The organism is Paenibacillus sp. MZ03-122A (assembly GCF_024213325.1).
Lineage (GTDB): Bacteria > Bacillota > Bacilli > Paenibacillales > Paenibacillaceae > Paenibacillus > Paenibacillus polymyxa_B.
The window spans coordinates 57,672-173,014 of sequence record NZ_JANAVI010000005.1; the positions used below are offsets into that span (position 1 = coordinate 57,672).

103 protein-coding genes, 2 tRNA genes, 4 pseudogenes and 1 riboswitch (2 of these 110 cut by a window edge) are annotated in these 115,343 nt (G+C 45.9%); of the genes and pseudogenes, 61 read left to right on the forward strand and 48 right to left on the reverse strand.

Annotation, left to right across the window (positions count from 1 at the left end):
- The 4 genes from NLX74_RS12435 to NLX74_RS12450 form a co-directional block, all read right to left on the reverse strand.
- Positions 1 to 761 carry the 5' portion of an ABC transporter ATP-binding protein gene (locus NLX74_RS12435; RefSeq protein WP_235307039.1) on the reverse strand. Its footprint begins 190 nt before the window's first position, so the window shows 761 of its 951 coding nt (coding positions 1-761); its start codon is at positions 759 to 761; its stop codon lies beyond the left edge, outside the window.
- 44 nt (positions 762 to 805) lie between these two features.
- A complete protein-coding gene (locus NLX74_RS12440; protein WP_069290919.1) occupies positions 806 to 1,582 on the reverse strand; it encodes an ABC transporter permease in 777 nt (258 codons plus the stop codon).
- A complete protein-coding gene (locus tag NLX74_RS12445; RefSeq protein ID WP_235307040.1) occupies positions 1,579 to 1,872 on the reverse strand; it encodes an MTH1187 family thiamine-binding protein in 294 nt (97 codons plus the stop codon). Before NLX74_RS12445 ends, NLX74_RS12440 begins: the two co-directional genes overlap by 4 nt.
- 448 nt (positions 1,873 to 2,320) lie before the next feature.
- Positions 2,321 to 3,364 carry an ABC transporter substrate-binding protein gene (locus NLX74_RS12450; protein ID WP_254328905.1) on the reverse strand — a complete coding sequence of 348 codons (1,044 nt, stop codon included), beginning with the start codon at positions 3,362 to 3,364 and terminating at the stop codon, positions 2,321 to 2,323.
- A gap of 191 nt (positions 3,365 to 3,555) precedes the next feature.
- Positions 3,556 to 3,665, reverse strand: a riboswitch (TPP riboswitch).
- 270 nt (positions 3,666 to 3,935) lie between these two features.
- On the opposite strand from NLX74_RS12450, the gene NLX74_RS12455 reads away from it, so the two are divergent.
- From NLX74_RS12455 to NLX74_RS12480, 6 genes are all read left to right on the forward strand, one after another.
- The gene (locus NLX74_RS12455; protein WP_061831133.1) at positions 3,936 to 4,370 is read left to right on the forward strand and encodes a pyridoxamine 5'-phosphate oxidase family protein; all 435 of its coding nucleotides are present in this window, start codon (positions 3,936 to 3,938) and stop codon (positions 4,368 to 4,370) included.
- 220 nt (positions 4,371 to 4,590) lie between these two features.
- Positions 4,591 to 6,693, forward strand: a complete 2,103-nt coding sequence (locus tag NLX74_RS12460; protein WP_254328906.1) for a bifunctional 2',3'-cyclic-nucleotide 2'-phosphodiesterase/3'-nucleotidase — start codon at positions 4,591 to 4,593, stop codon at positions 6,691 to 6,693.
- Between the two features lie 275 nt (positions 6,694 to 6,968).
- A complete protein-coding gene (locus tag NLX74_RS12465; protein WP_254328907.1) occupies positions 6,969 to 8,030 on the forward strand; it encodes an EAL domain-containing protein in 1,062 nt (353 codons plus the stop codon).
- A gap of 400 nt (positions 8,031 to 8,430) precedes the next feature.
- Complete coding sequence (locus tag NLX74_RS12470) at positions 8,431 to 9,444, forward strand: zinc-dependent alcohol dehydrogenase family protein (protein ID WP_254328908.1); 1,014 nt, start codon at positions 8,431 to 8,433, stop codon at positions 9,442 to 9,444.
- A 152-nt stretch (positions 9,445 to 9,596) separates the two neighbouring features.
- A complete protein-coding gene (locus NLX74_RS12475) occupies positions 9,597 to 10,754 on the forward strand; it encodes an SMP-30/gluconolactonase/LRE family protein (protein ID WP_254328909.1) in 1,158 nt (385 codons plus the stop codon).
- Between the two features lie 18 nt (positions 10,755 to 10,772).
- Positions 10,773 to 11,561: an SDR family oxidoreductase gene (locus NLX74_RS12480; protein ID WP_254328910.1), complete on the forward strand. Its 789-nt coding sequence runs from the start codon at positions 10,773 to 10,775 to the stop codon at positions 11,559 to 11,561.
- 307 nt (positions 11,562 to 11,868) lie between these two features.
- On the opposite strand, the gene NLX74_RS12485 is transcribed toward NLX74_RS12480, so the two are convergent.
- Positions 11,869 to 12,960 carry a hypothetical protein gene (locus NLX74_RS12485; RefSeq protein ID WP_254328911.1) on the reverse strand — a complete coding sequence of 364 codons (1,092 nt, stop codon included), beginning with the start codon at positions 12,958 to 12,960 and terminating at the stop codon, positions 11,869 to 11,871.
- A gap of 272 nt (positions 12,961 to 13,232) precedes the next feature.
- Between NLX74_RS12485 and NLX74_RS12490 the strand changes: the two genes are divergently transcribed.
- The gene (locus tag NLX74_RS12490) at positions 13,233 to 14,930 is read left to right on the forward strand and encodes a glycoside hydrolase family 13 protein (RefSeq protein ID WP_254328912.1); all 1,698 of its coding nucleotides are present in this window, start codon (positions 13,233 to 13,235) and stop codon (positions 14,928 to 14,930) included.
- Positions 14,931 to 15,229: 299 nt separating this feature from the next.
- Here NLX74_RS12490 and pdaA read toward each other — a convergent pair whose 3' ends face one another.
- The gene (gene pdaA / locus NLX74_RS12495) at positions 15,230 to 16,027 is read right to left on the reverse strand and encodes a delta-lactam-biosynthetic de-N-acetylase (RefSeq protein ID WP_254328913.1); all 798 of its coding nucleotides are present in this window, start codon (positions 16,025 to 16,027) and stop codon (positions 15,230 to 15,232) included.
- 262 nt (positions 16,028 to 16,289) lie between these two features.
- Between pdaA and NLX74_RS12500 the strand changes: the two genes are divergently transcribed.
- Together NLX74_RS12500 and NLX74_RS12505 are read left to right on the forward strand one after the other, a co-directional pair.
- A complete protein-coding gene (locus NLX74_RS12500) occupies positions 16,290 to 17,312 on the forward strand; it encodes a methionine ABC transporter ATP-binding protein (RefSeq protein WP_254328914.1) in 1,023 nt (340 codons plus the stop codon).
- Entirely contained in the window at positions 17,309 to 17,974 is a 666-nt protein-coding gene (locus NLX74_RS12505) for a methionine ABC transporter permease (RefSeq protein ID WP_254328915.1), read from the forward strand. The genes NLX74_RS12500 and NLX74_RS12505 overlap by 4 nt, the downstream gene beginning before the upstream one ends.
- Here the strand turns inward: NLX74_RS12505 and NLX74_RS12510 are convergent.
- On the reverse strand, positions 17,971 to 18,345 hold the full coding sequence (locus NLX74_RS12510) for a MerR family transcriptional regulator (protein WP_025722906.1): 375 nt from the start codon (positions 18,343 to 18,345) through the stop codon (positions 17,971 to 17,973). The genes NLX74_RS12505 and NLX74_RS12510 overlap by 4 nt on opposite strands.
- Before the next feature lie 99 nt (positions 18,346 to 18,444).
- On the reverse strand, positions 18,445 to 19,425 hold the full coding sequence (locus NLX74_RS12515) for an aldo/keto reductase (RefSeq protein ID WP_254328916.1): 981 nt from the start codon (positions 19,423 to 19,425) through the stop codon (positions 18,445 to 18,447).
- 274 nt (positions 19,426 to 19,699) lie between these two features.
- Here NLX74_RS12515 and NLX74_RS12520 point away from each other — a divergent pair, with 274 nt between their 5' ends.
- From NLX74_RS12520 to NLX74_RS12530, 3 genes are all read left to right on the forward strand, one after another.
- Complete coding sequence (locus NLX74_RS12520; RefSeq protein ID WP_254328917.1) at positions 19,700 to 23,224, forward strand: S-layer homology domain-containing protein; 3,525 nt, start codon at positions 19,700 to 19,702, stop codon at positions 23,222 to 23,224.
- A 162-nt stretch (positions 23,225 to 23,386) separates the two neighbouring features.
- Positions 23,387 to 26,533: an ATP-binding protein gene (locus tag NLX74_RS12525; protein ID WP_254328918.1), complete on the forward strand. Its 3,147-nt coding sequence runs from the start codon at positions 23,387 to 23,389 to the stop codon at positions 26,531 to 26,533.
- 155 nt (positions 26,534 to 26,688) lie between these two features.
- A complete protein-coding gene (locus NLX74_RS12530) occupies positions 26,689 to 27,840 on the forward strand; it encodes a response regulator (protein ID WP_254328919.1) in 1,152 nt (383 codons plus the stop codon).
- Positions 27,841 to 28,109: 269 nt separating this feature from the next.
- On the opposite strand, the gene NLX74_RS12535 is transcribed toward NLX74_RS12530, so the two are convergent.
- Positions 28,110 to 29,879, reverse strand: a complete 1,770-nt coding sequence (locus tag NLX74_RS12535; RefSeq protein ID WP_254328920.1) for an alpha-glycosidase — start codon at positions 29,877 to 29,879, stop codon at positions 28,110 to 28,112.
- Positions 29,880 to 30,030: 151 nt separating this feature from the next.
- Here NLX74_RS12535 and NLX74_RS12540 point away from each other — a divergent pair, with 151 nt between their 5' ends.
- From NLX74_RS12540 to NLX74_RS12560, 5 genes are read left to right on the forward strand one after another with little or no spacing between them, the layout of a single operon-like run.
- Entirely contained in the window at positions 30,031 to 30,705 is a 675-nt protein-coding gene (locus tag NLX74_RS12540; protein WP_254328921.1) for a response regulator transcription factor, read from the forward strand.
- Positions 30,705 to 32,135 (forward strand): sensor histidine kinase, encoded by a 1,431-nt coding sequence (locus tag NLX74_RS12545; protein ID WP_254328922.1) that lies wholly within the window; start codon positions 30,705 to 30,707, stop codon positions 32,133 to 32,135. The genes NLX74_RS12540 and NLX74_RS12545 overlap by 1 nt, the downstream gene beginning before the upstream one ends.
- Positions 32,136 to 32,194: 59 nt before the next feature.
- Positions 32,195 to 33,112, forward strand: a complete 918-nt coding sequence (locus NLX74_RS12550; protein ID WP_254328923.1) for an ABC transporter ATP-binding protein — start codon at positions 32,195 to 32,197, stop codon at positions 33,110 to 33,112.
- Positions 33,109 to 33,825 (forward strand): ABC transporter permease, encoded by a 717-nt coding sequence (locus tag NLX74_RS12555; RefSeq protein WP_254328924.1) that lies wholly within the window; start codon positions 33,109 to 33,111, stop codon positions 33,823 to 33,825. Before NLX74_RS12550 ends, NLX74_RS12555 begins: the two co-directional genes overlap by 4 nt.
- Positions 33,825 to 34,553: an ABC transporter permease gene (locus NLX74_RS12560; RefSeq protein ID WP_061831153.1), complete on the forward strand. Its 729-nt coding sequence runs from the start codon at positions 33,825 to 33,827 to the stop codon at positions 34,551 to 34,553. The genes NLX74_RS12555 and NLX74_RS12560 overlap by 1 nt, the downstream gene beginning before the upstream one ends.
- Before the next feature lie 71 nt (positions 34,554 to 34,624).
- Here the strand turns inward: NLX74_RS12560 and NLX74_RS12565 are convergent, their stop codons facing one another.
- Positions 34,625 to 35,581, reverse strand: coding sequence for an L-lactate dehydrogenase (locus NLX74_RS12565; RefSeq protein ID WP_254328925.1), 957 nt, complete (start codon positions 35,579 to 35,581; stop codon positions 34,625 to 34,627).
- Between the two features lie 535 nt (positions 35,582 to 36,116).
- Between NLX74_RS12565 and NLX74_RS12570 the strand changes: the two genes are divergently transcribed.
- The 3 genes from NLX74_RS12570 (at position 36,117) to NLX74_RS12580 (ending at position 38,136) form a co-directional block, all read left to right on the forward strand.
- Complete coding sequence (locus tag NLX74_RS12570) at positions 36,117 to 36,938, forward strand: MerR family transcriptional regulator (protein ID WP_254328926.1); 822 nt, start codon at positions 36,117 to 36,119, stop codon at positions 36,936 to 36,938.
- Between the two features lie 144 nt (positions 36,939 to 37,082).
- Positions 37,083 to 37,904, forward strand: coding sequence for a serine/threonine protein kinase (locus tag NLX74_RS12575; RefSeq protein WP_254328927.1), 822 nt, complete (start codon positions 37,083 to 37,085; stop codon positions 37,902 to 37,904).
- 112 nt (positions 37,905 to 38,016) lie between these two features.
- The gene (locus NLX74_RS12580) at positions 38,017 to 38,136 is read left to right on the forward strand and encodes a hypothetical protein (RefSeq protein ID WP_013369112.1); all 120 of its coding nucleotides are present in this window, start codon (positions 38,017 to 38,019) and stop codon (positions 38,134 to 38,136) included.
- A 178-nt stretch (positions 38,137 to 38,314) separates the two neighbouring features.
- Here the strand turns inward: NLX74_RS12580 and NLX74_RS12585 are convergent, their stop codons facing one another.
- The 4 genes from NLX74_RS12585 to NLX74_RS12600 all read right to left on the reverse strand — a co-directional run bounded on the left by NLX74_RS12585 (position 38,315) and on the right by NLX74_RS12600 (position 42,372).
- On the reverse strand, positions 38,315 to 38,500 hold the full coding sequence (locus NLX74_RS12585) for a hypothetical protein (RefSeq protein ID WP_061831157.1): 186 nt from the start codon (positions 38,498 to 38,500) through the stop codon (positions 38,315 to 38,317).
- 87 nt (positions 38,501 to 38,587) lie between these two features.
- Positions 38,588 to 40,141: a gluconokinase gene (gntK, locus tag NLX74_RS12590; RefSeq protein ID WP_254328928.1), complete on the reverse strand. Its 1,554-nt coding sequence runs from the start codon at positions 40,139 to 40,141 to the stop codon at positions 38,588 to 38,590.
- 41 nt (positions 40,142 to 40,182) lie between these two features.
- Entirely contained in the window at positions 40,183 to 41,544 is a 1,362-nt protein-coding gene (locus NLX74_RS12595; RefSeq protein WP_254328929.1) for a GntP family permease, read from the reverse strand.
- A gap of 132 nt (positions 41,545 to 41,676) precedes the next feature.
- Positions 41,677 to 42,372, reverse strand: a complete 696-nt coding sequence (locus NLX74_RS12600; RefSeq protein WP_254328930.1) for a GntR family transcriptional regulator — start codon at positions 42,370 to 42,372, stop codon at positions 41,677 to 41,679.
- Between the two features lie 193 nt (positions 42,373 to 42,565).
- Here NLX74_RS12600 and map point away from each other — a divergent pair, with 193 nt between their 5' ends.
- Together map and NLX74_RS12610 are read left to right on the forward strand one after the other, a co-directional pair.
- Positions 42,566 to 43,312, forward strand: coding sequence for a type I methionyl aminopeptidase (gene map / locus NLX74_RS12605; protein ID WP_023986734.1), 747 nt, complete (start codon positions 42,566 to 42,568; stop codon positions 43,310 to 43,312).
- A 40-nt stretch (positions 43,313 to 43,352) separates the two neighbouring features.
- Positions 43,353 to 43,496 carry a diguanylate cyclase domain-containing protein gene (locus NLX74_RS12610; protein ID WP_235307062.1) on the forward strand — a complete coding sequence of 48 codons (144 nt, stop codon included), beginning with the start codon at positions 43,353 to 43,355 and terminating at the stop codon, positions 43,494 to 43,496.
- 117 nt (positions 43,497 to 43,613) lie between these two features.
- On the opposite strand, the gene NLX74_RS12615 is transcribed toward NLX74_RS12610, so the two are convergent.
- Both NLX74_RS12615 and NLX74_RS12620 read right to left on the reverse strand, forming a co-directional pair.
- On the reverse strand, positions 43,614 to 44,111 hold the full coding sequence (locus NLX74_RS12615) for a CcdC family protein (RefSeq protein WP_103046767.1): 498 nt from the start codon (positions 44,109 to 44,111) through the stop codon (positions 43,614 to 43,616).
- 165 nt (positions 44,112 to 44,276) lie between these two features.
- On the reverse strand, positions 44,277 to 44,753 hold the full coding sequence (locus tag NLX74_RS12620; RefSeq protein ID WP_254328931.1) for a disulfide oxidoreductase: 477 nt from the start codon (positions 44,751 to 44,753) through the stop codon (positions 44,277 to 44,279).
- A 235-nt stretch (positions 44,754 to 44,988) separates the two neighbouring features.
- On the opposite strand from NLX74_RS12620, the gene NLX74_RS12625 reads away from it, so the two are divergent.
- Complete coding sequence (locus tag NLX74_RS12625; protein WP_061831162.1) at positions 44,989 to 45,615, forward strand: nitroreductase family protein; 627 nt, start codon at positions 44,989 to 44,991, stop codon at positions 45,613 to 45,615.
- A 105-nt stretch (positions 45,616 to 45,720) separates the two neighbouring features.
- Here NLX74_RS12625 and mprF read toward each other — a convergent pair whose 3' ends face one another.
- Positions 45,721 to 48,363: a bifunctional lysylphosphatidylglycerol flippase/synthetase MprF gene (mprF, locus tag NLX74_RS12630; protein ID WP_069290937.1), complete on the reverse strand. Its 2,643-nt coding sequence runs from the start codon at positions 48,361 to 48,363 to the stop codon at positions 45,721 to 45,723.
- A gap of 211 nt (positions 48,364 to 48,574) precedes the next feature.
- Here mprF and NLX74_RS12635 point away from each other — a divergent pair, with 211 nt between their 5' ends.
- From NLX74_RS12635 to NLX74_RS12650, 4 genes are all read left to right on the forward strand, one after another.
- Positions 48,575 to 49,345: an AAA family ATPase gene (locus NLX74_RS12635; RefSeq protein WP_254328932.1), complete on the forward strand. Its 771-nt coding sequence runs from the start codon at positions 48,575 to 48,577 to the stop codon at positions 49,343 to 49,345.
- Positions 49,346 to 49,383: 38 nt separating this feature from the next.
- Positions 49,384 to 49,902, forward strand: coding sequence for a GyrI-like domain-containing protein (locus tag NLX74_RS12640; RefSeq protein WP_254328933.1), 519 nt, complete (start codon positions 49,384 to 49,386; stop codon positions 49,900 to 49,902).
- Between the two features lie 213 nt (positions 49,903 to 50,115).
- Complete coding sequence (locus tag NLX74_RS12645) at positions 50,116 to 51,318, forward strand: MFS transporter (RefSeq protein WP_103046771.1); 1,203 nt, start codon at positions 50,116 to 50,118, stop codon at positions 51,316 to 51,318.
- Positions 51,319 to 51,540: 222 nt separating this feature from the next.
- Complete coding sequence (locus tag NLX74_RS12650; RefSeq protein ID WP_254328934.1) at positions 51,541 to 52,593, forward strand: lactonase family protein; 1,053 nt, start codon at positions 51,541 to 51,543, stop codon at positions 52,591 to 52,593.
- Positions 52,594 to 52,712: 119 nt separating this feature from the next.
- Here the strand turns inward: NLX74_RS12650 and NLX74_RS12655 are convergent, their stop codons facing one another.
- Complete coding sequence (locus NLX74_RS12655; RefSeq protein ID WP_061831167.1) at positions 52,713 to 53,669, reverse strand: ArsR/SmtB family transcription factor; 957 nt, start codon at positions 53,667 to 53,669, stop codon at positions 52,713 to 52,715.
- 273 nt (positions 53,670 to 53,942) lie between these two features.
- Positions 53,943 to 54,908 carry a hypothetical protein gene (locus NLX74_RS12660; RefSeq protein ID WP_254328935.1) on the reverse strand — a complete coding sequence of 322 codons (966 nt, stop codon included), beginning with the start codon at positions 54,906 to 54,908 and terminating at the stop codon, positions 53,943 to 53,945.
- 199 nt (positions 54,909 to 55,107) lie between these two features.
- Between NLX74_RS12660 and NLX74_RS12665 the strand changes: the two are divergent.
- The 3 genes and pseudogenes from NLX74_RS12665 to NLX74_RS12675 form a co-directional block, all read left to right on the forward strand.
- Positions 55,108 to 55,227: pseudogene (locus NLX74_RS12665) on the forward strand (GNAT family N-acetyltransferase); the annotation flags it as partial.
- A gap of 85 nt (positions 55,228 to 55,312) precedes the next feature.
- Complete coding sequence (locus NLX74_RS12670; RefSeq protein ID WP_061831169.1) at positions 55,313 to 55,945, forward strand: NAD(P)-dependent oxidoreductase; 633 nt, start codon at positions 55,313 to 55,315, stop codon at positions 55,943 to 55,945.
- 33 nt (positions 55,946 to 55,978) lie between these two features.
- On the forward strand, positions 55,979 to 57,697 hold the full coding sequence (locus NLX74_RS12675; protein WP_254328936.1) for an NAD(P)H-hydrate dehydratase: 1,719 nt from the start codon (positions 55,979 to 55,981) through the stop codon (positions 57,695 to 57,697).
- Here the strand turns inward: NLX74_RS12675 and NLX74_RS12680 are convergent.
- Positions 57,681 to 58,175, reverse strand: a complete 495-nt coding sequence (locus NLX74_RS12680) for a hypothetical protein (protein WP_254328937.1) — start codon at positions 58,173 to 58,175, stop codon at positions 57,681 to 57,683. The two genes, NLX74_RS12675 and NLX74_RS12680, sit on opposite strands and share 17 nt — an antisense overlap.
- Positions 58,176 to 58,345: 170 nt before the next feature.
- Here NLX74_RS12680 and NLX74_RS12685 point away from each other — a divergent pair, with 170 nt between their 5' ends.
- Entirely contained in the window at positions 58,346 to 59,182 is an 837-nt protein-coding gene (locus tag NLX74_RS12685; protein ID WP_254328938.1) for an HAD hydrolase-like protein, read from the forward strand.
- A 190-nt stretch (positions 59,183 to 59,372) separates the two neighbouring features.
- On the opposite strand, the gene NLX74_RS12690 is transcribed toward NLX74_RS12685, so the two are convergent.
- From NLX74_RS12690 to NLX74_RS12700, 3 genes are all read right to left on the reverse strand, one after another.
- A complete protein-coding gene (locus tag NLX74_RS12690; protein ID WP_254328939.1) occupies positions 59,373 to 61,124 on the reverse strand; it encodes a methyl-accepting chemotaxis protein in 1,752 nt (583 codons plus the stop codon).
- 165 nt (positions 61,125 to 61,289) lie between these two features.
- The gene (locus NLX74_RS12695) at positions 61,290 to 62,321 is read right to left on the reverse strand and encodes a ribonucleotide-diphosphate reductase subunit beta (protein ID WP_023986750.1); all 1,032 of its coding nucleotides are present in this window, start codon (positions 62,319 to 62,321) and stop codon (positions 61,290 to 61,292) included.
- Positions 62,322 to 62,341: 20 nt separating this feature from the next.
- Positions 62,342 to 64,675: a ribonucleoside-diphosphate reductase subunit alpha gene (locus NLX74_RS12700; protein ID WP_025723696.1), complete on the reverse strand. Its 2,334-nt coding sequence runs from the start codon at positions 64,673 to 64,675 to the stop codon at positions 62,342 to 62,344.
- 525 nt (positions 64,676 to 65,200) lie between these two features.
- Here NLX74_RS12700 and NLX74_RS12705 point away from each other — a divergent pair.
- The 4 genes from NLX74_RS12705 to NLX74_RS12720 all read left to right on the forward strand — a co-directional run bounded on the left by NLX74_RS12705 (position 65,201) and on the right by NLX74_RS12720 (position 68,036).
- Positions 65,201 to 65,548: an MTH1187 family thiamine-binding protein gene (locus NLX74_RS12705; RefSeq protein ID WP_013308518.1), complete on the forward strand. Its 348-nt coding sequence runs from the start codon at positions 65,201 to 65,203 to the stop codon at positions 65,546 to 65,548.
- A gap of 72 nt (positions 65,549 to 65,620) precedes the next feature.
- Positions 65,621 to 65,692: transfer RNA gene (locus NLX74_RS12710), tRNA-Thr, on the forward strand.
- Positions 65,693 to 66,207: 515 nt separating this feature from the next.
- Positions 66,208 to 67,623, forward strand: a complete 1,416-nt coding sequence (locus tag NLX74_RS12715; RefSeq protein ID WP_254328940.1) for a transcriptional regulator — start codon at positions 66,208 to 66,210, stop codon at positions 67,621 to 67,623.
- Positions 67,624 to 67,811: 188 nt separating this feature from the next.
- The gene (locus NLX74_RS12720; protein ID WP_254328941.1) at positions 67,812 to 68,036 is read left to right on the forward strand and encodes a hypothetical protein; all 225 of its coding nucleotides are present in this window, start codon (positions 67,812 to 67,814) and stop codon (positions 68,034 to 68,036) included.
- 507 nt (positions 68,037 to 68,543) lie between these two features.
- On the opposite strand, the gene NLX74_RS12725 is transcribed toward NLX74_RS12720, so the two are convergent.
- From NLX74_RS12725 to NLX74_RS12750, 6 genes are all read right to left on the reverse strand, one after another.
- Positions 68,544 to 69,425: an ergot alkaloid biosynthesis protein gene (locus tag NLX74_RS12725; protein ID WP_336077889.1), complete on the reverse strand. Its 882-nt coding sequence runs from the start codon at positions 69,423 to 69,425 to the stop codon at positions 68,544 to 68,546.
- Between the two features lie 36 nt (positions 69,426 to 69,461).
- Positions 69,462 to 69,875 (reverse strand): nuclear transport factor 2 family protein, encoded by a 414-nt coding sequence (locus NLX74_RS12730; RefSeq protein ID WP_235307076.1) that lies wholly within the window; start codon positions 69,873 to 69,875, stop codon positions 69,462 to 69,464.
- Positions 69,876 to 69,989: 114 nt separating this feature from the next.
- The gene (locus tag NLX74_RS12735) at positions 69,990 to 70,571 is read right to left on the reverse strand and encodes a TetR/AcrR family transcriptional regulator (RefSeq protein WP_235307077.1); all 582 of its coding nucleotides are present in this window, start codon (positions 70,569 to 70,571) and stop codon (positions 69,990 to 69,992) included.
- 164 nt (positions 70,572 to 70,735) lie between these two features.
- Positions 70,736 to 71,083: a winged helix-turn-helix transcriptional regulator gene (locus NLX74_RS12740; RefSeq protein WP_019685981.1), complete on the reverse strand. Its 348-nt coding sequence runs from the start codon at positions 71,081 to 71,083 to the stop codon at positions 70,736 to 70,738.
- A gap of 160 nt (positions 71,084 to 71,243) precedes the next feature.
- The gene (locus NLX74_RS12745) at positions 71,244 to 71,990 is read right to left on the reverse strand and encodes an SDR family NAD(P)-dependent oxidoreductase (RefSeq protein ID WP_013369142.1); all 747 of its coding nucleotides are present in this window, start codon (positions 71,988 to 71,990) and stop codon (positions 71,244 to 71,246) included.
- A 175-nt stretch (positions 71,991 to 72,165) separates the two neighbouring features.
- Positions 72,166 to 72,630, reverse strand: coding sequence for an HAD-IA family hydrolase (locus NLX74_RS12750; RefSeq protein ID WP_254328942.1), 465 nt, complete (start codon positions 72,628 to 72,630; stop codon positions 72,166 to 72,168).
- Positions 72,631 to 72,900: 270 nt separating this feature from the next.
- Between NLX74_RS12750 and NLX74_RS12755 the strand changes: the two genes are divergently transcribed.
- Together NLX74_RS12755 and NLX74_RS12760 are read left to right on the forward strand one after the other, a co-directional pair.
- Positions 72,901 to 72,987 (forward strand) — tRNA-Thr (locus tag NLX74_RS12755).
- Between the two features lie 123 nt (positions 72,988 to 73,110).
- A pseudogene (locus NLX74_RS12760) lies at positions 73,111 to 73,505 on the forward strand (transcriptional regulator); the annotation flags it as partial.
- 509 nt (positions 73,506 to 74,014) lie between these two features.
- Here NLX74_RS12760 and NLX74_RS12765 read toward each other — a convergent pair.
- The 4 genes from NLX74_RS12765 to NLX74_RS12780 all read right to left on the reverse strand — a co-directional run bounded on the left by NLX74_RS12765 (position 74,015) and on the right by NLX74_RS12780 (position 78,861).
- Entirely contained in the window at positions 74,015 to 75,112 is a 1,098-nt protein-coding gene (locus NLX74_RS12765) for a GerAB/ArcD/ProY family transporter (RefSeq protein ID WP_254328943.1), read from the reverse strand.
- Positions 75,113 to 75,140: 28 nt separating this feature from the next.
- Positions 75,141 to 76,367 carry a Ger(x)C family spore germination protein gene (locus NLX74_RS12770; protein WP_254328944.1) on the reverse strand — a complete coding sequence of 409 codons (1,227 nt, stop codon included), beginning with the start codon at positions 76,365 to 76,367 and terminating at the stop codon, positions 75,141 to 75,143.
- Positions 76,368 to 76,379: 12 nt separating this feature from the next.
- Positions 76,380 to 77,996 carry a spore germination protein gene (locus NLX74_RS12775; protein ID WP_254328945.1) on the reverse strand — a complete coding sequence of 539 codons (1,617 nt, stop codon included), beginning with the start codon at positions 77,994 to 77,996 and terminating at the stop codon, positions 76,380 to 76,382.
- 370 nt (positions 77,997 to 78,366) lie between these two features.
- Positions 78,367 to 78,861: a MerR family transcriptional regulator gene (locus NLX74_RS12780; RefSeq protein WP_254328946.1), complete on the reverse strand. Its 495-nt coding sequence runs from the start codon at positions 78,859 to 78,861 to the stop codon at positions 78,367 to 78,369.
- A 173-nt stretch (positions 78,862 to 79,034) separates the two neighbouring features.
- On the opposite strand from NLX74_RS12780, the gene NLX74_RS12785 reads away from it, so the two are divergent.
- Together NLX74_RS12785 and NLX74_RS12790 are read left to right on the forward strand one after the other, a co-directional pair.
- On the forward strand, positions 79,035 to 79,886 hold the full coding sequence (locus tag NLX74_RS12785; protein ID WP_254328947.1) for an aldo/keto reductase: 852 nt from the start codon (positions 79,035 to 79,037) through the stop codon (positions 79,884 to 79,886).
- 256 nt (positions 79,887 to 80,142) lie between these two features.
- The gene (locus NLX74_RS12790; RefSeq protein WP_254328948.1) at positions 80,143 to 80,403 is read left to right on the forward strand and encodes a hypothetical protein; all 261 of its coding nucleotides are present in this window, start codon (positions 80,143 to 80,145) and stop codon (positions 80,401 to 80,403) included.
- On the opposite strand, the gene NLX74_RS12795 is transcribed toward NLX74_RS12790, so the two are convergent.
- Entirely contained in the window at positions 80,354 to 81,346 is a 993-nt protein-coding gene (locus tag NLX74_RS12795) for a YiiG family protein (protein WP_069290955.1), read from the reverse strand. The two genes, NLX74_RS12790 and NLX74_RS12795, sit on opposite strands and share 50 nt — an antisense overlap.
- A 503-nt stretch (positions 81,347 to 81,849) precedes the next feature.
- A complete protein-coding gene (locus NLX74_RS12800; protein ID WP_254329110.1) occupies positions 81,850 to 82,368 on the reverse strand; it encodes a DUF3231 family protein in 519 nt (172 codons plus the stop codon).
- A 155-nt stretch (positions 82,369 to 82,523) separates the two neighbouring features.
- Between NLX74_RS12800 and NLX74_RS12805 the strand changes: the two genes are divergently transcribed.
- Complete coding sequence (locus NLX74_RS12805) at positions 82,524 to 82,766, forward strand: WGxxGxxG family protein (protein ID WP_069290957.1); 243 nt, start codon at positions 82,524 to 82,526, stop codon at positions 82,764 to 82,766.
- Between the two features lie 244 nt (positions 82,767 to 83,010).
- Here NLX74_RS12805 and NLX74_RS12810 read toward each other — a convergent pair whose 3' ends face one another.
- Positions 83,011 to 83,655 (reverse strand): hypothetical protein, encoded by a 645-nt coding sequence (locus NLX74_RS12810; RefSeq protein ID WP_235307083.1) that lies wholly within the window; start codon positions 83,653 to 83,655, stop codon positions 83,011 to 83,013.
- A gap of 366 nt (positions 83,656 to 84,021) precedes the next feature.
- On the opposite strand from NLX74_RS12810, the gene NLX74_RS12815 reads away from it, so the two are divergent.
- Positions 84,022 to 85,077, forward strand: a complete 1,056-nt coding sequence (locus NLX74_RS12815; protein WP_254328949.1) for an acyltransferase family protein — start codon at positions 84,022 to 84,024, stop codon at positions 85,075 to 85,077.
- A 257-nt stretch (positions 85,078 to 85,334) separates the two neighbouring features.
- Here NLX74_RS12815 and NLX74_RS12820 read toward each other — a convergent pair whose 3' ends face one another.
- Together NLX74_RS12820 and NLX74_RS12825 are read right to left on the reverse strand one after the other, a co-directional pair.
- A complete protein-coding gene (locus tag NLX74_RS12820) occupies positions 85,335 to 86,207 on the reverse strand; it encodes a discoidin domain-containing protein (RefSeq protein ID WP_254328950.1) in 873 nt (290 codons plus the stop codon).
- 565 nt (positions 86,208 to 86,772) lie between these two features.
- Complete coding sequence (locus NLX74_RS12825) at positions 86,773 to 87,018, reverse strand: helix-turn-helix domain-containing protein (protein WP_061830021.1); 246 nt, start codon at positions 87,016 to 87,018, stop codon at positions 86,773 to 86,775.
- Between the two features lie 519 nt (positions 87,019 to 87,537).
- Here NLX74_RS12825 and NLX74_RS12830 point away from each other — a divergent pair.
- The 3 genes and pseudogenes from NLX74_RS12830 to NLX74_RS12840 all read left to right on the forward strand — a co-directional run bounded on the left by NLX74_RS12830 (position 87,538) and on the right by NLX74_RS12840 (position 89,233).
- A pseudogene (locus tag NLX74_RS12830) lies at positions 87,538 to 87,912 on the forward strand (hypothetical protein).
- A gap of 76 nt (positions 87,913 to 87,988) precedes the next feature.
- On the forward strand, positions 87,989 to 88,222 hold the full coding sequence (locus NLX74_RS12835; RefSeq protein ID WP_254328951.1) for a hypothetical protein: 234 nt from the start codon (positions 87,989 to 87,991) through the stop codon (positions 88,220 to 88,222).
- A gap of 195 nt (positions 88,223 to 88,417) precedes the next feature.
- Positions 88,418 to 89,233: a DUF2935 domain-containing protein gene (locus NLX74_RS12840; RefSeq protein WP_061830019.1), complete on the forward strand. Its 816-nt coding sequence runs from the start codon at positions 88,418 to 88,420 to the stop codon at positions 89,231 to 89,233.
- A 134-nt stretch (positions 89,234 to 89,367) separates the two neighbouring features.
- Here the strand turns inward: NLX74_RS12840 and NLX74_RS12845 are convergent.
- The 3 genes and pseudogenes from NLX74_RS12845 to NLX74_RS12855 all read right to left on the reverse strand — a co-directional run.
- A pseudogene (locus NLX74_RS12845) lies at positions 89,368 to 89,525 on the reverse strand (alpha/beta hydrolase family protein); the annotation flags it as partial.
- 11 nt (positions 89,526 to 89,536) lie between these two features.
- Positions 89,537 to 89,902 (reverse strand): cupin domain-containing protein, encoded by a 366-nt coding sequence (locus NLX74_RS12850; RefSeq protein ID WP_254328952.1) that lies wholly within the window; start codon positions 89,900 to 89,902, stop codon positions 89,537 to 89,539.
- A 17-nt stretch (positions 89,903 to 89,919) separates the two neighbouring features.
- On the reverse strand, positions 89,920 to 90,462 hold the full coding sequence (locus tag NLX74_RS12855; protein WP_254328953.1) for a GNAT family N-acetyltransferase: 543 nt from the start codon (positions 90,460 to 90,462) through the stop codon (positions 89,920 to 89,922).
- A 177-nt stretch (positions 90,463 to 90,639) separates the two neighbouring features.
- On the opposite strand from NLX74_RS12855, the gene NLX74_RS12860 reads away from it, so the two are divergent.
- The 3 genes from NLX74_RS12860 (at position 90,640) to NLX74_RS12870 (ending at position 93,293) form a co-directional block, all read left to right on the forward strand.
- Entirely contained in the window at positions 90,640 to 91,494 is an 855-nt protein-coding gene (locus NLX74_RS12860) for an aminoglycoside 6-adenylyltransferase (RefSeq protein WP_254328954.1), read from the forward strand.
- Complete coding sequence (locus NLX74_RS12865; protein ID WP_254328955.1) at positions 91,478 to 92,071, forward strand: dienelactone hydrolase family protein; 594 nt, start codon at positions 91,478 to 91,480, stop codon at positions 92,069 to 92,071. Before NLX74_RS12860 ends, NLX74_RS12865 begins: the two co-directional genes overlap by 17 nt.
- Positions 92,072 to 92,195: 124 nt before the next feature.
- Positions 92,196 to 93,293, forward strand: coding sequence for a hypothetical protein (locus tag NLX74_RS12870; protein ID WP_254328956.1), 1,098 nt, complete (start codon positions 92,196 to 92,198; stop codon positions 93,291 to 93,293).
- A gap of 24 nt (positions 93,294 to 93,317) precedes the next feature.
- On the opposite strand, the gene NLX74_RS12875 is transcribed toward NLX74_RS12870, so the two are convergent.
- Positions 93,318 to 94,007 (reverse strand): ArsR/SmtB family transcription factor, encoded by a 690-nt coding sequence (locus NLX74_RS12875; RefSeq protein WP_254328957.1) that lies wholly within the window; start codon positions 94,005 to 94,007, stop codon positions 93,318 to 93,320.
- 98 nt (positions 94,008 to 94,105) lie between these two features.
- Between NLX74_RS12875 and NLX74_RS12880 the strand changes: the two genes are divergently transcribed.
- The 3 genes from NLX74_RS12880 (at position 94,106) to NLX74_RS12890 (ending at position 98,044) form a co-directional block, all read left to right on the forward strand.
- The gene (locus NLX74_RS12880) at positions 94,106 to 94,744 is read left to right on the forward strand and encodes a flavin reductase family protein (RefSeq protein WP_254328958.1); all 639 of its coding nucleotides are present in this window, start codon (positions 94,106 to 94,108) and stop codon (positions 94,742 to 94,744) included.
- Between the two features lie 152 nt (positions 94,745 to 94,896).
- Positions 94,897 to 96,189 (forward strand): homocysteine synthase, encoded by a 1,293-nt coding sequence (locus NLX74_RS12885; RefSeq protein WP_254328959.1) that lies wholly within the window; start codon positions 94,897 to 94,899, stop codon positions 96,187 to 96,189.
- A gap of 190 nt (positions 96,190 to 96,379) precedes the next feature.
- Positions 96,380 to 98,044, forward strand: a complete 1,665-nt coding sequence (locus NLX74_RS12890; RefSeq protein ID WP_254328960.1) for a CoA-disulfide reductase — start codon at positions 96,380 to 96,382, stop codon at positions 98,042 to 98,044.
- Here NLX74_RS12890 and NLX74_RS12895 read toward each other — a convergent pair.
- On the reverse strand, positions 98,029 to 98,397 hold the full coding sequence (locus NLX74_RS12895) for a VOC family protein (protein WP_029516003.1): 369 nt from the start codon (positions 98,395 to 98,397) through the stop codon (positions 98,029 to 98,031). The genes NLX74_RS12890 and NLX74_RS12895 overlap by 16 nt on opposite strands.
- 141 nt (positions 98,398 to 98,538) lie before the next feature.
- Between NLX74_RS12895 and NLX74_RS12900 the strand changes: the two genes are divergently transcribed.
- From NLX74_RS12900 to NLX74_RS12920, 6 genes are all read left to right on the forward strand, one after another.
- Positions 98,539 to 98,868, forward strand: coding sequence for a hypothetical protein (locus NLX74_RS12900; RefSeq protein WP_254328961.1), 330 nt, complete (start codon positions 98,539 to 98,541; stop codon positions 98,866 to 98,868).
- A 332-nt stretch (positions 98,869 to 99,200) separates the two neighbouring features.
- Entirely contained in the window at positions 99,201 to 99,323 is a 123-nt protein-coding gene (locus tag NLX74_RS25660) for a hypothetical protein (protein WP_257785344.1), read from the forward strand.
- 99 nt (positions 99,324 to 99,422) lie between these two features.
- Positions 99,423 to 99,731: a LexA family transcriptional regulator gene (locus tag NLX74_RS12905; RefSeq protein WP_069290967.1), complete on the forward strand. Its 309-nt coding sequence runs from the start codon at positions 99,423 to 99,425 to the stop codon at positions 99,729 to 99,731.
- A gap of 783 nt (positions 99,732 to 100,514) precedes the next feature.
- Positions 100,515 to 102,050 carry an HD-GYP domain-containing protein gene (locus tag NLX74_RS12910; RefSeq protein WP_235307096.1) on the forward strand — a complete coding sequence of 512 codons (1,536 nt, stop codon included), beginning with the start codon at positions 100,515 to 100,517 and terminating at the stop codon, positions 102,048 to 102,050.
- 139 nt (positions 102,051 to 102,189) lie between these two features.
- Positions 102,190 to 103,635, forward strand: coding sequence for an ATP-binding protein (locus NLX74_RS12915; protein ID WP_254328962.1), 1,446 nt, complete (start codon positions 102,190 to 102,192; stop codon positions 103,633 to 103,635).
- A 46-nt stretch (positions 103,636 to 103,681) separates the two neighbouring features.
- Positions 103,682 to 104,401, forward strand: a complete 720-nt coding sequence (locus NLX74_RS12920; RefSeq protein ID WP_254328963.1) for an NAD(P)H-binding protein — start codon at positions 103,682 to 103,684, stop codon at positions 104,399 to 104,401.
- Positions 104,402 to 104,478: 77 nt separating this feature from the next.
- On the opposite strand, the gene NLX74_RS12925 is transcribed toward NLX74_RS12920, so the two are convergent.
- On the reverse strand, positions 104,479 to 105,747 hold the full coding sequence (locus tag NLX74_RS12925) for a DUF4179 domain-containing protein (RefSeq protein ID WP_254328964.1): 1,269 nt from the start codon (positions 105,745 to 105,747) through the stop codon (positions 104,479 to 104,481).
- Entirely contained in the window at positions 105,744 to 106,271 is a 528-nt protein-coding gene (locus tag NLX74_RS12930) for an RNA polymerase sigma factor (RefSeq protein ID WP_254328965.1), read from the reverse strand. The genes NLX74_RS12925 and NLX74_RS12930 overlap by 4 nt, the downstream gene beginning before the upstream one ends.
- A gap of 263 nt (positions 106,272 to 106,534) precedes the next feature.
- On the opposite strand from NLX74_RS12930, the gene NLX74_RS12935 reads away from it, so the two are divergent.
- Positions 106,535 to 106,915 carry a RidA family protein gene (locus NLX74_RS12935; RefSeq protein ID WP_061830007.1) on the forward strand — a complete coding sequence of 127 codons (381 nt, stop codon included), beginning with the start codon at positions 106,535 to 106,537 and terminating at the stop codon, positions 106,913 to 106,915.
- Positions 106,916 to 107,243: 328 nt separating this feature from the next.
- Here NLX74_RS12935 and NLX74_RS12940 read toward each other — a convergent pair whose 3' ends face one another.
- The gene (locus NLX74_RS12940) at positions 107,244 to 107,999 is read right to left on the reverse strand and encodes a tryptophan-rich sensory protein (RefSeq protein WP_254328966.1); all 756 of its coding nucleotides are present in this window, start codon (positions 107,997 to 107,999) and stop codon (positions 107,244 to 107,246) included.
- A 242-nt stretch (positions 108,000 to 108,241) separates the two neighbouring features.
- Between NLX74_RS12940 and NLX74_RS12945 the strand changes: the two genes are divergently transcribed.
- The 3 genes from NLX74_RS12945 (at position 108,242) to NLX74_RS12955 (ending at position 111,267) form a co-directional block, all read left to right on the forward strand.
- Positions 108,242 to 109,192: a bile acid:sodium symporter family protein gene (locus NLX74_RS12945; protein ID WP_254328967.1), complete on the forward strand. Its 951-nt coding sequence runs from the start codon at positions 108,242 to 108,244 to the stop codon at positions 109,190 to 109,192.
- 250 nt (positions 109,193 to 109,442) lie between these two features.
- Complete coding sequence (locus NLX74_RS12950) at positions 109,443 to 110,567, forward strand: NADH-dependent flavin oxidoreductase (RefSeq protein ID WP_254328968.1); 1,125 nt, start codon at positions 109,443 to 109,445, stop codon at positions 110,565 to 110,567.
- Between the two features lie 112 nt (positions 110,568 to 110,679).
- Positions 110,680 to 111,267 carry a GNAT family N-acetyltransferase gene (locus tag NLX74_RS12955; RefSeq protein WP_254328969.1) on the forward strand — a complete coding sequence of 196 codons (588 nt, stop codon included), beginning with the start codon at positions 110,680 to 110,682 and terminating at the stop codon, positions 111,265 to 111,267.
- On the opposite strand, the gene NLX74_RS12960 is transcribed toward NLX74_RS12955, so the two are convergent.
- Both NLX74_RS12960 and NLX74_RS12965 read right to left on the reverse strand, forming a co-directional pair.
- On the reverse strand, positions 111,233 to 112,867 hold the full coding sequence (locus NLX74_RS12960; RefSeq protein WP_254328970.1) for a response regulator transcription factor: 1,635 nt from the start codon (positions 112,865 to 112,867) through the stop codon (positions 111,233 to 111,235). The genes NLX74_RS12955 and NLX74_RS12960 overlap by 35 nt on opposite strands.
- A 7-nt stretch (positions 112,868 to 112,874) precedes the next feature.
- Positions 112,875 to 114,689 (reverse strand): sensor histidine kinase, encoded by a 1,815-nt coding sequence (locus tag NLX74_RS12965; RefSeq protein ID WP_254328971.1) that lies wholly within the window; start codon positions 114,687 to 114,689, stop codon positions 112,875 to 112,877.
- Between the two features lie 208 nt (positions 114,690 to 114,897).
- Here NLX74_RS12965 and NLX74_RS12970 point away from each other — a divergent pair, with 208 nt between their 5' ends.
- A protein-coding gene (locus NLX74_RS12970) for a carbohydrate ABC transporter permease (RefSeq protein ID WP_025721893.1) crosses the window boundary here: on the forward strand, positions 114,898 to 115,343 show its 5' portion. The gene runs 436 nt beyond the window's last position; the window shows 446 of its 882 coding nt (coding positions 1-446); its start codon is at positions 114,898 to 114,900; the stop codon falls past the right edge of the window.

The following is a 115,343-nucleotide window of genomic DNA, read 5'->3' on the forward strand; positions in this document are numbered from 1 at the left end:
ACCACCGAAGCAGGTCGCGCCGACAGCACATAGATGCGGTCGGAGAGCAGCAGTGCTTCTTCAATGCTGTGGGTAATAAACAGCACAGAACGGCGGTTCTTTTCCCACATACGTAATAACCATTGCTGCATGTCTGCACGTGTCAGCGCATCGAGTGCGCTGAACGGCTCATCCAGCAGCATTAATTCCTGCGGGCTGAGTAGTGCTCGTAGAAAGGCTGCGCGCTGTTGCATTCCACCAGACAGCGTATGTGGGTACGCCTTGGCGAATTTGCCTAGTCCAACTTGCTCGAGCCATTGCAAGGCTTCTTTGCGACGCTCGCGTTCACTGGCGTACTCAGGGGGGACTGCTGTACTTTTACGTGGAGCATTTTCCTGCCCAAGCAGTACGTTGTCCAGCGTGGTACGCCACGGAAAAAGGGCGGGCTGCTGCGGCATATAGCTGATATGACCACGTTCACCAGTCATGTCCCGTCCGTGCATACGGATACGTCCCTGCTGGGGTTTGAGTAGCCCACCGATGATGTGAAATAGCGTGCTTTTGCCGCTGCCTGACGGACCGATGAGGGAAACGAATTCTCCCGGCTTGACTGTGAGGGATACATCCTGCAGTACGGGCAGTAAGCTTCGCTTTTCACGGAAGGCAAGGCTGATCCCGTCCAATTCCAAAGCAGGAGGAGCAGTTGAAGGACTCTGTTGTTCCCCGGCTCGTTGTTCATTAGCCACGTTGTGTGATGATAAGTCAATCGGATGCAGACTCATACGCGCTACGTCCTTTCTTTGCTGTATTTAATTCAAGGAGGAAGCTACTCTCGATCGGGTTTCCAGCGAACCAACCATTTCTCCAGTAGTAAAATAACCACAAACATGAGTAAGCTGAGTGCGACAATAATGCCGATGGCTGCAAAAATGAGGTCCGTGCGATAGGCCGATTTTTGCAGCAGCATATAATATCCAATTCCTTCACTAGCTCCGATCCATTCGGCAATGATCGCGCCCATCACACTATAGGTAGCAGCAATTTTAACGCCAGAAAAGACTTGCGGCAGGGAATGTGGCAGCTCCAGCTTCATAAAAATAGACATGCGGCTTGCACCCGACATCCGCATATAGTTCATCATCGTACGGTCTGTTCGAGTCAGCCCGTCCATGGCCGCTACAGCCACGGGAAAAAAGCATACTAAAGTAATGACCATAAGCTTGGGCAGCACGCCAAAACCAAACCATACCATGAGCAACGGACCGAGGGCGATAATCGGAATGTTTTGGCTAAGGATCAAGAGCGGGTATAGAGCAGATTTGAGAAAAGGAATCGTATGAAGAACGATGGCGATCAGCAGTCCCGTAGCTGTCCCTATAGCGAATCCCGCAAGTGTCAGACGAATTGTAGCCCATGTATGGGTGCCAAGCAACGCCGATTGCGCCATGCCCTCTTGTACGATTAGGGATGGAGCTGGCAGCAGCCAGGATTCAATATGTAAATAGGAAACCGCTCCTTGCCAAGCCGCTAAAAAGAAGAGGACCGCCACAAGGGGCGGCCATACGCTTTTCCACCAGGACGCGTTCTTGCCTTTCGGATTCATGGGCGATATTTCTCGGTCAGCTTGTTCATGCTGATGCCTTGTGGGTTATGTGCGATTTTGATCTGTGAAATGACGCTGGGACTACCCGCTTCCGTCAAAGCCTCGTGCATTTCTTTAACCACTTTCAGCAACTCGTCGAGCTCGCCCTCCATGGTCGTATCCAATGGGTTCACCTGATACTTGACGCCGGAGCGCTGAATGACCTCAATCGCCTTATCTACATACGGGTAAGAGTCCTCGTTATTAGGAGTTTTAGGGATTACTTGAATACTGAGCAGTGTGTTAGCCATGAAAATTCACCTGTCCTTTATTGTGGAGTTGTTTTGAGAAAATAGGGTGGTTTAAGGCGGGGAGACCGCTTCGCGTTTCATTTGATCTTACGATCGCTGTTGCCGTGGGATTCTTTGAATAAATTTTAAAAGGTAAGAATCCAACGGCAAGGGCGAACGCTGCGCTTCTCCAGATTCAAATGAACCGCTACGCTGCCAACCGCCTTAAAAAGCACCTTATTTTTAAAGCTAGGTTGTAGCATTTTTATAAAAGCAAAACAAGCAAAAGAACGAAGTGGGCGGAATGGTGCTGTACAAGCGTTAGCGTTCGCCATTGTACCCAGATTTCAACCTCTGGATATTCATAAAAGAAATCTAGGTACAACAGCGATGGGAAGCACCATCCGGCTGCGTAGTGGCACTTCGTTCACTTCTCTAGTTCAGTCTTATTTAGCGTTTTAACAAATGATCAGCGCTTGGGCAAGAAGTCGTTTGTGAAGGCTTTATCCACTTCCAAAGGCTTGCTGAGCAGCTTGCGTTCGTACATCCAGTCCGAATAGTTTTGCCATACCTCCGCTTTTTGCACACCCCATTGCGCGGCATCGTCCTGATAACGCGGGCTCAGCCATTTTTGGCTGGCAAGTACCAGTTTTTTATCCAGCTCCGGTACAGCTTTGCTTAAGATGTCCGCGGCTTCTTCTGGATGGGCGATAGTGTATTCATAGCCTTGTGCGGTAGCGTCCATGAACGCTTTGACCAGTTCTGGATCATTTTTTATTGTCTGTTCGTTGCTCACAATTACAGGTGTATAGTAATCGAGGCTTTTGGAATAATCTTTTACATACAGCATATCCAATGGCTCACCTCGAAGCTGGGCTTCGATTCCGGTCCATGCGTAGAAAATCCAGGCAAAGTCGATATCCCGCTTCACGGCTGTAAAATAGTCTGCATTGCCCATGTTGACGATCTTCACTTTGCTCACATCGCCTTTGTCTGAATCCATGATGGATTTCATGACCGCTTCTTCTACGGGAGAGCCCCAACCGCCGTATTTTTTACCTTCAAAATCTTTCGGGCTCTTAATTCCGCGATCTACCGGGGCTGCGAAGCCTGAGGTATTATGCTGAATCACCGCAGCGATGGATACAAGCGGCACGCCTTGCGTACGAGCCTGTGTGACGCCTTCTTGGTAGCTGATACCAAAAGGTGCAGCATTAGAGGCAACCATTTGATCGGCTCCGCCTGAACCAGGTTGAATAATTTGGACATTCAGACCTGCTTTTTCGTAAAATCCTTTGTCCTTGGCAACATAGAGTCCCGTATGATTCGTATTGGGTGTCCAGTCGAGCACGACTTTAACATCTTTGAGCTCCTTTGCCGGAGTAGACGTTTGAGTGTTGGTAGCGGGAGCCGCTTCTTGGGATGTGGAGGGACTTCCACCGCAAGCGGTCAGGGTCAGGGCCATGAGCCACAGACTGATCAGTCCCAGGCTTAATATTTTCATGCGCTTCATCGTTGTGTTCTCTCCTTTAATTACCCGTTATCCATCCAATCAGACAGCTTATGTTCCCCATTTTCATAAAAATAACATCTGCCGGACGCGATCTTTCCAACAACTTAATCTTCAACAAAAAAAGCGCCCCGAGTTTCCGGGACGCTTGCGCTTGTATATACCAAAGTAAGGGATGGTCCTATGTAAAAAGGCACATCTTGCTTAAGCATTCCTACGCTGGCATTACCCAGATCAGGTTGTAAGGGTCAGTGTCTTGGGACACACTCTCAGCCGGCCGATTCCAGCACCCCTGGCATTGTATGGTTTAATGGGTTCATTTATTCGGGTTTACTACGACGATTATATGCCTTGAATGCGGGTCTGTCCAGCATGGAGGAAGAGATGACGGTTCATTTGCCGAACGACAGGGTACACTTTTACTGTGAGCTTTGATCTGAAAATGAGCATGCATCAATCCGATCTGATCGGGTCATGTTATTTTCAGAACAGCTGCGCAGGTAGGTTCAGATGGGCTGGTGCCCAATGGCATGGCCGTAAAGAATTCTAATTCGTGAAAAGGAGTTGTTGTACTGTGGGTAAAACGGAAACATTGGATCGTAGCCAACTAGAACAAGCCATTGTGAAGGCTTTGGATAACAACAAATTTTGCTCGTTAGGTACGGTAGAGGGTGGCAAACCGAAAGTACGCTATATGGCCCTTTTTAACGATGGAATGAACATTCATCTGGCGACAGATCGCAAAACGCATAAAGTGGATGAGCTAAAGGATAATCCGAATGCTTATCTGCTGCTGGGTTATGAAGTTGGCGGTACAAAGGAAGTCGTAGAAGTGGAGGCTACTGTCCAGATTACAGCTGATGAGGGGCTACGCAAACAAGTGTGGAACGATTCCTTGAAGGAATGGTTTTCCGGACCGGATGATCCCGATTATGTCATTCTGGACGTGAATCCGACTCGCATTGAGTATGTGGGTCAGCAAACGGAGCGCCAAGTGTGGAATAAATAATGAGAATATAAATGGATAAACCAGTGAATCTCCGAGTTTTTTAGGAGGTTTGCTGGTTTTTTATTTTTGAGAGAATTAATTATTTTTTCATAAATAATTTAAGTGAATGACTACTCTTTTGTCTGGCGTTGGATTAAAATAGAAATGGTGGGTTCAAGGCTTACATATATGTGCAAAAGTATGTATATGAGGCATACACCTTAATGAGGAGGGGTATATTTTGTTATTTCGTAAAAATTGGTTTAAAGGGTTTACAGCAACCGTTGTAGCTTGTAGCATGCTGGTGTGTTCAGCCGCTCCAACCTGGGCAGCTAGCAATTCTCGCGATAGCGCTACAGTGAATTTGCGGATCATGGAAACAACGGATATTCATGCGTCGCTGATGAACTATGATTACTATTCGGACAAAGAAACCAACGAATATGGCTTGGTTAGTACAGCTAGTTTGATCCAGAAGGCACGTAGTGAAACAAGAAACAGTATGCTGTTCGATAACGGTGATTTGCTGCAGGGCAACCCATTAGGCGATTATATGGCCCGCAACAAAACCTTTGAGAAAGAAGGCGGTGTCCATCCGGTCTACAAGATGATGAATTTGATGGGCTATGATGCGGCGACAGTGGGCAACCACGAATTCAACTATGGTCTCGATTTTCTGGAAAAATCGCTCAAGGGAGCCGATTTCCCTTACGTAAATGCGAATGTTTATGTTGATAAGGGGGGGCAAGCTACTAAAAATTATTTTACCCCTTATCAAATTCTTGATAAAACGGTAACGGATGAGAAAGGTGAAGAGCATGCGCTCAGAGTGGGTGTCATCGGCCTGGTCACACCTCAAATTATGCAGTGGGATGCAGCCAATTTAAAGGATAAGGTCGTTACGAAGGATATTGTAGAAACGGCGAAAAAGTTTATTCCTCAAATGAAAACAGAAGGTGCTGACATTATTGTCGTGCTTGCGCATACGGGTTATGAGGATGTGCCACAAACGCCAATGATGGAGAATGCCGTTAAATATTTAAGCCAGGTGGACGGAATTAACGCTATTCTGTTTGGGCATGCTCATAAATCTTTCCCTGGCCCTGATTTTAAAGAAATGAGCGGCGTAGATCTGGATAAGGGAACCATTAATGGCGTGCCGGCCGTGGAAGCTTCTTCATGGGGCAAGGATCTGGGAATTATTGACCTGAGCCTGGAAAAGAAAAAAGATGAGTGGCACGTAACGAATTCTCAGTCTGAAGTGCGTCCGGTTGTGAGTACCACAAACCAGGCTGTGCAGTTTACTCCTGACTACAAACTGACAGATTCGATCAAGGAAGAGCATAAAGGAACGCTGGATTATATTCGTCAACCTGTTGGAACAACGACTGCATCGATTACCAGCTATTTTGCATTAGTGCAGGACGACCCTTCCATTCAAAGCGTGACGAATGCACAGAAATGGTATGTTCAAAACCATCTTAAAGGAACTGAATACGAAAAACTTCCGATATTGTCGGCAGGCGCTCCATTCAAGGCCGGCGGTCGAAACGGAGCCGAGTATTACACCAATATTCCTGAAGGTACGGTAGCGATTAAAAACGTATCCGACCTGTATGTGTATCCGAACACGGTTCATGCTGTAGAAGTGACCGGTGCTGAAATTCAGGAATGGCTGGAGTGGTCTGCAGGTCAGTTCAACCGCATTGATCCAAAGCAAACTGAGGAGCAATCGCTGATCAACAAAGATTTCCCAACCTACAATTTTGATGTCATTGACGGTGTGAATTACCAGATTGATGTAACTCAGCCTGCACGATATGATGCCAAGGGAACTATTATTGATTCTTCAGCTCATCGTATCAAGGATCTGCAATACAATGGAAAAGCTATTGATCCTGCGCAGAAATTTATCGTAGCCACCAATAACTATCGTGCTTCCTCATCCAAACTGGCCAACCCAGATGGCAAACGAATTGTGATGGCAGCACCGGATGAAAGTCGCCAGGTCATTGTTGACTATATCCGTACGAACGGAACGATTAATCCATCGGCGGATGGCAACTGGTCTATTGCTCCTTTTGGTCAGGCAAAGGTTACTTTCGAGTCCTCTCCTGATGCCAAAGACGTGTTGGCAGGAAATCAACAAATTTCATTCTTGAGCAGCGCGGCAGACGGCTTTGCCAAATACAGCTTAAAAGCTGGCGCTAAGCCTAGTGCAGCAACGACTCCTGTAAAGGAAGCTGTGGCTCCCGCGAAAGCAACAGCAAAGCCAGCTGTTAAAACGACCAAACCCGCGACTGTTAAACCAGCTAAAACAACGAAGCCAAAGGCGTCCAAATAACTTCGAGCTTTAGTTTTCAATCAATATCAGAATGAAGCAGCAAGTCTCTTTAACCAAGAGATTTGCTGCTTTTTTTGATGCCAAAAACAACAGCACCCGAATTTATCATGAGTACAAAAAGTTTTCTGTTTTTGTCGAATATATACTTAAGTCCTAAGTTGTCGTTAAGAATAAGCTAGTTTTTTGTAAAAACACGTAGTTATATAGTACTTTTGTTCTAGTTATTTGTGATATAATGGTGAAAAAACCGGAAAATTGTTCCGAGGAGGACCATTATGACATGCAGTAATTGCAGCATCATATTACCTATTAAGGATCAAGGATTGCTCAGAATTAGGCATTCCAGGGTGTCGCTTACTCCAGCATTAGATGGTTTGGGTAAGCTATCGGAACAAATGAAGCAGGAACATGAGCGTGAGGGTGGCATAGAGTTTCGTTATGATAGCCGCTCGGAGCTGGAACAGCTGGTTAACAAACTGGCTCGTCTGCCGCAGGAATACTTGAACCATATGCAAGTTGTGGTGACCGGCCTGCACCATGTCGAAGGATATGAGGAGTGGCTTTTATTTAGTCAATTGCAAGCCAGACTGCAACATCCGGATATCGTGAATATCATTAAGGATCAAAGTTTTTCCAGCCATATGCAACCTATTGTTGACCATAAGCTGGATATTATCGGGTTTGAGTTTTTACTGCGTCCGTCACATGCGCAGAGACCTTTTCAGCCTTTCCAACTGTTTGAGATCGCCCGTGAAGCTGGTTTGCATGCTCATCTGGATCGCTCGGCTCGTATTTCCGCTATTGAAAAAAGTGAAACATGCCTTCCGGCGGGAATTAAACGTTTTATTAACTTTCTCCCTTCGAGCATTTATAATCCGGCTTATTGCTTGAATCACACCTTTGAGACGATTGATCGGTTATCCATGAATACGAAGGATTTTGTATTTGAGGTCGTAGAAACGGAAGAGATAGACGACCTTAATTTTTTGCATCATATCTTTGATCAATATCGCAATCGAGGAGTTTCGGTAGCCCTGGACGATGTGGGGGCAGGTTATTCTACAACAGAGCTTATGAATTGCCTTCAGCCGGATTATGTTAAAATTGACCGCAGTATAATTGACGGCTGTCATAGTAACATTGATCAGAAGCGGCAAATTACAGGGATTGTAGAATCGGCTTTTCTTTTTGGAGGCCAAGTGTTGGCTGAAGGCGTAGAGCAGATGGAGGATTTTGAATTTTGTTGTGAAGCAGGTGTATCACTGGCTCAGGGTTATTTGTTTGGCAAGCCGGAGCTTGGTCCGCCCTCCAATTTCATGCTTAGTAGCGTAATATAAGTCAGGAACAAATTTAAGTAGACGTAGTTTATAAAAGTTGGAGCTTAAATAAGGCTGTGGCATAAGCAAATTCCAATTCTATTGGACAGTGCTTATATCACCATTAACGTAAAAAAACGCGAGTTGCAAAGGTTATCTCACCCTTTGCAACTCGCGTTTTTTGGTCATGCTTGCCCATCTGAGCAAGTTCTGTACAAGCGAAGCCACCCAGTCTCGAATTTTACTTGGTAAGGAACGTTAAAAGCCTGGAACAGTTTACGACCATTTTTATTTTTAAAGTAAAGATTGACGTTTTGAAGACAATTGGATACAGTGTATTACATAGGAAACAGTGTTTCTTTCGTGATACGATGTATCCATACTAGGTAAAAAGTTTAACATTACAGGGAGGATAACCAAAATGAAAGCAGTGCAACTGAAAAATGGTTTTGGCTTTGAAGAGTTAACCTTGACGGAACTTGACATACCGGTGCCAGGACGGTTGGAAGTTCTGATCCGCATAAGGGCAGCGTCTCTGAATTACCGGGATTTGGTAATCATTAACGGAGTAATGCCAATCGGCATTCAATTTCCCTTCATTCCGTTATCTGATGGAGCGGGTGAAATTGTAGCTGTGGGCGAAGGGGTGACAAAATTTCAGATTGGACAAAGGGTAGCGGCAAATTTACAACAGAAATTCATTGGCGGGAGCACGAGAGCAGAGGTCTTAAAGGACAGTCTGGGAGGCCCGCTCAGTGGAGTGGCGTCTGAATATATCGTTCTGCATGAAGAAGGGGTCGTCGCCATTCCGGATCACCTTTCTTGGGAGGAGGCTTCCACCTTGCCGATTGCAGCATTAACCGCATGGAGCATGCTGATGGAATCCGGCGGGCTGCGAGCGGGGGATACGGTGCTCTTGCAAGGAACAGGCGGTGTTTCCATCTTTGGGCTTCAATTCTCTCTGATGGCGGGAGCAAGGGTAATTATCACATCGAGTAGCAATGACAAGCTGGAACGGGCAAAGGATCTCGGCGCATGGAAGACAATCAACTATTCGGAAGTGCCTGAGTGGGATAAAGTGGCTCTGGAGCTGACAGACGGCGGAGTCGACCATGTCCTGGATGTAGGGGGGGCGGCAACAATGGCGCAATCCATCAATGCACTTCGTACCGGAGGGACTGTGAACATGGTCGGCTTCTTATCGGGCTTGACTATTCCTGAGTTCGATGTCACCAGCATTTTGCAGAAGGCTGCGACGATTCGCGGCAGCCAAGTCGGTAACCGGGAACATTTCGAAAATATGAATCGTGCCATTTCCCGCCATCGTTTACATCCTGTCATTGACCGGGTATTCCCGCTCAGCCGAATCGACGAAGCCTTTGCACTTTTGGCTGAAGGAAAACAGTATTTCGGTAAAATCGTCGTTCAAATATAAATGAGCATTTTGCATAAATCCCAAGAGCGATTTCAAATCAGCAATATATAGATCGAAACGGTTTAGTTCGTCTATATATTGTACTTTCGAGCGTGGGGAATCGAATTATGCAAATGCTGAAATATTATTCACATCACATAGGAGGCAATCTAATGCCCAGTAAAGCTGATTTATCTGTCAAAGATTCTCAAGGAAGAAAGAATAAGAAACCGCGTAAATGGGTACGCAGAACCGGAGTATCGCTGCTGACGGTAGTCCTTCTGGGAGTGGTTATTTTTATGCTCATCCCTTCCCCTGTCCAGTCTGCAAAATGGTTTGCACCTTCGGCCCCCTCTTTTGAACAAGCGGGTCCATGGCAACAAAACAACAAACTCAGCTCCGCAGAGCTTGTTACAGATGCCCCTAAGTTTCCGGAATTTATCACCTTTGACAAGGAAGGAAATTTATATACGGGAGACTCCGACGGGAAAATTTATAAGGTTGCCTTTGATACTAAGGGTAATCCGCAAAAGGCTCAGCTATATGCAGATACCCAAGGAACGCCCAATGGACTTATGTTTGACGCAAGTGGAAATCTGATCGTTACGGATGTTAAGAAGGGGTTGCTGTCGGTAAATCCTTCCGGAAACGTGACGGTGTTGGCCAATCAAGTCGACGGCACACCGATCTATTTGGCCAACGAGCTGGATATTGCTAAAGATGGTACCATTTATTTTTCTGACACCTCCAATTATGGCAGTGTAGTCTTCAAAGAAATCGCCGAGAACAAGCCACATGGACGTTTGCTGAAATATGATCCGGTGACCAAGCAGACGACAGTTCTGTTGGAAGGCCTTTATTTTGCGAACGGGGTTGCCTTGTCTGCGGACGAAGATTTTGTGCTTGTGGCAGAGTCGTATCACTACCAATTGACCCGATACTGGCTCAAAGGGCCGAAGAAGGGGACTTCGGATATTTTTGTGGATAATCTTGCCGGTTTTCCGGATAACATTACGCGTGATGATCAAGGCCATTTCTGGGTCGGTCTCTTCACAACACGTATTCCCTTTGTAGATCAGATGCATGGAAGCCCGTGGCTGGCTGGAATGATGGCCAAATTGCCTCAATCGCTGCTCAGCGGTGCAAGCGCACCTGTGAAGCATGGGCTTGCTGTGGAGCTTAATCCGCAGGGTAAACTGATCGGAAGCTGGCATGATCCTGAAGGCTCGCTTTATGGGGTAACCACGGCTGTAAACCATGACGGATATTTATATATAGGTACAGCTCCTGGAGGCAGCCAGGGTGTTCATCGCGTGCTTTTAAACAAATAAGCTTGGGGAGGGTATAACATGATATTGGATGAGTTGAGATTATCCTGGAAAGCGAAGGAAAGCCTGGCCGGGAAAGTAGCTTTGGTAACAGGCGCAAGCAGCGGCATTGGGGCATCGATTGCAAAAAAACTGGCAAAGCGAGGCGCGTATGTAGCTGTATTGGCACGCCGTCAGGAACGATTGGATGAATTGGTTCGTGACTTGCACCAAGAGGAATTGTACGAGGTCATGGCAATACCTGCCGATATTCAAAAAGCTGAAGACGTACAGCAGGCGGTCCACGCCATTCTTGAACGCTGGGGACGGCTTGACATTATCGTTGCCAATGCTGGCTTCGGGTATCGAAGCCCACTGGCAGAAGTGGAACTGGAAAGGTGGGAGGAGCTTTACAAGACGAATGTGCACGGTCTTGTTCTGACACTGAAGTACGGACTTCAGCCAATGAGGGAACAGGCCAAGGGGGATGTTGTCATTGTCTCCTCTATTGCAGCGAAGGAAGTGGTTGCCGGAGGAGGACTATACAGCGCTACCAAGTACGGCGTTAGCGCTATAGCCTCTGCATTGCGTTTGGAGACTAGTACGCAAGGAATTCGTGTAACTGCGATTCACCCCGGGGCGGTGGCGACGGAATTTTCGCAGGTGGCCGGATATCCCGAGCAGGAAATTCGAGCGTTTGCTTCGAGCGTTTTGCCGCTGCATCCCGATGATGTTGCAGAAGCTGCCCTTTATGCATTAGAGCAGCCGGAGCATGTCAATATTCCAGAGTTGACCATTATGCCTTCGAGGCAGATCCAGCGGTTCAAATAGAGCGGTATTTATTCTGACCCAAACCGGGTAACCGGGTATGGTCATCGCCATGCCGGGTATGGCGGCGGAGAGGACTACGTGCCTTCGCTTGGCCATAACCTGCTCAAATGGGTGAGCATGAACCAAAAAGCGCGAGCTATAGGGGGAATAACCCCTGCACTCGCGTTTTTTTTTATACTAATGACGAAGCGTGACTGTCCAATAAAATTTAAAACCAGCTTTGGGACAGCTCCATTTACTATTGAGCAGACCATATCCTGTGAAAATTTTGGCTCCACGTTCGCTCATCCAGTCATCGTGAGCACAGCTATAGTGTAATGACATACAGACCTAGCGGCGTAGTTGCACTGCCGGCGACCATGAAGCTCAGATTATAGCTGGATCTGCCGGGAGGGACGCTGATATCAGCCAATCGGCATACCTTGGTATTATCTCGTAGCAGAGGAATACCATATACACAATCATCCACACGTACAGATCCGGCGAACGCGCCCCCACGTGGATTGGCGTAGATTCGTACGATACGTACCTCGTCACTGTCATTAACGATGGGAATGGTCGCGTTGTATATTGTTCCGAATTGTCCGCGATTATCTAGCGCAGGCACCAGCTCGCTGCGTGCCCCGGTAAATAGCAGATCGGCAGGAGTCTCGCCGTTCAGCTTTTTGGTGGCACACGCCCGATAGTTGGCGCTCTGCCCCACCACGTACTCTGGCATCCGCGCATTCGTTTCGGAAAAGGACCACACCCCTCGTGGATGCGCCTGGGGTGGAGGTACGGGAGGAAGCGCATCCATATGAATCTGACGCAGATCGGTCTGCGTATCCTTGCTGATCACGGTGCGAATCACATAATCCAGCGTACCATGGCCTTCAGCAAATTCTACTGTGAGGTCATAGATGAATCCGGCCAGCGATCCTTCAGGTAACTCAAATTCCTCCAGCAGGGCAGTGCCTTTTCCGAATTTATGATGGTCTGCTGGCTTCAGACGTTCCATCGTACCCGCCAAACAGCTTTTGGCAATAGACTGCCCGACATCTATAATCCAGTTGCCGTCCTCAGGCACAATCTTAAGGGCACGTTCAATATGACGTACTTCTAGTTTAGAAGCGCTTCTGTTCTCTACGGTGATGCCCAGTTTAACAGCGCTGCCGATTTTGTTATAATGCCACCCGAAAATGCGATGTTTGACCGTTCGGGTTGTCGTGCGTACCACGTCATGCCACAGGGTGGCTTGCTCGGTAGGTACCGTCACATGGGTAAGCGTCTCCGGATTATCGCTAAGCATCAGGCGGCGGGTTCCCCCCTCAGTGGCTGACTCCACGTCCACATGGATGTTGGGCGGGATCACAGCAGTTTCCACAATCAGATCCTTTGGCTCCTTGGGTCGATGGTTCATGTCAATTCCTCCTTTTATTCAAAAGTGGCACCGCTTTGAGTACATGTATATGGTCAGTTCATAAATATAGGTAACGCCAGGTCCACTTTTACAACCTGTTTTGCAAAATATTTTTTTAAAATAAATCTCCGTAGGTTATAGCGGCTCTGCTAATGCGCGGAAGCAAGCTTACAAGACTCTTGTTCCCCTTCACCAACGATTCGCAGACAGGTATTGCGTGTATGTTAAGAGCATAAGCTATTGGATGTACAGAGAAGCTACAGGAGGGAAACATGCCTAGAAAAATATGGTGGAAGGAAGCCGTTGTATATCAGATTTACCCGATCAGTTTTCAGGATTCTGACGGAGACGGTAAAGGGGACTTACGAGGTATTTTGTCCAGGCTGGATTATTTGTGTGAGCTGGGTATTGATGTAATCTGGATTTGTCCGGTATATAAATCGCCCAATCACGATAACGGATATGATATTAGTGATTATTATGCCATTATGGATGAGTTTGGAACAATGGAGGATTTTGACGAACTGCTTCACCAGGCGCATGAACGAGGCATCAAAATCATGATGGATTTGGTATTAAACCATACATCGGATGAGCATCCGTGGTTTACGGAGTCACGTTCGTCCAAGGATAATCCGAAGCGGGACTACTACATATGGCGAACAGGCAAAAATGGCGGATATCCGAACAACTGGGAATCGTATTTTTCCGGTTCAGTGTGGAAATATGACAAGCTTACAGACGAATATTACATGCATCTGTATTCCGAGCATCAGCCGGATCTGAACTGGGAAAATGAAGAGATGGTGGGCGAGCTCTACCGCATGGTGGAATGGTGGCTGAAAAAGGGAGTTGATGGCTTCCGTTTTGACGCCATTGCCCATATTGTCAAAGCCGAAAGGCTGCCGGATGCTGATAATCCTGACAAACGAACCTTGGTACGTGCCTATCAGCTCTTTTCCAATCTAGAACAGGTACATGTGCTTCTACGGATGCTGAATGAAAAATTACTGGAACGTTATCCCTTAATGACAGTTGGCGAAACGTCTGGTTTAGGACCGGAACAGGCGCTTGATTATGTAGGGGACCAGCGGCATGAGCTGAATATGGTTTTCCAGTTTGAACACATGTTTATTGATGCCCAAGGGCTGGGGACAGAAAAATGGAAATCCAAGCCGTGGACACTGGTGGAGCTGAAAAAAATAATGAGCAGCTGGCAGACAGTGCTTCATGAGGAAGGATGGAATGCCAATTATCTGAACAATCATGATCAGCCGCGGGCCCTCTCGCGATTTGCGAATGATGGACAATATCGTGTGGAGTCGGCCAAAATGCTGGCAACCTTCACACACATGCTAGAGGGTACGCCTTATATTTATCAGGGTGAGGAAATTGGGATGACGAATATTGCATTCCCGTCCATTGATGATTACCGGGATGTGGAAACGTTGAATTATTATGAGCAACAACGGAAGATCGGTGAGTCTGAGGAACAGATTATGGCAGAGATCTGGCGGAAAAGTCGGGATAATGCGCGTACTCCCATGCAATGGAATGCTGGACCCTCAGCCGGATTTACCGATGGAGAGCCGTGGATGAAGATTAACGATAACTACACACACATTAATGCAGAGGCAGAAAGAAGTAATCCAGACTCGATTTTCCACTATTATCGCAAGTTGATTGCTCTGCGTAAACAACATGAGGTCATAGTCTATGGCGAATACAAGCTGCTGTTGCCGCTGGATACGGAGCTGTATGTATTCACTCGTATGCTGGGAGAAGAGCGTTTGCTGGTCATTTTGAATTTCTTTGACCGTGATCCGGTGTACCACTGGCCCGAGGAGGACTTTCCTGTCGCTAAGGCGGAGCTGCTGCTGTCCAACTACAAGCCGGTTCAAGGGGAACAACTGCATGCCTTGAAGCTGCGCCCTTATGAAGCCAGGGTGTATAAGCTAACCATGCAATAGGCGTTACTATCTTTAGAATGGTAAAAGGAAGGGAAGGCTCATAGAGAGACCTTCCCTTCCTTGGCGTTTGGCTAAATGGTAACTGTTTCAGCCAACTCACGTATTTTGGCGATAATCCGGTCTTCTTGATTTTCCCCCTCATTAGGGATCGATTCAGTCGCGAAGGCAGCCAGCCCATCCATATCGTTATATCCATTACCTTCCTTGGTCGTAAACTAAAAAACCCGACTCACACTGGCTGCCATGGGCAGTTGTGGATCGGGCTGATAACGTATCGACTCATTGAATTCAGTTACTATTTAGTGATAATGCTTCACCTTAAGGTCGTCTAGACTTTTAAATTCATACCCTTGCTTGCGAGCCTCGTCGATGATGGAACCAAGCGCCTCGGCATTGTCCTTGGATACGGAGTGGAGCAGAATGACCGCACCAGGGTGGAGCTGACCAATGACTTGACGATAGGCATAGTCCGTTCCTTGCTGTATATTTGTGTCCCAATCCTTGTAAGCCACAGACCAGAACACGCTCGTATATCCGGCTTCTCGACAGGAAGCCAATGCTTTTTCACTAAAAATGCCGCGAGGCGGCCGGACGTATTTCATTTCTTTTTGCCCGGTTAGCTCTGCCGATGCATTTCGTACCCGATCTAGTTCAGACCGGATCTCTGTCGAAGAAATGGTGCTCATATCAGGATGGCTCCATGAATGGTTTCCGATAATATGACCCTCACTGGCCATGCGTCGCATCAAATCAGGCTGGTCTTTTACAAAATGCCCTGTCACAAAAAAGGCGGCGGGAACCTTTTTGGCCTTCAATACATCCAGCACTTTGGGAGTATACCCATTCTCATAGCCGTTGTCGAAAGTGAGAAATAGTTCTTTTTTAGTCGTATCCCCCAGAAAGATGCCACCTTGTCTTTCGATTAGTTGCATAAAGCCTTCTTGTGCGATGGAAGGCAGCTCCCCTCCCTTACTTTTTTTGAACCCAAAATGATAAGGCTGTCCGTCAACAGTCTGAGTAGCCCATGCGGGTTCTGCCGTAACTGTCAACATCCCTATAACTGCAATGCATAGCCACAAGGTAAATATTCGCTTCATCTATCTTCCTCCGCTTCCGTCCCGTTCGGGCAAGGTGTGTATGCTTCGGCATATTTCATACCATTTGCAATATCATGCTGATTTATGCAAGGACGTGAACTAACCAGACTCAAAACACATATTGACATGGATATTAAATCGAAGTAGTATACTTTATAAAACTCACTAGAATACTCGGATTTAATTCGATCATTCATGCCAAAGAAAAGCAATCAGCTTAGAACATCTTACATACTTGTGAGAACGGAAGGAGTTAGGACTCATGATTGAACTTAGGAATGTATCCAAAACCTATGTGAGAAAAGGTCTAAGTATTGAAGCGTTAAAAAATATAAATATCAAAGTGGATAAAGGAGATATTTTCGGATTTATCGGATTCAGTGGCGCAGGGAAAAGTACGCTGATCCGTTTGGTCAATCGCCTGGAGAAAGTAACCAGCGGAGAGGTTCTTGTTGAGGGGGAACAGTTAAATACCTATTCGACCTCTGGGCTGCGGAAGGTAAGGAAGAAGATCGGAATGATTTTTCAGCATTTTAATCTGCTGGAATCGAAAACAGTGTTCGACAACATTGCAATTCCGTTGGTGCTGCTTAAGCGCAACAAACGGGAAATAGAGAGGCGTGTAAAAGAGCTTTTGGCGTTCATAGGATTGTCGGACAAGGCGAATAGCTATCCCAACGAGCTTTCCGGCGGACAAAAGCAGCGTGTAGGGATTGCACGGGCGCTTGCGAGCAACCCGTCCATTTTGCTCTGTGATGAGGCAACCTCGGCACTTGATCCGCAGACCACACAGTCAATTCTCGACTTGCTTCGTAAAATCAATAAGGAATACAAGATCACCATTTTGATCATCACCCATGAAATGTCGGTGATTCAGCGGATTTGCAACAAGGTAGCCGTAATGGAAAAGGGGGAAATCATCGAGCAGGGCAATGTCCTGGAGGTATTCGGGCAGCCGCAGCACCCGACGACGCAGAGCTTTGTACGCACGGTCATTCACGATACGGTACCCGAGAGTGTGCTGCAAACGTTCGAACAGCAAGAATCACAGCGAATATACAAGCTGGAATTTATAGGGCAGGTTGCTTCTGATCCGGTGGTTCATGAATTGATTCGGGAGCATGATATCCACGTGAATATTTTGTTTGCCAACATGACGGAGATTCAAGAAACGACGATTGGCTATATGACGATTCAACTGCGCGGTGGACAGCATGCCGTTCAGAAGGCTGTTGATTTTCTCAAGAGCAAAGGAGTCCATATTCAGGAGGTAGAGAGTCTATGATGATTACAGGAACTACGATCACCTGGGATCAACTGTGGGAAGCTTTGTATGAATCCGTGCTCATGGTCAGCATATCATTATTCATTGGCGCCCTGATCGGTATCCCTATCGGTATTTTACTCGTCATCACCCGTTCAGGCGGAATTCTGGAGAACAAATGGCTGCACAATATTTTGAATCCAATCATTAACATTGTTCGTTCCTTACCGTTTATTATCTTGCTGATTGCGATCATTCCGTTAACCCGTCTGATTGTGAATACATCCATTGGGACCAGTGCGGCAATTGTCCCCTTGATTATATATATTGCGCCATATATCGGAAGGCTGGTCGAAAACTCGTTGTTGGAGGTAAATCCGGGGATATTGGAGGCAGCAGATGCGATGGGGGCGACCCCGTTCCAGGTCATTCGATACTTTTTGCTTCCTGAGGCATTCAGTTCTCTGATTTTGTCGTTAACGACAGCAGCCATTGGTCTGATTGGTGCTACTGCTATGGCTGGTGCGGTCGGCGGAGGCGGAATTGGCGATCTGGCGATCGCATATGGCTATCAACGTTTTGATACGCTGGTTATGCTGATTACCGTCATCATTCTAGTCTTGTTTGTACAAGGTGTTCAGTCCTTGGGGAACCTATTGTCCCGCAAAGCACGCAGGGGCTAAATTAGATGTTTTTCTTTTTCACCTATTGTCTGTTCATAGCTTGTAATTTTATAATCCATGCGTTCCAACACATTTTCCATATCTTTCATTTTTGCAATAAGCTGCTTGCGCTGCTCTATTAGGAGTTCTTTTCTAGCATTCATCGTTTCATCACCCTGTTGGAATAACCTAACATACTCAATCAAAATTTCAATGGGAAGTCCTACGCCTCGCATACATTTAATATATTCAACCCATCTGCAATCTTCTTCCGTGTAATCCCTGATGCCACTTTTATTACGGTTCACACGCGGAATAAGTCCGATGCGTTCATAATAGCGGAGTGTATCCTGAGATAGTTCAAATTTTTTGCTTACTTCTGCGATCAACATGCAGACTCCACCTCCTGATTTCTGATCAAGAAACGCCCTATGTAAATGGATAGGGCGTTCTTGTCGTTTCTTATTTCGAAACTGTCATTTCATCCATATTTACTGAGCGCCAACAACCGGATGAGGAACATACGGCTCTTCCAGCAATGCGATTTCTTCAGGTGTTAACGTAATCGAAAGAGCAGCTACTGCATCTTCAAGATGAGACGTTTTCGTAGCACCGATAATCGGAGCTGTTACCGGTTCTTTCTGTAGCAACCAGGCAAGTGCGATTTGAACGCGAGGAACTCCACGTTTTTCTGCGATGGCCGCAACCTGCTCCACGATCAATCGATCGGTATCGGCAGTCGCATCGTATTTAGATTTCGCAACCTGATCGGTTTCGGAACGATGTGTTGTTTCCTGCACATCACGCGTCAATCTTCCACCTGCAAGCGGGCTGTATGGAATCACACCGATTTTTTCTTCCTTACAAAGCGGCAGCATCTCTCTCTCCTCTTCACGATATAAGAGATTTAAATGATTCTGCATTGAAACAAATCGGGTCCATCCATTCTTTTCAGCGACATGTAACGCCTTTAGAAACTGCCATGCGTACATAGCAGAAGCACCAATATATCTTGCCTTCCCGGCCTTCACAACATCATGTAATGCTTCCATCGTCTCTTCAATAGGGGTATTGTAATCCCAGCGATGGATTTGGTACAGATCCACATAATCTGTCCCCAGTCGCTTAAGGCTCTTATCTATTTCACTCATGATAGCCTTTCGGGAAAGTCCCGCACCATTCGGGCCTTGATGCATACGGAAATGAACCTTTGTCGCGAGGACAATTTCATCTCGATTCGCATAATCCTTTAAAACCCGTCCAACAATTTCTTCGCTAGTTCCATCTGAATATACATTCGCGGTATCAAAAAAATTAATACCTAGCTCCAGGGCATTTTTTATAATGGGACGACTGCGATCTTCATCTAGTATCCATGGGTGAATCCACCGTTCTGCAACCCCAAAGCCCATACACCCAAGACAAAGCCGGGATACATCCAAGCCGGTATTTCCAAGTTTCACATAGTCCATTTGATTATACCTCGCTTTCCTAGATATTGTTTTCTTCAAATGTAGTCTACTCCAGCTACTTACACCGGATATTATTACATTTGGAGTTCACTCCAAGTCAAGCAATTTTGCTCTGGAATGATTCGTATAGGTCTAATTGTTCAGAATCGGTTCAGTGGGGTTTCGTATACTTCTCTTAGCATAGTTCCTTGGTTGCATAAATCGTAGAACTAAACATGACTAAAGACTTTGATATAACAGGATATATGCCAATAAATAGTGTCTAGGAGTGGGAATGTTGAAACTTGTAAATCGAAATAAATGGATTGCATCTGCGATGGTATTGGGTATTGCTTCAGGTTCAATCGTATCTCTGCCTTGGGTGGGCGGCGTCCAGACTGCTTATGCAGCGACAGCAGATACGCAAAGCGAAACTGGATTTGTAACACAAGCTCGCACCTTGGGTTTGATGACAGGCGGTAATCAGGGCGATTTTATGGCACAAAAAAATTTGACCCGTGCAGAAGCGGCTAAAATTTTGTGCAGTCTGTTCCAGTTGGAAGTTAACAACCAGTCGCAGACTTCTTTTATGGATGTATCGTCCGATGCATGGGGCGCTCCCTATATTGAGGCTGTACGTGCAGCCGGGTATATGACAGGTAACGGGGAACTGTTCCGTCCGGGGGATGCCATTACCAAGGAAGAACTGATCGTATCGCTCGTACGTGCAATGGACTTACAGGATACCGGCACAGCGAATGCACAGCAAAATGCAGTTCAAGTTGCCCGCTCTTATGGTCTGTTATCAGAGGATGCTTCTACAACGGATTTGAAAAATCCATTGAACCGGGAGAGTGGTGCGGAAGTATTCGTCAGCCTGCTGGATCATCCGGTAGGAGAAGTGAAATCAGAGGGCAATACTGTTCGAATCGGAAATATCCCGTACCAGTTGGAAGGATCTTTGCAAGGTTTGTTTGGTGAAAATAACAAAGCTGTATTAAAAGGGGCAAAATTCGACCTTAACCGTAATTTACGTACACTGACAGGTGTGAATAAGCTGGAAATTAACGCAGACGGTGGCGTTTTTGACGGCAAGGGCGTGTCTTTTGAGGGGCGCCTGATCGTTAATGGCTCGGTAACCTTGAAGAACATGTCCTCTACAGGGGTATTGGAAATCAATGGCTCAGGGACCCAGCCTGTATCGGCCATTTTGGAAAATACGGCATGGTCTGGTGTGGAGCTTGGCTCTAAGGATGCCAAGCTGACTGCAACCGGGACGACGAAGATCGACAACCTGACGCTGAAAAATGATGCATCGATCGTGACCGAGGGAAATGCCGCGATTAGCCGCGTTTCGTTGCAACAGGGACTGGGCAAGCTGTTGGTTAGCGGTAGTATTGGTTTGCTGGATGCATCACAATATGTGGGCGTTCCTTTTATTACGCTGGCTAAGGGAGCTACAATCAACCAGCTTAACCTGCCGGAACAAAAACAGCCGCAGGATGTTATCATTAACTATGATGCGATGAAAGAAGCTGTTAGTCTCGTGAATGGCTCGACGAACTCGTCCTCTACTGGATCGGTTGTCACGGAAACAGAGAGCAAAGATAAGAAAAAACACAACAGTGACATTGTCAACGTAGACCGCAGTCAGCTGGAGGCAGAAGTCCATGCAGCCAAAGATCTGCTGGATCGTGCAGGTGAGGGTGGACCGGATCAGGCACTCTACCCGGCTACGGCAAAGGAAAGCCTGTCGGCAGCAATCCATCAGGCTACGCTGGTACTGAACAATACTACAGCTACACAGGCAGAGGTAGATCAAGCGCTCAGCACATTGAAACAGGATGTTTCTGCGTACACAGATTCAGCCACAGAACCGGTGATTGGAACACAGGAATTAGTTAGACTGATTCAGGTAGCTTCGACTACCCTTGAGCAAAATCGAATGGTTAGCGACGAATTCCCACCTCTTTGGGATGATTCATTAAGTCAAGCAATTCAATTTGGCAATAATGTGTTAGAAGGGAATGCGCCTCAAAATATAGTGGATCGGGAAGTAGTAAGCCTGCGTCGAGTAATTAAAGTATATGAAGCATCGGTAAGACTCAGAGATGCCTATCTGCATTTTCTCGATGTAACGGACCGTGTGGAGAATTTGAAAACAGACAAAGCGCGTTACAAGTCCTTAGTGAGAGAAGGATTAAATGTATATGTGAACCCATTAACTACAACGGAGCAGTTGGACGAATGGACACAAAAAATAGAAGGTACCACAGAATCATTCTTGGCACTGCAAGCAGCGGACTTCTCAGTGCTTAAAAATACTTTACAAGAAGCGCAGGTTATCTACGATCAGAGTAGCGCTCAAAATACTGAACTGTACAGCCTCATTCAGGAATATACAGAGAAGATGCACACCGCTATGACGCAGCTGGATGTATTGAACTTGAACATGGAGCTGAGTCAAAGGCTTGCGGAATTCACTGCGCCAGTGCCTGCTACAACTCGGGAAAAACTGCAGCAGCTGGTTCATGACGTTCATCTAAAACTGCTGTCTGACCCTATCGCTCGTAATTATTTGAATACGGAAATGCTCCCTTTAGAGCAACTAACAGAACAAGCCAACTTTGCACTCATGATGCCGTTTACTCCTGAGGAGCAATTGGTGATCTCTTATAATCAATTAAGTCAGGCTAGAGGGGCCTATATTGAAAAATATAACGAGAAAAGGCTACAATTGAGACACGAAATCATTGAAATGCAGACATCGATCAATGGAATTTTGGTGCAAAATTCAGGCGCATTAAGCGCTGAAGCCCAGCAAGCTTTGTCTTCTGCTTCAGAGCATGCCTCTATCTTCTTAGGTTTGCCCAGCTTTGAATTACAAGACGTTGTTCCCGTATACGAGGAGTTGAAACAGGTACAGAGCAAGTATGCTGCACCAATAGCAGTGGATACCATGTTGTTAAATTTAAACATAAGTATAGCTAATAATGAAGTTCAGACGTTCGGCCGTCATTATACCCAACAAGATAACGAAGAACTTCAAGGGCAAATTAATCAGGCAAACCTTGTGCTTAATACTCCGGATATTACACAGCTTCAGGTAGACCAGGCTAACACAGATTTGATTACAGCACTTTCGAACTACCAATCCAAATGGATCGTAACTGATCTTGATATCAATGAGCTCAAGAACATTGCGAACAATCTGCTTACAGTAAATGGTACAGATCCTACGACGGTCTACTTTCACAGAGTAGTGGATGCATTCAATCGTCTGGACCAGTATTATCCTATGCCGGAAATCAAGAAAAATTATATGAATCTGGAAGATGCGATTCAGGAGTATAAAGATTTTGTAGCCAGCCAGCAACAAAGCAGCGGAACAGGAAGCAGTGACAGCAACGGTCGAGAAACACTACCAAGCGACAACAGCGGAACAGGAAGCGGCGATAGCAGTGGAGGAGCAACACCACCAAGCGATAGCAGCGGAACAGGAAGCGGCGACAGCAGCGGTGGAGCAACACCACCAAGCGATAGCAGCGGAACAGGAAGTGGCGACAGCAGTGGAGGAGCAACGCCGCCAAGCGATAGCAGCGGAACAGGAAGCGGTGACAGCAGTGGAGGAGTAACATCACCGAGCGATAGCAGCGGAACAGGAAGCAGCGATAGCAGCGGTGGAGCAACGCCGCCAAGCGACAACAGCGGAACAGGAAGCGGCGACAGCAGTGGAGGAGTAATACCACCAAGCGATAGCAGCGGAGACGATTCAGGCTCGATTCCTGGCGGTGGTAATGATGAAGGCATGATTCCTTAATAAGGGAAATAAAGAAAGTACAAGGGTGTATAAAAGGGGACGATTCCGCACAGATTTTTGTCTGCGGCGGGCGTCCCTTTTTGCATGGGCAGCGCTTCTAATACAGCTGGTTAGAATAACCGATACTAAAAGATAGACGATATTGAAAAGAGCGGGGGATTTATGAAAAAACAGGGGGTTTTATTTTTTATTATACTTCTGCTTGCGGTTGCGTTGCCGGTGTATCCGTTAGTGTCGGGTGTTTTATCCGGAAACAGTCATTGGAAAGCACACAACGGTGTTATTGATTTGCGTAATTGGGACCCTGAAAAGGAAGGCCCTGTACAGCTGGGAGGGGAGTGGGAATTTTACCCCAATCAGCTTGTGCAACCTTCATCCTTTCATGAAATGCAACAAGATAAGGATTGGGAAAATCATCAGAGTTCTTCAGAGTTGAGGCTGGAAACGAGTTCTTCTGCCAAGATTGTGGATGTGCCTGGTAAATGGAATCAGTGGATGCCTAAGGGACAGGCGACCGGATATGGAACCTATCATATCCGTGTGCTGTTGCCTGAAAAAGCGGAAAATCTGTACGGCATCTATATGCAAAACATTCGCAGCGCCAGTCAAGTATGGATTGACGGAGAAAACGTGGGAGCAAGTGGTATTCCCTCTGTTTCTGCCGACAAGGGCAAGCAGGGCAATGTTCCCTATGTTGGATTTGCAGCGATAGATGGACATTCGGCTGATATTACCGTGCATGTGGCTAATTATAGCTACTCCTCCGGTGGAATCATTTATCCACTGTTATTTGGGGATTACGAGAGTATTACGCATAGCCGGGAAGTTGCAATGGCAGAGGACACCATACTGATAGCAGGATTTTTTATTCCTACCGTATTTTTTATCATGCTATACCTTTTACGTAAAAAGGAGAAGGCATTGCTTTACTTAGGATGCTTTTGTATCGCGGCTTTATTTTATATTCTGACACATGGAGAAAAGCTGCTGGCTTGGGGAATACCGGACTTACCTTATGAATGGATACTGAAAATACAGTCGTTCTCGTCAACCCTGTTCTACTATTTTCTGATCCACTATGTTCATCTTTCGACGCAGATTGTTATGAATCGGCTCGTGCTGCGCCTCTATAATATTACAACCGCACTGATGCTGGGTATGGGGCTATTTCTGCCTACATTGGTACTCTCATCCTTTGAAGCGTTTATTCTTCTTTTTGGTGTAGTCAGTGTGGGATATGTATTACTGATCTTGATTCGTGGGCTTCTTCAACGGACGGATGACGCTGCACTGCTAGTCATTAGTATTATGAGCATTCTTATGATTGTAGTGACTAGTTTTGTGTATATTCTGGGCTGGGGAGATGTGCGTGGAGTGACAGCCTATGAAATGCTCATATTCGTATTGGCTCAAACGCTCCTGCTGGCCAAACGTTTTGTACATTCGTTTAGGGAGGTTGAGAACCTGTCACGACGGTTGCTAACACTGGATGGGTTAAAAGATGAATTTCTGGCAAATACGTCACATGAACTGCGCACTCCTCTGCATGGAGTAATTAATATCGCTCAATCCATGCTAGACCGCTACGGGACACAATTCAATGAGCCGCAAAAGCACAACTTGGTCTTGATTGCGAATATAGGACGCAGACTTTCGTATTTAATTAACGATATTCTGGATTTTTCTAATTTGAAAAATGGCAGATTAGCCTTAAATCGTCGGCCTGTCAATGTACAGGCAGCTGTGAAGTCCGTGCTGGAGGTATTGGGTCATACAGTGGGTAAGAAAAAGATTCAATTTGTCAAAGAAATGCCCAATTCGTTGCCCAAGGTGGATGCGGATGAGGATCGGCTGATTCAGATTCTGTACAATTTGTTGGGTAATGCGGTGAAATTTACGGAGGAAGGCGAAATCGTAATCTCTGCCAAAGCGGGGAACCGTGAAATGGAAATCAGTGTGAAGGATACCGGGTCCGGTATTGCCCAGGAGCATCTTTCGCATATATTTGAACCTTTTAACCGAGGGGCGAATGCTGAGGATGAAGGATACAGTGGAACAGGGCTTGGATTAGGCATAGTCCGTCGTCTGGTGGAGCTGCATGGTGGTCATATCCGGGTAGAATCTAGATTGGGCAAGGGTTCGACCTTTTATTTTACACTGCCCTTAGCGCAGACCGGAACGTTGGCACATGAAGCTCAAAAAGATGTTTCGTCTGCGGTTATATTGCAGCCTGGTGTGACGTCGGGTCGGAATGTGATTCCGCATGAAGAGGATGCACTGGGGCAAGTTCAGACTGTTCCTTACAAAGTGCTGGCTGTAGATGATGATGCGGTTAATCTTCGGGTGCTGGAGGAGTTATTATATACCACAGGTTGTAGCGTGGTGGCGGTGGATCATGCCGAGGAGGCACTTCACATGCTGAATGGCCGTTCCCGATTTGACCTAGTCATTACGGATTGGATGATGCCGGAAATGTCCGGTATTGAGCTGTGCCGACGGATACGGGAACGGTATTCTCTGTCCGAGCTACCGGTGTTGCTGCTGACGGCACGCGACCTGCCCGGGGATATCCGCGCAGGTTTTATGGCGGGAGCTAATGATTTTCTACGTAAGCCTGTTGATGCTGAGGAATTAAAGGCGCGTGTGCGCACGCTGTTGAACATGCGTCATTCGGCGGAGGAAGCGGTGCGTTCGGAAATGGCCTTTTTACAGGCACAAATCAAGCCGCATTTTCTGTACAATGCCTTGAATGTCATTGTTTCGACCGTAGCCGTAGACCCGGACAAAGCAACGGAGCTACTCATGGAACTGAGTCAGTATTTGCGGGGCAGTTTTGATTTTCAGAACAGGGAGAATACAGTGCCATTATCCAAGGAGTTGGAATTGGTAGAATCGTATGTGGCACTGGAAAAAGCACGATTTGAAGAACGTTTGCAGGTGACCGTAGAGGTAGGAAGGAACATCCGGTCGCTCATCCCGCCATTAAGCATTCAGCCCATCGTGGAAAATGCGATACGGCATGGTGTGATGCAACGGGCAACAGGTGGAACCGTGCGAGTGGTTGTGCAGGAGGATGGAACCGATTTTGTGGTCAGCGTGACCGATGACGGCGTAGGGATTCCGTCCGAGCGAATGGAACAGCTGCTGTCGGAGGATCATGTATCTTCCAGCGTGGGACTGCGTAATATCCATCGCCGTCTTATCCATATGTATGGAGAAGGGTTGCGAATTGAAAGTATTCCTATGCAAGGGACGACGGTAAGCTTCCGTGTGCCGGAAACGATCTCGCCCCGGCATACCGATGAATAAAAAAAGTACAGTACATTGGTCGGAAAAGCTAAAGTCACGTCCGTAATGATACGATATATAAAATATAAGGAATTAAAATCGTATGGATAAAGGCGCATAGCGTGTAAATAGAGCATCATGATGGATGTTGCAGCAGGAAGGGAGTACGGACACAAATGAAGGCGATTTTGATTGATGATGAGAGGTCGGCATTAACCTACTTGGAACGGTTGCTGGAGGCGGACGGACGGTTAACGGTAATGGGCAAATATACGTCTGCACAAGCGGGGCTGGATCATCTGGCGGCAGAACGTGCGGATATTGTTTTTATAGATATCGGAATGCCAGAGATGAATGGTCTGGAGGCCGCCGAGTGGATTCAACAGCTAGATTCCCATATTCATATCGTCTTTGTGACCGCGTACTCGGAATATGCTATTGAAGCGTTCGAGCTGCAAGCACTGGATTACTTGTTAAAGCCCGTTCATGCCCGGCGGCTATCCAAAACGTTAGATCGGATTGCAGCCACGCTGGCTGATCCCCGTTCTTCTAGTTTGGGAGCTTCAGCAGAGCAATCCCCCAAGGTACGTTGTTTTCAAAAACTTGAAATTTTGGAGGATGGACAGGAAGCTGTAGGTGCGAAACCATTCAAATGGCGCACATTAAAGTCGCAGGAGCTATTTTCCTTCTTATTACACCATGAAGGGGAATGGGTGAGCAAAGAACAATTGCTGGATGCGCTGTGGCCTGAATATCATTTGGACAAGGCTGTTGTTCACCTGCACACGTCCATTTACCAAATCCGCAAGGCGTTGAAAGAACGGATGCAAGATACGAAGCTGGAATATAATCTGGATCGCTACCGCTTGAACCGCAATGGCTGGATTACAGATGTGGAGCTATTCGAGCGGGGAATATCCGAATGGGCTGCATCCGGTAGCGGCGGTAAGCCGCGTATTGAGAGCCTGTTGGCACTATACCGTGGCAACTATCTGGAGGAGCACGATTACCCGTGGGCGTATGCAAAAAGGGAGAAGCTGCGCAATATGTATCTGGCATGTGCTTCTGAGCTGGCGAGAGAAGAGCTTCGCTCAGGTCGTACCCGGCAGTCTGTTCAGCGCTTACTCAGCCTACAGCAACGGGAGCCGTACTCAGACGATATCTGCAGTCTGCTGCTGACCGCCTACGCCCAACTGGGCGATTATACCGCTGCGCAAAAGCATTATGAAAGCTTCGTCAGACTACTAGAAGATGAGTTGGGTATTGAGCCGCAGCAGGTGACGCACCAGTTGTACGTACAATTGAAAACACAGACGCTACCTGCGTAAACTGCTGTACTGGCTGTCTTCTTCAGCTCAGACAGGACAAGGCGGTAACCCCATTTCGATCAATGCTTCGAATGTTGGGGTAGTAAGAACAGATGTTAAAAACAAATAATCGACAATGGAAGCTCATATTCAACGTAAAAAGACCACCGGGAACAAGTTAACTATCTTGTTCCTGGTGGTTTCGCTTTTTTGCCGTTATTCGGCAGGTACCTTCATCAGCATCCGCCTTTATAGGCGGATGCCTTGCTTCCCGTCTTGACATCGTCCTCTTAAGCAGGTTTTACTGACCGAGCGGGCGCTGCCTTCAGTACAGCGTATCCGTAGGGTGGAAGCTTGGCAAGCAGCCCCCTCTCTCTAACGGACCACTGGCTTTCACCAAAGGCTAATTGCCATTCCTGCTCAGGAATGTCCAGTTCAAAAACGTGATCCTCATCGGAACGGTTGAGCAGCACGAGCAGCACCTCTTCCTCGCTGCGGCGCTCGTAGGCAAGTGAAGTGCCCTCTGGCTGTGCCTCCAAAAAGGTGATGCTTCCCTGATCACGGAGGACCGGGTGCCCCTTACGAAGCGCAATCAGCTCGCGATAAAAGTCGAACAACTCGCGGTCCTGTTTGTCGGTGTCCCACTCCATACACTTGCGGCAGCCTGGATCGGCATCTCCATCCAGGCCGATCTCATCGCCGTAATAGATGCAGGGTGCGCCCATGTACGTAAACTGGAACAGGGCGGCCAGTCGCATCAGCCGTTTGTCATCCCCACACAGTGTCAGCAGGCGCGGTGTGTCGTGGCTATCCAGCAAATTGAAGGCAACCTCAGATGCTTGCTGTGGATAGCGGGCCAGCTGTCGTCCGATGGCGAAGGCAAAGCTTTGAGCATCAGTCACTTTTTTGACGAAAAAATCATTCACCGCGTAGGTGAACGGATAATTCATCGTTGCATCGAATTGGTCCCCCTGAAGCCATTCAGATGATTCATTCCACATTTCACCCAAAATGTACGCATCTGGATTGGCCTGCTTGACCGTAGTGCGGAATTCCCGCCAAAAGGCGTGATCTACCTCGTCTGCCACATCCAACCGCCAACCATCGATGCCGATTTCTTCGATCCAGTGCTTTGCCACATCCAGCAGGTACCTTTTCACCTCAGGATGTTCAGTGTTCAGCTTGGGCATCATCGGTTCCAGCCCGAATGTATCGTACGTCGGTATGCCATCCACCACTTTCAGGGGAAAGCTATGTACATGGAACCAGTCCTTGTAAGGCGAGGCTTCGCCTTTTTCCTGGACGTCGACGAACGGTTTAAACGTACGCCCTGAATGGTTGAACACCGCATCAAGCAGCACCCGAATGCCTCGGTCGTGGCAGGCATCGACCAGTTTTTTTAATGTTTTTTTGTCCCCAAAATGCGGGTCCACCTCCATATAATCCTCTGTATCGTATTTATGATTGGTCGTCGCCTTGAACACAGGAGTCATATATATGGCGTTAATCCCTAGCTCGTTCAGGTGATCCAGGTGATCCAGAATCCCCTGAAGATCACCACCGAAAAAATTGTCTCTTTGTGGTGTTCCGCCCCATGTCTCTGCACCTTCTGGGCTGATGGAGGGGTCACCGTTCGCAAAACGTTCCGGGAAAATTTGATAAAATACAGCATCCTTCGCCCATGCAGGTGGCTTCAGAATATCAATCGGATTCAAAAACGGATATTGGAACAGTTTATCTGCATTTTGGGGTTCCTGGGTGGTGAAGTCGTCCTCGTTCATCCAAATACGTTCCTCACCGTCTTCTAGCAAAAATCCATATTTCAGCCGACGGTGAGTAGGTTTTATGCTGCATTCATAATAATCAAACCTGCCATCGGTAGCGAATTTGGACATCGGGACAAGCTGTCGGGTACGGTCCCAATCGTATTTATCTCCGGTGAGAGCATGAACGGTACTCAGGTCATTCTTCTTCGCACGTAGCCGTAGAAATATCGTTTCATCATTATAACCAAAAGCCCAATTTCGTTTCGGGTGATGGTATATTGCTTCTAGCAGCATCGGGTAGTCCTCCTTTTTTCACGAGCATTCAAATTTGAAAATGTGAAGCGTATGTCGTATAAGGTAGTTATTAACCTTTTTAAGTGGGTCATGTACCATAAATGCTATAATGCCCATTACATAAAAGAAAAACGATAAGTAGGTGTCTATTATGAAAACAAATGTGCTATACATCGAAGATGACCAGGATATTGGTGCTTGGACGCATCAGTATTTGGAAGAGCGGAATTACGCTGTAACCTGGCTTCGCAGCGGGGATGGGGCTGTGGAAGCAGCCCGTAAGTGCCAACTCGTGATTTTGGATGTGATGTTACCCGGTCTGGATGGATTCACCATGGGGAAGCGGCTCAAGAAAGAGTACCCGGAGCTTCCCATTCTCATGTTGTCTGCCCGTACATCCATTGACGATAAGCTGCAAGGACTGGATTTCGCCGACGATTATGTAACCAAACCCTTTCACCCGGACGAGCTCATAGCACGTATAGAGATTTTGCTGCGCCGATCGGGAACCGTGCCCGAAGAATCTTTACAACTGGGGCATCTCTCTGTGTTCTCCCCTGATAACCGTATTGTGAACCGTGATACCGGGGAGGAAATTACACTGACAGGCAAGCAATATCACATTTTTGCTTATTTGCTGCGGCATTTGGGCCAAATTATGACGAAAGAGCAAATGTATGAAGCGGTGTGGGGAGATCCATATATCGACGGAGACAAAACTTTAATGGTCCATATCCGACACCTTCGCGAAAAGCTGGAGATCGATCCTGCGGCACCCCGCATCATTGAGACGATCCGTGGTGTAGGATATCGGGTGAAAGCATAATGAGCAGGACGCGCAAAAATTGGAGGAGGCTGCACCCCAGCTCTAGGCCGGGTCAGGGAGGTCGGTTTCGCAGTTCACTGTTGTTCCGTTATCTGGCCATTATTGTGGTTGCTATGATGCTGTTGCCCATTGTGTTGCCTGCTACAGCCTTGATATATAGCGTGTTATTGAATTGGGGGGCGGAGCTCAAGCCTAAAAACGCTTACTATCCCTCTACTACCCATACCGAAAATAGCTGGCATCGCGAAGCTGTAGCTTTGAAGGGAGCCACACCAGAGCAAATCTCAGCCCATCTGCGCAAAATACAACAAGATATGTTCCCTAACTCACAAATATTTTGGGTGGATACCGCAGATAAAACAAGGTTGGAGTTACCGACACAACCTAACATGCCAAAACAATGGAACGCTGCGCAGGCTATAGCTTTTATGAAGCAAGCAAGCTATGAGGGGCCGTTTACGGTAGTAGCCTTTATTGGCGGGGGCAAGAATGATGCAAATCAGGGCTATATGGTGTTAAAAGTGCCTCGTTCGTTCTTTGAACAGCCACCTACAGATAGTAGCATGTTCATGTACTATCTCTTTTTTATCGTATTGGTTTTGGGCGCTTTTATATTCGTATCTCTTCTGTTTTTTGGAGGCATTCGGCGTAGACTGTTGCAGCTTCAGGCCGCCATGTCGCAGCGAGGAGAGGATGGCTTGCCTATTCTTGTTACCACTGGACGCCCAGATGAAATCGGCAAGCTGGAAGAAGCATTTAATCAGATGGTTGAGCAGTTGGCAGAAAGTCGGGGACGTGAGCGACAAGAGGAAGAGCTGCGGAAGAGACTGGTCGCGGATCTGTCACACGATATTCGGACGCCGCTTACGGTCGTGCGTAGCCATCTGTATACACTAGATGGTGAAAATCTAAGCAGCAGAGGGAAACAGTCGATTACACTGATGGAAAACAAGCTAAAAGACCTTGGGAGTCTGATCGACAATCTGCTCACCTATAATCTGCTAGCTAGTGGAAAATACACTATGAATAACACACCGCGTGATATCTTGCGGCTAGTGCGGGAGTGTGTAGCCAGCTGGTATCCGGTGTGGGAAAAGGAGGGTTTTGAAGTGGATATCGACCTGCCTGAGCATAGTATGGTGTGGAATGTCGATGAGCAAGGCTTCCGTCGTCTGCTGGACAATCTCTTTCAAAATGTAGTTCGCCATGCTGCTTCAGGCCGATATATCGGTGTTCAAGTACAGAAAGATAATGGGACAGAGGCATTGATTATCACAGATAAAGGGCCCGGTATGGAGCAACAGTCCAGTGAAAAAGGTGCAGGGATTGGTTTGGCGATTACAGAACTGCTGGCTCGCGAAATGAATTTGGAGAGGGAGATTATCAGTTCATCAGCCGGGACCCGAATCCGTTTTTTAAACAAAACTTAAACTCAGAGTTCCCTTGGCTTTAAACTTGGCACGTTACGATAGGTGTCGAGGTGAGGAACTTGAACGAATACATTATTGAAACGAACAGTCTCAGCAAAATATACAAAGGCCGCGCGGCGGTTAATCAGCTGGACCTGAAAATAGCTCGAGGAGATATTTACGGATTTCTGGGTCCGAATGGAGCGGGGAAAACGACAACAATCCGCATGCTGCTTGGACTTATTCGCCCAACTCGAGGAACGATCCGTATATTCGGCAAAGATATTCGCAGACATAAGCTCGATATTTTGCGTAAAGTCGGCTCGTTGGTGGAGTATCCTTCGTATTATGGTCATTTGAACGCAATTGAAAATCTGGAGGCCATTCGCCGTATTTTGAATGTACCCAAGCAAAACATTGCGGAAGTGTTAGAGGTCGTCCGACTGACCAAGCATGCCAAACGTCCAGTCAAAGGCTACTCGCTGGGCATGAAGCAGAGACTGGGTATTGCAGCAGCCCTGCTTGGGAATCCCGAAGTACTCATTTTGGATGAGCCTACGAATGGTTTGGACCCGGAGGGTATTCAGGAAATGCGCACATTGATTCAGGCGATGCCCGAGCAACGGGGGATCACCGTACTGGTATCCAGCCATCTGTTGAGCGAGGTAGAGCATATGGCGAATACCGTGGGTATTATCCGTGAAGGAGAGTTGGTCTTTCAAAACACGATTCACAATCTCCGTCAGGAATCTGCAGGCGGGATTCGGATCGTAGTGTCGGAACCGGATGCAGCCCAGTTGATTGCGCGTGAGCAGGGCTACCATTCAGTGAAGGACGGATCGGCGCTGGATTTCGAGAACATGAATGATGCGGCTGTTGCGCTGTTGGTCAGAAGATTGGTCGAAAATACGCATGCCGTGTACCGTGTGGAGGAACGCCGCAAATCGCTGGAGGATATGTTCATGCAGGTAGTGGGCAAAGGAGGGGCTTCCTTATGATGCTGCGAGCGCTCACGGCGGATCTGCTCAAAGCACGCAGAAAGGGAATCTGGTTCTTGGTGTTTCTTGGTCCCCTAGGGCTGGTAGCGATGCAGGGACTGAACTTTGGACTCCGCTATGACTATCTGATTCCGCGATACAAGGGGCGCTTATGGGAAAGCTTGATGGATAACATCGCTATTTTTGTCCCCCTTGCGCTGGTATTAGGAGCTACGATGGTCGCTTCCATGCTGGCGAATGTGGAACATTCGTCTAACTCTTGGAAGCAGCTGCTGGCTTTGCCTATTTCCAAATTTAGTGTTTATATGGCCAAGCTGACGCTAGCGATCGGGATGCTGTGCGTGTCCTGTCTACTCCTGACGGTCGGGACTTGGGTGTTGGGAATGATTCTTGGCTTTGGGGGAGAGCCTGCACCCGTAGGGGAACTGCTACGACTCGGGTTTTGGCCCTTGGGCGGCACGCTGCCTATGCTCGTATTATTGTTGTGGTTAACGGTCACGTTCCATAATCAGGTGCTGCCTGTAACACTGGGCATTACGTTAGGCATCGGCAGCTTGTTTGCTTCACAGCTGTCCGAATGGTTTCCGTTGGCCTGGCCGCAATTCGCATGGGTTGCACCTCAAGCATGGATGTTTGCGTCCGTCGGGTGCGGAACGGGCATACTCCTCAGTCTGCTGACAGCGGCCCATTTTAGCCGAAAGGATGTGGCGTAATGTTCGGAGGATATATACGGCTGCTTTCTGTTGAACGTATGAAAATGGCCAAATCGCCCGTTTGGCTGCTTGCGCTCGTCAGCCCGGCGATTGCCGTCTTGATTGGCTTGCTGGCGAATCCGGGAGGGAACTGGCTGTTGCTGTTGACTGCCATGCTTACATTACATGCCATGCTGTTCATGCCGATGCTGACCGCCGTATTTGGATCTCTAGTCTGCCGATTCGAGCATGGGGGCGGCGGTTGGAAGCAACTCATGTCATTGCCATTGTCCCGCACCAGTCTGTATGCGGCCAAGTTGACCATCATTATGGCCTTGGTCGGATTGACTCAGTTACTGTTTGGAGGAGCGCTGCTGGGTGTTGGAGCTGTGCAGGACATGAACGGACCAATCCCTTGGGCCGTGATCGCTCAAAGTTTGCTCGCAGGCTGGGTAGCCTGCCTGCCGCTGGCTGCGTTGCAGTTGATGGTGTCCTTCTTGTGGTCCAGCTTTGCCGCACCGCTTGCGTTGAATTTCGTCTTCACCGTGCCGAATATTCTGGTCGCCAATTCTCAAACCTACGGTCCGTACTATCCATGGACACAGCCTTTATTGGCGATGATGCCGAGTGGAAGAGACAACTTCGGGGCGTTCATGGTGCCAACTGACACACTGTTGACGGTTATAATAGGTAGCTTTGTCGTATTTACGTTGGCGGGACTGACCGTATTTCGTTATAAAGAGATATAGGGCGGAATACGGGGACTGCAAAAACTCCTTATCCTCAATGAGGGTAAGGAGTTTTTTACTGTGCTATTGGTTTACACTAAGCCTGAAATGGCACGGATATTATTGCTGATAAGGTGGCAAGAGGCGTCGAACTTCGCTTGTTCTTCCGGACTTAGCTCTAGCTCGATGACCTCTTGAATTCCTCTGCTGCCGATAATCGCCGGAACGCCCGTGCAGACATCGCTGTGCCCGTACTCGCCGTCCAATACAGCAGAGATCGCTATAATTTTACCATCATCATTTAAAATGGAACGGGTAATGTACGCCAGCGCATTGGCAATACCAAAATAAGTGGCCCCTTTGCGGGTGAAGATCTCCCAGCCTGCATCCCGAGTTTTACGGGCAATGTCGTCCAGATCGACGTGACTGAATCGTTCCTTATGCTGACGCAAAATGTGCAAGAGCGGCTTGCCGCCAATCGTGACGTGTGACCAGGCAACGAATTGGGATTCACCATGTTCCCCAAGAGCATACCCTTGCACGCTACGCGGATCTATGGAAAACACTTCGGAAAGCAACGTCTTAAGTCGGGATGAGTCAATGGAGGTGCCCGTGCCGATCACCTTGTTGCGCGGCAGACCGGATATACTTTGTACCATATACGTTACAATGTCGACAGGATTAGCGGCAATGACGAATATACCGTCGAAGCCACCCTCCATAATCGCTGTTACAATCTCTCTGGTAATAAGCACTGCGTTGTCCAGCACAGATAGGCGGTCTTGCCCCGGTTTAGGGTTGGCACCAGCCGTTATAATCACAACGTCCATATCCGTGCAGTCTGCATACGTGCCGGCACGCACCTTGGTACGTGTGGACGTAAAATCCATACAATGGGACAGATCCAGTGCATGGGCCAAAGCCCGATCATACGTGCGGTCAATCATCATGATCTCATCACAAATGGACTGATTAACCATTGAGTAGGCACAGCTCGAACCGACCATTCCCGCGCCGACAATAGCTACTTTCCTTGCCTTCCCCTTCATCTATGTTGCCTCCTCGTTCCAGCGAACGTTAATATGCTACAAATTATGCCTGAAATACATTTTACGTTACATAACATAACATATTGCTGATCTTTTGAAAATATCCATTTTTTTGCCTCCATTCCGGGAAATTATAAATAAACTGTGAATAGAGGTTTCTTTAGGATTAATCATAGAATGAACGTGAATTATCAATACTTTTACTGGAAGATAGGAGAGCATGTTTCAATTTATATTTAAGGTAAATTCTGTGCAAATTATAACATGAACTATGTTGATGGAAGGAATAGTGCCATGAAAATAATGAAAGTGTGACATTTATGTGACGTTCTTTAAAGAGTTTCAAGGACATACTTGAACGGAAGTATGCTCTGCAATGTCGTTTCTTGTATATCTACAAATATTCCGTTATGACAAAGGTTCTTAGCAGTCTGCAATATTAGAACATTTTTGCCAAAGGATTTCCAATGGATTTCGCGAATTCTACATATACAAGCTTATTTCTTTCCATACCATCCGGGGAGGTAATGATTAAATGGAAGAAAGCAAATCGACGACGGAAGCAGCAAAACAGTTGGGAATCGGGGCGAGTACCCTTCGTAAATATGCAGCGGCGCTGGAGGAGCAGGGGTATGTGTTTCAGCGTTCCGCGAATCAATCGAGGATGTTCAGTGCTGAGGATGTTGAGTGCTTGAAGGTGATGCGGAGGGCGTTGCGTGAGCAGCATATGACGATGGAGCAGGCGGTTCAGGTGGTGCTTGAGAGAGTGACCGCTCCCTTTCAAATGGAGGATGAAGAATTCCGCTTGCCACCCATCTCGGATGCTGAGTCACTAACCGCAACCTGGGAAGAAATAATGGCGGCGGCTGAGGGCAGGGATGAGACGGTCATAAAGGAGCAAGCAGCTGCTACGGTAGAACTGACAGAGTTACAGGATGAAATGAATGCTCAGGAACTGTCAGAGGAACCCATGCAGCTACAGGCGCAGGAAGAGTTACAGACTTTGGAACCAACCATTGAATGTAGATTGGAACAAGCACCTGTATCCGTGCAAACACAGGAGTCTATAGAGCCGCAAGAACTGGCGCAGATGCAGGACATGGTGCAAACTGCATTATTGGAAATGCGGAGCCGTTTGGAGGAGCTGGAAGCAGAACACAGCCGTTTGGTGGAAAAAAATATCAGTCTGTCTAACCAACTGGAGGATCAAAAACGCTGGATGAAAGAAAAGGTTGACGAGGAACGAGACCGGCAGCTAATTACTAATTTGCGTACCTACCAGGGCAGGCAACGCAAATCGCGCGGTTCGTTGTTGTCCTGGCTTGGTCTGACACCGCGCAGACGCAGAGAGGCATAACCAGCATCTTTTTTGATAAAGACCATCAGACCTTCCCGGTTCTGATGGTCTTTTATCGTGGATGGTATAATAACGGAATATAAGAATACGAGAACAAGCCGCATAAGAAACGTTGCTGCGGCATGTAGAGGAAAGGATATAAATATGTTTGCTTGGTTGCGGAACGCATATGAATCATGGATGGACTATCCGAAACAGCCTGGCGATTTACTGAGCGGACGTTATGATGTTCGTTCGCTTTTAGGCATGGGGAGCTATGGTCTAACCTACCTCTGTCTGGATCGGCACAGCGGACAAGAGGTGGCAGTGAAAATGCCCAGACCGAGCAAACGGGCGAAGGCAGTTCAGCTATTGCGGCGCGAGGCTCATATTATGCGGCAGATGGAACACCCCTATATTCCGAAGCTGCTCGAAATTGTCAAACATTCGAACGGAATAGTTGTAGTTATGGAATACATCTCCGGCATGACGTTGGAGGAGCTTATATTTGAACAGGAGCGTTCCTTTACAGAACAGGAATGCGTTGTCTACATTTTGGAGTTAATGGGGCGAGTTCTGCATGTGCATGAACGGGGCTATATCCATCGGGATATCCGCATTCCCAATGTGCTTCATCGTGAGGGGAAGCCTTACCTGATCGACTTTGGTCTTGCTCTGGCGTTGGGAGAGCGACAGGAGGATGTATTTACCGAATCCATGCTGGAAAAGCGTGCACCTGAGCGACAAGATGTCGCCGTCTACAGCGATTTGTACGATGTCGGACATTTAATGCTTTTTATGCTATATAGCAGTTACGAGCCTCAACCGGATCAACCGCCAGGAAGCTGGCAGGAAGAATTGAAGCTGAGTTCACCTGTGCGTCACATGCTGGAGCGTCTTTTTCAGATTCGGCCACGTTATGAGAATAGCCGACAGTTTATGCAAGAGCTGGAGGAAGCATTGCTGCTGCTTGAGGTTAACCCATAACGTCCCTAAAAATAAACAGGCATTCGCCGCAAAAATGGGGGAATGCCCCCCTTACGCATTTGACCATGTCTACATACAATGATCCTGTAAATGAGCGAAGGGAGTGTTGTAAATGAGTCATATGTGTGGAGTAGGCGGTATGGGTTGCGGCGTAGGAGCATGGACCTCTGTAGGAGCGATTCTGGTTCTGTTTATTTTGCTGGTGATCATCTCTAAAACCCTGTTTCTGTAATTTCGGTCTTGGCCGATTTCCTGTAAAATGCACAGATGTTGCCCTGTATAACGAAGGGCGCACAACAATAAAGCGAAGGCCCTTGAGATAAGTAGGGTCTTCGCTTTATTGGGTTTGAGGAGCCTGTGGCATGCTTCTTGTGTTACGCTCTATTCCGTCGCTACTTCTTGTTGTTTGGCTAAGAACTGGAGTAATGACGGCGTTTATCTTTGTAATAGCGGTGTCCATTGTGGCTATTCTTGTAACCGTCTGAAGAAGAATGACGTTTACGTTCACGTTCATAATAACGGTCTGAGCTGCTGTATCGCCGCTTATGAGAATGAGAGGTGGAATGTAGCAGGCGGTGCAGTAATTGTTTGAGCATCGTCTAATCCTCCTTCTTACCCTGCCCAACTGACATAGACAGGTTTTTATAAAACGGTAATACGCAGCAGCGTTAGAACAGGTTCCACTAATTTAAAGATTGTAGGGACTTGGCCTGAAATTCTGCAATATCCTTGAATTCTTCTTCGAATTTACGTGAAATGCGGATATAAATCGGCAGTAAATCGCGATAAATATCCACGTGTTCTGCTACAGGTTTGTGCTGGTGAGTGGTACCGATCATACCGGACACAGCATCCAGCGAATCAATCCGTCCCAGTGCGTACAAGCCCAGAATAGCTGCGCCCAGACATGAGCTTTCCAGACTTTCGGGGATAATGACCTCCTGATCGAAAATATCCGCCATAAGCTGTCTCCATAGCTCCGAGCGTGCAAATCCACCAGTGGCGTGAATGACTGACGGTCTGTCGATAACTTCTTCCATGGCGAGCATGACGGTATACAAATTGAACAGCACACCCTCTAGAGCGGCGCGGATCATATGCTCTTTTTTGTGATGCAGGGACAGACCGAAGAAGGAGCCGCGAGCATTCGGGTCCCACAGGGGCGCACGTTCACCGGATAAGTACGGAAGAAAGAGCAGACCGTCGGAGCCAGGACGTACCTGTTCCGCAATTTGGGTCAGCACATGATATGGATCAAGTCCCAGTCGCTTGGCCGTTTCCACCTCGGAGGCTGCAAATTCATCCCGGATCCAGCGGAAGACTATACCTCCGTTGTTCACTGGTCCGCCGATGACCCACAGCTTTTCGGTCAAGGCGTAACAGAAAAAGCGCCCTTTGGCATCCGTGAGCGGCTTATCAACTACGGTACGGATGGCTCCGCTGGTGCCGATGGTAACAGCGACAACTCCAGGTTTGATCGCATTCACACCGAGGTTGGACAAGACACCGTCGCTGGCCCCGATCACAAAAGGAGTCGTCTTCAGTAGGCCCATGTCATGCGCATAGGTCGCATCCAGCCCTTTGAGCACATGCGTTGTCGGCACCAGCTCGGATAGCTGCTCCTTCGTCACACCTGCAAGGTGCAGCGCTTCCTCGTCCCAGTCCAGCTGCTGCAAGTTCATAAGTCCGGTTGCAGAGGCGATCGAGTGATCCACGACATATTGGTGGAATAACCGGGCAAAGATGTACTCCTTAATGGAAATGAATTTATACGTCTGGGTCGCAATGTCCGGTAAATCCCGTGTAATCCACATTAGTTTCGTTAGCGGTGACATGGGATGGATGGGCGTTCCGGTGCGTAAGTAAAGATCGTGTCCGTTGTATTCATGTTTGAGTGCTTCGGCCCATTTGGCGCTACGGTTATCTGCCCAAGTGATGGAGGCGGTCAGCGGCTTGCCGTTCTTATCCACCGCTAGTACACTGTGCATGGCCGAACTGAAGGAGACGAACAGCACATGCTCGGCTGACACTCCGCTTTGTTTCATGACCTCTTGCACCGTCGTCACGACAGCTTTGAAAATATCTTCCGGGTCCTGTTCTGCCGCATCCGGCTCAGGTGTATGCAGCGGATAGCCCACATGGTGCTGGGCGGCAATATTGCCGTTTTCTTCGAAAAGCACCGCTTTGGTACTGGTCGTACCGATATCGACGCCGATCATATATCGGGTGTCTGTCATATTTAATCTCCCCTTCACTTACCGTTATTAGCTCATTACCGTTAAATTAACACACTCAGCAGCATAATCAAACCGAAAGCGACCAGGGAGAGGATGGTTTCCATAACGGTCCATGATTTTAGAGTCTGCGGAACCGTCATATTGAAAAATTCTTTAATCATCCAAAAACCGGCGTCATTCACATGAGACAAGATCAGCGACCCTGCTCCTGTAGCAAGGACGACCAGTTCGACATTCACGCCGGGTGTAAGTGCCAGTACAGGTGCGACAATACCGGAGCCTGTCGTCATCGCGACTGTCGCTGATCCAGTGGCTACACGAATGAGCGCAGCGACCAGAAAAGCAAATATAATCACATTCATATGGGCTCCTGTAGCGACCGCTGCAATGGCCTGACCTACACCGCTGTCGATCAATACCGTTTTAAATGCACCGCCGCTCCCGATAATTAAGATAATAGAGGCTGTTGGTGCTAGACATTCACTGGTAAAACGGGACAAATCCTCTTTCTTTAGACCACGTGCATAGCCTAGCGAGAAAAAAGAAAACACGGCCGCAATCAGCAATGCCATAACCTCATCACCAATGAATTTGAAAAATACAGTGAGCGGATGTGCATTGGCCGGGTCTACGATTTCAGCGACTGATCCGCTAAGCATTAGAATAACAGGTAATAAAATGGTGAACAGAGTAATCCAAAAAGGAGGCAGCGACCGTCCCGTCGTATTTCTGAACTGCTCGTCCAGCCTCTCGGAAGGTCTGACCATGATTCTTTTGCCAATCCAAGCGCCGAAGACCGGGCCTGCAATAATGGCGGATGGGATGCCCACGATGAGTGCATATCCTATCGTGCGTCCAATATTGGCGTTAAAGGCTTCAATCGCGATCATCGGAGCCGGGTGGGGTGGCAAAAGGCCGTGTACCGTCGATAGTCCTGCCAGCATCGGAATACCGATTTTCAGCAGAGACATATTCATTTTACGGGCAACCGTGAACAGAATGGGAATTAATAAAATAATACCAACCTCAAAAAATACGGGAATACCCACGATAAAGCCTACGATCATCATCGCCCAATGAACGCGTTTTTCACCAAAACGATCCATCAGTGTGGTCGCGATGCGTTCGGCACCGCCGGATTCTGCCATCATTTTACCGAGCATGGTGCCTAAACCGATCACGATGGCGATGGAGCCGAGCGTACTGCCGAGCCCTTTGGTGATGGAGGCAGTAACTTCATGTCCCGGCATCCCGTTAACCAGTCCGAGAAATACCGACGAAAGCAGCAGTGAAACGAAGGGATTCCATTTGAATTTGGCAATCAGCAAAATCAAAAGAATGACGGTAACTAGCGCCCATATGAGCAGGGACGCGTTATGACTCAAGCCGAGTAATGTGTTCATGAAGTAATGCCTCCTTATTTATATATGTGTAGCTAAATGTATACTTGTCGACAACTTTAATGTAAAAGAGAACCGCGCCAGCAAGAAACGCATGAAGCGCGGTACATCGGCTCTTTGTCACGCATGTTGCGGCTAGGACGATGTCTTTCTGTAGGGAGATAAGACGCTGTCGTTAACCGCGTTGCGGGTATCTCGGTAATGATCCTCAATAAATCCCGATAACTCCTGAGCATTCCCTTGACTTAAAGCGTTTGCAAAGGTTCGATGTTTGTGAATCGTGACTTGTGATTCTTCGATGTTAGACGCAAATCGTTGTTCTGTCGCAGCTAACATGACCGTCAGGATTAGCTGTCTCATACCATTCCAGGTATGAAGAATACGGGTATGGCCTGCTTCCAGAACCAGAGCCTCATGAAAATTAAAATCCTGAAGAGAAAATTCAACGACATCCCTGTACTTGAGAGCGACTTCCATTTTGTCAATCATCTGATTCAAAACAGTCACCAATGTGGCATTATCACTATGTACATACCTTTGTACAACAAAATGCTCAATCAGCATTCGCACATCGAATAGCTCCTCCATATCACCGGGTGTCATGCCAACGACAACCGCCCCCATGCGCTCCAAACGGATCAGTCCTTCGCTCGAGAGCGCCTTCAAGGCTTCACGCACCGGAGAACGACTGGTACCAAAATCGGCAGCAATCTGATTCTCAGATAGAACAGTGCCTGGCGTCTGAATACCCCGTATAATCTGAAGCCGAAGTTCACAAGCAATCCTTTCCCCAAGCGATGCGCCCTGTAACCAGGTTGTTGGATATTTCATAGGATACTCCTATCTTGGAAATAATTTTGCATACTGGTATACAAGTTATGGAATATTATATACCCCGTTTAAGATCCTTGTAAACGGTGTCAGTTGACATCGGTTCCATTTCGCTGCTTTTAGCGTTACAATAGAAGCAGAAAAAAGAAACAGTGAAAAGTGGAACGAACACGGAAAAGAAGGAGACCGTTTAATGATTATCATTAAAACCAAAGAACAAATTGAAAATATGAAAAAAGCTGGAGACATTTTGGCTGCTTGCCACCGGGAAATTGCCAAAATGATCAAGCCAGGCATTACGACACTGGAAATTGACGCCTTTGCGGAATCCTTTATGAAGAAGCATGGCGCAACACCGGAGCAAAAGGGCTATAACGGCTACCAGTTTGCAACTTGTGGCTCACCTAACGATGTGATTTGCCACGGCTTTCCGAATAAGACACCGCTGAAGGACGGGGACATCGTGACGATCGACATGGTTGTGAACCTGAATGGCTGGCTGGCAGATTCCGCTTGGTCGTATGCGGTGGGTAATGTGTCTGAGCAGGCGCAAAAGCTGCTGGATGTTACCAAGGAATCGCTGTATAAAGGGATTGAGCAAGCCGTTATCGGTAACCGGATCGGAGATATTTCCCATGCGATACAAACCTACGCGGAAGCGGAAGGCTTCTCGGTCGTACGCGAATTCATTGGGCATGGCATCGGGGAAGAAATGCATGAGCAACCGCAAGTTCCTCATTATGGACCCCCGCATCGTGGACCACGCTTAAAAGAGGGTATGGTCATTACAATTGAGCCGATGCTCAACACAGGCACATACCGCAGTAAAATTGATGCGGACGGCTGGACCGCACGCACGTTGGACGGCGGCTTGTCTGCTCAATACGAGCATACGCTGGCCATTACAGCAGATGGTCCGATCATTTTGACCCAGCAATAAAAGCAGGCACCCCTCGGGAGCATACAGACTAACGGGTTGAATGACAGTCAGTCTGGGCATATTCATCTGGCTCCCCGAACGCCAGAGTGAGCATGAAGAGCTGATCGAGCAGGCAGATCTGATGCTGTACACTGCGAAGACAGAGGGACGCAATCGAGTAGCTCCTTTTTCCCGGAATGCATAATGTAGACCTGATAGACTAAAAGACCAAAAAGACCAAAAAGACACGGCTCCTGTTGGGAGAACGTGTCTTTTTGGTCTATACAGCAACATGCGAGCATGCATGTTAAAAACCCATTTGTCAGATGCGAACTTCCGTCTCGTTCGGAACGAACTGACGATATTGGAAATACATACGAAGCCGCCAGTGTAACAAGGTTCCGAAGGCCAGGATGAAAAATAGCCCTGCTGTCTGCGGAATGGTAATGTAATGCTGAATAAATTCATGCAGCAGCAATCGGACGATCAGCAGGCTGATCAGAATAAAAAAGAAGGTACGTGAGCGTTGGACGAAAACCAGCCCTTCTTGCAATTCAAATTTGGTGCTGCGGATCAACGGGTAAGAAAAAATAAACCAGCCGACCAGAAAAGCGCCCAGCGCCCAAAGCCAGGGAACCCGTACTTCCGGCACCACAAACATCATAAAACCGGTGCTCATGCCGAGCGGAGGAATGATGATTTTTTTGGCATTAATCGGGCGATGACCTGTCTTCATACGGATGAAAATAGCCGAAATAGCGATTACGATCATACCGAAGGTTGCGCCATATTGCAGCAATGGGGTGCTAATATGAAACATGGACTGGCCCCCTCTATAAGGAATATAAGCGTTATTGGACAGACTGCAAACCTTTTACATTATACCACATATGCAATGGATATATTTAGTTACAGTCTTTCCTCTGGCAAGCGGATTATACGCCTCTTGGTGGTAATGGGTCCTATAATGAGGTCTCTTTCATACTTATGCGAGTTCCTTTGCTTGTACCTCTCCTTGAGCTGATTTTTTCTCCTGACGCATGATATAACCCATGGCTGCAATAATAAGGATAAAGGCGATCAGTGCGAGAAAAGGAATGGTAATAAAATCGAACCAGTTCAGGTAATCCTGTTCACAGGATACTCTGCCGCAGGAAGTTGAAGTTTGCGCAGCTGCTTTGGCGGCTGCATGGATGCGCTGAATGATAAAATGATAGGCTGAAATCGCGCCTCCAATGATAGCCAACGGCATGACATAACGGCGTATCTCCGAATCTCCTCGAAAATAGGCGATCCCGAGCAGAAGGGTCAGGGGATACATCAGAATGCGCTGAAACCAGCACAGCTTACAAGGCTCAAACCCCAAAATCTCGCTGAGATACAGACTGCCCAAAGTTGCCACACAAGCTACAACCCAGGCGGCAAACAAAGCAATATCCGTTTTTTTAAAAGATCCAATCATAGTAACGCTCCTTTTTTAATTCAAATGAGAACAAAATGTACTCACCCGTGTCTTGTCCCATCGGCAGGCATCTGCCGATATGTATGTCTTAATCCGTATTGTACTGTATTTTGAGTGCAGGGTCATACTTAAACATATTGACATCATTCACTATCATTTTTATAATTGCAGTAGTTTAGGAAGTTAATGAGGATTCAAGTTAGATATATATTAAGAAATTAGGAGTGTGCCTAGAATGTCGAGCAGTCCAAAAAATGAAACTCTATCTACTATTAGTGAAAGACACGCGGTAAAGAGCTATGTTAAGGATTTTAAATTGCCAGAGGAAGATTTGGAGGCTATTTTGACTGCAGCGATAGAAGCTCCTTCCGCTTGGAACCTTCAACATTGGAAATTCCTTGTCATCGAAAGCGAAGCGGACAAACAAAAATTGCTACCTATCGCCTACAATCAGGGTCAAGTAGCGGAAAGTTCCGTTACGATTGCCGTATTGGGCGATTTGGAAGCGAACCGCAACACCGTCATTTATGATCAAGCGGTAGAAGCAGGCGCACTGCCAGCAGAAATCCGTGACGCATTGGTAGGTCAAATCAACGGCGCATACCAAAATCCGCAAGTAGCTCGCGATGCAGCCATCCTGAACTCTGCTCTTGCAGCACAAAATATTATGCTGGCTGCTAAATCTTTGGGCTACGACACTTGCGCAATGGGCGGTTTCATTCCAGCACAATTGATTGAGCAATTCAATATTCCAGCACGTTACCTGCCAACTATGCTTATTAGCGTAGGTAAGGCACAAGTGCCAGCGCGTCCATCAGGACGTTTTCCATTGTCTGAAGTTGTTGTAAAAGGCAGCTTCTAAGAAGATCTGTGAATATAAAAGGGTGTTCCTGCAACCGTTCGTGGTTGGGAACACCCTTTTATACGTTGTGTTAGGCTATTAAAGTTCCTGTTGTCAGCCCTTTGTTTAGTCCGATCGTTTGGACACGAGATAAACCAGCTCCAGCGTCAGGATTGGTAGAAAGACAGAAGCCGGATAGGCCAGATAGCGCGGCTCCCATTGGGGCTTGAACTTATCCTTAAAGCGCCGAAGCCCCTGAAAACCGTAAAAATGTCCCCCGTATTGGAAAACAAGTCGAGCCAGCTTTTCCTCGCGTAATGCCTTTTCGCTTTGTCCTACCTGGGACAGCGGTGCCATACCCAAATTAAATGTCGTATATCCACTCTCCTTGGCCCACTCAATGACCCGTGTGAATAAATAATCCATCGTGCCATTTGGCGTGTCAGGCAAGTGGCGCATCAGGTCAATGGAGACCGTCCGTCCATGATCGTAGGCAGGGGCCATCGTAGCGAAAGCGATGACCTTCCCTTCAGAGTCCTTTAGCAATGCAATTGGAGCCAACTGAAGGTAAGGTTCTTTGAACCAGCCGAGGGAATATCCCTTCTCCTTGCGCCCGTCCAGCCAAATATTCGAAACATGCCGCATTTCTTCAATCAGTGACGCCTCTAGAGGCGGTTGGATGATTTCGAACGAGTAGCCTTCGCGGTCAAAGCGGTTTTTGGCGCTGCGTAGCGCCTGATTGCTTTTGCCCGTCAGTGTAAATGATTCCAGCGGTACCAGTGCTTCCTCGCCCAGTTTGAAAAAGCGATAGCCGTTCTCGTGATAGATGGACAAATACTCCGGCGAGGCCTGATAAAATACAGCCGTTAACGCATACCGATCTGCGAACCGTTGGAATTCCTGAATGGCTTCACTTACACGTTCTTTTGGACCGAGGGGGTCACCTAATACAATCAGTTTGTCCCGGCTGCGAGCATAGGGAATGACGACCTGTTCATTTTTGGTCCAATACAGATATTTATCGCCCAAAAAAAGCATATGAGATACGAGATTACCACCCTGCCGTTCCAAAAATTCTTTTAGCTTATCCAGCTCTTGCTCGTCGGGTAAATTGGCGATGCTACGCTGAGGTCGAAGAAAGAAATACACCGTTAGGAATACCCATGCCAAAATTAGACTAAACACGGCGGTAACTCCGTAATCGCTGCGGTTCATAAAAAAGTCCAGATGGACCTTGGCATGCAAATGGCGCATAAAAGGAGTGTTGGAGCCTGCCCCAATGATAAAATAAGCCCCGGTTACGAGTAGAGATAATCCACCCCATATTAAAATGTTGTGCCGATTCAGCGGAGCACTGACCCGATAAAACCGTGAACGTGAGATCCATAGCATTAACGCCACAAACAGCAGGAATAAGGCTTCTTCAAAATCTAGCCCTTTAGTGAAGGTGAAAATAGCTCCTGTCAGCAGCAGTATCAATGTCAGCCGCAATGCTCTGCGAATACGCAGAGAGATTCCGTGGGACAGGACGACAAGCATTATCCCGATGATGACCGAGATTTCATGCGACAAGCGCATCACGGGCAGGCTGAGCAAATGCTCAGCAAAACGTAGCCGATATAACAGACCGGGCGTAGCTGCCGACAAAAGAAGCACCACGCCGGAGATGAGTACCAGCTTACCAAGCGCCCATACCCCTAGATCGGCCAAAAACCGGAATTGACCAGGCCAGCCCCATACCTTCTGCCAGGCATTAAGGGAATAATCCCAACCCGTCTCAGCTAGCTGATTCAGGCGCTCGTTACGTGGAATCATTTCCAGCGCGGCTAATACCAAGCCGATGAGCCACGGGATGATGTAATAAAAGATACGAAAGACCAGCAGCACAGCCAGTGCCCGATCTGAGTTGGCTCCCGCCATTTGCAGCCCGAGCAGAGCAATGATGTCGAATGCCCCCACCCCTCCGGGTGCAAGACTGATCAATCCGGCAATCGCGGCTATCACATAAATGCCGAACACAGCATGGATCGGAAGTTCATGGAGCAAGTGCGAGCCGATCCATGCAAAGGTAAGGCCAGCCAGCAGCCATTCCAGCAGAGAAGCACTAATGGAAGCGGAGATAGTGGACCAGGAAAGCTGTCCTTCTCCCTTGTTGAACCATGTGGAGTACCGTTTGGAGCGCTGCATGATTAGAAATAGCGGCAGGTACAATGCCATTCCCCACAGCGCCCAATGAAGCCAAGGATGAGCATCCAGCACAGGCTGTACCGGATACAAATGGACAATGGCCCCCCAAGCCAGTAAAGATAGTCCGGTAATGACGACCGGCGAAAGAAACACGACGGCAGAGGTGATGACACCTAACGGCACACCGCTTTTTTTATACAGTACGGTGCGAAGTCCCGCTCCTGTAAAGCCTGCAAAACCAAAGACATTATTGAAGGTATTGGAGATCCACGCGTAGCGAAATGTCGTCCCAGGCTTGACCTGAAGCTTGAAATGATGCCTGATTACGTAATCGTAGGCGCTCATAGCCGCCACGGCAGCCAGTGAGAACAAGCCAATTTCGATGAGAAACGTGGCATCCATTCGCCGCAGCTCATGAAACATACGCGCCAGATTAAAGTCATTTAGTTCTCGTCCGGCCTCCCATATAATAAAAGCCAGTACAGCCAACGGTAGCAGAATACGTGTCAATCGCTGCCTGTAGATGGTCATCAAGAACTGTACGATTTTAAAGGATTGGGTCGGTTTGTGATTTGACTTCATAGATTCACCTGCTTGAAAAGAATGAGATATACACGAAATAAAGTACTTAGAATTCATGCCCAATGAACATTACTATACATTATACCTACAATAATCGCTTGAATAACAACAGAAGGGTTACGAAATGGGATTTCCGATTGATTGCTGTAAATAATTCCAATATAATGATGGAAAACCTAGTGAATTGCTTGGCAATGGAGCTGAACTGGACATGAGTATATGGGACCGCAATCTTTTCATACGTCGCCTGGAGCTGATATGGCCTCCAGATGCTGACGAGAGCCAATATCCGTTTAACTTAAAAGCCCTGCACCAGTGGAACGAACTGAAATTCCATCCTTCCGTCACCTATATTATTGGAGAAAATGGCGTAGGTAAATCGACGCTTATGGAGGCAATCGCGGTCGCGTGGGGATTTAATCCAGAGGGCGGTACTAAAAATTTCAATTTTTCTACACAAGCCACGCATTCCTCACTGTATGAGCATATCCGGCTGGTGAGAGGGGTGGAAAAGCCAAGGGATGGCTTCTTTTTCCGGGCGGAGAGCTACTATAATGTGGCGACTGACATCGACGAGCTGGATCGAGAAGGAGGAGGGCGACCGATTCGAGATTCCTATGGGGGTAAATCGCTGCATGAGCAGTCGCATGGCGAGTCTTTTTTTGCTGCCTTTGTGCATCGGTTTGGAGGACAAGGATTGTATATTTTGGATGAACCGGAGGCTGCGTTATCACCTTTGCGCCAGATGGCCATGCTTGCACGGATTCACGAGCTGGTGCAGCAGGGCTCGCAGTTTATCATTTCTACTCATTCCCCTATTTTGATGGCTTATCCGGATTCCATCTTGTATCATCTGACACATGAAGGGATCGACACCCCGACGCTGGAGGAAACCGATCATTTTATCATTACGAAACAATTTCTGAATAACAAGGAAAAGATGATACAGGAGCTATTCGAAGATCCACAACAGGGATCGTAGAGACCAGAGTAGCATCCGCTTGATGAGGAGGAAATAGGATGAATTCAAATCTCATTGTGGACATTCGACGATTACCTGCTTTCAAGGTGGCGGCTCTGACCGCACAGGCCCCTTTTGCCAAGCTGGGTGATGAGGTACGGAAGCAGTGGCAACGGGTGCAACAGACTGTTCCAGAGATTCACCCTGGTCGTCTGGACGTGGATACGGGCTATGTTTTAACTCCCCAATGGACAGTTGCTCAGGAGAAAGGAAGTATGACGGTCAAGGTGGGCGTTAAAGTGTCCTCTTGGAACGAAATACCGGATAGCCTTGAACGCATTGAGATACCTGAAGGGAAGTATGCGGTCACTCGTTTTCAGGGAGATCGTGAACGACTGAACACCATTTATGATGACCTGTTTACTTGGATGGAGCGTAATGGTTACGAGCGTAATACTACGGAGGGGGCATATTGGATCGAGTCGAATCAGCTTAAGCCTGTGAATCCTTTTGATATTCCATCCGCAGAGATTCAGCAATTTGATTATGATATTGCAATTGCTATTGTACAAAAATAAAGGATTATGAATCGTTATGAGAGGGACAACGTCGTCTATTCAGGTTGTTCCTCTTTGCTGTTCTGCCAAAGGAAAGATTCAGGGTTATCGGAAGTATTTTATGATTGTTATTTGTCTCACACTCTATTAATATAATGGAGAGTTTTGCTGAAATGGTTGCAAAATAAGATTTTCGTATACGAAATAAAGAACCTGAGGAGGACAAAACGCTACATGTCAGATTCACAACAGTTAAAAATGGGGCCGCTGGTCATTTTGATGATTAATATGTTTATTGCCATGCTGGGAATTGGCCTCATTATTCCGATCCTTCCCAAGTTTATGAGCTCCTTGGGAGGAAGTGGTGAAACGGGTGGTTATTTGGTTGCCGTGTTTGGCTTAACCCAATTCCTGTTTTCGCCGCTAGCGGGAGAATGGTCCGATAAATACGGACGTAAAAAAATGATTATTATCGGTTTGGTAATCATGACGGCGTCTTCTGTATTGTTTGCGATTGGGGAATCGTTGACCATGCTGTATATCTCACGTTTGCTAGGAGGTGCAGGGGCAGCTTTTATGATTCCTCCGATGATGGCCTATATTGCTGACATTACAACGGTCCACAATCGCGGTAGAGGAATGGGGTTGTTGGGTGCCGCCATGTCTCTTGGCTTTGTGATCGGTCCTGGTGTGGGCGGCTTGCTAGCAGATATCTCAATTCGTACGCCCTTATATGTTTCGGCGGCCGTATCGGGCGTAGCTGCACTGATTTCCTTGATTATGCTGCCCGAAACCTTGTCGCTGGAGAAACAGTTGAAGTTTCGGAATGTCAAGGTCAAACGGGACAATGTGATTAAACAGTTTGCCCTTTCTTTCCGCAAGCCTTACTTTATGTTGCTGATTATGATATTCACGTTAACATTTGGACTGACGCATTTTGAAACGATGTTTCCTTTCTTCGTGACGGGCAAGTTTCATTACAATGAGCGTGATATTGCTATCATTATTACGGTAGGAGCACTGGTCGGAACCGTGATTCAAGCTGTGGTCATTAGCCCGATGTTGAATCGTTTTGGCGAAAAAGGTGTCATTATCGGTTCCTTTCTGTTTTCAGCGATTTCCCTTGTGCTTATGCTGCTCTCCGGCAACTTTTATTATGTACTCGGGGTATCGCTCATCTTCTTTACCGCTACGTCGTTGCTACGGCCAGCCATTAATACTGCTTTATCCAAAATGGCGGGGGATGAGCAGGGAGTTGCAGCCGGCATGAACAATGCTTATATGAGTATTGGTAATATTCTAGGACCTGCGCTTGCGGGTACATTGTTCGAGGTGCATATCAATTTGCCATACATTTTTGGGGCAGTCATTCTCATTCTTAGTTTGGGGCTGGCTGTAAAATGGAATAGCAGAGATACGCAAACCACAGCGGTTTAATATTGTATTTTTCGTAAACTTAGTCTCTTTTGGAGTGAACTGTGACGTTCTTATGAACCACAGTTGGCGCCGAAGGAGGCTATTTTTTTGCATATATCGCGAAACGTTAATGAAACAACAGAATCTTGGGTAATAATGCATGATGAGTTTACAACAAGACAAATAGTAGAGCTTAGAGCTAGATAATATGTAAAAAAAACAGCTAGAAGGAGATGAGAGCTGATGGAAGAGCGAAATGAGCAGTTATTTTATACAGGAACTTATGCGTCTCGTCAGGAAAGAGGAATATATGTATGTGCTTTGCATGTGAACAATGGTGATCTACGCATGGTTGGAGGTGTGGAAGGGATTGAGAGGCCTTCTTTTCTCGCGCTACACCCGGATGGGACGAAGCTGTATGCTGCCAGTGAAACAGAAGAAGGCGAGCTGTATGCGTATCAGGTAAATGCCCAGACGGGGGAATTACATTCTTTGGATCGAAAAGGGACGGAGGGAGCGCATACTTGCTATGTTTCCGTAACATCCGATGGACGATATGTGCTGGCTTCCAACTATTCAGGCGGCAATGCCGTTGTGTTCCCTACGACAGAAGCTGGAGGATTAGGAGACATGTCGGGGCAAGTTCAGCATACCGGCTCAGGTATTCGTCAGGACCGCCAGGATGCGGCACATCCGCATTCGATTATTCCAGACCCTTCAGGACAGTATGCCCTGGTATGTGATCTGGGACTGGACCAGATTGTGGTATACCGTTTGACAGAGGATGGAAAACTGGTGACCCATCGTGAGACAGATTTGCCACCTGGTTCTGGACCGCGTCATCTGGTTTTTCATCCTTCGCGTCCATATGCTTTTGTCGCCAATGAGTTGAACAATACAGTCGCTGTGTTTAGTTATAACGAACGTAATGGTGAGCTTACATTGATGCAAAGCCTGTCCACACTGCCAGAAGGCATTATAGATGTAGAAAATACAGCAGCCGATATTCGGATTACGCCCTGTGGACGCTTTTTGTATGTGTCAAACCGCGGTCATGACAGCATCGTGCTATACCATGTCGATCTGGACAGCGGCAAGCTGAAGACGGTGGAATGGGTGGAAACCTTGGGCAGCACACCGCGTAACTTCAACATCTTGTCCGGTTATCTGGTAGTAGCGAATCAGGATGGAAACAACATCGTATCCTTTGCCATCCATAGTGAGGATGGACGGCTGACCCGAACGGGATATGTGCTAGAGGTTCCTTCACCTGTATGTATTGAACCTGTACGCTAATCGCATAGCACCTGGCATAAGAGTACGATATAAGTGGATGAAAAAATAAAACACGGCGCTTTGCTTCCCATAGAAGTATGGGCAAAACGCCGTGTTCAGGTTTTGAAGTGAACTAAAAGTTATTTGCTAGTATCGCCAGCTTCTACCGTTACTGTTTTGGTATGATTTTCTGCATGTTTGTAGTACAAACGGAACAGGATGTCCTGATTGTAGTTACCAAATCCGGTACCGAACAGAGTAACCCCTCCAACATGCTGGGCATCATCCAATATGGCAATACGGAATTTCCATTGCTTCTGATCAATCAGTACTTGGCTTAAAGTCACGTCGGATATCTGTTTGCCATCCATAAAGGTACCTTCGGAGGTAACGCGAAGTCTTTTAAGGAGACCATATTGATTGATAAAATCAGGCCACCATGCAGGTGTGTATTTACCCCGGTTATCCCCGAAATCCCCTGGGCTGGTCCATGTACCCAAATTCACATCATTTAGGAAAAAAGTGATATCTGAAGGCCAATTATCATTGGTAAAAGGGGCCTCGGATGATAGTTCCATCGAAATTTCCAGTTCCTCAGCTTTTTGGCTGGACAGTAGGAAATTCGGCACCTTATAATCCATATATCCTTGGCTGAACCATAGAATTTTGGAATTGAAGCGCTCAGGGTCCAAGAACGAACGAGGCTCATCGAATTCACCAATGATCTTTTCGACGGTAGCCAGTCCGCAGGTCGCCTGTATTTCAAAATCTGTAAAGTGTCCCACAGAAATCTCCGTCTGATGGAATTGTCGTACATCCTGCTGGTAGCGTGGCATGGCGATTTCAATTTTGTCTGTAGCCAGTGAGCACACTTTCTGTACTCCGCCTCGCCCAGGCAGCATTTTGGTCGAAATAATGGACGCTCTCTCCAGTTTCTTAACATGCATCGTCATAATCGCACTGCTGAGACCCAACGCTTCCGCCAGCTCACGTATATTCATAGGCTTCTCCGCAAGCAGAACAATCATGTTTAGCCGAACCTCACTGGCCAGCGCTTCATAAACGGGAAGTGATTTTTCAGAAATGTCCAGTTGCATAGTTCCTCCAATTCTAACGCACATCATAAATTGATGGTAGTTTAACATATATGGATTTTTTTCAATATTCATACATAAAAAACGATATGATTTACATTTATATAAACAATATACCCTTTCCTTGATCACTGGCACAAGCCTAACCCCTCAAAAAGCCAAAAATTGTTCAAAAAACAGGACACCCCATAATCTCTTTCTTTGTTGTTGGGATGTCCTGTGATGGTATGTGATTTGCAGGGTGGATACGGGAATAGAATCCTGTGCTATTGGTGTTTAGGACCGGATATGTTCTTCTGCCAAAGAAGAGTCAGCCGTTTTATCTTTATCTGCTGCGTGTAAATCCTGATGTTGAGAAGAATCTGCCTTGATCAAGCCGGGATGACCAACATAAGGACGATCACTGCGCGAGCGGCCGCGGGTAAGTCGGAAGCCAATCAAGAACAGCACAAGCTGAACAGCCAGTATGTAGGGAGATGCTTCCGGTCCGATCCATTGAAACAGAGCGACAGCGGCGATCACTAAGCACAACAGGCTTGTTGGAAAATGGGATGCCGTCACGTCCAGATCATTTTGTCTGCGCAGGGTCATCAGTCGGTACACATACAGTAGAGCGATCAAGCCGGAAACGAACCTCATCCATGCACGCCCTATGAGCCATGAGGCAGATTGTGCAGTATCGGGCAGACTAACATCGACATGGCTGGAGGCTATCAGTTCCATAACCAGCCTTGTGACCAACCAGACGATTCCTGCCAGCGCCAACGGACCAGCTGCTGGGCGCAATAGCTTCCACAATGCTGTTCCCCAGCCCGGAGCATGAGATTCCAGCAGAACAAGACGCCGTTCCTCGATGAGTTTGTTCATTTCACGCTCCAGTGATTTGAGAAGCAATTCTCTGCGGAATGTATCACACTCCCGAAGGGATGCTTGAACCTGCTCTTGAAGGTGAGGGGTCAAATAGGGAGCAGCTTTGGCTTCCTGAAGAGCGTGGATGAGTCCGTTCTGGTACTGCTTTTCGCTGTTATTGAACCCGTTCTGGGTAGCGGGTTGGAGACAACCAGCTAATCGTCCATAAATACGCAGCGATTCCTGTAATTCTTCCAGCCGCTGCTGACGTGAATTTCGAAGCTGGGCTGCACTGTGAACATACAGCCATACCAGCAAAGACAACGCCAGCAGGAAGGCAATCAGACCGGGTGAGATATATGCGGCTAACGCCGCGAAGTCCGTCGGGGACACCCGCAATCCCTCCTTCCATTGTTCTTTCTACACTATTGCACAGACCATACAGGCATTTCAAGGGCTTGTATCCCTTTGACCAGGATATATGAAGTATTTTTTGGTAAAATAGACAAGATTACAAGCAGGAGGAGATTCAGCATGGATAAAAATGTAGAAATTGCAACAGAACATCATGAGACATCGAATCAACCGTACGGGCAGCCTTGTGACACTGATCGCGGATAAGCCGGCCGACCGCTTGTATGCGCAATTCGGCTTCCAATTGGTCAGTCCGAGGTCGGAAGGGATGTACTGGCGACAGCCGGGGGGACTGTAAGCTGACATGCTGTACGGGTTTAGGCTGGATATAAAACGGATAAATAACAGTAAGTAAATTATAGACAGGAAGAGGGCACATTTATATGAAAGTTATTATTTTCGGAGCAACAGGAACCATTGGTCAAGCGTTAGTAAAGGAAGCAATCAAGCGTAAGTATGAAGTGACGGCGGCGGTGCGCGACCCGCAACGTGTGACGGAGCAAAGTGAATATTTGACGGTGGTTCAAGCAGATATTTTAAATCCGAATTCCGTTACGGACGTGGCCAAAGGGCACGATGCTATCATTAGCGCATACGGTCCCAAGTTTGGAGAAGAGGAAGAACTGCTCGAAGCGACTCGTTCTTTGCTGGAAGGAACTCGGCGTTCCGGCGCAGAGCGCATACTTGTCGTTGGCGGAGCGGGAAGTCTGAAAACAGAAAACGGTGAACGCCTCATGGATACCGCCGAGTTTCCGGAGGAAGTGAAGCCACTGGCGGCTGCCCATGCAGATGCACTGGAGCTGTACCGCGCTGCGGATGTAGACTGGACCTATTGTAGTCCTGCCGGAATAATTGAATTGGGAAAACGTACAGGACAGTTCCGTATTGGTTTGGATCATTTGGTGGTTGACGAATTAGGCCATAGCCGTATCTCGGTCGAAGATTATGCGGTAGCCCTGATTGATGAGTTAGTAGAAGGGGAGTTTGTCAATTCCCGTTTTACGGTTGGATATTAATAAGCAGGGATAGCTATACGGGAGGCGAAAAGCATGTATATGGTGACCGCCGAAGAAATGCGAGAATTGGATCGCTATACAATTGACAAGCTGGGTATTCCGGCCCTTACCTTGATGGAAAATGCCGGGCGCGCGGTAGCTTACGAGGTGTTGAAGCTATGTGCCGAAAGAAGTGGGAAGAGCAATGGCGGCGGCTTCTCAGTAGGCACTGCTGATCTAACACGTGGAAATGATCGTGCTGAAGTGTTGGGGTCGCAGTGGACAGAAGAGGTTACACACACAGGGCCGGGGGATATACCGGGACATGGCGGTGTTATACGGACAGAGATGTGGAGTCAAGGACGACATGACTTACGGGAACGAGAACACTGGTATATCCTCGTAGGCAAAGGCAACAACGGTGGTGACGGACTGGTGGCAGCCCGTCATCTGACCGATGCAGGGCTACGCGTCACCGTTGTGTACGTCGAGCCGCCAGACACGCTACGCGGTGAAGCGGCTGCGCAACGCGATATCATCGCGGCTCTGGATATCCCGGTGATCCTCTATGGCCGGGATATCCTCGACCTGCGCGGCGCCTCCGGCGTCGTCGATGCCCTGCTGGGCACGGGCACGCAAGGCCCGCCGCGCGAACCCTACGCCTCGCTGATCCGCGAGGCCAATGCCAGCGGCGCGCCGCTCGTGTCGGTAGACGTGCCTAGCGGCCTCGACGCCGACACGGGTGCGCTGCACGAGCCGTGCATTCGTGCGCGCGTCACCGTATGCCTCGCTTACTTGAAGCGTGGGCTCGTCCAATATCCGGGCGCCGGGACCGCAGGCGATGTGGTGGTACGCTACATCGGTATTCCACCCGGCCTTGCCCGTGAGTGCGGCGTGCAGCTGCGGCTCTTGACCCGTGACACGCTGCGCGCTGCGCTGGACGTAGATGTAAGTCGCAGCCGCGTGCCGGACGGGCACAAGGGCACCTACGGTCATGTTCTCGTCGCGGCCGGGAGCCTGCGCATGAGCGGCGCGGGCTTGCTGGCCGCACGTGCCGCCCTGCGCATCGGCAGCGGCCTTGTCACGTGGGCGGTGCCCGAGGCGTTGTTGCCGCGCGTCATTGGCGCCGCGCCGGAACTGATGCTCGCTGCCGCGGCAGCAGGCGGAGACGGCGAATGGAATGCCGACTCCGCAGACGAGCTGCTACAGCTCGCGCAGGCACGTGATGTACTGGCCGTCGGCCCCGGCCTCGGCCGCTTTGCAGGGGACACCGGCTGGCTGCGCCGCCTGTGGGAGGAATACGGCGGTCCGCTCGTGCTTGATGCGGACGCCTTGAACATCCTCGCCTCGGCGGGGCCTGAGCTGGAGGCTTGGAAGCCAAGAAATGCGGCGGTCGTACTAACGCCGCACCCCGGTGAAATGGCTCGTCTGCTGGGCATACCGACAGCAGAGGTGCAGCGTGACCGCATCACCCATGCCCGGGAGTACGCCCGAACACGTGGGGTCACGCTGGTGCTCAAAGGAGCGCGTACCGTCATCGCTTGTCCTGACGGAACGGCCTACGTCAATACCACAGGCCATGCTGGGATGGCGACAGGCGGTGCGGGCGATGTGCTAACAGGCATCATCGCAGGTTTGCTGGCTCAGGGCTTGAATGCTTCGCAGGCAGCAGCTTTTGGCGTGTATCTGCATGGTGCGGCTGGAGAAACAGCCGCACGTCATCGCCAGCATCCTGCCTCCGTGATCGCTGGCGACATTATTGAAGCCCTATAGGCCATAGCAGCAGTGGCAGGAGGAAGGCCAGCATAATCTGTAATCCATATTCACGGTTTAGCCAGTGCCTTCCTCCATAATACAGCAGTGTAATCCCTGCACCTGCGATGCCGTTGCTCCATAAAATGCCCGTTCCGGCAGGCGACATCAAAGAACCTAGCAGGAGAAAGACGCTGAATCCTGCAGCGAGGTATAGGGTGATCTGCTCGGGCTTGCGAAGCCAGGGTAAAAGATCGCGTAGCGCATCAGCGGCAAGAGCGGCAGGAAGGGCAAAACCATAGGCCCACAGCTGCGCGGTCAGTTCACCACTATTGCCTGCTATAGTCAGAGGGATTCCTGTTATTTCTTCTGTCAGATAGCAGTAGATCCATAAGAGACCAAAAACCAATCCTCCACAGGCCAGTTTATTCAGCGCATAACAACCAAGCTCCATCCGCCAAGGCATTTTGGAATTAAATTCATTCCAAGGCTGTCTCATGTTGCGACTCCTCCTCTTATCACGCTCGGTATTCACAACCAATCAAGGAATTTATTTTCAATTACAATCCGCTTACCGTTTACGACATTTCAGTTTACGTTAGCTGTGTATCATGTTCCTAAGCAAAATAAAGATTGCGGATAGCCGCGGTACGGAAAGGCGGGGATTGCATGATACAAGCGGTTATTTTTAATCTCGAAAGTACATTGTTAGACCCCGGAGGACGAGGCTTAACCCAGGGAATGCGTGACATTTTCAGATGGAAAGGTATACAGGTAACTGAAGAACAGGTATCTCATGGGCGAGGAATGCCGATCCGGGATCATATCGCGAATGTGCTGGGACTTTCAGAGGTTCGAAAAAAATGGCTGGAGTGCTTTGGTGCGCATCCTGGCAGAGTGGATATTGAGCATATTTATCTTGAGCTTGTCCCTGTTCTCCGCTCTTTGATCCAAGGGGCTGAGCCTGCTATCGGTATAGACAGGGCGCTGCAGGAGTTGCAGGATCGTCGCATTCAGTCAGGTGCGACTGCATCCTGTCCGATGGAGATGCTCAGTCACGTATTTACGCCTGCACAGTCACCCTATACGCTGGATTGTATGGTTGCCCCTTGTGAAGTTTCGCAGGGGAGGCCTTATCCGTGGATGATCTATGAAATTGCACATCGCTTGCAGGTATTTCCGCTGAGCGATATTGTGAAAGTAGGAGATACAGCAGCCGATATGCAAGAGGGACGGAACGCCGGCGTATGGACGATTGGTGTGTTGAACCATAGCGAAAGCGTGCTGACCGCAGTCCAAACCACCAACCTTGAAGCGGATGACAGAGTGGCTGAGGAACGACGCAGACAGAGTGTATATGGTTTGAAAAGGGCAGGAGCCCACATCGTGATGAACTCGATCGCTGACTTGCCGCGTATTTTGCGTGAAATCGAAATGCTCCAGCACACGGGAGGCTATCCTTCTTATACAAAACAGGTAAAAACAGCGGCGCTACCCCCATCATAAGAACGGGTATGATTCTGGAGTGCTTGAATACACACTTCTAGGTTATATGTATGCACCTCCTCGGATAAAGGTGAACTCTGCTCAGCTTTCAAAACATAATAATGGAGCATTCGCTACGTTAGCGAATGCTCCATTTAGTTTACTTCTTTTCGTTCAGTTGAATCGAATCCAACATAATATTCACTATTCACTATTCAGCGGTTTTTACCCGGAACTGGTCGGCATGACGCTGCAGATTGTTTGATAGTGTGGTCAAATTGCGGGCTACTTCGGATAGTTCTTTTACCGCTAGGGCCTGCTTCTGAGCACTTGCTGATACATCTTCTGTCATTCCGGCAGTTTGCTGTGCCGCGCTGGCTGTGTGATTTAAATGTTGATCTACGCTGTGACGTACCTCTTGCATCTCTGCCGTCAATTGAGCTAGATGTGCAGCCAACTCCTGAACTTCCTGTGAAACCTGAGTAACTTTGTCAACAGACTGTAGACATACCGAAATTTGGTTTTCTTGTTCATTGACGGTCTTTATGTTTTCATCGAATTGATCACCCATTTGCTCAATTTGCTCAACAAAGCTTCTTAAAATATCGTCGATTTCACGAATTGATATGGCGGATTGTTGGGCAAGTTGTCCCATTTCATGAGCGACTACAGAAAAACCCTTGCCAGCTTCGCCTGCACGTGAGGCTTCAATAGATGCATTAAAGGACAAAATCTGCGTCTGTTTTACGATGCCCTGTACCTGCTGACCGATGTTAGCTGCCTCGCGGGATTTTTCGGTTAACGCGTGTGACATGCGCTGCATCTGCTTGATACGCAGGGCGCTTTCTCGTCCTTTCTCTAATAACAGTTCATGCTCACTGGCTACCTGATTACGAACCTCATTGAGATGATGGGCCGTATCCGTAAATTGTTGCACATGGCTTCCGACTTCATCCAGCGTTTGTCCTAATCGGTCAGATTGTTGAACCGATTCCACCGCTTGATCCGCTTGGTTAATAGAAACATCGGCAATTTGCTGGAGTGTGCGGGAAAGTTCTTCAGTCTGGTGAAGTGTCCCCTCCGTTGTCACGACAATATTCTCCGATGCATGCTGGAGTGTGCTTGAACTGCTTTGAATATCCACAATCATATTCGACATGGCTTCCACCATTTTATTCGTCAATTTGCTGATTTCGCCTAACTGATCATAGGTTACTTGCGACGATGTAACTGTAAGGTTGCCGTCGGCTACTTGCTCCAGTGTATTTTTAATAAATCTCACCTGACGCAGTATCCGCCGAGTTACCAGCATCATAGCCGCAATGGAGATGATCAGAATGATGGAGATAACAGGAATAACTAATCGGTAGGCCTCGGGCAAGGTATGTTCGTATACTTCAGTCACAGAGGACAGGGATCTATCGATTCCCAAGTAACCAATGATGGCTCCATCTGTATCCTTAATGGGAGTAAAGGAGGAAAACATCGTCCCCCACTCAGGGTCCGTTGTGATATCTGTAGTCACTGTTTCCCCTTGTTTCAATTTCTCTTCCGTTTCTTTAAGGGTAAAACTTACAGGAGTTCCGAATGGACTGTAGTCTTTGTCGTCCCAGGCGGCTCCATCTACCGTAATTTTCCACTCATTGCCCACACGGTTGTACATATAGATGTACAGGATTCCAGTTTGCAGCCTGAGCGTATTTAACTCGTTACGAAGTTGTTTATACTCGATACTTTGCTCAGAAGAATCAGTATTTAAGCTCTTGACTGCGGATTTGTCCAGTAACTGGGCCGTGTTCTTTGCCAGCGTTTCATTGTTTAGCTGCATGGTTGATAGAGAAGCATTTTGGATGGATTGATTGGTCGTCCACAGTACAATGACGCCAATCACTATTAAAGGAATGAGCAAGATGAAGTAGAGTTTGGATTGTAATCCCATTCTTTTTTTAACGGTGCTTTTCATAATATGCTCCTTACTATGTTTTTTTCACCTTCATATATATCGTGTACAAATAGGAAAATATGAATAGTTATTTAGATGTTTCATGATTTTTTTGCGTATTTGCGTAAATTCTCATGAAAAAAGCCTTAGCCCGGTAAATACCGAGCTAAGGCTGTATCTTATGACTTACAAATCGTCAAATCCGTTGTCATCTCCGACCTTGCCATAATTGCGTGATTTTGCTTCAAAGAAGTCCGTTTTTGTCGCATTCAGCGCTTCATCTGAGAAAGGTTTGATCCAAGGCATACAGTTTACATCTACGCCTTCGTACGCTTTGTCCATACCAAGCAATCTCAGGCGCATATTTGCCATGTATTTGATGTAATCGCTCAGCTCGTTCAAGTCGATGCCGCGAACCTCTTTGAGCGTATAATGCGCCCAATTCGTTTCGAGCTCCACAGCGCGGTTAATCATACGATAGACATAGTCCGTATTTTCCTTGGTATTCAGCTCAGGGAAATCGGACAATAGCTGCTTGAACACTTCGGCAAAGAAGTAGCAATGCTGATTTTCATCACGCTGAATATACGAGATCATTTGGCTGGTTGCCATCATTTTCTGATCACGGGCCAAATTGTAGAAGAACGCAAACGTACTGTAAAAGAAAATGCCCTCCAAAATCAAATCGGCTACCATCGCTTGGAAAAAGGTCTGTGGGTTCTGCTCATCGCGGAACTCCTGATAAATGTCCGAGATGAATGTGTTACGCTCCAGCAGGACGGGATCGTTTTTCCAGTATTCAAAAATTTCCTTCTGTTCCTGATCTGACACCAAAGAAGACAGAACGTAGGAGTAGGACTGGTTATGCACCACTTCCTGCTGCCCGATAATCGCTGAAATAGCTTCCAATGAAGAGTCGGTAAAATAGCGTTTTACATCCCCGACAAACATCGTTTGCATCGAATCCAGTACAGCCAGCAGGCCGATGTTAATTTTGAAGGTGCGCTGTTCTTCGGCATCCAGCACAGGGAACTGGGACGCGTCTTTGGACATCGGGATTTCATCTGGAATCCAGTGGTTCAGCAGCAGCACTTTATACAATTTGTACATATGCGGCATCCGAATATCGTTCCAATTCAAAATACCGGAGCTTTCGCCTTCAATAATGCGGGTAGAGCGATTTGGCGCTTCCGTGTTAAAAATCTTCTGTAACTGCATGAGAGCTTCTCTCCTTTAGTTTAGGATGCGCAGCTATCACATTCTTCAATCGTCAGTGCGCGGCTGCGTACATAATAGGTCGATTTCATACCTGATTTCCAGGCATGGATGTGCAGCTCTAAAAATTCAGTTGCTTTAATATCGGGACGTACATATAGGTTAAAGCTTTGGCCTTGGTCAATATGACGCTGACGTGCAGAAGCCATGTTGATCGAAGCGTGTTGATCCAGCAAGAAAGCCGTCTTGTAGTACCAGATGGTTTTTTCGTTCAAATCCGGTGCAGGGTTAGCAATCTTGTAAGTTGTTTTCTCTTCATAGGAAAGCAGCTCATACAATGGATCAATGCTGGCGGTAGAGCCTGCAATAATAGACGTGGAACCGTTAGGCGCGATGGCGAACAGCCATGCGTTGCGGACACCATTTTGTTTGACTTCTTCTGCAAGCTCGCTCCACTCGGACGTAGTGACAAATTTGCCTTCACGTGTACCATCCGTATAGCCACGGGAAGTGAAATAGTGCCCAGTAGACCAGTCAGAACCCTCGAATTTGGCATAACGGCCTTTTTCTTTCGCTAGCTCCATGCTGGATTTGACTGCCAGGTAGTTAATTTTTTCATACAAATGATCGTTATAGGTTACCGCTTCATCGGATTCCCAACGGATACCTTCCAGTGCGAGTAGATGATGCAGTCCAAATGTACCCAGACCGACAGCGCGATATTGGCTGTTCGTATATTGTGCTTGCAGTACTTCAATATTGTTGATATCAATAACATTATCCAGCATACGTACCTGAATCGGTACGAGGCGATCCAGCACACCTGCCGGAACCGCACGAGCCAGATGGATGGAATTCAGGTTGCACACCACAAAGTCGCCAGGAATTTTGGAAATAACGATGCGTGTTTGTCCGTCCTTGGTGACCAATTCTTCTTTTTCTACTACAGTTGCAGATTGGTTTTGCATAATTTCCGTACACAGGTTGGAGGAATATACCATACCATGGGCGCGGTTCGGGTTCGCCCGGTTTACCGTATCACGGTAGAACATGTACGGTGTACCTGTTTCCAGTTGTGACTTCATCAGGCGCTTCATGATGTCGATGGCAGGCACTGTAATACGAGAGAGAATGGGATGCTGCGACGCCTCCTCATACTTCTCGCGGAAGGTACCTGAACCGAAGGTTTCATCATAAAAATCTTCCAGGCCCAGTGGACGACCGTTGTCATCTTTCCAGCCCATCACTTTCTTCACTTCATGCGGACAGAACAGATTCCATTCACCCCGTGCTTCGACCCGCTCCATGAACAGATCGGGCAGACATACGCCATGGAACACGTCATGTGCACGCATCCGCTCGTCACCGTTGTTCAGCTTCAGGTCAAGGAACGCGAGGATGTCCTTATGGAATACGTCCAGATATACGGCAATTGCACCTTTGCGAGTACCCAATTGGTCTACGCTAACAGCTGTATTGTTCAACTGGCGAATCCACGGAATGACGCCGGAACTTGTATTTTTATGTCCACGGATATCGGAGCCACGCGCCCGTACTTTACCGAGGTATACGCCGATGCCGCCGCCCATTTTGCTAAGACGGGCTACATCCGTATTGGAGTCGAAAATGCCTTCCAACGAGTCGTCTACGGTGTCGATAAAGCAGCTGGAGAGCTGTCCGGCCACCTTTTTTCCGGCATTGGACATGGTTGGTGTAGCTGCTGTCATGTACATGTTGCTCATCGCCCAGTATGCTTCCTTCACCAGCTCCATCCGCTTGTCGGCAGGCTCTTGGTGCATCAGGTACATCGCGATGATCATGTAGCGTTCCTGCGGCAGTTCCATTACGCGTCCGTCAAAATCATTGGCCAAATAGCGCTCAGACAGCGTTAACAGCCCGATATAATCGAACAACAGATCATTTTTCGGCAATATGGAATCGCCCAACTCATCAATCTGCTCCTTAGTATAGTAGTCGAGCAGTTCTTGACGGTAAATTCCTTTTTGGACCAAATCAGTGATCAGTGGATAAAAAGCGCCGTAAGGCTCGTCTGCATAGGATTTGTAACGGCGGTGAGTAGCCGCCTTTTTATATAAGGAAGTGAGCAAAGCACGTGCAGCGGCAAATTTCCAGTCTGGTTCTTCCTTACTAACCAATTCAAGGGCAGCCATCGCAAACGCGTTGCTGATGTCATCCCCCGTGACTTCGTCCCGGCGCAGCTTGCTAGTTACACCGCGGATGAGCCGATCTTTATCCAGCTTGTCCAGCCCGCTGAGTACACGGTCGGCATATACGGAAATGCGTATTTCATCAAAAGCCAACTGGCGATTGTTTGGTTTGGTTACGAGTTGTGGCATAGGATTAATTCCTCGCTTTCCTGATTTGGAATCATACTTGGGAATAGGCATGAAAATGATCATGATGAGAAGATAATGGCGAAAAAAGCGATGGTCAGACAGCATTTGGGGGCTGTATGTAATCCAATAACATAGAAATAGCGATGCACCTGCCAATGAAGGGGGAAAAGATGGTTCCCGTACGATTTATCGGCTACATCACTATATTTAGACGTGTTATGAATATTTAACCCAACATATTGTGTATATAAACTTAAAATTTCAAATAAGTGCAAGGAGTATTATAGCAACATTCGAAGCCATACGTAAAGGAAAAGGAATGGAAAATCAAAATATGCAGAGAAGTCGCGGGCTGTATTTGAATTGAGGCAGTTTGAACGGTACAATGAATGATAGAGTGTTTCCTACAGAAACAAGCAGCATACATATGAACTATTTTTGTGAAATCAGGTTGCTCGCTCTATCGGACTGAAATTTTAGATTTTTAAAGAAGCGACGATTTTAAATTAAAGGAGGAACTTGGCGATGGCTATTGCAGAAGTGACAGTGATCCCGATTGGGACGGGGAGTACAAGCCTGAGCGACTACGTTGCCCAGATGCAAAAAGTGTTGAAGACGCAAAAAGGAATTACCTATGAGCTTACCTCCATGAGTACGATTATTGAAGGTTCGTTGGACGATGTGTTCACCGCCATTGCTGCGCTGCACGAAGCGCCATTCCTGTCTGGAGCTAAGCGTGTTTCCACCTCGGTCAAAATTGATGATCGCCGTGACAAGCCTTCCTCCAGTCACCAAAAGCTCCGTTCCGTCGCAGAGAAACTATCTGGCACCGCGACAGGAAATGTTACCGAACTAAATCCAAATCCTAGTTGAAAAAGTGATGTAAGTGATTGATTTTTATGTCACTAAGAGTATAATAGTTTTTGTTGTCAGTTACACTGACCTGCTGGTGTAGCTCAGGGGTAGAGCAACGCACTCGTAATGCGTAGGCCGGGGGTTCAATTCCCTTCACCAGCATTCTATGAAACTCAAGCACAGCGCGGCTTCCAAGCTTTTTGGAGGTCGCGCTTTTTTGTGATTCTGGGCAATCTTCTAACAATCTTCTAACCTTTAGTATAGTAAAGTGGTTTTTTCAGTGTTCATGAGTTCCCTGTTATGAGCGTGTCTTAGATCATAGAAACGATTCCGCGGAAAGTCAGGGTGCTCTTTTACGATTGTGTCCAAAATACGATAGTAATGTCGTGCATTCGGTGCAGTGATTGCTTACATTCTGGCTGAGGCTTATGTGGATGGTAAGTCGGCTGACAGTCCAACTACAGATAATGAGGAATAATCACAAGCGTTTGGAAATACGAAACACCCTGCTGGCTTAATGTCGGTGGGGTGTTTTTTTGTTTACAGGGGTGCCCTTATGACAAACGTGGCTTTTCCACATGATTCGCAAAAAAAGATATTGACAACCGTTAATTACTGGACAAAAATAGTAAATGATTATAAAATACTGGAATTTCTATGCGAAGGGTGGCTATGGCATGAAGCATACACCTACGATTCGAGCAGAATTAGACAGATACCTCCAACAAGAAGGATTGAGTTTAACACAATTTGGTCATATTGCGGATATGAATAGGGGAGCAGTAAGTGCTATCGTGACAGGAAACAAGCCTTTGTCTGTTAACCAACTGGATCGAATTACTGAGGCTATGGGTTTACCGGAAGGTCACTTTTATGACTTGTTCATAGAAAACTACATCATCGACCATCCTCCGAATATGAGGCGAATCGAGCCATTTTTGTTTCGCTGTGCGGAGTTGGACAAGTTGGATGCGATCCGTCGAGTAGTGGGAGCCATCATGGATAATCTACTGTATTCACCCAAGCTATTTGAAATTGCAGAAGAATTATTGTCGCAGGAAAAAAATGCGGCTGCATTGTTGCTCTATGAGGGGGTAGCTGAAGCGGAGAAATATCAACATTCTGAGCGTTTGGCAGTCTGTCAATATCGTATATTTACGATTCAGATTGGAGACGACCAAACCCAAAATCTCCACGCTGCTGCGATACTTGAAGCTTTTGTTGAGCGATTGAATGAAATAGACCAACTTGACGCATTGAAGGACTTAGCGAATTTGTATCGTTCATTGTGTAAGTGGAACAAGGTCGATGAAATGGCAAGAAAAATGAGAGAAAAAGCGGAAATCCAATATACAATTAAACATCAACAGAAGAAACGAGAGTGTGACGAACCTGCTAAGAAGTTAAGTCGGCCCATGTTTGTGTACATCACATATGCCGATTTACTATGTGCAAGTGTCTGCGAAGCCCAAGGCGATTATCAACAAGCTCTAGAATATACATATGCCTACACTGATTTAGATTGGGTATTGGAGACAGACGAAGATACTTTATATTGGCTAAATCTTTATAAGGATTGGGCGAAATGTAATAGTTACATTTATAAACTTTTGTCCGGTGATACAAGTGTGCTTCCAGATTATGTTGAATACATTGCCAAATCAAAAGTAGATAAAGAAATGGTAACTAAGATATTGAACGTACTGCTTGCAGCTAACCAGTATCAACTAGATATAGACGATATACTTAGACGTTTTGAAACTATAATTAATTCGTTTACTCAACAGGTGCAGCCATCAATGGATATGTATACTAGGCAAGTTATACCAGAACAATATGCACGATTTGGATACGAGTTAGCTTATTATTATTTATATAGAGGATCATACGGTGATGGCTTTAAACATTTGATGTATGCAACGGTACAGTCACATATAATAAATAACGAAACTTATTTTATAAACTGCATGGGGCTATTCGTGAAGTTTAGAACACATGCAGTTCCTGAGTTCAAAGAAGAGTTTTTAAATCTTATTGAAAAGGTGTGGTTAAACAATGTTGAGAAAAATGGTTCTTCTGATCGTCGCAGCTAGTTTTTTATTTATTGTGAGTGGGCCTAATCATGCTTATGACCAGCACCCTATTCAGCTTAATGCTACCGTTGGAGGTTCCTAAGCTTAGATAAACAAAACAATCCCCGCTAACCTTAACTGGTTGACGGGGATTTTTTTATTGAAGGAATTACTACACCGTTCAGCGAAAGAATTATCGAGGTGATAGCATGAATCATACATATAGGGTGTTAAAGTCAGACATAGAACAACTATTTGCAGCTGCATTGAGTCAAGCAAGAGTGTACGTTGTTCAGTCGTTGAGAGAGGATATGGTGTCGGTTGTAGATTATGGTGGCACTATAGAAAAGTTTTCGCCTGATTCAGTCAAGATTGCCGGAGCGTATTACATACGGAATCAATTTGAATTTAGAGTGGACAAAAAGCTCTGCTAACCTTAAGGTCCGCATAGCCTTTTAGATGAAAATTGTTTACAGATGTGCATTCAAGGTGCTCTGAATCCACTTTTTAAATGTTCGCAGAAAATAAAGTTTTGATAACTACAATAAAAGAAACAACGGTAGGCTAGGACGAGAAAATATGCCCTAGACTGTCGCTGCTTCATCTGTTTCATTGAACTAACGTATCCCGTTAGCTTAATCATTTATCAATACGAATTCAATTAACTTTCTATCTATTTCTGCGATATCACTAATCTCCGATGTACCATCTCAAAGGATTTTTGAAGAAGTCAGGTCCATGAAAAAATGGTTGAAATCTAAACTTCATTAGGCCTTTGAATTCAGCAGTGTAAATATTTGAATAACACCTGCGGATTGTCTCTCATTTTGGCCGCTTGCATCAATCCGTATCGTGCAAAGAACAAATACCGTGTCAGTACCTTGCAGATCCCGGTGCCAGCGTGCGCCAATTACGAATTAATCCACGCTGTTTGAGTTTGGCTAAAATGTCATAGTATTGGTCAATTCCTTCATCCAGATGTTTGCGTGTCTCTGTGCAAATTGTTGGAAAGAGACAGGTGCTTTTCCAGTTACCCTCATTACAGTATCCGTACTTAGATCTTCCGCTCCTTCCTCGCGAATTTTACGGTCGAGTCTGGACATGATTTCAGCATAATCCTTACTTATCCCTGCTGCTAACCAACTGCGGGTCAATTCATCATCAGATATGGATTGGTGTATAACCTTTCTTCCCGTTACTTCACTAATAATTCGACTAACGTCATCATATGAAAGAGAATTCGGTCCCGTAATGATATGCTCGGTATTATGTGCATCCTCATCAATAAGTGCTCTAAAAGCGACTTCTGCGATGTCTTCAGCTGCGACAAAACCAACTTTGCCTTGTCCTGTTGCGCTAATAATCAAATCCTGTTGTGAGATGGTCGCTGCATGCTGACCTTCGGTGAAATTTTGCATGAAATAGGAAGGCCTGAGCACGGTCCATTCCGGCGCTAATTTCTTCAATAATTGATGAACAGGACCAAATACCGGACCTTCCTCAGGAAAGGATGCGCTGCTGAGAAATACAAACCGACGTACGCCCTGTTCCAACGCCATTTTAATAAATGGTTTCATTACTTTAATGGGTTCTGGATCCCCCACTGGCGCAACCAAATACACTCGTTCAATATGATGCAAAGCAGGGAGAAACGTCGAACTGTCGTACCAGTTGAAATGGACTTGTTTCTCAGGGGCTGTAATGGCTTCGGCATTCCTCATGGTAATTTTATAGGAATATCCCTGCTGATTCAGCCTTTCTACAATTCTTTTTCCTGTCTTTCCTGTTCCGCCTGTAATAAGTATATTTCGTTGATTCATCATTTTATTTTATCTCCTTTTAGATATCAGTTTATAAACCTAAGCTTGTACGGCTTCAAGTAAGACGATTGGATTCCAATAATCCTTAAAAAGCGTTATCTTTCCATCTTTTATATGGAATATGGAAATATACTGCTGCCGATACGGTTTATCTGTTCCTGTCATTACTGCATCGCATGTATATTCGGCAACCATTTTATCATTAGTCACTAACAGATGTGGAGAAGAGAAAGAGAGGATTCTCACTTGTTTGAACAGCTCATAAACATATTTACGAATCTCTTTAATACCAACCAGCCTTTGAGTATAACCCGCTGGAGCATAAGGAAATTCAACAACGGCATCTTCACTAAATAGCGCGAACCATTGATCAAAATCCTGCTTTACTAAGCTACTCTGAAATCCCTTTAGAATTTCGATTGCCTGGGCCTCAAGAAAATATCCACTTGTCATATTCATCTCTCCTGTTTGTAGACTGTTTAGTCCGGAATAATTAAAAAAATAATATCGGACTATTCAGTCTGTAATTTCGAAAAATAATAATGAAGCCATGATACAGCTCCATTATTAATCCAAGGTAGATAAACTTACCGTGACGTAATCATCCATAACATTGGAGTCACTCGTCATCTTGGCCAATTGGGTCAAAGAGTATCTTGCAAAATTCAAGTAACGCGCCAAGGCTCGCGGGTCTCGGTCACTCTGAATTTCTCCATTCTCCTGGCCCCGAACCAGAGCTGTATAAAAGGCTTCTTCTAGCGTGTTCAAATCTTTTAATAAAAAAGCTCGGATCTCCATGTCATGAGGCATCTGATCAATAGCAGAAAAAATAATAAAGCATTCCTTTTGACGATCCTTGTCCATTAATACCTTTGCTGCTTCATGAAATACATAAGCTATCCCCTGCTTTGCAGATTCAGAGGTCTCTAAGTACTTCATGGCTGCATTACTCTTCTCATTAACATAATGCTTAAGAGCAAGAATAAACAAGTCTCTTTTTGTACCATAAGTGTCGTATAAACTTTGCCGGGCAATACCGAGTCCTTTTAACAGCTCAGGCAATGTGGTCCCTTCATAGCCGTAATGTCCAAATACTTCCATAGCTTTATGCAGTACTTCTGTCGTATCAAACTCTTTGTTTCTTCCCAATTTCATCCTCCTTTGATCATCATTATATTTTTTCGAGACTAAACAGTCAAGAAAATAATTTCTTGCAGACATACACAGATAAACGACAAAAACTTATATACTTCAAACAAAAAAGCCGCTAAAATAGCGACTTCAAATGGGACTATGCTCTTGTCCCCCGACAGTTAATCCAGATACAAAATCTCAATCTCGCCCGGAGCGAAGGATTGCTCTGCGTAATTCCCCCCCCAATCACAAAGCGATCTCAAAATGGGTTCAAGTGATTGACCCAGTTCCGTCGTTGAATATTCCACCTTAGGCGGTACCTGATTGTACATCTTTCTGCGAATTAATCCGTCTGTTTCCAGTTCCCGAAGAGTTTGAATCAGCATCTTTTGCGATATATTATGAACGAGTCGCTTAAGCTCTCCCGTCCGTTTAGGTCCTTTTATTAAATAGTACAGAACAAGCCCCTTCCACTTTCCTCCGATAACCTCTAGTGTAACTTCCAGTTCACAGAAAAATGTTTTCATATCAATGCACCATCTCCCGATCTAAGAATATCCCCTTCATGTATCGCTTGATCCTTCAAGGATCACTGAAGGAAAAATTGAACGTTACATGGAGGGGATAATACAATCGCATTTAAGTTGATTTAAAAATCTTTGTCGTTTGAAAATTATTATGTCCTGGTTAAACTTGAGCTACTCCGCCATCTACGAATAATTCAACGCCGTTCATATAGCTGCTTTCATTAGAGGCTAGGAACATGACAGCATTGGAGATCTCTTCAACCTGCCCCACTCTGCCGAGCGGAATATCATTTTTTGCCTGTTCAAGTAAATGATCTAGTTCAGAGCCAAATAACTCATCGTACGCTGGCGTTACGATTGTTCCCGGACTAAGGATGTTTATACGAATTTCGGTCCCTCTCATATCAAGAATCCAGCTGCGGACGAGCTGTCTGATCGCTGCCTTGGATGCACCATAGATACTAAACGCTGGCATCCCCGTCGAGCCAGCAGTGGATCCCGTTAGAATAATCGAACCTCTTTTATTTGGAAACAAAGCTAATGCCTTTTGTACTGTAAAGATGGTTCCTTTCACGTTGACATCGAAAGTCTTGTAGTATTGTGCTTCTGTAATTTCTCCTAATGGAAGAAATGACCCTAGTCCGGCATTTGCAAAGAGAATGTCCAAGTGTCCCTTTTCTCGCTTAACTGTTTCGAATAAAATATCTAGATCTTCCGATTTAGATATGTCACCTCGGACACCTGTAACATTCTTTCCGATCTGCTTTACTGCTTCATCCAGTTCACGTTGTCTGCGTCCCGTGATAAAAACGTAAGCCCCTTCTTTTACGAACTGTTGTGCCGACGCGAGACCGATGCCGCTTGTACCTCCGGTTACAACTGCTACCTTCCCGTCAAATTTCCCCATTCTATTACACTCCTTTTATAATGATTTATATGGTATAGGATGCTCTGTCTGCTTCATGAACCTCCTATGAACGATAGTATGGGGGAAAAGTTACAAGAAAAACAGTACCCACTTTTTTGTGATATAGTCACCAAAAAGTGATAATTGAGGCGGCACAAGCGTTTGTTTTTACAGCCTAACAGATGGAAGTGAGCTCCATTAAGTTTGAGATTGTATATGTGCTTTTAATTTCTGCCGGACTTATTTGTCCGGTTCTGTTGACCCAACAGGTGTCAATGCCCGACTGAAGACCACCTTTGATATCCGTATTTAATGAATCTCCAATGACAAGCGCATCCTTTCTATTAAATTCTGAAATATGACTTATGGCGTAATTGAGAAATTCTTCCTTCGGTTTTTGATAACCAATGCTTTGCGAATCAAAGATATCCTCGAAAAACTTATATAGCCCAGACTGCTTCAAGCGTTTGATTTGCGTGTGAGTGATACCATTCGTGATTACGAACATTCGATGGGTCTTTGATAAGCGATGACAGACATCCATTGCGCCTTCCATATGCAATTGGTTTCCATCTCCCAACAATTCTCTATACAAACCTTCCCATTCCAAGCCGACCACGATTTCCCCCATTCTCAACATTGTAAAAGAGGGCTCCATTAATTACTCACCACATGATACCACGTATTTGAACTATCCTGCCCGTTAGCTTAACGTCGCGGTTCAGTCTACAGTTTTCAGCAGGCGACCGTAGGATGCTGCTATGAAGGATCTGGAGATGAGACGGAGGGACTTGAGACCATTAAGGCATCTGCCTTGTACTTGTTGCCTCAATTATTTTCTTCTACCAAATCTTCTACCGAAATACGGATATCTGTAATACCTGACGGAACCCTATTTATTGTTGGACAGGCTATAGGAGCTTTGTAAAACCCATCAAAACTTTATTTCAACGCACTCGTAATGCGTAGGCCGGGGGTTCAATTCCCTTCACCAGCATAGCTATCAACTCAAGCACAGCGCGGCTTCCAAGCTTTTTGGAGGTCGCGCTTTTTTGTGATTCTGGACAATCTTCTTTGTTTTTAGAAAATATGGAATTTCTATGCGAAGGGTGGCTATGTCATGAAGCATACACCTACGATACGAGCAGAATTAGACAGATACTTAAAACAAGAGGGCATGAGTCTAACGCAATTCGGGCATATAGCAGGCATGAATAGGGGATAGTAAGTGCTATTGTGACAGGGAATAAGTCTATGTCTGTTAACCAGATAGATCGCATTACTGAGGCTATGGGTTTACCAGAAGGCTATTTTTATGATCTATTTATAGAGAACTATATCATCGACACCGCACTGAATATGAGACGAATCGAGCCATTTTTGTTTCGCTGTGCGGAGTTGGACAAGTTGGATGCGATCCGTCGAGTGGTGGGAGCTATCATGGACAATCTACTCTATTCGCCCAAACTATTTGACATTGCAGAGGAATTATTCGCACAGGCACGAAATGCGGCTAATGGTAAAAGCGCATATACTAAATAATGAGACATATTTTATAAATTGTATGGGGTTGTTTGTGCGTTTCAAAGCCCATGCGGTTCCTGAAACCAAAACAGAGTTTTACAATCTCATTGAAAAGGTGTGGTTAAATAATGTTGAAAAAAGTGGTAATGTTGATGGTACATTTTCGCCACACGACCTTCCGTAGAAGAAGTATAGTTGCAACGAGACTTCCCTAAAGGGTGTACTTCAATGATATGGAGGTCTTTTACTTTTATGTTAGAACAGAAACAGCTATATTATCGGCTGCCATCTTCTTGTGCCTATTGAGCTATCGTTTCCCTCTAGCTCAATAGTAAATGGTTAATTACCTGCTTATTAACTAAAGGAAAAAATGGGTTATTATCCAAGCTTGTATCAATACACTGATATGCTTGACTTCTGGTATAGACATGCACATTTCTACTTCTACTGACCACTTCAACCGGTGCGTAAAATCAACATGCTCATGACTACAGTAGCTGCTAACTATAAGCCCTTCTCTTCTTCTTCCGAATTAGCATGGTCAGGAAAAGGAGGACAGGCAGAGCAATTTGAAAGATAGGCCAGACTTGAACCAAGGCTACATGAAGACCGAACCACAAAAATTCGGTTAACCTAGGAGATAGAAACGTAAGAGAGTATATGATGATGCTTAGCAACAGTAACGCAGGCTTATATCTAAAGGGGGTTATCGTTTGAAACCCTATGACGGCACCAAACATAAAACCAGCCGTTTTGATTCCGAGTCCAATAAATAGAATCATCGTAAACAGGACATCAGCTCTCTCAACGATCTTCGGTAGCTCAATTAGTTGAGTAACCTCAAACAAGGGATAGGTGCTTGATGCTGCCCAATCTGGACCTAGAACAAGGACTGATAGTTCATTCAAAACGATAAGGAACACAGCAGTGAACCAGTAAACAATGATGATCGATCGCTTTAACTTACGTTTATCCGTGACGATCTTGAATAGCACAAGAAAAAGAACCGTTTGACCGAAAGGAAAAGACACGATCTCGGGAATGGCAGCCTTCAACACGGGAGTTAAACCGCTCTCCAATACAGGAAACAAAAACTCTAAGTGAATAAGTCCAGTAAAAAGAGTAAGTAATAGTAAAATGCCGTAACCAAACACCAACAGAAGCAAAAATATATGACATAGAAGGAACCAGACTCTCGGTCCAAACCACACCACATCGGCACAGACAATTAACGCTATAAACGTAATAACTTCGGTAGGGGTTCTGTTCAGCAATGTCAATGCGCCGAGCTCACCCATGTCCCTGACATTCCTGGAAGCTTCATAAGCAAAGTAACCGATGAACAAAAGTCCCCCCAGACTACCTATCCATTTTCCCCAATAATGGCATAGGAGCTCGTACAAATCTCGATGTGGATCAAGTTTATGCATGTATAAATACATGATTAGCAGGACGAAGCCCGCAAGTGCACCGATCAGCATGGCTAGCCATGCATCCTGCTTGGCTTTAGCTCCCAATAGGAATAATGTTGTACTGCCAACCTGAAACAAGGAAAAAGCGATAGCTAACCCGGATACCCTGGTGACGGTTTCATTCATACTGTTTAGGCCCCTTTTTACAAATAGGTTAGGTTTGACTTCCGATATGCTTCTGCAGGAGTCCAGGACGCTGAATTCGTGCATCTACTCGAATATCCAGTTCTATCTTTTTGAACTCCTGCTCCCAGTCTTCTTTCACCGTCTCCCACTCCCTTGGGAACCTTCGGTGAATCCGGTCAGCAAAACCAGTTGCATCCACGCCCAGTTCCTGGAGTTTATCCCAGCCCTCATTTATCGTTCTGGTCACTTCTTTTCCAATCTCTCTTTCCATATCATGTATGGTTTTTGTCTTGGAAATATCCTTAGTGCATGTGCTTTCATTTAAAGTTCCGTTAATTTTAACTCTAACCTGCATGGTGTAATGAAAACTCGTTTTTCTGGGTATAAGTTTTACATCTGCAGAATTTACTGTTAGAGAAGAGTGCATTTCCCTACCGAGTTGTTCGCTACATGGGAACGAAATTTCGGTGTTGTTAACCTTTTGGGACAGATAAGATACTCCCAGACTCTCTTCCTTGTCGAGAAATCCTTTAAGCTTTCCGTTTTGAAACACCCCCAATTTAGTCAATGCCAGCTTGAGCGGGGTCGAGGTTTTTTTAAATACATCCAGACTCTCTGTTTCCTTCTCGTTCTCATGGTCTCTCTCTCCGATTAATTCGGCGACTGGTACCCCAATGGATTTGGAATCCGAGTTCATGCTTAATACGAAATCATAAACCCTAACTTTCGGAAACAACGATAAACTATCGCTCTCTTTGTCGATCAATTCAGCCATGGCGGCGCCTTGAAGTTTTTCAGGAGGCAATAATTTCTTTATTAGATCGGATGCTAGTCCATCCGTTATAATTATAGATACCATTTCTCTCGCTTCCGTATTACGAAGATAAAAATCGATTATACGATCCATTCCCTTCTCAGCCGCTCTCTTACCGATATATATAACACGATTATGTGCTATGTAGATTCGTCTTGATGTTTCCAAATTGCTGTACGATAATGCCTGGTTATAGGTTTTGGACTTTATAGAGAATACATGGGATGCGGGTTGGGAAGAGCTTCCCGATCCTCCTCCGGTTCCACTTGCAATGGCGGAAGGAACAATAATCTGATAGGACATCATCCACTGTCCGTCGTCCATCATATCTACTCCTGTAGCCGCAGTTACCCACAGCTCATTCAGTTCGACTCGATTCCAGCAACCCGTCAAACTGAATAACACGACCAGGACCATAAAAAACCTTCCTAATTGGGACATACCGGTTCCTCCTTACGCCATGGGATCTCGGCCATGTTCCCCTGCCTGTTCTGCAAATGATTCCTGTTCCGTTGCCTGCCTTACTGGATTGGAATCCCCAATCATTACCGGTCGTTTCTTCATCTTCCACCAAGGTACACGCACAAACAGGTCTTTCATATTGCTCTTATAGAAAGGTGCGATCGGTACCATATAAGGAACGCCGAACGAATTCATAGATACTAATCGAACGAGGATGGGGACCAAGCCCGCCAAAACGCCGTACAACCCAAATAAACCCGCTAACAGCATGAGTACAAACCTGAGTAAACGAACAGCCCCCGCCATATTGATCGCAGGTAGCACAAAGTTGCATATAGCCGTGAATGATACTACAATCACCATAGCTGCGGAAACCAATCCCGCCTGAACGGCAGCTTGTCCAAGAACCAAAGCCCCAACAATAGAGATTGCAGGCCCTACAGCACGCGGCATTCGTACTCCTGCTTCGCGGATAACCTCGAAGGTCAGCTCCATTAGCATTGCTTCAAGCAGGGCGGGCAATGGTGTATTCTCTCTCTGTGCAGCCAGAGTGATAAGCAGTGTTGTAGGCAGCATTTCCTGATGAAACGTAGTTGTTGCAATAAAGAATGAGGGTAATAGCAATGCCAAGAAAAAGGATGCCATCCGAACGATCCGAAGAAAAGATGCCAAATCATATCGCTGGTAGTAATCCTCACTGGATGCGATAAACCGAAAAAGGGTTACGGGAGCAATCAGCGCAAATGGGGTCCCATCAACCAATATCGCTACCAGCCCTTCAAGCAAGCTACCTGCTACAGAATCCGGGCGCTCGGTGTTATGAATGGTTGGAAATGGTGTCCATACCCCATCTTGAATAAATTCCTCGATATATCCACTTTCGAGAATACTGTCAGTGTTGATGGAGTCTAACCGTCTGGAGATTTCCTTAACCACCTCCGGATCTGCAATGCCTCGAATATATGCCACCGATACCTTTGTCTGCGTATATGATCCGATAATTCGAGAATCAAAGTGGAGTTCAGTTGATTTGATCCTTCTCCGAAGGAGTGCGATATTGGTGGATATATCCTCCGTAAACCCCTCTTTAGGGCCGCGAATTACTGTCTGCGATGTTGGCTCCTCAACCGCTCTTTTAGCCCCCCCGCTGATAGAAACAGCAAAGGCCTTGGTGCTGCCTTCGACAAGGAGAGCCACCTGTCCATAAAGAACGGCATGGATAAGTGCTTGCTCATTTTCAAGGCAAGTGATGCCTCCAATAGGAATACGATCCATTAACCAACTTTCAACATTACGATCAGAGAGATCCCCATTTCGAATACCTGCAGTGAGCTCCTCCAGCAGTGTCGTTAAAATTTGCTGATCAATCAGGCCCTGAAGAAAAGCTACAGCGAGAACCGGATTACCCTGTTTATCGTTCAAGCAACGAAGAATGAAATCCGTGCTATGTCCTATTTCGTGCTTCAGCATGGTCACGTTGTCCTTAAGCGTACCACTGAGCTCTTTGGATAACTCATTCGATTTTTCGTCATTAACTGGTTTAGGACTCTTGCCATTTTTGGATCGTGAAGGCTGTTTAAACAGCCATTTTTTTAACTTATCAACCACAGCAATACAGTTCCCTTCTAGTTAGCGGTCAATTGTAATATGCTGCTATTCCACGATTTATATGTACGGAACTTGTCAAAAGATGCTTGCATATCAATTCATTGCAACTATGATTACAATTGCGGAGGCCCCTATTGCCTAACGACGCATTGTAGTCTACTTAGAAAAAAGCAACACATTGCTTTTTCGAATTGCATACCGTCCAGGTTCCATAAAATAAGTTTTAGACTGACTCTAGAAATTGAAACAGCGACAGCAAAGGACGAAGAAAATAAAGCCCTAGACTGTCGCTGTTTTCATTGAACTAACGCCTCTGTGTTAGTGCAATCTAGACTGATGTAATCTTGTTCATCCTAAGCCAACCAGGAGTTTAAAAAAGAGTATTTTCTTCGAGCAGTTGTGTTTCACGTAGATCTTTAGCCTTCCGAACAGAGGGCGAGTAAAAAACGTCACTATGCATATGCTGAATTTTATCCCAGTTGCCAGGATTGGTCGTGTCTGGAGAACGGTGCTCCAGAATGGCCTGATATAGGGCCGTTTTTTGTTCCAAATGGGCAACGTGCTGTTTGGCTTCTTCGAGCTTAACGAGCGCCGCTTTCTTATGCTCCATCATGAGTGTGTAGCGTTGCGGAATGGTCGAATCCCCTTCGAGACAGAAATCGACGTACATTTTAATGACTCCAATCGGCATCCCGGATTGCTTGAGACATTTGACGCCATGTAACCAGTTGATCGATTCTTCGTCGAACATCCGAATGTTGTTTTGATTGCGCTGTACGCTTGGTACTAGGCCTTTATCCGTGTAAAAGCGTACAGCGTGCTCGGTGAGTCCCGTTATTTGGGCGGCTTCTTTGACTGTATACATGTGGAATCCTCCTTGGAAAAGTAAATTTTTTTGAAGACGGCTTGACTTCGTGTAACACGAAGGCGATAGGTTTATTGTAATGCAGGTCGACCGTAAGCGGAATCCCACTGAGGTGTCCGATTTCCCAGTTCCGCGGCCGTTTGCTTTACATTTGAACAATGGGAGGAAATAGAATGCAAACCGTGACATTAAACAATGGTGTGAAAATGCCGATTATCGGCTTTGGTGTCTACCAAGTTCCAGATGTTGAAGAATGCGAGAACGCCGTATATGAAGCGTTGATGGCTGGTTACCGCCTGATCGACACCGCCGCCGGTTATCTGAATGAGGAAGCGGTCGGTCGTGCGATCAAGCGCAGCGGCGTACCGCGTGAGCAGCTGTTCATCACGACCAAGCTATGGGTTCAGGATGCCAGCTATGAGAGAGCCAAGCTAGCGTTTGCCAAATCCTTGAAGAAGCTGCAACTCGACTATCTCGATCTGTACCTTATTCACCAGCCGTTCGGCGATTACTATGGTGCTTGGCGTGCGATGGAAGACCTGTACCGCGAAGGCAAGATTAAGGCGATCGGTGTCAGCAACTTCCTACCCGACCGCCTTATGGACCTCATCGTTCATAACGAAATCGTGCCCGCCGTCAACCAGATCGAAACGCACCCGTTCTACCAGCAGACAGAGAGCGCAGCTTTTATGAAAGAGCAGAGAGTTCAACATCAGTCGTGGGCCCCGTTCGCTGAGGGACTTAACAACATGTTCAGAAACGAATTGCTGGTCTCGATCGCAGAAAAACACAAAAAATCCGTCGCTCAGGTCGTATTGCGCTGGCTTGTTCAGCGTGAAGTCGTTGTAATCCCAAAATCGGTGAGAAAAGAGCGGATCGTTGAAAACTTTGACATTTTTGATTTTGAGTTGAGTGCGGACGATATCGAACAAATTTCGACCCTCGATACGCGGGAAAGTCTTTTCTTATCGTACCGCGACCCGGAAGTCGCCAAGATGATGGGCAACTGGAGAGTCGATCTGTAAGCCTTGAATCGAACCGTAAACTGATCACGCGTTTATCCTCATCTATAAAGAAAGGACAGGGCGGTCTGAAGTGAACCCTGTCCTTTCTTTACTTGAATTGACCCTTGGATTCGCTTTTCTGCTTTATAATGATGTCATCTTTGGCTTAATCATAATAAAACCTCCTATTAGAGCAATCATTTAGGGTTCTCTTCTGTAATTGAATCGCCAATGTTTTTTAACACTTTTAAATCTTATTGAAAAGGTGTGGATAAAAATGTTGGAAAAATCGGTACTGCTGCTTATTGTGGCTAGCTTTTTGTTTATGGTTAATGTGCCGGATCAAGCTTTTAACCACCATCATAGCATTCCCCCTCAAGTTACCAGTGGAGGAGTTAAAGCAAAAGCTCTGCTAACCTTATGGTTGGCAGAGCTTTTGCGTTACCGGAACTCCGTATTTGTTTTCGCAGCCCCTATCGTAGATTCGCTTAATTTATTTCATTATATCGTTCGACTGCCTTGCTTAGCTTATAATTGAAATTCTCAGGTGTGCCATCCGTAGTGTTCAGGAACTGGCCGTTCAGGTCAGAATCAGATACAGGTTCCTTCTTATTGATACGTTCAATGACTTTCGAAGCAGCCGCTTTTGCCTCAGTGGCTGAATCAACATAGTTCCTGATACTAAAGCTGTTAATCCCTTCTTTTTGAACTCGATTCTTGTCTTTTGAGATTGTCATGAGCGCACTCAGATCTGCGGTCATAATGTCGTATTTGGCTTTAAACTTCGTCATATCAAGCTGCAGCACATTGTCGGCGGTGATACCCTGCTCATCCATTTCAATGGCCGTAGCCTCGGCATCTATCATGAACTTCAAGGCATTATACCTGATCTGCTGGTCTGAATCCTTGAGTTTTTGCAGTTCAGCCAGACGTTGCTCGTTACCCAACTTTTGCATAGCCGTGAAGTATTGTTTGGAGACAGTCTCGTAAGCGAGATTGGCACTTACCAGCTTGGTATGCAGCTGTTTTCCTTTTGCGAAATCATCATCCACGTAGCCCTTTGTATCATAGTAGGCTTTCATCTCGTCGAGGACGGACAACAGATCATTGATGACTGGTGTCAGTTTGATCACTACGGGGTCTGCGTTCGCAAAAGCAGGTTGGCTTGCGGTATAGCCGTTCGCTTTATCAATAACTTCCCGCTCAGTTTCAGCAACGCCGAGCATGATGAAGCTGAAGTTCTTCTCGATTACAGGCTGTGTATCAACTCCGAACTTCTCGAAATAATGTACCAGAACCTCATTGATTCTGCCTGTCATCAAGTTATTCAGCCTCACATACGCATTGTATTTTTCGATCTCTTTGCTCTCGCCGGACGTAACACCTGCAGACGCTTGATCCACGGTGGATGTAATGGCAGAACAAGCGGACAACATTGCACCTAACATGATAATGGCAATAAAGAATGATAGCTTTCTCAAAATAGTGATTCCTCCAACTGAGTAATTTAACGTGCTTTTCTTTTGTAAGATGTCTGAATAGGAGAGAGAACAATTGACCTCTTCTGGTCGATTAAATTCCCTCTTCGCCGCATATCAATGTTGATTGTGAACAATCTATTCAATTTTAAAATTATTTGGTGAATAGGTCTTGAGACTTGAGTAGCATATATTGGAACTTCCTGCTCGTTAGCTTAACGTCGCCGTTCAGATTAGTCGGCAACTTTTTAGCAGGATGCTGTAATATGCCAGCTATGTATCGAAAAGGTGTGGATGACCAATGTTGAAAAAAATGGTACTGCTAATTATCGCGGCTAGCTTTTTGTTTATTGTTACTGTGCCGGATCAAGCCCTTAACCAGCCTTACGTTACCATCGGAGGTGCTTAAACGTAAGCAGAGCAAATCCCCGCAAACCTTAACTGGTCGGCGGGGATTTTTGTTGAACGATCTAAGGAACAGTGTGTTGAAGAATTATGCTGGAATTTTAGGCTTTAACTGGTTCAGGTCTTTTTAATTGAAGAGGGGGAGGTATTAGCCACCCCTTTTCTTTGTTCATTTTTAGAATACGGACTCCAAAAGCAGTCTTAGTTAGATGATATTTCGCAAATAAAGCCCCGATGTCTTCTCTAATGGATTGACCCATAGCTTGGCTGCAAGACGTCAATCCCACAGAGGTATCTAATGCGATTTTAGCTGCAATTTCGGGATCAGTAAACCTTGCACCAACCGGGATATCCTCAAGTTTCACAGGCGGTCTTTCAGGCAAAATAGGAGCTGGGGCAATTCCATTATCAGTAAGCATTGCGTCGCATTCTTGGATTTCTAGTTTAGCTTGATCAATAAGATCATCCAGTACTTTTTTGAGCTCTTTGTCTCCTGCGTGGTTTAAACATGCTTGATAAAATGAAACGCTGCCTTTCGCTAACGCTGAAAACTGCCACACACTATAAACTTCTCCGTAATGCATGGGCTCGTCTTTTGGATTCCCGCTTAGGATACCCATTATAAAAACCACTCCTTTTTTAATTTTAATGATATACAAATTTATGATTCCCAGTAGTGAAGATTTAATGTGTGTATACGAAATAAGTTCTACTGGGCATGCTAAATACATTAAAAAATTGATTGCAAACACAAATCTAAAGGAGTGGTTTAGGTATGTTGAAAAAAATGAAGATAATGGTTGTTGTTGCATTAATGATTTCAAGCTTTGGAGCGGCAGTAGCATTTGCTGAAAACAGTCAAAACAATATGGGCACAAACGACAATGGTAGAACACAAATGCTAACTACTAATAATAATGATGACGATAATGATAATTGGGGATGGCTTGGTTTGTTGGGGTTAGTTGGATTGGCAGGTTTAAAACGTCGCGAGCCTGAAAACCACAATAAAAGATAATCGTAAATACAACTCAAAAACAACTTAACAATCCCCGCTAACCATACTTGGCCGGAGGGGATTGTTTTTATTCAAACTATGTCTTTAGACGGAAAATAAAGATTAAGACACCACTTTTGATCTCCGCGATGATGGCTAGTTTCTCTTTCGCGTTCAAAATATCGGCAACCTTTTGGTTTTGACACTACCAGTTTCCTGAAAAATTTTAAGTGAGCGCTATAGACGCTGCCAAGCACATTAAAATTTATTGATTTTCCTTCGTGAGAAAAGAAGCTGCTAACAATGTAGTATTCGTATAGCCACCTGAAACATTTTCATATGAAAAATTAGCGATAGGAACTCCAATAACTGTAGCAACGTCTCCTTCAAAAATCTCTCCACTTGCTCCCGGATAAACTGCCATTACTGTATTATCATTTTCATCACTAATATAAACGATCGCCGTTGTCCCTATAGGAATGTTATCTTCTTCTATGTCTATTACATCGCCGGTTATTTTTACAAATTTGTTTAAGTATAAATTCAGATTTTTATTTAAGTGTTTTGTTGTTACAGATTTGTCTACTAGATTAATGACTTTGCTTTTACCTGTAGAAGGAAATAAGTCACTGTTTTTAACAATGAAGTCATAAGATGTTTGTTCCATAGAAGCTTGATCTTCTGTTAACACGGGTGTCCCATCCTTCATGAATTCGGCAAATGAATATTGCTTATCTGTGACCTGATGATCTGTAGAAGCTTGCTGAGCAGTATTTTCATTGCTTGTTGTTTGTTCAGTGGCAAAGGATGTACTTGAAGACCCAGACCTTGTCGTTGTTTCTTTAAAATTGCTTCCACAAGCTGTTAGAGCTACAGAAAGTAGAGCAATGGATAGAACTTTTTTTAACATGACGAATTCTCCTGTGAGTATCCTCATCGGTTGAGGTAGTTGCTCATTTTATCTTGTTACCTTTATTATCGAATATTAATGTTGAATACATAATACTTTTAAGTTTTAACAACAAGGATATACTGTGTTGATAAAAATTATATAAATGGATCATTCTATAAAATTAGGAAATGTTGCATACCCGGGGGTTATCCACTACACCAATAACTTACAAATTCAGGCACAGCGTGGTCTATAGGTTTTTGGGGCCGCATTTCTTTGTATAAAAATGGAGGGTGAAATAGTATTTAAAAAAATAAATATTTTATATTTTTTGTTTGTGCTAATATATCTCTATTCAATTACAACTAGAAAAGAGGATATTGTGTGCACCATGACAAGGAATTAAAGCTTGCAGAAACAAATATTGCAAAAGGTATTGCTGTAATACTACTTTTGATCCATCACCTCTTCGCTTTTCCTGATAGATTAAAGTATGACTATGTTTCATTATTTAGTTTATTTCATGAAAGAGGGGAATTTTATTTAGGACATTTTGGTCAAATAGCAATATCTATTTTTTTGTTTCTAAGTGGTTATGGATTATATAAGAGCAATGTTCAAAATCCACATCATTTAATGCAGAAAAGCTTTACAAGATTAAGCAAAATAATGATAAATTACTGGGTTGTTTTTTTGCTTTTTATCCCAGCTGGTCTATACTTCTTTGGAAATTCTGATAGATTTCAGCATAATTCAATAATGGATTTTTTGCGGAATTTTATAGCGCTCTCAAGTTCATATAATGGTGAGTGGTGGTTTTTATATGATTATATTCTACTGCTATTAATTTTTCCGGTCAGCTTTCAAGCCATTCAACGTAACGCATGGGTAACTCTACTCATTTCCGGTCTTGTTTTTTATAATTCATATTCACAAGGCAATTATTACAGTATTATGTATTGGCAGCTGCCGTTTATGATAGGGTTGTTCTTTGCTAAATATAAATTGTATTCATGGATGAGTAAGATTTATAATTCCATCATATTTAATAACATACTGTTTGATATTATAATAATTGTAGTGTTATTTCGCTTTCGTACCACGAGTCAATTATTTGAGAAGACAACGATTGATATGATAATTGCCCCTTTGTTTATCCTCGTTAGTATTCATTTAATGAATAAATTAAAACTAACCAGACCTTTTGCTTACTTAGGTAAAAATTCAATGAATATTTGGTTAACCCACACCTTTTTTTGTTATTACTATTTTCAGAGTATTGTTTTCTTCCCCAAGGTATCTATCTTGATCTTGTTGTGGCTAACGTTGTTAACGGTACTTACTTCAATTGTAGTTAACAGCATCATTAGTCTCATTAATAACAAAGTGTACACAAAAAGTATTGATCTCAATCCAAACAAAGTTGGGGGCCAAGTGTAAAGTCTTACTATCTGTTTGGAAAAGACTACTGAATTGTACTCCACGGACACTCATTCGAGAATATTTTATTTAACTTAAGCACAGCTTCCAGGCTTTTTGGAAGCCATGCTTTTTTTGTTGAAACAAACGATTTGCAAACCTTTAGTCTAGAAAAAATGTATCGTCCAGTATAGCAGTTTAGGCGTGATCTCGAGATTACAGTAAATGTAAAGAAGGACTTCATCGGCATGTTAGCCGACATGAAGCCCTTCATATGTTTATTTAGTTGAATATTCGCTTACTTCAAATGTGAGAATTTTGTTGAAGATTACGTAGTCTTTGCGATTGCTGAATGGACCTTTGTTGTTGTTGTGCTTGTCAATGGCAAAGAAAGAAGCACCTCTACCAGCATCTTTAGCGTCATACCAAGCGATGAAGGCATTGAGTTCTTTTTTACTCAGATCGAATTCTTTATCAAATCCATTGTCCATCGTTACAGTCAGAATGGCGCGATCACCAGTTGGTTGGGAGGCCCCATCTGTATCTGACGGATCAGGTGTTGTAGAAGGATCAGGCTTTGTAGAAGGATCCGGTGTAGTAGAAGGGTCAGGCTTTGTAGATGGATCCGGTGTTGTAGATGGATCTGGTGTAGTAGATGGAGCAACTGGGTTAGTATTATACATTTCAAAAGCTCCAAGAGTCAGAATATTTTGCCCATTATTCATTGATACATTTAGACGATACTTTATATATTCTTTTGTGTTACTAAATGTAAATTCTTTTTTTACAGGTTGATCCCAATTACTTTGATTTTTTTGTGTATCGAGAACCACCCATGATGCTCCATCCCAGCCTTCAAAAGTCCAATCTTTTGGAGATTCAGCCTTGTAATTATTACCTCCACGAGCCTGTAATACATATTTGTTCACAACAACTGGTTTTTCAAATTGGTAACCAATCCATCCAGGGATGCCATTTGCAGCTGTAGACCACCCGTTATCATTAAGGGATTGATCAAATACGGCCCATGGTTGGTGACTATCACTCCAACTGCTACTAGCACTAGCAATTCCAGAAGGAATGTTATTCCATGTCATTTTTGGAATTGAGTTAACATCACTTGAGCTAGCAAAAGAAGAACTTGCAAACACAGATGCTAATAAAAAGATAGATAATAGCGAGAAAAATATTTTTTCATGTTAAATCCCCTTTTGTTTTATTTACTCATTAAACATACAAAAGCCAAAAAGGATTGTATAAACATTAATTCCTATATATATAAATAAAGGGTTAATTTAGGATTTGAATTTTTGAGATAATGATCGGATACTTTGAGATAGAAGGGCTTAACGAATTATATGGAGATTATTTATTCTCAAATGGTGTCTTTTAGCTATTATTTTTCTGGTGATTCTGTTTTGTTCGAGGGTATATTTAATGATCTTCAATAACGAAGGTTCCTACAATAATATTATACGAGCAATTCGCATCCAGTTTAGTTGTGGGAGTATCTAATTTAATTGTTTTTGTATCACTATTTGCTAAGTGAGAACCCGTGTTTGGGGTTTATTTCTATTGTTTTAGTAAACGATGGATTCAACTTAAAGTTTATTTTACTATCGACAAAATGTCCTTTTCGATAATATATCGTTCTATAATAATAGAAGCTTTGTCCCAACGTAAAAAGGACCCTCAGCATCTGCGGTCCTTTTTGGGTTATTCAGTACTTTCCTTGGCATTTGATATGTAATCAATTTCAATAATGTCCCCGATATTTGTAATTTCAAGTACCTCAATAATCTTTGCCAGATGGTCTTTATTCAAAACACTACGGGAGCCACGGACAATTTCACTAATGGTACTTGGGCGTAGCCCTGTTAACTGAGATAAAGTCCCTTGTGTCATTCCTTTTGACTCCAGAATCTTTCCAAGCTTGACCACGATTATAGCTTTTTTTGACATATAACCGACCGTTCCTTCCCCTTGATTCTTGCTTAGTTATGCTTGTGTTGATTTTAAGTGAAACTAAAAGATAACGCAAAAAGATGTTGACAATAACGTTATATGGTTATATTATGAATAACGAAATAACGTTAAATTGTAACATTGATTTATGCGATGGTAGCAATCTCGTTATTGTCATCGTTGATGATAAGTAGTGTCGAAAATACGCATCTAATCAGAGTGATTCTTTCCTATTGTACAGCAAGTAAATCTGCAATTCTACGTGAGTGAACATGAGGCAGTATATATTCTTGATGTGATGAACACAGCTGTTAACAATTTAAATCCCAATTTTGCTTATAACAATGTATTTTCGATATAAATATGTTAAATTGTGGTTGCTTCAATTACCCCCTCTATAGCAAAAACACTAAATTCCCTTCTTACCTAATGGGTTATGTAGCAGCGATTCACTATCATTACGATTAGGTGCCCTTACCAAGTTGGACGGATAACACTACGAAGGAGTGCAGAAAAATGGAGACTAAATCAACCATACTAGAATGGGCGGCAATGGTATATGGACCTTTTGACCATTTATATATGTATGAAATATATGAAGGTGTGCTTTATGGTGGACGCTACTTCTTTCACATTGAGGACGGACGTTTGTGGATGCGTCATGTACGCAGAATAGAACACCCAGAGCATACACGCTTATTCGTCGATGGAGACAGTGGTGGGCTGCAATTGGCAGAAGGCATTCAGCGTGACCTCATGGAGGTTGTTTCGGAAACCATTGACTAGCTACGCTCAATGGATGGCATGACTTTTTTGCTTAACGAACTGCTGTGGTTGGAAGGAGAGGATCGCTATGACATCCAGTTGAATCTCGTAAAGAACAAAGGCTAACACGAACATAAAGAAATTTTTGTCATAGAAGGAGTTGTTATACTGTTCACCGAATGGAATATTTGAGGTGATCATCGTGAAACGCACATATAAAGTATTGAAGACAGACATGGAGTTATTTGGAGCTGCTTTGGTCCAGGCACATATATACGTTGTATCCGTTGATGAGGAATTGCGTGTGACATTTGAGGATTATGGGGGAGTAGTAGAGGAGATTAAGCCAGAATCAGTTAAGATAGCGGGTAAAATTTTTATGCGAGACCAGCTTGAATTTCGAATAGACCTAGTATCAGGAGAGGACCCAGAATGACTAATAACTCCGACGGTCAATAGCCAGTATAGAGAAATATTTCACGTACATAAATAAGGCAACAGAGTTACGAGTCACAATAGCTCAACTTCGGAATTAGATTGTATGAGGCGTAGGATTCAATATTCATAATGACAAGGCATATCCCATATGACTAAGTAAGTGCTTTTTTGCTCACATAGAGGAGGGATATGATTGGATGCATTCGTTTCACGCTCATTAGATGAAATACGATTTTGGTCCAGGATCATGAAGGAGCATTCCTTTTTTCTGGGGTTAGGTTTTCGAGCGGAAGATACTCAACTTAAAACAGAAGCCAATCGGTTCTACGCCATTTTTGAGGATATTGAGAAAAGGTCGAATGAATTTAATACCGAGACAGATCCTTATACAATCAAAGAGTTTAATACGGAAGTTCAGAATGCAGCGACAAATATTTGGGCATTTAAGAGAATGGTATTGGGCCTTATATTACAATGCAAACTTCCTGGGCAAACCAATTTCCCCTTACTGGTAGATCACGTAAGCCGGGAAGCCAATTATTTCAGAAATCGTTTAGGAGAACTCAATTCAGGAAAGCTTGAACCATTACCCGATGCAATTATTGATGAAAATGTATTTTTCTTAAAAATCATGGCTGATCACGCAAAATTTATAGGACATTTGCTTGATCCATCCGAGCGTAAACTGGTTGAACAAGCTAGGGAGTTTAGTAATGATTTTGATATGCTGATGTTTCAAGCGATTGATTTAAGTCATATGCGGCCACAGTCACAAACCGTTCCACTCCTGAGTCAATTTGTTGATGAAAACCGTGTCTCTGTGAAGTCCTTGCGAGATTTTAAGAAAACAGCGCGTGATTTAATCGACGAGTGCCGAATAAAAAGCATTATCCATCCTTTATTGGCCGATCATGTATTTCGTGAAGCGGAGAGGTTCCTTTTTATTCTCGATATGTTTGATCAATCCTTATCAGGTGTTAAGGTGAACAAGAGAGAAATCATGCACTGAGAGAGCCCAGTAAAAAGAGTACAGTTTCTGTAAAATATCCAGTGAAAATAAAAGCTTTAGACTGAACAAAAATCAAACAGCGGCAGACTAAGACTTGAAAAATAAAGTCTTAGTCTGCCGCTATTGTCATCCAACTAACGTGTATAAGTACATAGAAAATCCAATATGTCACATTAAGCATCCTATGGAAATGTTCGCGATCAAAGCCGGGAGGGTCTTGCGATGGGAGAAAGGCCGGAGTCCTCATCGATTCCGGGAAAGGACTCAGAAAGGAGAAATGTCCGGCGTTTTTACGGTATATATTTAAATCCAAATATCATTGACTGCCGTTAATTCTGACTCCGCTCCTCCAGTATTTACTACACCTCTCGGCTCTACTAGCATGATATGGCACTCTTCATGTGCGAAAGGCTTGTGTTCGACTCCCTTAGGTACAATAAACATTTCTCCCTGAGAAACCTGTACCCGTCCATCTCTAAAATCAATGAACATCTCGCCCTCAAGTACAATAAAGACCTCGTCGGTATCTTGATGATCGTGCCATACAAATTCCCCAACTATTTTCACCAATTTAAATTGATAGTCATTCATTTCACCAATAACTTTCGGAGACCAATGATCACTAAATTTAGATAACTTTTCATGCAGTTTGATGGATTGATACTTCATAATACCCTCCTTTTAAACTAGATATCCTCTGATGGATTGATAATCGCCAGTACCTGGTGATCCTCCCACTTTCCGTTGATCTTTACGTTGCTTCGAGAGATGCCTTCTTTGTGAAAGCCAGCCTTCTCAAGCACACGGATGGATCCTGGATTCCGAGGAGAGGCTTCCCCGAAGATCCGGTGAAACTTTAGCTCATCGAAGGCATAGCGAACCACCTGCTTCACCGCCTCCGTCGTATAACCCTTGCCGTTATATGCTTGGTCTAGGCTGTATCCGATCATACAGCTCTGAAGCGGTCCTCTCACCACAAAAGATAGACCTATGCTGCCTATAATCCGGTCGTCCTCCTTGTGGCATACCACAAAGGAATATTTCCGGTCCTCCATCATGTCGGCCTTGCTCTTAATAATCGTCTGGAGCTGGTACTCCTCCGTATAGTACTTCTCTTGGTTGTTTGGCGAAAACTTATCAAAGAACTCTTGATTGCGCTTGTACATTGCTGCCAACTCTGCGGCGTCCGTCTCCTCAGAGAACCGGATGTATACCTGCTGATCCGACATCTCCACCATCCTTCCAAACTGTAATATTAAAAATAATTATATCACAGGCTGAAGATTGGGAAATTGATTTGATGATTGGTGTATATCAGGCAGCATTCCTTTGAATGTTAACTAAAAATATATACCGTAATTATTGGATTGGATATAATGTTTTCTAAAAAAGGAGGATATATTGTAATGAATAATGCTTACGAAGTGCTTGAAGAGCGTATATCCGAATGGGGACTCTCTAATGAGGAAATTACTGCGGTTTATATCGTTGGGTCCCGGGTAAGAGAGGACAAACCTTTTGATGAGTTTTCTGACTTGGATGTAGTCGTCTTTTCAACGAATCCAGATTACTATCTTCAAAATGATCAATGGTTACTAAACATCGGCAAGGTTTGGACCAGCTTTATGTTTCAAACGGCAAAAGGAGATCCGGAAAAACTCGTTCTCTTTGATCAGGGGGCTGAGGTCGATTTTCTATTCCGTCATACTTCTGATCTGGATCATATAATCAAAAATGGACGTATTCCTGAAGGATTTCAGCGGGGGGTCAGGATGCTGCTCGATAAGACGGGAAATGGAAACCACATCATCCCTCAAACCACTACGATCCCGGATACTCCTCCGATATCTGAAGGTGCTTATCTACAGGTTGTTAATATGTATTGCTTCGCCTCTCTGTATGTGGCTAAACAAATTTTGCGCAATGATCTGTGGGTAGCTAAGCAAAGAGATATGGACTGTAAACAATTATTGCTGCAAATGATAGAGTGGCATGCAAAAGCTGTACATGGATCGGAATATGATACTTGGCATGCAGGAAAATTCATAAATGAATGGGCTGACCAAGATGTCGTTGCTGATTTGAAAAAATCTTTTGGGGAATATGATCCCAATCATAGTTGGGAAGCACTGGTCGTATCCTTTGAGTTGTTCGAACGGTTATCCTCGGAAGTGGCAGCTAAGTATAAATACGCGTATCCGGATGAATTATTTTCCCATATTCAAAACTGGTTAGGGGGACAACATGATAAGCATAGATAAAAAGTCGGACACCCTAATTGTTGTGCTGCATGAGATTTATGGAATTAACCAGCATATACAAAATTTTTGTAGCCTATTATCGGATCAGGGTTATGACGTCATTTGTCCAAATTTACTAGGCAAAGAAACGCCTTATGACTATTCGCAAGAGGAAACTGCCTACACCAATTTTATGGATAATATAGGATTTGACCGCGCTTTCTATCATATCGAAAGTTTATTATTAAGTAATCGAGCTCGTTATAAAAAGGTATTTATCGTCGGATTTAGCATAGGGGCAACGATTGCCTGGCTGTGTAGTAAAGAAAAGTATGTTGATGGAATCGTAGGATACTATGGCTCTCGTATTAGAAATTATTTAGAAATAGCTCCACATTGTCCAATACTGCTTTTTTTCCCACAGGAAGAACCATCATTTAATGTGGATGAGCTCATTTCAACTTTAGACAACCGTAATATCCGGGTACATAAATTCAGTGGACAGCACGGATTCAGTGACCCGTACTCTCCCCGATATAACGTACACTCAGCTCAGCAATCATTTAAAGAAATGGTAGAGTTTTTCAAGGAAGGTTGATCCATAAAAGCAGTCGTTTGCTTCCAGCCCACACCTTTTTTATTGTTCTGGGGAAACGCACAGTCATGATGTGCGGATTAGTCATATGTATATACATCATTGACTATATGAAAAGGGGATGTATGTGGCTGTGGCTACCTTTTATCAAGCCTTCAAGTTGAAGAGTCGGATTTGGCGAACGATGCTAAAGCGGAACGGAGTAACAGGGATTGGAGTAGGCTATGCTGATCCTAACAGACCTGCAAAGGGTGCGGCGATTGTGTTATATACCTTGAGAAATCTTTCGGCTGTGACGCAAACCCAATTGCAGGCAGTAACCCATAATATAAGTCGGGCTTCTGCGGTACCTGTCCGAATTTTAGGTGTGGGTTCCTTCAAAAGGGAAGCGACGGCTCCTACCCAAACGAACCCTCGCCAAAGATGGCGCCCCGTGCCCGGCGCGGTCAGTGTAGGAACGACGGTTCCCACCACTGCAGGAGGAACCGGAGGACTCATTGTTATTAAGAATAATACTTTGTTTATTTTGAGTAATGCCCATGTTCTAGTCCCGACGAATACCAACCAATTTCACAATACCATTCAGCCTTCCCCGGCAGATGGGGGCAGAACGGCGGATCAGATCGGGAGAGCTTTTCAATTTGTTCCGCTTACTACGACAGGTGTTAACTTTCAGGACTCCGCCATCGCTATTGCCAATTCAAACAGTCTGCTTAACCCGAGGTATCTGATTAACCAAAGCGGTGGCCTCATTACCGTACCCGGGCACTTATTGAGCTACCGTCTGGGAATGACGTTTAAAAGAATGGCTAAAACCAACGGCTTCGCCAGAGGAGTCGTGGAGGCGATTGGCGTGGAACAAAGGGTGAGAGGCGATTCGGGAATCAAGATTTTCCGTGATCAAACGGTCATTCGTTTTACCCAGGGGCGAACTGGGCCTGGAGATTCGGGTTCCGTATGGTTGAATGACAGTAATGATCGGTTGAATAACTATGCGGCCGCGGTCCATTTTGCCGGATCTACAGACGGAACACGTTCTACATCTTTCCCGATTGAACGAGCGATGAGAACGTACGGAACCTTGGTCGCCATCCCGGCTGGAGCTGGAAGATATAAAGCAGGTGTAGCAAAAGGAAAGGCTCCAAAAAACAATTATGCCTATGTCCGTCCAATGACGAGAAAACGAATGGCCTTGTCTCCAGTCATAAAATCTAATACCAAATAATAAAAGGACTAGAACTATGATGATCTAGTCGACTTCTATCGAAAATATCTCTTTAAAACCTCTTTTACCATCGGCTGTAATACGTATCGCTCGGGTTGTGGGCAGACGCTCGATCCAATTTAATTCGAATAATCTGTCTAGAACAGCACTTCCTAAAGCACCTGCAAGGTGATGGCGTCGTTCACTCCAATCCAGGCATTTATGTGAGAAGGAGCGGCGCTTTTGTCTTGTTTTTTTTAGATCAATCTTAAAGTCAGTGAAGAAAGCCTCTCCTGGTTCCGTGATATGAAGCCCGTCCTGATCTTCGAAAAGAATCCCCTTTTGAATGAAAAAATTCATGAGCTGTACGCCTAATTGACCCGCAACATGATCGTAGCAAGTTCTTGCCAACCGTAGGGCCTCGTTTTCGGAGGCATGTGTGAATGACTTGATTGGGACAGGTGGAGCTATAGATAAAAGTGACTCCATCACCTGGGCAACTTCGGGGTCTTGAATGCCAAAGTAACGGTGCCGCCCCTGTTTTTCCACGGTAACGACTTGTGCCTCGGTCATTTTTGCCAGATGGAAGCTGGCTGTTTGCGGTTTGATGCCTGCCATATGGGCCAATTCACTTGCCGTGTGGAACCTGCCGTCTAATAAAGCGGTGAGTATAGCTGCACGGGAAGGCTCGCTAACAAGAGAAGCAATCATGGCTACATTTGATTTGGTACTCATGGCACGGTTATCCCCCTTTGTAATCCATACTTCGATGAAGGTTGAAATATTTATATTTTACAATAGGGAGGTAGATCTGAATAGAAGGAGAAGAGATGATGAACCCAATACATCAGATGAATGAGATGAATCACAACCCAGACATTAAAACGATTAGCCCTAGCATTCTATACTACGGAACCCCTGTGATTTTACTCAATACGCTGAATGAGGATGGAACGACCAATATTAGCCCCATTTCCTCCTCGTGGGCTTTAGGAGATTGTGTGGTACTAGGCATTGGAACAGGTGGCAAAGCATTAGAAAATATGGAGCGGCATCCCGAATGTGTAATCAACGTCCCGGGGCCTTTGATGTGGGAAAATGTAGAACGATTGGCTCCTTATACAGGCAAGAATCCTGTTCCAGCGGAAAAGAAGGAAAATGGATTTATGCACCATAAAGATAAGTATGAGATCAGTGGACTAACTTCGATGGATTCGAATAGGGTCAAGCCCGCCCGAATCAGGGAGTGCCCTATTCAAATTGAAGCCAAAGTGAAGGATGTAAGAATTCCTGACCATTCTCCTTATTTTGCGATCGTCGAAACTCATGCTATCCAGGTGCATGTTCATCAGGATATCATCCTCGGCGAGAAACATATTGATCCGACAAAATGGAGCCCACTCATCTATAATTTCCGCCATTACTTTGGTCTGGGTGAGCATTTGGGCAAAACCTTCCGATCTGAAACCTGATATTTCAATAAAATTATAATATCCTACCTGAATAATGAGAATTATCTTCCCAAATCGTTCTTTTTGTGCGAGAATGATTGAAAAATCATCCATGAGTACGCATACAGGAAGAGACGATTCATACAGCACGTATAACAAGGGAGGAAATAATCATGTCAGAAGAACGCAAGCTGTCATTCGAAACTCTCGCTGTCCATGCCGGACAACAAATTGATCCTACTACCTTTGCCCGCGCCGTTCCGTTGTATCAAACCACTTCATATGGATTTCGGGATGCGGAGCATGCGGCTGATTTGTTCTCGCTGAGGGAATTTGGCAACATTTATACGCGTCTGATGAATCCGACCACGGATGTATTCGAGCAACGGATCGCCGTACTGGAAGGCGGGGCTGGCGCGTTGGCTACAGCTTCGGGAATGGCAGCAATTTCCTTGTCCATCCTGAATATTGCGGGAGCTGGAGATGAAATTGTGTCGGCCTCCAGTCTGTATGGCGGTACATATAATCTATTTTCTACAACACTGCCGAAATTGGGCATTAAAGTACATTTTGTCGATTCGGATGACCCAGAGAACTTCCGCAAAGCCATTACAGATAAGACGAAGGCATTATTTGCCGAAACGATTGGCAACCCACAGGGCAATGTGCTGGATGTGGAAGCTGTAGCGGCGATTGCGCATGAATATGGTATTCCGCTGATTGTGGATAACACGTTCCCAAGTCCTTACTTGATGCGTCCTATCGAATACGGAGCGGACATTGTTGTGCATTCTGCAACGAAGTTTATTGGCGGGCACGGCACGTCTATTGGTGGGGTGATCGTGGACAGCGGCAAGTTTGACTGGAAAGCGAGTGGTCGTTTCCCGGGGCTGACTGAGCCGGACCCGAGCTACCACGGAGTTGTTTACACCGAGGCGGTGGGACCTATCGCGTATATTATCAAGGCACGGGTCCAATTGCTGCGGGACTTGGGAGCGGCCATTTCTCCGTTTAATTCATGGCTGCTGCTTCAGGGCTTGGAGACACTTCATCTGCGGCTGGAGAGACATAGTCAAAATGCCTTGAAGGTAGCGCAATATCTCGAAGGCCACAAGGATGTGGAGTGGGTCAGCTACACCGGGCTGCCAAGCCACCCGTCCTATGAATTAGCTCAAAAGTATTTGCCGAAAGGACAAGGAGCAATCCTGACCTTCGGTATTAAAGGTGGAAGCCAAGCGGGAAGCAAGCTAATTGCGAATGTAAAGCTATTTTCTCATTTGGCGAATGTGGGTGATTCGAAGTCTTTAATTATTCACCCAGCAAGCACAACACACCAGCAGTTGAATGTGGAAGAACAGGTCGCTGCCGGAGTCAAACCAGAGCTGTTACGCCTATCTGTCGGGACAGAAGCGATAGACGATATATTGTACGATCTGGAGCAGGCGATCGCGGCCAGCCAGCAGTAGTAGCAGTAGACCCTTCTTAGACTAAGTGTGACAGAGCAATCGTGAGCATCGCAAGTGATTTTCCGACCCAGATCAGTATTCGTCCAGAGTTTGATCAGGCGGGGGGCAACCTCCGTCTTTTTTTGCGTGTTGACATCATACCCCCATAGGTATATATTATACCCCATAGGGTATATGAGGAGGGAAAGAAATGAGTAGGAAAATAGTTATTATTGGCGGGGTAGCAGGTGGAGCTTCTGCTGCTGCGAGATTGCGTAGATGGAATGAGGAAGACGAGATTATTCTGTTTGAACGCGGAGAGCATGTTTCTTTTGCAAACTGTGGCCTTCCCTACTATATTGGCGGGACAATCCATGCGCGGGAGAAGCTGTTTCTCCAGACGCCTCAAGGGATAAGAGACCGTTTTAATATAGATGTAAGGGTACTGAAAGAAGTGATACAAATAGACCGCGAGCAGAAGCTCGTCCGCTTCCGCGATATGATTACAGGGGAAACAGATGAGCAGCCGTACGATATTGTGGTATTGTCGCCGGGAGCCAAACCGATGATACCGGACATTCCCGGATTACATGAAGCTGTGAATGTATTTACATTAAGAAACATTCATGACACGGACGTTATTAAGGCATATGTAGATGAAAGACATCCCCAGCATGTCACGGTGATCGGGGCCGGATTTATTGGGCTGGAGATGGCCGAGAATTTGCGGGAGCGTGGACTTGCAGTAACTATTATTGATATGGGTCAACAATTATTGAATCCGCTGGACCCTGAAATGGCCAAATGGGTAGAACAGCATATGAGGCTGAACGGGGTGGAGGTGCGTTTAGAGGAAGGTGTCACGGCTTTTGAAGAGCAGGGTACACGGCTTCGTTTGACCTCCGGGGGTGTGCTTCAGACGGACATGGTTATTCTGGCGATCGGTGTTGTTCCTGAAAATGAGTTGGCCAAGCAAAGCGGATTGGAACTTGGTTTTCGCGGCGCCATTCAGGTGAACGCCCAACTGCAAACTAGCGATCCGGCCATTTATGCAGTGGGAGATGCCATTCAGGTCAAAGACCGCAATCATGGGTTTGCAACGATGGTATCACTAGCTTGGGGAGCCAATCGTCAGGGGCGCTTGGTAGCGGATCATATTAACGGCCAAGCAATTTCTTATGATGGGGCGCTTGGAACATCCGTAATTAAGACCTTTGCATTGACTTCAGCCTCTACAGGTAATAATGAAAAAACACTACAGCGGCTGGGCGTTCCTTATCAGGCTGTTCATATTCATCCTGGTTCGCATGCCGGCTATTACCCTGGCGCATCACCCATTGCTATGAAGCTGCTCTTTAATCCTGAGAACGGGATGATCTATGGGGCGCAGGCTGTTGGAGCTGATGGAGCAGACAAAAGGATTGATGTGATTGCGACGGCTATTCGTGGTCATTTGAACGTCCGTGAACTGGCTGATATTGAACTTGCTTACGCACCTCCCTATTCTTCAGCAAAAGACCCTGTGAATATGGCGGGTTACGTGGCTTCGAATATCATGGATGGACTGGTCCAAACGATACAGTGGCATGAAGTTGATGATTTTCACCGCAATGGTGGTCTTATAATTGATGTTAGGGATGCGGTGGAGCTACAGGCAGGAGCCATTCCAGGTTCTGTTCATATTCCTCTGGCCGAGATTAGAGAGCGGATGGCAGAAATCCCTAGTGATCTGGAGATAGCGGTATCCTGCCAAGTCGGTCTGCGAGGCTATATTGCGGCCAGAATTTTGACTCAATACGGTTATCGGGTGAGGAACGTTGATGGTGGCTATAAGACGTATTCGATTATGGCTGAACGTGATCATCTCTTAAAATAGTTCATCACCCATCCAATCTGGTTGAGGTGATCCGTTACTTCGCCGTGCAGCGCACCAAAGAAAGTATCTTGTAGCTCCACGGTAACGGTACCCTTTTCTGCTAGTGCGTGGTAAGCTTGCTTAAGCTCGTCCTCACTTTCACAGTCGAGAATGATTTGGACATGCTGCGCTTTGAGCGGTTTACCGTAGGAATCTGAAAAATGGATATGACTGCTACCCAGGTGAAGTTCAGCGTGCAAGAGTCTGCCTTCCTGCTTGTTTAGCACTTTGATTTTCCCACCTAACACCGATTGGTAATAATCAATGGACTGTTGCACATCGTTTACAATGACAAAAGGACTTGCACTTCTCATGGGATCATTTCCTTTCATGTCTTTGGTGTAGGATCGCTACTGTACATTATTTACATTATCCGCAGGGTTTACCCCTTTTCTGATCAAATTATGGCTTGGTTCACTGTGTGACGTCTGTTACAATAGAAGAGGCATATACGAATGGATAGAAAAGAGGTTGAACAGGTGGGCACTTCAGTGATTTGGGAAGCAGTTATATATTGGGTGATCTTGGTGATTTCCGCTCTGTGCGTGATCGCAGTATCTGGTACTCGGAAGACAGCAAGCACGATTATTTTAGCGCCCGTTGTTTTGTTCTGTACCATATTTATGATGCAGGGATCAGTGTTTACTGCCATGAATCACCCGACGATGGGGTCTAATGTCGGTTTGGGTATGGCATTTCTGACAACATGGGTGGTCAGCGGAATATTGTTTGCTGTAGCGCTTGCAATTGCTTTTATTAAATATAACAAGAAGAACAAGGCGTAATTTACGCCTTAACCTTAGATGGATAAAGGCTTTCGGTGATGTGCCGAAAGCCTTTTTTGTATAACGATGGAGGATGTCTCTGCTTATCTGCGTCTTCTCATAAGCAATACAACGATCAGCACGACGATGATCACGATCAATAGGAATTTCATATTCAATAACCTCCTTGGTCTGTCTCATATTTGGTATTAACCACTTTGAGTTAGTATGTACCGATGGATCTCAAGCAAGTATCTATTGTCGAGTGCTTGGGGAAAATTAGAATGTGGGACTAAAAAGAGGTTTACAGGCTTAGCTGGAAAGTGTATACATAAAGTAAGGAGGCGATTGCCATGAGTGATCGTGCATTTCATTTGTTCTATATTATTTTCTTAACGGTTCTGGCACTTGGAAGTGTGGGTGGAATCGCTTGGTGGTTGCGCTCTATTGGTCGTCAGGAGAAGGAAAAAAACTAAATTCAACATGGGCATACAAGCCCGAATGCATCTTCCAGTAGGAGGGTGCATTTTTATATGTTATAATGGGAACATATGTTCTTTGCAGGAGGGAAGACGATGTTGCCAGATTTGGAACGAAAGCTGCTACGTATTTTGTATAATTATTTCGCCCAGCATCGCCACATGCCCACAATGGCGGAATTGACCGTAAAAACAGGCAAGCGAGACGCTGAAATTACAGCCGCCTTGCGACATATGGAACAGGAGCGTTACATCACTTGGGAAAACAATTCGGGTACCCAGCATGTTGTTTTACTGGAAGGGTGGGAACGTCCCTCGACCCAAAGGCGCACCCAAGCGGAAACAAGACGTTCCACTACGCAAACGATGCCGCCCGATGGTACAGAATATTGGACGAATTATTAGAAGGTATATAAAACTGGAAAATTAATGAGTTTTTAAGGTGCATATCATTTAGTTTTAAGAAAGCGAGACTATAATGACCCTATTAACCCCTTTTTGATCAAGCTATAGGCCCTGCCGATGTATCGGCAGGGCCACTTTTTTGTTCATAGATATGCTTTCCGTATATGAAAAATCCCCCGGGGATCATCCGGAGGATGGTGCAGTTTGCATATACTGCACGGCCTGCTCAAACTTCATCGTTTGATGGCATAATATATATTCAACCCCTGCTACCTTGCATTATATGGTCAGCATGTTCATAAGGGGCAGTGTGATTCCACTATTCATTTTCCAAACGACAAAAGCCCTACCTCTCTTTCGTCCTTGCGGCTCCGATGACCGCGCCAGTGTGAATGTGAAAATCTTCGGCAAAAGCTCAAAATTCTACATTAGGGTTATACATAAAATTTGGAGAAGCTCCATACGGTGATTAGGAGTAATAGCTTGTTGCGTGGAATCTTATGGGGTTAATACATATTTCAATAGTATAGCAAGAATGATTATAAAACACAAGTCATTTTTGGCTTTTTGATGATAGACTGGAAAAAATGTTGGCTAAAATGTCTCCCTCGCGAGTTTCTTAATTAAGAATAAGATGATTTTCCATCTATAAATTGCAGATTAAAAGCCGTCCTCGTTTTTATGTAAAATGCTCGAGCAAGAAGGTAAACTTTTGATGGTTGGACTCCGATATTGAATACACAAGATATTTTAGAGTGTACGGATGAAAAGAGGGGTAGCAATTTGCCGACCTATAAGCGCTTTATTCAGCATGTTATCCTGAACTATATTATAGGTTCGTTTATCGCTGTATTGTTGGTAGGTATGATTTTTGTATTTTCCACGTTAAATGTAGCCCACTATGAAATTCTGGGTCTTGTAAAAATTATTGCATTTTCCAGCGTCATTATGATTGCTTGTGAAACCATAGTGTTTCGAATGCATTTGAGACCCGTTCATCGTTTTTTTCTAGGTAACCAGGAAACGCTCAAGGATGTAGAAGCGGTGTATATCCGGGTTCATCATCTGCCTAATTTGTCCGTTTTACGTATTGTTGGACCACATCTGTTAGGCTTCTCCATCCCGGCAACCGTTATTGCGTTATGGATGATACATACTGGACAACTTACTTTTCCCTTTTATTATGTAGGAATCGCCTGTATAGGAGCTTGTTTGGTCGCTTCCATGCACGCACTGGTTGAATTTTTCCTGACCATGAGAGCAATCAAACCGCTTCTGGAGGAAATTCGTGATCGAACCTACCAGCAATATGGATTAAACCTGTCCCTGCGAGGACGAGTCCTGCTATCGCTTCGGCATAAATTTCAGTTAAGCGCGACGCTCATTGGTGCTTTTCCTTTATTTTTATTTTGTTTAGCTACACAGATTCGCCTGGAACGTTTGGAGGCGACGGATTCTACCTCCTATTGGGCTTGGGCGGGTACGATTTTAATTTTTGGTGTAGCCTTTGCTTATCTGGGAGGCAGGTTGCTGACCCGTGAGATCGAACAGCCGATCCACCATCTGCTAGAAAAAATGAATGAAGTGAAGGAAGGCCGCCTGAACAGTAATGCCAGCGATTTGTATTCAGACGAATTTGCGGAGCTGGTCGAAGGATTTAACATGATGATCGAGGGCCTGAAGGAACGGGAAGAAAAGAACGGTCAGCTATTGGACAGTTACTTCGCCACCTTGGCGGCAGCACTGGATGCGCGAGATGCTTATACCGCAGGACATTCTTTGCGTGTAGCTGAATATTCCGTACTCATTGGGCGCAAGGGAGGTTTGAATGAGACGGACCTCGACTTGCTGCGCAAAACAGCCTTGCTGCATGATATCGGTAAAATCGGCGTAGCTGACGCTGTGCTGCTCAAGGACGGCAAGCTGACGGACGAGGAGTTTGATCAGATTAAAATGCACCCGGTTATGGGAGAGAGCATTCTCCGGCAAGTTGAGCCGGCTTATGCTATGGCCCCTTATTTGCCCGGCGTGCGCTCGCACCATGAGCGTTATGATGGCAAGGGATACCCTGACCAGCTCGCTGGGGAAGATATCCCCTTATTTGGGCGAATCATTGCTGTAGCGGATGCTTATGATGCGATGACGTCTGATCGTCCCTATCGGCAAGGTATGAAGGAAGAGAAGGCGGTTATGATATTGGAAGAGGGAAAGGGAACCCAATGGGACCCTTATTTTGCCGAATTATTTGTCAAAGAGTGGCGCCGGAACAAAGGCATCACAGCTGACTCTATAGGTATCAGCACTAGGGCGAGCCATTGAGGTTCGCTTTTTTTATATACGGATATAAGATCTTTTGACATGTCGAAAGATGGGGCTTCATGTTATGATGTACAAGAAAGGCAAACGCGGTTAACATAGGCCTGGCATCCAATTTTTTGCGCTATGGGAGTGTGAGTCCATGCAATTTTCAATGATGTTTTTAATGAATTTGGGGATGCTGATTGCCGTTGCCTATGTGGCGAACGTGATTTATAAATATGGTCTGAGTCGTACCTCTGCGCGGTTCAAATATGTCAGCTCGGTGCTGCTAGTGATATTTGGCGGATGGGTCAGCTCTTGCTTTGGTTTTAACTTTAGTGAAACAGTTATTTTTGATCTGCGTTTCGTACCGCTGATTATCGCGGCGTTGGTGTATCCCCGCTCTTATACGCTTATTATTATTGGGGTCGCAATCGGACTTACGAGATTTACCTTCGGCCTGCATATGGCGGCGTGGGTCGGCTTTTTGAATATGAGCATTCTGGGCGTCCTGTGCGCTGGATTGAATTACTGGATGCGCCGTTCCACCTGGCGTTTGATTATCAAGGCATCGGTAACTATTTTAGCGGTTAATATCGTAAATACGTTAAATATTGCCTTTCTAGGCGTCATTCCCTGGCGCTATTATGTAGCGGAGGTTGTTCCTCTTACACTGCCTATCGGCATCGTTCTCAGTTTTTTATTTGCTCTGATTTTACGTGACTTTCAGATGGAGCAGCAGCGGAATCATCAGATTAAGCAGGCGAATGAGTTGTTATCAGAGCAGCGAGATGAGTTGCAGAAGGCAAAGGTCATTCTAGAGGAACGTGCCAAGCAACTGATGATGGCTTCCCAATATAAATCGGATTTTATGGCAACGATGTCGCATGAGTTACGTACACCTCTTAACAGCATCATTAATCTGGCGCAAATTATCAACGAGCAGGGAAAAGAGCTGGATGAGGACGAGCTAGACCAGTACAGTGATCTAATTTATGCCTCCGGGCATGATTTGCTCCAATTGATCAACGACATTCTGGACCTATCCAAGGTCGAGGCTGGGCACATGGAAATCGTAAGTGAGCCAGTTAGTGTACGTGAGATTGCGCAGGTGATGATGATGCATTTTGAAGTCACAGCGAAGGATAAAAATCTGGAATTCAGCTTGAAGGAGCATGAGTCTATACCGAATGAAATCCGGTCTGATTCCAAACGCGTACAGCAAATTTTGCGTAATCTATTGTCCAATGCCTTTAAGTTCACTCATGAAGGACGTGTATTGCTGGAAATCAGCACACAACATCTGGATCGAAAGGGACAAGAGGGAGATTGGGTTGTATTTGCTGTAAAAGATACGGGCATCGGCATTTCCAATCTTCAGCAGCATGTGATTTTTGAGGCATTCCAGCAGGCGAACGGTTCCATTAATCGTAAATATGGAGGAACTGGGTTGGGATTGTCCATCAGCCGTGATTTTTCCCGTTTATTGGGTGGGTTTATCCGTCTGAAGAGTGAGGAGGGCAAGGGAAGTACATTTTCCCTGTACCTACCGATGTGTCCGTCCGAAAACAAGGAGGCGGACGAACAACCCTTTAAATTAACCTAATCGCAATTGTAGGAGCAGGAGCGCTATGGCACAAAGGAGGTCTATCATGGAACGCAAAGCGGTCGTTGTGGGTGCAACAGGGCTTGTCGGGGGTTATGTTGTACGAGAGCTGCTGGTGCAAAAGGAATACAACCGCGTCATGGTTATGGGCAGACGTCCATTGGACATCAAGCATCCCAAGCTGGAGCAGGCGCTAATCGATTGGGAACAGTCGCAGAAAGCGGCGTTCGCCTTCGAAGGGGTGGATGATGTTTTTTGCTGCCTTGGGACAACGATGAAAAAGGCGGGCTCCAAGGAGCAGTTCCGTCAGGTGGATCTGGACTACCCGGTGCTGACAGCCCAGTTGGGCAAAGAAGCTGGAGCGGTACAGATGCTTGCGGTCTCTGCGATGGGCGCCGATCCAGACTCACGCGTGTTTTACAATCGCACCAAGGGTGAGGCTGAAGAGGCGCTTGCTGCTGTCGGATTGCCTGCGCTGCATTTGTTCCGTCCGTCGCTGATTTTGGGCGCGAGACCTGAACGACGTTTGGGCGAAGCCGCTGCCGCTGTTGTCATGAAGGCACTGGACGGCCTGATGACGGGCAAGCTCGCTTCCTACCGCGCCATCCCTGCCTCGGTCATCGCACGAGCCATGGTACGAATCGCTCTCGCGCAGGCGAGCGGCGTACATATTTATCCGAACGACATCATTCGAGTCATCGGTGCAGAACTAACATCCAATGATGAGGAACCCGGTACAGGAACGGCTCCTGATGAGAATGTGTAAAACCACAGCTAGGGTTAAAAATGACAATAACGCCGCTGTTGCCCGATGATTCGGACAGCAGCGGCGTTATTTGTGTTTTATTGGTAGTTTGTATGTTGCGGCACATCTATCGTAATCTCTAATTCATCAATATAATGACGTGTCCAGTTGCCATTAGCATCGAGTAGGGCACTGCCTCCTGGTTGTGTTGGCAATATATAAGGCTTGAAGATGATCTTCTGGGGAGTGGCCACAAAAGGAGTAAACAGGGTGATCATTTTGCTCTCACGTTCTTTAGTAAGGGGAACTCCAGAGCCGCTTAGGAGTTGGAGTTCTCTTCCCTGCTCGTCGAATACAGCATAATCAAGCATATCCAATTCCTTTTTGGTGTACTGGATCGTTTGTCCGTTTTTGAAGTCATTGTACTCTCGCTCCACGGTGTACTCATCCGGCATATGTGCAATATCGGTCAGCATTTTGAACGACGTTGTGATCTTGGTCGTGATGGGTGTGATTTCTACCTTTTCTGTCATAAATGCAAGATACGGATTAGACTTACTCATTTGCAGCTGAAGTATCTTGTTATTTATTTTAGTTTTGTGAACCGTGGTTTGTATGCGAAACGGCTCGGCTACACCTTTTAACTTTGCATATACCTCTAGCTCAAACTGATCTGGTAAGGCGGGTTTACCACTGGCAGGGTCACGCATATACGCAATCAGCATAGAATTACTATCTTTGCCTGGGCGGCCATACATGAAATTAAAGGCGCCGTTATTGCTATTGACCGATGTCCCATTGATGAACAGGTCCACTTTCTCCAGAATGTCCTCTTCGGGCTGTCCTTGCGTTTGGATCGCCGGATATAGGGTTTGATGTTGTGAATCTCCACCGCTCTTTTCCAACGCCACGACCAAGCGTGTCCCGTCAAATATGATTTGTGGTACCTTTAATGTAATACCGCTATGAGTAACACTGAGATTCGAGGAAGTTGCCAATCCTTCCTGATCAGCGGTTTGCAGCCCGATATCCCCAGCAAGCTTGAACATGCTATCTACAAGGGGGACCTGCTTTAATGATTCTGCCATTGTAGGTGAAACAAAGGCGCTACCGATGATCATAACGCTAATGACAGCCGCAGAAGCAGCGGCAATTGCAGTTCCCCGGAGAAATTTTTTGCCCGGTCGATGTAAGGAAGGAGACTTGGATAACGGCCCCCCATCCGATTCCATTTGTGTGTAAAATGCATCTAAGCGTTCTCTTACCAAATCGGGAATCATTACCGTGTCTGCGTCCAAGTTTACCTTTTCTGATTGTAATTTCCGATCCAGCTCTTGATTCTGTTTCTCAATCTCTGAAGAGCTCATTGAAAGGTCACCTTCCTTTCTCCACGATTTTGTAGCAGGTCCATTAATATTCTGCGAGCACGGTGCAATCGTGTTTTGACGGCCCCCTCTGATACATCCAGTACCTCTGATATTTCTCTGATCGGCATATCGTGCAAATAGTGCAGGGAAATTACGGTTCGCATGGATTCCTCCAAGTGGTCGATGGCCTCGCGCAGCTCGATTTTTTCATATCCACCTGAGGTGGAGGGTTCCTGCACAAATTCCGCCACGGGGACGATCCGTTTTTGCTTGCGGATAATGAGATGGCACTCATTAATGAGGATGCGAAGCAGCCATGTTTTAAAATAGCGAGGTTCACGCAGTTCACCCAGAGACTGGTATGCCTTGAGCATCGCCTCTTGCATCGCGTCCGCACAATCTTCATTGCTGCGAAGAATGGAACGCGCCATGCCATACATATCGGATTCCATATGTTTCATCAAGGCGACGAATGCCTTGCGGTCTCCCTGCCTTGCTTGGTGTAAGTTTGTTTCGAGATTCAAAGGATGGTGCTCCTTTCCCGTCTATACTAGCTATGTTCATTGTACCTGTATCTGGATTTATAAAATTTATTTTGTAGCAGGTTATAGGAGTTAGATGATACATAGGTGCTAAAGGTTACAGCGGAAATAAAAAAAAATAGCACCCTCCCAATGAGGTGTCTTAAAAGAAACCCTGTACGTTAATCCGTCGCACGGAATAGTGGCTTTGGACTGCACATGCTATAATACGATGAACCAGTATCAGGAAGGAGAATCCAACCCATATGAAAAAAACAATTGCTACTGAAAAAGCACCCGGTGCTATCGGCCCTTATAGCCAAGCGGTAGAGGCAGGCGGGTTTATTTACACTTCGGGACAGCTTGGACTGAATCCGGCAACAGGTGAGTTTGGTAAGGATGTACAGGAGCAGGCACGCCTGTCCTTGAGCAATGTACAAGCCATTCTGGAAGAGGCAGGCAGCAACATGAACCAGGTTGTGAAAGCGACTGTATTCCTGAAGGACATGAACGATTTTGTCAGCGTCAATGAGGTGTACAGTTCTTTCTTTGAACAACCCTACCCAGCACGCAGTGCGGTGGAGGTAGCTCGTCTGCCTAAGGATGCACTGGTAGAGATTGAAGTCATTGCATTGAAGGGCGAATAGTCTGAAAGATCCGTTCATAAAATAAAAAGTTTGCATGGCAAATGGGTGTCCCTATTAAATAGAGACACCCGTTTGCTCAAATTTAATGTGTTTTGTTTGGAATCTGAACGATTTGTCGACATGATACTTCGTTTGTATGAAAAAAGGTCGGATTATATTATCAATATGAAGAAAATCAATGCAGATCACTCGACAAGCAAGCTTATAGATTTGTTTAAAGTCCATACCTAATCACATGGTTAAAATGAATAAACAAAGCAAGCGAGCTTGGGCTAGATGATTCAGACCCAAACTCGCTTGTTCTTGCTAGAGATCATATTCGTTTTCTTTAATCCCGGTCTCGATTACGGGCAAAGAATAGCCATAGCGCGTATACCAGAATGATTGCCGCCAAGATCAATGCGGCTAGCCGTACATTTTCATTGTTCGGATGCTCGACGGCGATGGCGACATAGGCCCATACAAATACGAGAGGATAAATGCTGTCGCGATAAGGGAAGCTGACCATGATCGCCAATGCGGTGCCGATGAGCAGGATAATGATCGCCCATGTCGTATCGCTGAGTCCCCAGCCACTCCATTCATTCTTTTCCAGTGCCACTGCAATGTTGATAATAGTAGCAACGGATACCCAACCGAGGTTGAGGCTGAACGGTAGCTTGACGAACCACATTTCTCCAAGGGTTGGCTGCGGCGTGCGGGTACGTACATATACGACGCTCAGGGAAAGCAAGTATAGAATAATGACGATGACGCACAGCTCTACGTATACATACTGCCAGAGGAAAATCCAGATGATATTGAAGAGACAGCTTAGAATAAAAAAAATACCGATGGACTGAACGCTTGTCTTGGATTGCCCTGTAAGTGTAGCTTGGTACACGACAAAGCAGGCGAGCAGTACGTAGATGACCGACCAGATGGAAAAAGAGTAATCCGCTGGTGTGATCAAGGTAGGGTACATGTTGGATACAGCATCAGTGCTTCTGCCGCCGATAGGAAGTGTAGAAGCCAGAATGTTAACGAGAACGACAGCGATAAATGCAATAATATTCCACCATTTATACGGATGGCTTCGTGACATAGGGATATCTCCTCCTCAACGAATGATGATCCAAAATGACCGACTGGTCACAACTTCTATTATGAATATACCCACTTTGCTTTCGAATATGTCCTAACGGGAAAAAGTTTCTTGATCCCGGTATAATCATAAAAAGTAGTATGTATATGCAGTCATATGTAGTACAATGGTGAAAATTTTAAGCACTATATAAGCTGAAATTCCTCAGAATCAACTTATATAGAAGTAAGGAGATAAGTAGAATGAATGGCTTGGAGAAAGTAGGGAAATTTGTAGGAGGAACCTTTTCCATCTGGGTACTTTTATTTGCATGCTTGGGATTTTTCTTTCCTGCGGCGTTTACAGGGTTGAAAGGATACATACAGTTATTTCTGGGCATTGTCATGTTTGGGATGGGGTTAACTTTATCTGCGGCTGACTTTCGTGAAGTATTCCGGCGCCCAGTGGATGTGGCTATTGGTGTGGTCGGGCATTATCTGATTATGCCGTTTCTGGCCTTTGGATTGGCATTAGTATTGCAGCTGCCACCGGATATTGCGGTAGGTGTCATTTTGGTAGGCTGTTGTCCGAGTGGAACTGCCTCCAACGTAATGACGCTCTTATCCAAAGGCGACGTGGCATTGGGCGTGTCGATTGCTTCGGTGTCGACGCTGATTGCTCCACTGGCTACTCCGGCGATGATTAACCTGCTTGCTGGACGTTGGATGAATATTGATGCGAAGTCGCTGATCATGGATATTCTCATCGTAGTTATTGTCCCCATAGTGCTGGGTGTTATCGTTAAGTCGCTATTTCGCAAACAGGCAGAAGCCAGTGTTCAGGCGCTGCCGCTCATATCAACACTGGCGATTGTACTCATCGTGGCTATTGTGGTTGCAGGCAGCAAAGGCAAGATTTTGGAGACAGGTCCGATTATTTTTGGTGTGGTTATTTTGCATAATGGTATCGGGTTCCTGCTTGGATATTGGTTTGCCAAGCTATTCGGTATGAATCTTTCCAAGCGTAAAGCGGTTACGCTGGAAACGGGAATGCAGAATTCGGGACTGGGCGCTGCGCTTGCAGCAGCTCACTTTAACCCGATTGCTGCTGTGCCGAGTGCGATTTTTAGCGTGTGGCATAATATTTCCGGCTCGTTGCTCGCGACCTGGTTTTCCCGCCGGGAGGAGAAGAACAGCACAGCCGAGAACCATTAAGCTTTGTCAGTGGCTTGTGACAAGTAGCTGCGGTTCAGCTTTTTCAAACAGTTTAGAGAAGGTCAGAAAGGATGGATTTGACTTTATAGTTGCGGATCTTTATACTGTGGTTATTACAACCACTGTATTTAAGTAAGCAACAGTAGTTTAAGTTCGTTATGGAAGGAAAACTGCATCGAATTCGTATTCGGCTTTATGCTCAACAGCCTTATATTATCTGATCTGATTTAAACTGAAGGAGAGAGAACGAATGAACCCAAAATATAAGTCTCTATTTGAAAATTTTACCCTGCCATCCGGTGTTACGTTGAAGAACCGTATTACCATGGCACCTATGACTAACTTTGCTTCCCACGAAAATGGTGAAGTCAGTGACCAGGAGCTGGCATACTACCGTGAACGTTCCGGTGGTGTAGGCGCGGTTATTACTGCTTGTGTGTATGTAACTCCAGATGGCAAAGGCTTTGTCAATGAGTTCGGTGCGGACAAGGATGAATTGATTCCGAGCCTGCGTCGTCTGGCGGATACGATTCATCAGGAGGGCGCAAAAGCAATCCTGCAAATTTATCATGGTGGCCGCCTGTGTCCACCAGATCAAATTCCAGATGGACAGCCGATCAGTGCAAGCGCAGTAGCCGAGGAAAAAGAAGGTGCGCCTGTGCCGCGTGAAATGACCTCTGATGATATCCACCGCGTCATCCGTGCCTATGGCGAAGCAACTCGCCGAGCGATTGAAGCAGGCTATGATGGTGTGGAGCTTCACGGAGCGAACGGTTACCTGGTCCAGCAGTTCTTCTCCCCGCACTCCAATCTTCGTACCGATGAATGGGGAGGAAGTCTTGAAAAACGATTGACCTTTCCGCTGGCGGTTGTTCACGAAGTGAAGAAAGTGATCGCAGAACATGCAAAGCGGCCATTCATCTTTGGATACCGCTTGTCTCCTGAGGAAGGACACACACCAGGCATTACGCTGGAGGATACGATGGTGCTTGTAGACCGTCTGGCGGATCAAGGGCTGGATTACCTGCACATTTCCGTAAATCATTTCTTCGGTGGTTCGTTCCGCGACCGCAGTGACGAACGGTCACGTACCGTTCTCATCCATGAGAAGGTAGGTAACCGTGTGCCGATTATGGGAGTTGGGTCGCTGAATACACCGGACGAGGCGCTTGCAGCACTGGAGACAGGTGTACCGCTTGTATCGCTGGGACGTCCGCTTTTGATGGAGCCGCAATGGGTTCAGAAGGTGCAAAACGGCACAGAAGATACCATTCGCACGACATTATCCAAGCAAGCCCAGCAGGAGCTAGTCATTCCTGACTACTTGTGGGGTGCGTTGACGACCCTTCCAGGCTGGATGCCTGTTACGGACTAAATTTTGAATGATGGAGATACCCTAGGCTGCTCTCATGCACCTGGGGTATTTTCCTGTCTCGTGACCGTGAACACAATAATATAGGAATAACTGAGAAAGAAGGAAAATGACAATGTTACATAAAGCTAATGGCGCCATTTTGATAAAGTCCACCCATCCGGGGCTACAGATTCGATTGTTACAAGTAAGTGATGCAGAACGTTTATTAGAGATCAGACGTGAAAATTTTAATTTTTTCAAACCGTTCGAGCCAGAACGACCTGAAATTTACTTTACGCTGGAAGAACAGGCGCGTCTGATTTCTAACGGTTTGGAAGCGGCACAAGCCGGACAGGGATATACGTTTGGACTTTTTTTGCCGGAAAATGATAAGCTGATCGGCAGAATAGAGCTGTCGGGTATCGCTAGAGGCCCCTTTCAAAACGCCAATCTGGGCTACTTTGTAGATCCTGCATACCACGGACAAGGCTATGCCACTTCCGCAGTGAAGGATATTGTACGCTACGCCTTAAATGAGTTGGAATTACACCGTATTCAAGCTGGAGTGATGCCAAGAAATACGCCTTCCAATCGAGTGATGGAAAAGGCAGGATTTCGCCGCGAAGGGCTGGCTCTCAACTATTTGAAGATTAATGGTGTGTGGGAAGATCACGTGTTGTATGCGGTCACGGCTGAGGATTTGCAGAATGGCGTTTTCTGAATTCGCCGGGCGTGACCCCCTCCAGTTTTTTGAACACCTTGCCAAAATATTTTTCATCCTGATACCCGACCATACCGGCAATATGATGAAGGCGCAGCTTGTCATTCAGCAGCAATAGCTTTGCCTTGCTCATCCTGATCTGACACAAATAGTCCGACAGATTAACCCCGTACTCCTGCTTGAATTTACGAGAAATATATTCCCGACTGAGATAAAAGCGACTCGCCATATCCTGTAGAGAAATGTCCTCGTCATAGTGTGCATCCAGATAGCGAGCAATATCACGGATGGTCGGGTTGTTTGGGCTATGGCTTGGTGTAAGTGCCTGACCGGCTGCCAGCAGTCGGTTTTCAACCTGTCTTTGCCATAAGGGCAGGGAAAGCATACCACGGTTGTCGACCGGCAGTGCATGAATGGAGCCGGACTCATCTGCCAGTTCCTCGCCATCGGTATCTCCGGGTCTGTCATTCAGCCAGCGGGCCAGCATCCAGTCCAACTCCTGATTCCAACTGGCTAGCTGCTCTGCTGTCACCGAAGGCAGCTCGGCTACGGCTGCTATCCAGTGGCCTACCGCTATCGACACACGATTGGCATTACAGCTGAGTGCACTAAGCCGCAGTTCCTCTTCCATCTCAGGCAACTGGGGAAGACGAATGCTTTGCCGTGTCTGGGAACTCTGGTGCATCCAGTCGACGGTTTGCAACACATCCCGTTTCCACAACGCTTGCCGTGCCTCTTGGTAGGCAGTGGCTGCCGCTATGGGAAAAGCGCCAAAAGAGCCAAAAGAGCCAACCCCGATGTGCATGTAACACCGCAAAGCCGTTTTGATCCCTGTGTGAATATCCTGCAAGAGCAGCGGCCAACGAGCTGGCTCGCCCCAATATAGCAGAATAATTTCGTCCATACGCTCCAGATGACGGAATGCAATTCCGGTTTGAGAAGTTCCTAGAAATTCGTTGCAGATGTTAATCAGGGAAAAGCTCAAAAGCGCACGACGCGTTTTATATTTGTCTAGTATATCGGCATCCAGCTGCGTGGTACTCATCACAGCTGCATTACATATCTGAATAGCTGCAGGAAGACGTAACTCCTCACGTAAGGGCGTAATGGAAAGAGGGGTACTCGCTATACCGGAAACGATCTCAGTCAGGAGCTTATCGGCATAGTGCGGCCTCATCCGGTTGACCTCCATGGCCTGCATCGTCTGCCTGTTCCGGTCTTGCTCCGCTGTCCGCCAGGCTTGAGTGGCTTTATTTAGAGCCTCGTTAATCTCCACTGGATCTACGGGCTTAAGAATATAGTCCATGCCTCCCCGGCGGATGACCTGTCGAACCAAGTCAAAATCATCATAACCACTGACCACCACAACTCGGGTTGCTGGGGAATTCACTTGAATCCACTCCATCAGTGCTACTCCATCCTTGCCGGGCATCCGCATATCCGTAAGTACAACGGGTGGGGAAAGGGCGGTAATGACCTCAATCGCCTGATCGCCCGACTCAGCTTCAAGTACCTCGCTCACACCGCACGCTTCCCAATGTACGAGCATCCGAATGGCATGGCGTACATGCTTCTCATCATCCACAATCAGGACTTTCATTGACAGATCACTCTCCCTTAATATGAATTTCTGCAGGGGCTTCAGTGCGAATTTCGAGTGTATAACGGACACCATGAGGCAGGATGTTGTCTACGCACAGTGTGTTGGAACCATCCTCCGAGTGAAGCTGAATACGCAATAGAACATTACGAAGGCCAATGGAATCCTGCTCGCTAGTGTCCGGCTCTTCGTAGGCTTTCAGCGGACGTTTTAACATATGCTGGAGCTGCTCCAATTCGGCCTGAGGAATGGAAGTTCCGTTGTTTTCCACGGTTATTTTCACAATGCCTTCCCGGATTCGTCTGCCTGTAATGCGAACTTCACCGGGCCCCAGCCGGGGATCGGCACCGTGTTTAAAGTAGTTTTCCACCAACGGTTGGAGAATCATTTTAGGCACCCGATCATTCAGGACCTCATCTTCCCACTGGTAAGTGACCTCTAATTGCTCACCGAAGCGTTCCTTTTGTAAATCAAGATATTGTTTTACATGTTCGGCTTCTTCCTTGAGTGTAACGACCGTATGGTCCCGCATATTATAGCGCAGCATTTTGGCAAGGGAAGAGAGCAGAGAATAAATCCGCGGTACCTCATGCTGTAGAGCCAGGGTTCCAATCGATTGTAGCGTATTATATAAAAAATGAGGATTAATCTGTGCTTGAAGCGCTTTCAACTGATGTGTCTTATTAGCCAGCTCCAGCTTGTATTCCCGCAAAATGAGGTTATTGATGGTATCCATCATCTGCCTGAAACGGCGCGATAGTACTCCGATCTCATCGTTACTCATGGCCCGAATGTCTACATCCAGTTGACCGGACTGAATCTGGTTTATGTAGCGAGTCAGTCGCTTAATAGGTTCCGTGATTTTTATCGAAATCCATAACGTGGCCACAATGACAAGTAGCAACGCTGCGCCTGTAATGACCGCATTAATCTGAGTCAGGCGGGTAGCCCGTAAATACAGCGTACGATGTGGAATTTTCTTGACGAGCGTCCAGCCTGACAGGTTGGCATCCAGCTTGCCGTACACGTGCAGTGCCGTATCATCCTCAATCACTCCGTGCTCGCCTTCTTTAGAAATTCGATTGAGCAGGTCAGATTCCTTCCAGTGTGTTCCAATCGCTGCTTCTTTTCCGCTATATATGATTGTTCCGTTCCGATCGATCAAAAACAGCTGCTCTGTATCCGCATCATACAATTGACGGCAAATACTGCGCAGCGGCTCCAGATCAACATCTATAGCCAGTACCCCAAGCGTCTCTGAGGCAGGAATGTTCCGAATCGCCCGATGAAGTGTAAATACCTGCCGCTTTGTGCTGTGCTCCGCATAGGAAACCGCCGAAAAGCCGTACATATGCTTCATGTGCGAAGGCTGTATGAATAGTCCAGAAGGGCCGTAATGAATAGAACCGGTAAAGGGCTCCAGTCGGAATTCCCGTAGCGGGACTGTACTGGTAATCAACGTGGATTGCCCAGCCTCAAAAGAATGCAAATACACTTGGTCAATGCCTGACGAAGCATTCATCATCGTTTGCAGTGTGGTGTAAATTTCAGCGACGGCCCGGTAATCATCTGGAATTTTGGCCAGATTACGCAGAAAATGGGGGTCATTATAGACGCCGATGGACGCACGATTCAGTCCCTGTAAATAGTTATCCAGATTCGTAATTCCCTGAAAAATAAGCCGTTCATTTTCTTGTGTGGCCTGCTCCCGCAAGGATTGCTTGGTGAGAACGAAGGTCATAGTCATCGACAGCAGCAGCGGCAGAGTGACCGCAATGAGCAAAAACCAGATCAGGCGGGAACGAATACTGTGAAATTTCATGCAGTGAGCTCCTTTCACAATTCAAGGCAAGCCAGAGGTCAATATTTTCCCCCCTAATGGTTCACGATCCTACGTGTTCTCCAGAGCGCTTATTCGACATAATGAACATGTGAATCGCATATCCGTACGGCCCAAGCATCATGCTGCTGAAAGAAAGCCGTAAGGGAGCGTTCCAGACACCAACAGACAACAAAAGGGGGGGATCGGATTGAATCGCGCCAAGTCGTCGCAATGGCTCCAGCAATGCATTTTTGTAGGGCCGTCGACGTTATTTTTCGTTATCATTATTGTAATCCCTTTTATGCTCGGAATGTACTATTCTTTTACAGAGTGGAATGGGGTAGCCAATGAGGCAAAGTGGGTCGGGCTGGATAATTTCAGTCACATTTTATGGAATGATGACAAATTTGGGACAGCGTTCTGGTTTACGGTCCGTTTTACGGTGGTAGGAGTGGTGGCTGCGAATATTTTTGGCTTTCTGCTGGCGTATTTTTTAACCAAACCGCTGAAAACAAAAAATGTACTCAGGACCATCTTTTTTATGCCTAATGTGATTGGAGGTCTGTTGCTGGGCTTTATCTGGCAGTTTATTTTCGTCAAGGGATTTGCAGCAATCGGAGAGAGCACGAACTTGTCCTTCTTCAACCTGTCCTG

Coding starts and splice junctions, on each gene's coding strand:
- NLX74_RS12440 (WP_069290919.1), bottom strand. CDS start 1,582: ATGAATCCGAAAGGCAAGAACGCGTCCTGGTGGAAAAGCGTATGGCCG.
- NLX74_RS12445 (WP_235307040.1), bottom strand. CDS start 1,872: ATGGCTAACACACTGCTCAGTATTCAAGTAATCCCTAAAACTCCTAAT.
- NLX74_RS12450 (WP_254328905.1), bottom strand. CDS start 3,364: ATGAAGCGCATGAAAATATTAAGCCTGGGACTGATCAGTCTGTGGCTC.
- NLX74_RS12465 (WP_254328907.1), top strand. CDS start 6,969: ATGACATGCAGTAATTGCAGCATCATATTACCTATTAAGGATCAAGGA.
- NLX74_RS12470 (WP_254328908.1), top strand. CDS start 8,431: ATGAAAGCAGTGCAACTGAAAAATGGTTTTGGCTTTGAAGAGTTAACC.
- NLX74_RS12475 (WP_254328909.1), top strand. CDS start 9,597: ATGCCCAGTAAAGCTGATTTATCTGTCAAAGATTCTCAAGGAAGAAAG.
- NLX74_RS12480 (WP_254328910.1), top strand. CDS start 10,773: ATGATATTGGATGAGTTGAGATTATCCTGGAAAGCGAAGGAAAGCCTG.
- NLX74_RS12485 (WP_254328911.1), bottom strand. CDS start 12,960: ATGAACCATCGACCCAAGGAGCCAAAGGATCTGATTGTGGAAACTGCT.
- NLX74_RS12490 (WP_254328912.1), top strand. CDS start 13,233: ATGCCTAGAAAAATATGGTGGAAGGAAGCCGTTGTATATCAGATTTAC.
- pdaA (WP_254328913.1), bottom strand. CDS start 16,027: ATGAAGCGAATATTTACCTTGTGGCTATGCATTGCAGTTATAGGGATG.
- NLX74_RS12500 (WP_254328914.1), top strand. CDS start 16,290: ATGATTGAACTTAGGAATGTATCCAAAACCTATGTGAGAAAAGGTCTA.
- NLX74_RS12505 (WP_254328915.1), top strand. CDS start 17,309: ATGATGATTACAGGAACTACGATCACCTGGGATCAACTGTGGGAAGCT.
- NLX74_RS12510 (WP_025722906.1), bottom strand. CDS start 18,345: ATGTTGATCGCAGAAGTAAGCAAAAAATTTGAACTATCTCAGGATACA.
- NLX74_RS12515 (WP_254328916.1), bottom strand. CDS start 19,425: ATGGACTATGTGAAACTTGGAAATACCGGCTTGGATGTATCCCGGCTT.
- NLX74_RS12520 (WP_254328917.1), top strand. CDS start 19,700: ATGTTGAAACTTGTAAATCGAAATAAATGGATTGCATCTGCGATGGTA.
- NLX74_RS12525 (WP_254328918.1), top strand. CDS start 23,387: ATGAAAAAACAGGGGGTTTTATTTTTTATTATACTTCTGCTTGCGGTT.
- NLX74_RS12530 (WP_254328919.1), top strand. CDS start 26,689: ATGAAGGCGATTTTGATTGATGATGAGAGGTCGGCATTAACCTACTTG.
- NLX74_RS12535 (WP_254328920.1), bottom strand. CDS start 29,879: ATGCTGCTAGAAGCAATATACCATCACCCGAAACGAAATTGGGCTTTT.
- NLX74_RS12540 (WP_254328921.1), top strand. CDS start 30,031: ATGAAAACAAATGTGCTATACATCGAAGATGACCAGGATATTGGTGCT.
- NLX74_RS12545 (WP_254328922.1), top strand. CDS start 30,705: ATGAGCAGGACGCGCAAAAATTGGAGGAGGCTGCACCCCAGCTCTAGG.
- NLX74_RS12555 (WP_254328924.1), top strand. CDS start 33,109: ATGATGCTGCGAGCGCTCACGGCGGATCTGCTCAAAGCACGCAGAAAG.
- NLX74_RS12560 (WP_061831153.1), top strand. CDS start 33,825: ATGTTCGGAGGATATATACGGCTGCTTTCTGTTGAACGTATGAAAATG.
- NLX74_RS12565 (WP_254328925.1), bottom strand. CDS start 35,581: ATGAAGGGGAAGGCAAGGAAAGTAGCTATTGTCGGCGCGGGAATGGTC.
- NLX74_RS12570 (WP_254328926.1), top strand. CDS start 36,117: ATGGAAGAAAGCAAATCGACGACGGAAGCAGCAAAACAGTTGGGAATC.
- NLX74_RS12575 (WP_254328927.1), top strand. CDS start 37,083: ATGTTTGCTTGGTTGCGGAACGCATATGAATCATGGATGGACTATCCG.
- NLX74_RS12580 (WP_013369112.1), top strand. CDS start 38,017: ATGAGTCATATGTGTGGAGTAGGCGGTATGGGTTGCGGCGTAGGAGCA.
- NLX74_RS12585 (WP_061831157.1), bottom strand. CDS start 38,500: ATGCTCAAACAATTACTGCACCGCCTGCTACATTCCACCTCTCATTCT.
- gntK (WP_254328928.1), bottom strand. CDS start 40,141: ATGACAGACACCCGATATATGATCGGCGTCGATATCGGTACGACCAGT.
- NLX74_RS12595 (WP_254328929.1), bottom strand. CDS start 41,544: ATGAACACATTACTCGGCTTGAGTCATAACGCGTCCCTGCTCATATGG.
- NLX74_RS12600 (WP_254328930.1), bottom strand. CDS start 42,372: ATGAAATATCCAACAACCTGGTTACAGGGCGCATCGCTTGGGGAAAGG.
- map (WP_023986734.1), top strand. CDS start 42,566: ATGATTATCATTAAAACCAAAGAACAAATTGAAAATATGAAAAAAGCT.
- NLX74_RS12610 (WP_235307062.1), top strand. CDS start 43,353: ATGACAGTCAGTCTGGGCATATTCATCTGGCTCCCCGAACGCCAGAGT.
- NLX74_RS12615 (WP_103046767.1), bottom strand. CDS start 44,111: ATGTTTCATATTAGCACCCCATTGCTGCAATATGGCGCAACCTTCGGT.
- NLX74_RS12620 (WP_254328931.1), bottom strand. CDS start 44,753: ATGATTGGATCTTTTAAAAAAACGGATATTGCTTTGTTTGCCGCCTGG.
- NLX74_RS12625 (WP_061831162.1), top strand. CDS start 44,989: ATGTCGAGCAGTCCAAAAAATGAAACTCTATCTACTATTAGTGAAAGA.
- mprF (WP_069290937.1), bottom strand. CDS start 48,363: ATGAAGTCAAATCACAAACCGACCCAATCCTTTAAAATCGTACAGTTC.
- NLX74_RS12635 (WP_254328932.1), top strand. CDS start 48,575: ATGAGTATATGGGACCGCAATCTTTTCATACGTCGCCTGGAGCTGATA.
- NLX74_RS12640 (WP_254328933.1), top strand. CDS start 49,384: ATGAATTCAAATCTCATTGTGGACATTCGACGATTACCTGCTTTCAAG.
- NLX74_RS12645 (WP_103046771.1), top strand. CDS start 50,116: ATGTCAGATTCACAACAGTTAAAAATGGGGCCGCTGGTCATTTTGATG.
- NLX74_RS12650 (WP_254328934.1), top strand. CDS start 51,541: ATGGAAGAGCGAAATGAGCAGTTATTTTATACAGGAACTTATGCGTCT.
- NLX74_RS12655 (WP_061831167.1), bottom strand. CDS start 53,669: ATGCAACTGGACATTTCTGAAAAATCACTTCCCGTTTATGAAGCGCTG.
- NLX74_RS12670 (WP_061831169.1), top strand. CDS start 55,313: ATGAAAGTTATTATTTTCGGAGCAACAGGAACCATTGGTCAAGCGTTA.
- NLX74_RS12675 (WP_254328936.1), top strand. CDS start 55,979: ATGTATATGGTGACCGCCGAAGAAATGCGAGAATTGGATCGCTATACA.
- NLX74_RS12680 (WP_254328937.1), bottom strand. CDS start 58,175: ATGAGACAGCCTTGGAATGAATTTAATTCCAAAATGCCTTGGCGGATG.
- NLX74_RS12685 (WP_254328938.1), top strand. CDS start 58,346: ATGATACAAGCGGTTATTTTTAATCTCGAAAGTACATTGTTAGACCCC.
- NLX74_RS12690 (WP_254328939.1), bottom strand. CDS start 61,124: ATGAAAAGCACCGTTAAAAAAAGAATGGGATTACAATCCAAACTCTAC.
- NLX74_RS12695 (WP_023986750.1), bottom strand. CDS start 62,321: ATGCAGTTACAGAAGATTTTTAACACGGAAGCGCCAAATCGCTCTACC.
- NLX74_RS12700 (WP_025723696.1), bottom strand. CDS start 64,675: ATGCCACAACTCGTAACCAAACCAAACAATCGCCAGTTGGCTTTTGAT.
- NLX74_RS12705 (WP_013308518.1), top strand. CDS start 65,201: ATGGCTATTGCAGAAGTGACAGTGATCCCGATTGGGACGGGGAGTACA.
- NLX74_RS12715 (WP_254328940.1), top strand. CDS start 66,208: ATGAAGCATACACCTACGATTCGAGCAGAATTAGACAGATACCTCCAA.
- NLX74_RS12720 (WP_254328941.1), top strand. CDS start 67,812: ATGAATCATACATATAGGGTGTTAAAGTCAGACATAGAACAACTATTT.
- NLX74_RS12725 (WP_336077889.1), bottom strand. CDS start 69,425: ATGATGAATCAACGAAATATACTTATTACAGGCGGAACAGGAAAGACA.
- NLX74_RS12730 (WP_235307076.1), bottom strand. CDS start 69,875: ATGACAAGTGGATATTTTCTTGAGGCCCAGGCAATCGAAATTCTAAAG.
- NLX74_RS12740 (WP_019685981.1), bottom strand. CDS start 71,083: ATGAAAACATTTTTCTGTGAACTGGAAGTTACACTAGAGGTTATCGGA.
- NLX74_RS12745 (WP_013369142.1), bottom strand. CDS start 71,990: ATGGGGAAATTTGACGGGAAGGTAGCAGTTGTAACCGGAGGTACAAGC.
- NLX74_RS12750 (WP_254328942.1), bottom strand. CDS start 72,630: ATGTTGAGAATGGGGGAAATCGTGGTCGGCTTGGAATGGGAAGGTTTG.
- NLX74_RS12765 (WP_254328943.1), bottom strand. CDS start 75,112: ATGAATGAAACCGTCACCAGGGTATCCGGGTTAGCTATCGCTTTTTCC.
- NLX74_RS12770 (WP_254328944.1), bottom strand. CDS start 76,367: ATGTCCCAATTAGGAAGGTTTTTTATGGTCCTGGTCGTGTTATTCAGT.
- NLX74_RS12780 (WP_254328946.1), bottom strand. CDS start 78,861: ATGTATACAGTCAAAGAAGCCGCCCAAATAACGGGACTCACCGAGCAC.
- NLX74_RS12785 (WP_254328947.1), top strand. CDS start 79,035: ATGCAAACCGTGACATTAAACAATGGTGTGAAAATGCCGATTATCGGC.
- NLX74_RS12790 (WP_254328948.1), top strand. CDS start 80,143: ATGTTGGAAAAATCGGTACTGCTGCTTATTGTGGCTAGCTTTTTGTTT.
- NLX74_RS12800 (WP_254329110.1), bottom strand. CDS start 82,368: ATGGGTATCCTAAGCGGGAATCCAAAAGACGAGCCCATGCATTACGGA.
- NLX74_RS12805 (WP_069290957.1), top strand. CDS start 82,524: ATGTTGAAAAAAATGAAGATAATGGTTGTTGTTGCATTAATGATTTCA.
- NLX74_RS12810 (WP_235307083.1), bottom strand. CDS start 83,655: ATGTTAAAAAAAGTTCTATCCATTGCTCTACTTTCTGTAGCTCTAACA.
- NLX74_RS12825 (WP_061830021.1), bottom strand. CDS start 87,018: ATGTCAAAAAAAGCTATAATCGTGGTCAAGCTTGGAAAGATTCTGGAG.
- NLX74_RS12850 (WP_254328952.1), bottom strand. CDS start 89,902: ATGAAGTATCAATCCATCAAACTGCATGAAAAGTTATCTAAATTTAGT.
- NLX74_RS12855 (WP_254328953.1), bottom strand. CDS start 90,462: ATGTCGGATCAGCAGGTATACATCCGGTTCTCTGAGGAGACGGACGCC.
- NLX74_RS12860 (WP_254328954.1), top strand. CDS start 90,640: ATGAATAATGCTTACGAAGTGCTTGAAGAGCGTATATCCGAATGGGGA.
- NLX74_RS12865 (WP_254328955.1), top strand. CDS start 91,478: ATGATAAGCATAGATAAAAAGTCGGACACCCTAATTGTTGTGCTGCAT.
- NLX74_RS12875 (WP_254328957.1), bottom strand. CDS start 94,007: ATGAGTACCAAATCAAATGTAGCCATGATTGCTTCTCTTGTTAGCGAG.
- NLX74_RS12880 (WP_254328958.1), top strand. CDS start 94,106: ATGAACCCAATACATCAGATGAATGAGATGAATCACAACCCAGACATT.
- NLX74_RS12885 (WP_254328959.1), top strand. CDS start 94,897: ATGTCAGAAGAACGCAAGCTGTCATTCGAAACTCTCGCTGTCCATGCC.
- NLX74_RS12890 (WP_254328960.1), top strand. CDS start 96,380: ATGAGTAGGAAAATAGTTATTATTGGCGGGGTAGCAGGTGGAGCTTCT.
- NLX74_RS12895 (WP_029516003.1), bottom strand. CDS start 98,397: ATGAGAAGTGCAAGTCCTTTTGTCATTGTAAACGATGTGCAACAGTCC.
- NLX74_RS12900 (WP_254328961.1), top strand. CDS start 98,539: ATGGATAGAAAAGAGGTTGAACAGGTGGGCACTTCAGTGATTTGGGAA.
- NLX74_RS25660 (WP_257785344.1), top strand. CDS start 99,201: ATGAGTGATCGTGCATTTCATTTGTTCTATATTATTTTCTTAACGGTT.
- NLX74_RS12905 (WP_069290967.1), top strand. CDS start 99,423: ATGTTGCCAGATTTGGAACGAAAGCTGCTACGTATTTTGTATAATTAT.
- NLX74_RS12915 (WP_254328962.1), top strand. CDS start 102,190: ATGCAATTTTCAATGATGTTTTTAATGAATTTGGGGATGCTGATTGCC.
- NLX74_RS12920 (WP_254328963.1), top strand. CDS start 103,682: ATGGAACGCAAAGCGGTCGTTGTGGGTGCAACAGGGCTTGTCGGGGGT.
- NLX74_RS12925 (WP_254328964.1), bottom strand. CDS start 105,747: ATGAGCTCTTCAGAGATTGAGAAACAGAATCAAGAGCTGGATCGGAAA.
- NLX74_RS12935 (WP_061830007.1), top strand. CDS start 106,535: ATGAAAAAAACAATTGCTACTGAAAAAGCACCCGGTGCTATCGGCCCT.
- NLX74_RS12940 (WP_254328966.1), bottom strand. CDS start 107,999: ATGTCACGAAGCCATCCGTATAAATGGTGGAATATTATTGCATTTATC.
- NLX74_RS12945 (WP_254328967.1), top strand. CDS start 108,242: ATGAATGGCTTGGAGAAAGTAGGGAAATTTGTAGGAGGAACCTTTTCC.
- NLX74_RS12950 (WP_254328968.1), top strand. CDS start 109,443: ATGAACCCAAAATATAAGTCTCTATTTGAAAATTTTACCCTGCCATCC.
- NLX74_RS12955 (WP_254328969.1), top strand. CDS start 110,680: ATGTTACATAAAGCTAATGGCGCCATTTTGATAAAGTCCACCCATCCG.
- NLX74_RS12960 (WP_254328970.1), bottom strand. CDS start 112,867: ATGAAAGTCCTGATTGTGGATGATGAGAAGCATGTACGCCATGCCATT.
- NLX74_RS12965 (WP_254328971.1), bottom strand. CDS start 114,689: ATGAAATTTCACAGTATTCGTTCCCGCCTGATCTGGTTTTTGCTCATT.